Below are 91,118 nucleotides of genomic sequence, written 5' to 3' on the forward strand. Positions count from 1 at the left end.
GTCAAACGTCCCGCTGACGTCAGCATCACCCACGCCAGCCCGCCAACGATCAAACTCGAAGAACTCCCATCAGCGGCTTAACTTAACGGCATTGCTCCTTGACGAACTCCAAGAGACGATTTCGTCCATCGGGCAAGCCTTGAGAGGAAGCGCTACGGCATTTAGCTCGATTCCCATGGATATCAGACAAGAAACTGCGCTAGCGCTGGATACGGCCGCACCAGGCTCCGTTATCCTGCATGTCCGAGGCCCTGCGATGCCTATGGCAGAAGAAATCGGGCTCTTTCCATCTGCCGATACAGACGCCCAACCGCTCGCCATAGCTGCGCTTGAGCGACTGATGTCTGTTGCTCGCAGTGCTAGCGCAACGGACATGAACGAGGACGAACTCGTAGACGATGTCTATCCTCTCGGGCCTCGAACCTATAAGCATCTCAACGACCTGATGAAGATCATTGCCGACGAAGAGCTCGGGGTTGATCTTAGCCTTTACTCCCCATCGGGGGACATAGAGGAAACAGCAACGATCGGCGCTCCAAGTGCTCGCCGCATACAGTCCGTTCTACGACGAACGCGTATCGCAGAAGACAGGGAAGTAGTAAGAGGCGAATTGAAAGGCGTCAGTAGCCTGCGAAATGCTTTCGAGGTCGTTGCGCCGGATAATAGAGTCATCAGAGGAAGGGTTCGCGAGGATCTCGTTCCATCACTTAGACTGTGGTATGAGAAGCAAATTATCGCGACTCTCGAAGTTACAGTGACGATATCCCTTTCAACAGGACAGGAGCGGAAGAGGTACCTGCTGATTGGCCTCGCAGATGCATCGTGATACCCCCTGAACCAGCCTTTCCCATCTACTCCCATATCACGTCGCAGCCTCTTTACAGCGGTCCGAGCGGCAGGCGCGTGCGAAAACCCCCGACTGCACGCGGTCTGATCCAAGCCGAACCGTCGCTATTGAAACCTAAGCGCCGCTATTCGCTCGAAACTTTCTCATGAGCCAAACATCCCATCGTAGCATTGACAGCAAGTCCTTTGATAGATCTGCGACACTCACAAAGAGGATCCAAGGGATAGCAAACTGCTGCACGCGAAAGGGAGGAAGCAGCCGAAGCAACTTCCTCCCGTATGAAAAGGAGACTACCTCCGCCTCAGAAGTTTGTCGATTTGCAGCTGCGGCTTTTCCGAAGGAGCCGTCACGCTTTATCTACCACGATTTCACGAAACGGTGGCAGTTAACGCCCGAATCGGGATAGACGCGCTGACCGTTTCCTGCGCCGGTTCACCGTCGACGTCAAAGTTCACCCAGATTCGACTCGGGTCAACGAAGTAACCACACCAGACGGCCGCGCAGTCGGGAGCTCGAGGGGCGGTAGCCCCTCGATTCAGGGGCGAAGCCCCAATAGACGCTGTCTGAAGCTTGATCGGCGCGAAGCGCCCCATGAACGCGAAGGCGATGCAGTTTGAGCGGGGTGTGGGGGCCGCGCCCCCACTGAACACTGTCTGAGCTCTTGAGCGCGAAGCGCCCATAAGAGAAGGCCTTGCTTGTGGAGCGGGTGATGGGTTTCAGTGGTCGCGTGCGTCGTACGCCTCGCGGGCGCTGTCGATCCGGTCGATGTTCTGCTCGGCCCACTGCTTCATGACCTCCATCACGGGCAGCAGGCTCCGGCCCAGCTCGGTGAGCGCGTAGTCGACGCGTACCGGCACCGCGGGGGTGACCGTACGCGAGATCAACCCGTCGCGTTCGAGGCGGCGCAGGGTCTCCGTGAGCATCTTCTGGCTCGCGCCCGCGATCGTTCGAGTCAGGTCGCCGTAGCGGCGCGGGCCATCGGCGAGTTCGTTGAGCAGGACCGCTACCCACTTGTCGCCGATGCGGTCGATCAGCCGGTTGGCGGGGCAGGCGGCGAAGCGGGCCTGGTATGAGGCCCGGCCGTCGACGCGCCGCTGGGCGGCGGTGCGCGTGGTCATGGCATCCCTTCGCGTGCGCTGGACACTTTGAAGTGCGTACTGCCGTTCGACCGTAGCACCGCCTAACTTCGCTCATGAACAGGGCGAACCCCGCCCGATCAAGGAGCGAAGAGACCATGACGACGATCACCGTCCTCGGCTCGGGCAATGTGGCCCGGGCCCTTACCGGCAGGCTGCGCGACGCGGGGCACGAGGTCCTCGTGGGCTCTCGTGCCCCGGACAAGGTCACCGCCGATTTCGGTGTACGGGTCGCCGGTCCGCGTGAGGCGGCGGGGGCGGCGGAGGTGGTGATCAATGCCATGCCCGGCGAGGTGTCGGTGGAGATGTTGACCGGGCTCGCGGCGGAGTTGGCGGGCAAGGTGCTGGTCGACATCGCCAACGCCACCGAATCCGACTCGTACGGCTTCGCGGCGGCGCTTCTCTATCCGGGCAGTAGCCTCGCCGAGGAGATCCAGCGGGCGTTGCCGGACGTACGCGTGGTGAAGACGCTCAACACCATGCACTCATCGGTCATGGTCGATCCGGCCCTGACGGCCACGCCGCCCACCGCCTTTCTGTCCGGGGACGACCCCGACGCCAAGAAGGTCGTCGGCGGTCTGCTGGCCGAGTTGGGCTGGGTGCCAGAGTGGATCATCGACCTCGGTGGGGTGGAGACGGCGCGGGGGCCGGAGGCGTTCCTGCTGATGGTCGGCGGCCTCGTCCGCGCGCTCGGGCCTGTGCCCTTCGGCATGGCAGTCGCTCATTGACGTCCATGGGCACCGGTCGGTCGGCGCGGGTGTGGGGGGTGCCAGCCAACGAGCGACTCCGCCAGCACGACCAGCAGGTCAGATCAGCAGGTCAAGGAGTGAGCCAGGTGGTCACCGCCTCGGGCAGGCCGTCCGTACCTGCCCAGGCCACGTAACCGTCGGGGCGGATGAGCAGGGCGTCGGCGGGCGGGGCAGCACAGTGCGCGCCGACGACCCGGAGACGGCCATCGCGGACCAGGTCACGCAGGTCGAAGGGGATCGGATGCCGGCCGACCAGTTCGCCACCGTCCGACGCCGCCGGACCCTGGCCGACCAGTTCCCCTGGATCCGACGCCACCGGACCCTCACCGGCCAGGTCCGGGGGCGTGGAGCGCAAGTCGAGGAGCACCCAGTCGGCCGATCGCGTGAGCTCCGCCACACGGGTCGGGCCGTCCGCCGTGGTCAGTGCCAGATCGGGGGCGAACCGGCCGGTCAGCGGGTGCCGCTCGCCGCCCGTGCCCCCGCCGTTCGCACCCCCAACGTCCGTGCGCTCAACGGGCGCCGTGCCGTACCGGATGTCGGAGCCCTGAAGCATTTCGCCGAGGCGGCGCAGGGGCTGCTCGAAGGTGAACAGTTCCGCGAGGAGGTCGCGCAGAGCCGTGCCGTCCTCGCCGGTGAGGCGTTCCAGGGCTGCCTGGGCGCGGGTGTGGCGCAGGGTGTGGGCGGCCACCGGGCGGCGTTCGGCGTCGTACGTGTCGAGCAGGCCGGACGGCGCGTGGCCGTGCAGGTGGGCGGCCAGTTTCCAGGCGAGGTTGGCGGTGTCCATCAGGCCGACGTTCAGGGCCGAGCCGCCCGCGGGGAACAGGTGGGCGGCGTCACCCGCCAGGAACACCCGGCCCTCGCGGTAACGGTCGGCGACGCGAGCCTGAGAGACGGTGCTCGACAGCCAGATGGGTTCGCCGAGCGGCAGGTCGACGCCGATGACCCGGCGCACCGCCTCCTCGAACCGCGCCAGCGTGACGGCCGTCGCACGCGCCGCCCCCTTCTCGCGTACGCCGACGATGTGGATGCCGGGCCGGAGTGAGGTCAGCAGCAGGCGGCCGTTCGGGGTGCGGTTCCAGCCCGGCTGCAGGCCCTTGGCCTGCGGGCTGTCGAAGAGGGACGCGTGAGGCGCCTTGAAGTGGCCGAGCAGCAGCACTTCGTCGTCCGTCGTGCCGGGGAAGCCGATGCCCGCCTGTTCGCGCACCAGACTGCGGCCGCCGTCGCAGCCGACGACATAGCGGGCCCGGAGCCGGAAGTGGTCACCCTCCAGCGTCACGCCTTCGTCGTCCTGGGCGAGCGTTCTCAGCCGGTGGCCCCATCTGACCTCGGCGCCGAGCTCGGCCGCGCGCTCGCCCAGCAGCCGCTCCAGGCGCGGCTGCTGGATCATCAGCAGGTGTAACGGGACATCGCCGCCCAGTTCGGCGAAGTTCAGGGGCACCGAGCCGAACGGGAAGCCCGGCGCGGGCCCGGCGAACGGGCTGCCCGCGCTGAACCGTTCGAGCAGGCCCCGATAGTCGAGAAACTGGACGATCTGCCCGCCCAGGCCGTTGGCCTTGGGGAGGTCGCCGGGCTCGGCTCTCTTCTCCAGCACGATCGTACGGACGCCGGCCAGGCGCAGCTCGCACGCCAGCATGAGCCCGGCGGGGCCCGCTCCTATGATCACCACTTCTTCCATGGCCGTCAGGCTAGATTGACAAACGCGACTCTGTCAATCTAGCCTGACGGGGTGGACATGGGAGAACTCTCTGAGCGCATCAAGTCGAACGACCCCGCCATGGGGCTGCGCGCGGTCGGCGCCCTGCACCGGCTGGCCGAGCAGGTCGAGGCCGTCTCGGTGGCCCTGGCCAGGGAGCAGGGGTGGACGTGGGAGCAGATCGGCGACGCGCTCGGCATGTCACGGCAGTCGGTGCACGCGAAGTACGGGAAGTGAGGTTCGTATGTTTGGAATAGAGAAGAGCCCGTTCGCGATAGTCGTGACCGCGGCGCTGGAGGAGGCCAGGCAAAGGGGTGATCGGCGGCTGGGGACCGAGCATCTGCTGCTCGGGCTGCTGCGCGATCCGGGTCAGGCCCCCGCCCGGGCGCTCGGCGTGGATCTGGACCGGGCGCGGGCGGCCCTGGAGGAGCTCGACCGGGCGGCGCTGCGGGCGCTCGGGATCGACGTGGGCGAGGTGCCGCCGGCCCGGCCGCGCAAGCATCCGGCGGTGCCGGGCACCGCGCTGACCTCCAGCGCGCGGGCGGCGATCAACCAGTCGATCAAGGCGACCACTCGCAAGGTCAGGAACACCGCCGCACCGGCCCAGCTCCTGCTGGCCCTGCTCGCCCAAGGACGGCCCGATCCTGTGGCCGCGCTGATCGACCACCTCGACATCGACCGCACAGAGGTTCGCGATCGGCTGGCCGCCTGAAGGCAAGGCCACCTTGGCATCGACCGCACGGAGGTTCGTGATCGGCTGGCCATCTGAAGGCAAGGGCGGTGTGCGGAGCTAGCACGTCGTGGAAATCGAGTTGATCGCGAGCCACCCCCCTGACAGTCTCGAACGATGGACCGCACGTTCGATGACCTGGTCGAAGAGGCCGCATCGGTCTCCGTGGACGGCTGGGACTTCTCCTGGCTCGATGGCCGGGCGACGGAGGCCCGCCCCTCCTGGGGGTACGCCCGTCTCCTGGCCGGCCGGATGGCCACGGCCGAGGCCGCGCTCGACATCGAGACCGGCGGCGGCGAGATCCTGGCCGGCGTCCCGAAGCTCCCGCCGATCACCGTCGCCACCGAGTCGTGGCCGCCCAACCTCGCCCTGGCCGCCAGGCGGCTGCGCCGCCGCGGCGCGGCGCTGGTGGCCGACGACGAGCAGCCGCGCCTGCCGTTCCGCGCGGACGCCTTCGACCTGGTCGTCAGCCGCCATCCGGTACACACCTGGTGGGCGGAGATCGCCCGGATCCTCAGGCCGGGCGGCACCTACTTCTCCCAGCAGGTCGGCTCGCGCAGTGTCGTCGAGCTGAGCGAATACTTCCTGGGCCCGCAGGACGGCTCCGGCCGCGCCCCCGAGAAGGCCAGGGCGGCGGCCGAGCAGGCCGGGCTCACCGTGGCCGATCTGCGGGCCGAGTCGCTGCGGATGGAGTTCCGGGACATCGGCGCGGTGATCTACTTCCTGCGCAAGGTCATCTGGATCGTGCCGGGCTTCTCGGTCGGCCGCTACCGGAAAGAGCTGCGCGAGCTGCACGAACGCATCCAGGAAGACGGGCCGTTCGTCGCCCGTTCCACCCGTTTTCTGATCGAGGCCAGGGCGTAGCGGCCATACCACTGGGGGTGTACGACGAACGAGGCCGAACACTCCCCTGGGTGGAGCTCAGGACGCGCCGAGGGTCTGATGCGCCGGGCTCATCCGGCGGCGACCCTGGATGACATGAACACGATGACGCATTGGGGCTGGGGCGCTGGCTTCTGGCCGATCATTCCGGTTCTCTGGGGGCTGTTCTGGGTGGCCGCCGTCGCCCTGGGCGCCCGGGCCTGGCAGAAGGGCCGGTGGCGTACCGAGGTCAGAGCGACGGGGTCGGCGGAGCGGATCCTCGCCGAGCGGTACGCTCGCGGCGAGATGACCGACGACGAGTACTTCGAGCGGATGTCGGTGCTCAAGAGCTGACCGTCCGGTGGGTGAAGGAACAAACCGTCCGGTGGGTGAAAGAACTGTTACTGGCCGCATCCGGTTCGCGACGTTACGTTGCTTCTAGGGACTGTCGAGCAGTGGGGACCCGTATGCAGCCGATCGCCCGGTTCTGCGGCCAGAGCAGCGGCTGAGCGTGCAGCCTTTCGCCCTCCTCGCCAGCGGGCTCGCCGCCGGACTCGTGGCGGGGACCGCGTCCTGTACGGCGGTGCAGGGCGGCCTGCTCGTGGGTCTCACCTCAGGCGGCTGCGAGCGGCCGTCGCGCGATCCGGTGCTCGTGGCCTGGTTCCTCGCGGGCCGTCTGGTCTCCTACTCGGCCGCCGGAGTGCTGCTCGGTCTGGCCGGTTCGGCTGTCAGCCTGCCCCCGGAGGTGCGGGCGCTGCTGCTGGTGGCGGCGGGCATCACGGTCATCGCGTACGCGATCGGGCTGCTCCGCCGGCGGCGGTCCGGCTGCGACGAGACCCCCAGGCGCGCGGCCCGCAGCGCGCCCCTGCTGGGCGCGGCGACCATCCTGATCCCCTGTGGCGTGACGCTCGGCATGGAGATGGTCGCGGTCTCCAGCGGTTCGCCGCTGGGCGGCGCGGCGGTGATGGCCGGGTTCGTTCTCGGCACCGCGCCCGCCTTCGCGCTGCTCGGCTGGGTCCTGCGGCGGGTCTCGCGGACCAGGCTCGCCAGGCTGACCGGGGTGGCGGCGCTCGTGGCCGGCCTGTGGACGGTCGGTGCGGGGGTCAGCCTGGGCGGCTGGCTCGCGGGTTCGGGGTCGGCCACCACTGAATCCACACTCGCCGCTCCGGGGTCGGCCGCCGCCGGGCAGGGCGCCCGTACGGTCACCGTCTGGGCGACGCGCGACGGCTACCGGCCCGGGATGGTGACCGCCCCCGCCGGAGTGTCCGTCGAGATCGTCTTCAAGCTGGCCGACCAGGGCTGCACCCGGACGGTCACGATCGCCGGGCGGGACGTCGCCCTGCCCGCGACGGTACGGCTGCCGCCACAGCGCCCAGGGTCGCTTCGCTACGTATGCGGGATGGGGATGTACAGCGGGTACATCAACTTCTCCTAGCGTCGGCGATTACTGTTCGCATTCTCTCGATTACCTGGCACCCTGTGCCCATGGCGTGGTGGCAAGAGGAGGTGGCGGCGCCGGCCGTTCCGGCGCCACGCGTAGGAGACGAGCCTGAGCTGCTGATGGCCGCTCAGGCGGGCGACCCGCAGGCGGCGCACCGGCTCGGCCGGCTCTGCGCGCAACGCGGCGACCGCTCGGCGGCCAAGGAGTGGTGGGAACGGGCGGCGGCGGGCGGCAACATCGACAGCGCCTACAACCTGGGCGTCTGGCACGAGAAGCACGGCAGCCTGGAGGAGAGCGTCTCCTGGTACAAACTGGCCGCCGCCACCGGCGACGTCGAGGCCGCGGTCAACCTGGCCACGCTGCTGCTGGAGCAGCGCGGAGACGTCGAAGCGGCCAGAAGGTGGTTCGAGACCGCGGCCCGTGAGGGCTCCAGGACGGCCGCCCGGCGACTGGCGCTGGTCTGCGAGGACTCCGGCGAGGTCGCGGCGGCGCGCGAGTGGCACCGCAGGGCGGCCGCCGACGGCGACGCGGCCTCCGCGCACGATCTGGGCTTCCTGGCGTACGCGGCGGGTGAGGACGAGGAGACCCTGCACTGGTGGGAGTGCGCCGCGCGCGAGGGCCATGCCGAGTCGGCCTACTGTCTCGGCCTGTTCCTCCAGGCCAGCCGCGATCCTGAGGGCGCCGAGGCGTACTACCGGCTGGCCGCCAAGAGCGAGCATCCGGGCGCCGCCTCGCAGCTCGGCGGCATCGCGCTGGGCCACGGGGATCTGCGTACGGCCCGCGCCTGGTTCGAGCGGGCCGCCAACGCGGGCCGGCTGGCGGATCAGCGGATGGCCGGGTTCGTCTGCGTCGAGCTCGGCGACTCCGCGGGGGCCGGCCACTGGTTCGGCCGGGCGGCGGCCGGCGGCGACGCCGAGTCCGCCTTCCACTTCGGGCTGCTGCTCATCGCCGAGTTCAGTGATCTGGCGGGCGGGCGGCACTGGTTCCGCCAGGCCGCGCTGGCCGGGCATCACCAGGCGGCCGTCGAGCTGGCCGGGCTGCTGTCGGCGTCCGGAGAGACGGACGAGGCCGCCCGGTGGCTGACCGGGCCGCCGCCCCCGGCGTGGAACCGGCTGGCCGAGCCCGAACTGGCCGCGCGGGCCGAGCTGGCCGCGGCGGCCACCGGCCGCAGGGGCGGCGTCTCGCTGGGCATGCCCGAGCTGGCCGAGATCCTCGGCACCTGGGACCTGGCGACCAGGCCGCTGCACGACCACGCGGACGTGCTGGGCTGGCTGGCGCGGCGCAGCGGCCTGCACTCCAGCGCGATCGAGTACCTGGCGTCGGTACGCGGCACGCTGCTGCGTCCGGGCAGCGCGCCCTGGCCCAGTCCCGGCGAGATCGACCACGTCCTGGCCACGGCCCGTGACCTGCGGCAGCGGCTGGGCGTCCGATAGCGGTGCTCGCTATCGGACGCCCAGGCTGAGAGGGCTCCGGCTGAGGGGGCTCAGGCGGCGAGGACTTCGGCCACCGGCGTGAACGGTAGTTCGAGCGCCTGTGCGACCGGGCCGTTGGTGAGCAGCCCGTCGTAGGTGTTGAGCCCGCCCGCCAGGCCGGCGTCGGCCTTGAGCGCCGCCCGCCAGCCCTGGTCGGCCAGTTTGACCGCGTACGGGAGCGTCGCGTTGGTCAGGGCGTAGGTGGAGGTGTTGGCCACCGAGCCCGGCATGTTCGCCACGCAGTAGAAGATCGAGCCGTGCACGGTGTAGGTCGGCTCGGCGTGCGTGGTCGGACGCGAGTCCTCGAAGCAGCCGCCCTGGTCGATGGCGATGTCGACGAGCACCGAACCCGACTTCATGCGCGAGACCAGGTCGTTCGAGACCAGCGTCGGGGCCTTGGCGCCCGGGATCAGGACCGCGCCGATGACCAGGTCGGCGTCCAGCACCTCCCGCTCGATCGCGTACGACGTCGAGACCAGCGTCTTGAGCCGGCCCTGGTAGATGGCGTCGATGAAGCGCAGGCGGTCGACGTTCGTGTCGAGCACGGTGACGTCCGCGCCCATGCCGACGGCGATCTGGGCGGCGTTCAGCCCGGAGACGCCGCCGCCGATCACGACCACCTTGGCCGGGGCCACGCCGGGCACGCCGCCCGGCAGCACGCCGCGCCCGCCGTTGAAGCGCATCAGGTTGTACGCCCCCACCTGCGGGGCCAGCCGGCCCGCGACCTCGGACATCGGGGCGAGCAGCGGCAGTGTGTTGCCGACCTGCACGGTCTCGTAGGCGATGCCGGTCGTCTTCGCGCCGAGCAGCGCGTCAGTGCACGGCCGGGAGGCGGCCAGGTGCAGGTAGGTGAACAGCACCAGGCCCTCGCGCAGCCGGTGGTACTCCTCGGCGATCGGCTCCTTGACCTTGAGCACCATCTCCGCCTCGGCCCATACGGCGTCGGCGCTGTCGATGATCTTCGCGCCGGCGGCCAGGTATTCCTCGTCCGGGATGTGCGAGCCCAGGCCCGCGCCCCGCTGGACGGTGACGTCATGGCCGTGGCGGACCAGCTCGTGCACGCCTGCCGGGGTTGCGGCGACTCGATATTCGTGGTTCTTGACCTCGGCAGGCACGCCGATCTTCATCGTGGATCCTTTCGGTAATCAGCGCTGTTTAGAGACGAGCCCACGCTTCGGTGAGCACGTTGCGGAGGATCGACCCGATCTCGTCGAACTCCTTCGGCCCCGCGATGAGCGGCGGCGCGAGCTGGATGACGGGGTCGCCACGATCGTCGGCGCGGCAGTAGAGCCCGGCGTCGAACAGTGCCTTCGACAGGAACCCGCGCAGCAGCCGCTCCGACTCCTCGGCGGTGAACGTCTCCTTGGTGGCCTTGTCCTTGACCAGCTCGATGCCCCAGAAGTAGCCGGCGCCCCGGACGTCGCCGACGATCGGCAGGTCCTTGAGCCCGTCGAGGGTGGCCTGGAAGACCGGCTCGTTCTTGGTGACGTGGCCGAGCAGGTCCTCGCGCTCGAAGATGTCGAGGTTGGCCAGCGCCACGGCCGCGGAGACCGGGTGGCCGCCGAAGGTGTAGCCGTGCGCGAACATCTCGTCGCCGCTCTTGAACGGCTCGAACAGCCGGTCGTGCACGATCATCGCCCCGATGGGCGAGTAGCCGCTGGTCAGGCCCTTGGCGCAGGTGATGATGTCAGGCACGTAGTCGAACTTCTGGCCGCCGAACATCGTGCCGAGCCGGCCGAAGGCGCAGATGACCTCGTCGGAGACGAGCAGCACGTCGTACTCGTCGCAGATCTCGCGCAGCCGCTGCCAGTAGCCGGCCGGCGGCGGGAAGCAGCCTCCGGCGTTCTGTACCGGCTCGGCGAAGACGGCGGCCACCGTGTCGGGGCCCTCCATCTCGATCGCGCGGGCGACCCGGTCGGCGGCCCAGATGCCGTACTCCTCCGGGCTCATCCCCTTGACGCCGGTGATCTCGTCGGCGCGGTAGTAGTTCGTGTTCGGCACCCGCACCGAGCCGGGCACGAGCGGCTCGAACATCTGCTTGAACGCCGGGATGCCGGTGATCGACAGGGCGCCCTGCGGGGTGCCGTGGTAGGCGATGTTGCGGCTGATGACCTTGTGCTTGAGCGGCTTGCCGACCAGCTTGTAGTACTGCTTGGCCAGCTTCCAGGCGGACTCGACCGCCTCGCCGCCGCCGGTGGTGAAGAAGACCCTGTTGAGGTCGCCCGGGGTCATGCTCGCGAGCCGCTGCGCCAGCTCGGCCGCCTTCGGGTGCGCGTAGGACCACAGCGGGAAGAAGGCCAGCTCCTGCGCCTGCTTGGCGGCCGCCTCGGCCAGCTCGCTCCGGCCGTGGCCCGCTTGGACCACGAAGAGTCCCGCCAGGCCGTCCAGGTAGCGCTTGCCGTGGATGTCGTAGATATAGGAGCCCTCACCGCGAACGATGGTCGGGATCTCAGCCTGCTGGTAGGCGCTGTGCCTCGTGAAGTGCAACCACAGATGGTCCTGCGCGGCCTTGAGGATCTCGTTTTCCGGCTGCGTCATGTTTATCTTCCCTCGTGTCCGATCTCCCCACAGTCTGCATGTTCACCTCGGGTTTGCCAAGCGAAAGCGTCGCAACAGTATGCAAGAAATCCGAGATCCGCAGGAACGGTATGTAACAACCACGAAATCCGCAGGTAGATTAGCGCGGTGGTCATGCCTGTTTCACGCGGTGTGGAACCTTCTGTGATCCAATGAGACGTTAACTATCGAGAACGACATCTACCGAGAAAGCCCCGGGGGACCGCCGTGACTCCTGAACAGATCGAGAGCGCCGTCGCGGCCGCGATGCCGCAGGCCGTCGAGGACCTCAGGCGGCTCGCCGCCATCCCGTCCGTGGCCTTTCCCGGGCATCCCGAGGAGCCCGTACTCGCCGCCGCGGCCCTGACCGAGGAACTGCTCCGCAGCACCGGGCTTTCGCACGTGCAGCGAGTGCCCGTCGAGGGCAGTTTCCCCGCGGTGTACGGGGAGGTGCCCGCACCGCCCGGCGCGCCCACGGTGCTGCTCTACGCGCACTACGACGTGCAGCCCGCCGGTGATCCCGCCGCCTGGCGTACCTCGCCGTTCGAGCCGACCCTGATCGACGGCCAGCTCTACGGCCGGGGCACCGCGGATGACAAGTCGGGCATCATCTCGCACGTCACCGCCCTGCGCGTGTTCCAGCGGCAGTTCCCCGTCGGGGTGAAGGTGCTCATCGAGGGCCAGGAGGAGTACGCCGGGGAGCGCCTGGAGGCGTTCGTCGAGCGCAACCCCGACCTGCTGCGGGCCGACGCCATCGTGGTGGCCGACACCGGCAACCCGCGGATCGGCGACCCGGCGGTCACCACCTCCCTGCGCGGCATGGCCGCCTTCTCCATCGAGGTCCGTACGCTGCGTGAGCCGGTGCACAGTGGCTCCTTCGGCGGTGCCGCCCCCGACGCGCTCGAAGCGCTCATGCGGATGCTGACCTCGCTGCACGACGACAACGGCGACATCCGGGTGCCGGGCCTGCCCCGCGGCAGCTTCCTCGGTCAGGGACCGTCGGAGGAGGAGTTCCGCAAGACCGCCGGGGTGCTGGAGGGCGTCTCGCTGGTCGGTTCCGGCTCTTTGGCGGACCGTCTGTGGGCGTCGTACGCCATCACCGTGACCGGCATCGACGCGCCTCCGGTGTCGGGCGCCATCAACGCCGTGCAGCCCGTGGCCCGCGCCCGCGTCACCGTCCGCACTCCCCCTTCGGGCGACCCCAAGACGACCGTGAACGCGGTGGTCGAATTCCTCCGGCAGGTCACGCCGTGGGGTGCGCAGGTCTCGTTCGGCGACTTCACCGTGGGGTCGGGCTTCCAGGCCGACTCGGGCGGCAAGGCCCGTGCGGCGCTCAACCGGGCGATGGAACGCGCCTTCGGGCGTCCGCCGCGTGACGTGGGCGCCGGCGGGTCCATTCCGCTGGTGAACACGCTGCTGAAGCAGTTCCCCGCGGCGGAGATCCTGCTGTTCGGGGCCGAGGACGAGGATGCGGCCATCCACGCGCCCAACGAGCGGGTGGACCTCGAGGAACTGCGGCGCATCGCCACCGCCGAGGCGCTGTTCCTGCGGGAGCTCAGCCTGCCCTCCGCTCTCGGCGTCTGATTCCGCTACAGCAGCAGCGGCCCGGCGCGTTTGACGGTGCGGATGATGGGAGCGGTCTCCATGGTGGTGATCGCTTCCAGGGGGGCGAGTCGTTCGGTGAGGTAGTGGCCCAGGTCCAAGGGGTCGCGGCAGTTCAGGGCCGCGAGCAGGTTGGTGGGGCCGGTGGTGAGGGACGCGAAGGCGATCTCTGGATGCCGCGCCAGCGCCTCACCGACCTCGACCGCCTTGGCCGGCCGGGCGGCGATCCACAGCCGCGCCTGGGTGCCGAATCCGACCGCCGAGGGCGGTATGTCGAGTTGGTAGCTCACGATTCCCTGGCTGCGCAGCGCGTACAGGCGGCGTTTCACCGTGGTCTCCGACCAGCCGGTCGCGGCGGCCAGCTCGGCGTAGGGCGCGCGGCCGTCCAGATGGACGGCCCGCAGCAGCGCCTTGTCGCCCTCATCGAGCTCGATCGGGCCGTCGCCGGCCTCGACCGACGGCGGTCGCAGCCGGCCGGCCTGTTCGGGTGACAGCCAGGCGAGCCCTTGCCAGCCGTCCGGCAGGACGAAACCCCGTAGCAGCAGATGGGCGGAGACCGAGACGACCCCGCTGGTGCGGGGCAGTCTGCCCAGCAGCAGGGCGTCCTGGTCCTGGGTGCCGCGGGTCCGCACGGTGCAGGAGACCTCGGTGCCGCCGGACAGCAGGTACACGAACGAGGTGTCGTCACGGGCGGCCAGCGCCTTGGCGACCGGTCCGGCCGCGTCCGGGGTGCAGCGCAGCCGGATGGTCCACTGGGTGTGCCCCAGCCGTCCGCCGTTGACCAGGCCCACCACCCGCAGCACGCCCTGGCCGCGCAGCCGCCGGTAGCGGCGGGCCACGGTGTTCTCCGAGACCTCGAGCACGTCGGCGATCGCCCTGAACGAGGCCCGGCCGTCGATCTGCAGCGCGTGGACCAGACCCCGGTCGACAGCATCCATCCAGAAACCCCGGTGTAGTGACGGTTTCCGGCGATCCTAGCCGCCTGGATGGGCGCGATACGGGGTCGTGGGCGACGCTCGTGGCATGAACCTGCTCATCCTCGCCGCCACCGGAAACGTCGGCGGCCAGATCATCACCCAGTTGCGGCAGACCGGCCACGCCGTGCGGGCGGTCACCCGCGATCCGCGCGCCGCCCGTTTCCCCGCCGGCGTCGAGGTGCTGCGCGGCGACCTGGCCGAACCGGACACCATCGCGGCCTGCCTGGCCGGCATCGACGCGGTGTTCCTGCTCTGGCCGCTGCACACCGGCAAGCAGTTGCCCGCCGTGCTGGAGGTCGTCGCGCGGCAGGCCCGCCGGGTGGTCTTCCTGGGTACGGGCGGCGTGCCCGACCTCGGCTTCGAAGAGCAGGAGCGGCTCGTCCACGGCTGCGGAATCGAGTCCACCATGATCAGGCCGAGCACCTTCGCGGTGAACACGTTGTGGTGGGCCGACCAGATCCGAGCGGGCGACATCGTCGAAGGGGCCTACGGCGCGCTGCCGATGTCCCTGATCCACGAGGCCGACATGGCCGCCGTCGCGGTCCGCGCCCTCACCGAGCCGGGGCACGACGGAGCCACCTACACCCTGACCGGCCCCGAGGTGCTCACTCAGGCCGACCAGGTCCGCGTCATCGGCGAGGCGCTGGGCCGGCCGCTGCGCTGGCGGGAGCTGACCCGCGAGCAGGCCCGCCGGCGGCTGCTGGCCGACGAGACGTTCCCTGACTCCTTCGTCGACGTGCTGCTCGACGGCTACGCCGCCATGCTCGCCGGGCCACCGCCCACCCTGACCTCCACCGTCCAGGACGTCACCGGCGCCCCGGCCCGGTCACTGCGCCGATGGGCCACCGACCACGCGGCCGACTTCGTCGGGGAGGCGGTCGGGAGCGGTCAGCCGCCGCATTGACACGTGTATGACCGAGGCCGCAGTTTGGGGTTATGGATGAATTTCGCATGGTTCGCGAATTCTCTCTCTCGACGGCTGCCCGCTTGTGCAGCCCTCTCGTGCTGTTGGTCCCGGTATTTCTGATGCTGCGGTCCATCCCGGGCTCTGATGCCGAGGTGGGGTTCATGGCCGCCGGGGCGGCGATGATCGCCATGGGCGTGCGGCTGGCCAGGTACCGGCATCTGGCCGCTGACACGGTCGTACGCTTCTCAGCCCAAGGTGTGGAGATGGAAGACGCGTACGGATCACGCGTGCGTCTGGCATGGCGGCACATCGAGGGCATCGACGTCGTGGACAGCCGGGTACCGAGCCCCCGCACGGTCATCAGGGCCGACGGGACCCACATTCGGACCGGAACCAGGAAATGCGTCGGCGTGGTCGGCTGGGGTGAATACGAGATCTCTCCCCGCGCCCCCGGTTGGTTGATATCCCATCTGGATCGGCTGCCGGTCGATCCGGTCACCGGACTACCGAGACTGAGCATCCCTCTTGGCGTCGTCGACCCGCTGTGGGAACACGGTCCGATGGGCGACCGGGTCCGCCGGCACCGGCCCGATCTGCCCCTACCGGCCGGATTGTCAGTCGGTGTCGGCGTCGAGGAGTGAGCGGACGAGGGGTACGGCCAGGCGGAGGACGTCGTCGAGGTCGGCCTCGGCCAGGTCGGGCATGCGGATCAGGTGGCGGTGGACGGTGATGCCGAACATCACCGCGCCCGCCAGCGCGGCCCGCAGGCGCGCGTCGGGCCCGTGGATCCCGGGCGCGATCCGGTCGATCGCCACCGCGGTGACGTGTTCGCGCAGCATCTGGGCGGCTTCCTCGCTGGTCATGCTGGTGCGCAGGAGTACGGCCATCGGGCTGTCGGGGGCGGCGGCCCAGCGTTCGAGCATGGCGCGCAGGTAGTTCTCGGCCGTGCGGCCCGGGTCGTCGGTGGTCAGCGAGTCGATGTCGATGCCGAAGTCGAGGGACTCGCGGAACAGTTGCTGCTTGGTGCCGAAGTACTGGATGACCGAGGACTTGTCGACCTCGGCCTCCGCCGCGATCGCGCGGATGGTGGCGCGTTCGTAGCCGAGTTCGCCGAAGGTGCGGCGGGCGGCCTCCAGGATCCGGCGGCGGGTGCGCCGGCCCTTGCTTTCGGGCTCCCACACCTGATCAGGGGCGGTCTTACTGGTTGACATCGATCCCCACCTCCTGCTGGCCTCCGATGGTACTGGGCGCGGGAGGCCGGGCGGGAAGTGGCGATCGAGCTAGCGGCTCTGGCCGAAGGGCGAGTGGAGGCCGTCGCCGGCCATCATTCCGTCAAGCATGCGCTGCATCGACTCGGAGTCGTTGAGGTGCGGGAACGGCTCATCGGCGGGGACCTCGACGTCCAGGAACTCGCACAGCGGCGCCCACCCCTCGCGTACGTCGAACACCAGGAGCCGGCCGGCGGGCAGGCTCGCCTGGACGGTGGCCACGTGGCGGTGGTAGGCCTCGATGGCGATCTCCTCGGGGGGCAGGCCTCCTTCGAAAGTCCAGCCCTGGCCGAAGGTGTCCTGCCCGATCCTGCTCATCACCGGGCCCATCCTCCGCATCGCGCCGAAGATCGTGGCCGCGATCGGTGGCAGTTGCGACGGGTCCATGCTCTGGAGTCGGCGGGGGCCGTTGGTGAGGAGGTTCTGCATGCTGATGTACCAGCGCTGGGGGTCGCGGACGGTCAGGATGACCTTGGCGTCGGGATAGGCCGCCGCCTGCTCGCGCCAGAAGCCACTGGCCGGCCAGTCCTGCGCCGACAGATAGCCCTCGAACACCTGGTCCCAGTCCGGCGACTCGCCGGAGGCGACGGCCACCCACCGGTCGACGTGTTCGGGATGGGTCATGACCTCGTACATGTGATAACAGGGGCCGAATCCGAGCCGCTCCAGCGCGGCCTTCATCGAGCTGGTTCCGGTACGCGGGAATCCCGCGCCGATCACTTTCAGCATTTCCGTGCCTCCCGATTCCAGCGGCTGACGCGCGCCTCTGGCCGAGAGTAAAGGACCATTTGCGAGATCTCAACAAGTGTACAGTTTTTCCCACCAATGCCCGCTCAGCGCTCGCCGACCGTTCCGTACCTGAGCAGGTCGAGGAGCCGCGCGGACTGGCCGGTGCCGGTCAGGGCGATCGCGTTGGCGAGGGTCATCAGCTCGCGGACGGTCAGGTCGGCGCGGACCTCGCCCGCGCCCTGCGCCCTGGTGAGCAGCGCCGATGCGGTGGCCAGCATCTTCTCGTGCCACTCGCCGAACAGCGCCGAGCCGTCCCGTGGGAGGGCCAGCGCAAGGTCGCGCTTGCCCGCTACGTGTTCGACGAAGGCGCCCAGCCACGCGTGCAGGGCGTCGCCCGGCGAATCGGCCGCCAGCAGGGCCTCGCCGCCCTCGCACAGCTCCGTCACCTCGTCGGCGTACACGGCGATGATCAGGTCCTGGCGGGTGGGGAAGTGCCGGTACATGGTGGCGTTGCCGACCCCGGCGAGGCGGGCGACGTCGTCGAGCGGCGCGTCCACGCCGCGCTCGGCGAACAGTTTCCTGGCCGCGGCCAGCACCGCGTCGTGGTTGCGGCGCGCGTCCGCCCGCCTGGGGCGCTGTGCGGGCATACGGCTCAGCCTAGCCGTGCGGGAAGCCCCTGGACGGCGGCCACTGCCCTGTGTCGGCCCGGCCGAACGAGCCGGCGGATCGCCTGGAGGACTACCTGTTACTAGGCCCGCGTGATGACCGGCAGGTCGTAGACCCGGCGTACGCTGCTGCCGAGCCGGCTCACGTCGGCACCGTACACGTGCACCGACACCCCGACCTCGTCACTCACGTTGATCACCTTGTGGATGTCGCCGGGCGGCGCGAACCCACTCGCCTCGCCCGGCAGGTTGGCGGCCTGCCCGATCTCCAGCAGGTGATCCCCCATGTCCCGGTAGAGCGTCTCGTGTTCGATCCCGCTGATCACACCGAACGCGCACCACGACACGTGGTCGTGAATCACCGTGAACTGGCCCGGCCGCCACACGACCGCCACGACGGAGAAGTCGTCGCTCGCGTACAGCGCCTGGGACACGTACGTATCGGGGGATCCCGCTCGTTCCGCCGGCGTCAGCAGGTCGAGCCTGGACAGCCGGGGCCGGAGCAGGTCCGCCACCGCGAACGCGGTCTCCCGCGGGGCGAGACCCCGGGCGGTGATGTCGCTGATATCCGACACGAGGTCGTCGAGCCCTGGCCGGATCAGGACTGTTTCCATGTCGTTCTCCCCTGGAAGTCGCTCTCCCCTCCTACGGTGCTACGTTCCGATCCATAGGTCCAACAGAAGTTTTATGGCTCATCAATAGATATGATTGATGAATGCTCGATGTCGTACGGCTCCGCGTGCTCGTCGCCGTCGCGCGCAGGGGCTCGCTCACCGCCGCCGCCAAGGAGCTGCACTACTCGCAGCCGTCGGTCAGCCACCACCTGGCGCGTCTCGAAGCCGAGACCGGGGCCAAGCTCGTGCAGCGCGTGGGGCGCGGCATCCGGCTGACGGAGGCCGGCAAGCTGCTCGCCTCGCGGGCGGCCGACATCATCGGGCGCCTCGACGCCACCTCCGACGAGCTCGCCGCGCACGTGGGGCTGCGTTCGGGGCGGGCCCGGCTGGCCGCGTTCCCGTCCGCGCTGGGCACGTTCATCCCCAAGGCGGCCACCCGGCTGGAGGCTTCGCATTCCGGGCTGCGGCTGCAGCTCACGGAGACCGAGCCGCCGGAGGCGCTCCGGCTGCTGCGGGCGGGAAGGGTGGATGTGGCGGTGATCTTCCGTTACGACGACACGGAGCCCGAGGACCCGGGGATCCAGATGATCCACCTGCTCGACGACCCCAGCTATCTGGTGTCTTCTACCGTTTCCGGGGATTTGAGATCGCATGCCGGTGATTCCTGGATCGCGGGGTGTGATCGGTGTCGTAGCCATCTGCTCGATCTCTGCGCCAAGGCCGGGTTCGAGCCGCACATCTCCTTCACCAGCGACGACATCGTGGCAGTGCAGGCGCTGGTGGCGGCGGGCATGGGGCTGACGATGCTCCCCGGGCTGGCGCTCTCCGCGCACCAGCACCCGGACGTGGAGGTGGCCGCGATCCCGGGGTCCACCAGGCATGTGTACGCGGCGGTCTACGGCGACCCGCCCCACCCACCGGCCACCGAGGCGCTGCTGTCCGCCCTGCTGGAGAGCGTCCACTCCTTCGCGAGGAAACCCCTTTGACCGCGCGGAGGGCCGAACGCCTACCATGAGCGACATGCCGGATCTCGCGACGCTTGCTCTCTTCTGCGCGGCCACCCTCGCCCTCCTCCTGGTGCCGGGTCCCGCGGTCCTGTTCATCGTCACCAGGAGCGTCGCGCAAGGCAGGTCGGCGGGCCTGGTCTCGGTGCTCGGCGTCCACACGGGCTCGGTGGTGCACGTGATCGCCGCGGCGCTGGGCATCAGCGCGCTGGTGGCCACCTCGGCCACGGCGTTCACCGTGATCAAGTACGGCGGCGTGGTCTACCTGGTCTGGCTCGGGGTGCGCAAGCTGATGAGCCGGGCACCCGCCGAGGAAGTGACCGAGGTGGAGGTGCACTCCAGGCGGCGGATGTTCTGGGAGGGGTTCGTGGTCAACGTGCTCAACCCCAAGACGGCCATCTTCTTCCTGGCGTTCCTGCCGCAGTTCACGGACCCTGCGGCGGGTCCGATCGCGCCGCAGATCCTGGTGCTCGGGCTGCTGTGGATGGCGCTCGGCATGACCACCGACGGCACCTACGCCCTGCTCTCCTCGGCCCTGGCCGGCCGGGTCCGCCGCTCCACGCGGGCGCGGCGCCGTCTCGACATCGGCAGCGGCCTCGTCTACCTCGGCCTGGCGGCCTTGCTCACGGGCGAGAAGGCGTAGCAAGCGGGGCAATTCCCTGCCCGGGGGCGATCGCTGATGCGATAGTGGTGGCACCCTCGTCGAGGACGACACATCGGGACGTAGCGACTAGGCGGGCCCCATGGACAGGCCACCGCACCGCCTCGGGGCCGAGCGCTTCGTCGAGGTCTACGCAGGTCACGACGGCCTGCTCCCCCTGTCGAGCCTGCTGCTGCCCGCCCGCGAACCGCTGCCACCCGACTGCCCCGACTGGCCGCTGCTGACACCGAACCACGCGGTCGTCCCCTTCCTGGGCCGCGACGAGGAGCTGGCGACCCTGCGAACCTGGGCCGCCGACCTGAGCCCGCTGTCGATCGCGGTGCTGACGGGCCAGGGCGGCACGGGCAAGACCCGGCTGGCCGGCGAACTCTGCACCGAGCTCACCGAGGCCGGCTGGGACGCCGGTTTCCTTCCCGCCCTCCACCACGCCATCAACCTCGACGTACTCCGCCCCACCCTCCTCGCCTTCGACCACCCGGAACCGTCGGCGGCGGCCATCGGCGAGCTCGTCCGGCACCTGGCCGGCCAGCAGCACCATCCTCGGGTCAGGATCCTGCTGCTCACCCGCGGATCCCCCGACGGCGAGTGGTGGCGACGCCTGGCCATGGCCGCCGACCGTACCGGCGCCGGAGTCCTGCCGGAGGGGCTGAACACCATCACCGTCCAGCTCGGCCGCCGTCCGCTGACGGCCGCCGAGCGGGCGGCGCACGCGGCGGCGGCCATACGGGCGTTCGCCCCGCCTCGGGCCGTCCTGCCCGATGTCGGCGATCCGGGGTACGACGATCCGCTGCGCTTACACCTGGCCGCCTTGATGCGGCTGCGCGGGGACGACGTCGCGGCGGACGGGGAGTTGCTCAGCCGGTTCCTGACGTACGAGCTGGAACAGTGGATGACGGTATGGCCGGAAGGGCACGAGCCGGTGGACGCCGCGATGGCCCGGCTGGCGGTGGCCCTGGTCACGCTCACCACGCCTACCCGCGAAGAGCTGCACGAACTGCTGTCGACGGTGTCCCGGACACATGACCGCAGACTGGCCCTGGGCGACTGGCTGACCAGGCTCTTCCCGGGTGGTGACCACACCTCCGCCGGGGAGCCTCTGCCGTCCCTCGGTTCTGAAGGCACGACGCCGACGCCTCTCGGCGCTGATGGTCGGAGGCCGACGCCTCTCGGCGCTGAGGGCAGGAGGCTGGCGCCTCTGGGGCCGGAGGTGGTGGCTGAGCAGTTTCTGGCCGAGACCGAGGGCCTCGCCGCGCTGGTACTGGCCGTCTACGACCATCCCGCCAGAACGGCCGGACACCTGGTGCGGATGCTGGACGTCTTACGGCTGTCGAGCGAGCGGCCTGCCGTACGGTCGGCGCTGCGGTCGCTGGTCACGGGTCGGCTCGGCGAGCTGCTGGCGGAGACTGCGGCCGAACCGTCCCCGCGGTTCGGTGACGAGCGCGGCACCCTCCGGTCTCTGGTCGGCGACGAGCACGACGCCTTCCGGCCCCTGGTCGATAACGAGCACGACGCCTTCCGGCCCCTGGTCGATAACGAGCACGACGCCTTCCGGCCCCTGGTCGGCGACGAGCGCGACGCCTTCCGGCCTCCGCTCGGTGACCAGCCCGACGCCGCCCTCCGGTCTCTCCTCGGTGACCGGCTTGACGCCGTGCTCCGGTCGCTGCGCGGGGATCCGGAGACAGCGGCCGCGGTGGCCGCGTTGGGGCCACGGCAGGAGGGGAATCTGACGTCTCGCGGCCTGGAGCGGCCTGTGGGAGGGCAGGCTTTGGAGGCGGCACTGGCCGAGCTCCGGGTCGAGCATCTGCGTTCCGGCGGCGACCGGATCGCCCTGGCCGGTGCGCTGGCCGAGGTGGCGGTGTGGCTGGTGGCAGCGGGCAGAGTGAGCGAGGCCGAGGCGGCTTCGGCGGAGGCGGCCGAGATCTTCGCCACCGTCACTCCGAACGAGCAGGCCGAGGGTGTTGTGCATCCCGGTCGGCTCGGGCTCGCGCTGGGGGCGCTGGGAGATCTGGAGTACGAGTTGGGGCGGCCCGGGACGGCGTCCGTTGAGCAGGCCATCGACCTGCTGGGCGACGCCGTCGAGGACGAAGAACGCGGCATGCTGGTGCGGTCCCTGTGTGTCTACGCCAGTGCGTTGCTCGGGCGGCATCGGGCCGTTGAAGCGCTGGCTCATGTCGAGCGGGCCGCCGATCTCTGTGACGAGCTGGACGAGCCGGTCGTCGCGGCCATGACGTACGCGCTGCTGGGCGCGACGCTGGCCGCGCTCGATCGGCCGCGCGACGCGCTGGAGGCCATCGCCTGGTCACAGGCCGAACAGGAGCGCACCCTGGCCGGGACGCGGGCCGCGTTGCCGCCTGTTCAGGCGAGGGCCGCTCAGCTACGGGGAATGGTCTTGCACGGGTACGGCAGGAGGCAGGAGGCCATGGTCCACCTGACCCAGGCCGTGAACACCTTCCAGAAGCTCCCGCCCACCCCGGCCCGGCTACTGCTGGCGGCCGAGGCGGCGACCGTGCTGGTGGACGGCCTGCTGGCGGACGGCCTGCTGGCGGACGGCAGGGCGGACGAGGCCATCGACTACGCCAGGATCGCCGTCGACGGCTACGCGGCCGACCCGGCGCGCGCCGTCGACCAAGTCCTCGCCCGGCAGCGGCTCGTCCGGTGCCATCTGCTGCTCGGCCGGCTCGAACAGGCCCAGCCGCTGGTCGAGGAGCTCATCGCCATCGCCAGGCAGGGGCGGGGCGACCTGACCTACCGGACCGTGCTCGCCGACTCGCTCACGCGGAGCGCCGAGCTGCTGCCCTTGCTCGAGCTGGACGACGGGCCCGAGGCGGAGGCGAGGGCCAGGGAGGCCGTCGCCGTCTACGACGAGTTGCTGGCCGAGGGAGTCGACGCGGCCGGGATGCATACCGGGCGGGCCATGGCCGGGATGTCGCTGGGCGCCGCCCTCGCCCTGCAGGACAGGCACGCCGACTCGGTGCGGCCGTTGGGTGAGGCGGTGGCGGCGCTGGAGCGTTTCGCGGCCGGCGACCCGGTGTTGAAGGGTCAGCTGGCCAAGGGGATGCTCATGCTCGGGGACGCGCTGATCGAGGCGGGGCGGGCGCTGGAGGCCAGCGTCGTGCTGCATCGGGGTACCCAGGTGATCGAGGACGACCTGCTCAGCGCCGTGGCCCACGCCCAGCTCGGCTTCTGCCGGACGGAGCTGGGCCACCACGAGGCGGCGGAGGACGCGCTGCGCACGGCCGACCGGTTGTTACGCGGGCTGCTGCTGACCCGCGACGGCACCGGTGACGGGGATCTGGGCGCCCTGCTGAGTGATGTACTGCGCGGCCGGCTGGAGTTGCTGAAGCAGGCGGGCCACGCCGACGAAGCGGCCCAGGTCGAACGCGACCTACGCAACTACACGAACCGCTGAGCTCAAGGCTCACGCGCCGCCGGATTCCGCCTGGGTGCGGGCCCACCGGTAGTCGGCCTTGCCTGCCGGTGATCGGACCATCTCGTCCACGAACACGTACGTACGAGGCACCTTGTACCCCGATAAGTGCTGTCTGCAGTGCTCGTCAAGTTCGTCCGCCGTCACCCCCACCCCCTCGCGCGCCTCGATCACGGCCGCCACCCGGTTGCCCCAGCGCTCGTCCGGTACCCCGGTCACCACCGCGTCGAAGACCGCCTCATGCCCCTTGAGCACCGCCTCCACCTCTTCGGGGAACACCTTCTCGCCACCGGTGTTGATGCACTGCGACCCGCGTCCGAACACGTTCACGGTGCCGTCGGCGTCGACGCTGGCCAGGTCGCCGGTCAGCAGCCATCTGGTGCCCTCGGCGTCGGTGACGACCGTACGGGCGGTCTTCTCCGGGTCGTTGTAGTAGCCGAAGGCGACCCGGCCCGACTTGGCCACCGTGCCCAGCGCGCCCGAGCCCGGCTCGACGGGCCGCAGCTTCTCGTCGAGCACGGCGAGCCCGGCTGTGGCGTTCGGCTGGTAGCGCAGGCCCTTCTCGGGCGAGGAGCCCGCCACGCCCGAGGCGGTGAAGCCGGACTCCGTGGAGCCGAAGTTGTCCAGGATCATGATGTTGGGCAGGGCCCGCTGGAGCCGGTCGCGCACGGCTCCGCTGAGGATGGCCCCGGTCGAGCTGATCACGATGAGCGAGGACACGTCGTAGCCGCCTCTCTCCATCGCCTCCGCCATGGGCCTGGCCATGGCGTCGCCGGTGATGCTGATCGTGGACACGTGCTCGCGCCCGACCGCCCGCCACACCGCGTCGGCGTCGAACCGGCGCACGTAGACCACGGTCGAGCCCATCCACCAGGTGATGAACGTGCCCATCTGCGCGGCCCCGTGCATCAGCGGCGCGGCCGCCATCATCACCAGGGGGTCCTTCTGGGCCACCTGGTCTACCACCGCCTGCGGCGTCGGGAGCGGATCGCCGTACGGGTTGCCGCCGCCGAAGGCCATGAACAGGTCCTCGACGTGCCACATCGCGCCCTTGGGCATGCCGGTCGTACCGCCGGTGTAGATGATGTAGACGTCCTGCCCGGACCGCGGCTCGAAGCCGCGCGAGGGCGCGCCGCGCTTCAGGGCCTCGGTGTACGGCACGGCATTCGCGACGGACGACTGGCCGCCGACCGAGATCAGGTGCTGCAGCAGGGGCGCCTCGCCCACGACCGCCGACACCCGCGCGTCGAACTCCACGTCGTAGATCAGCGCCCGGATGTCGGAGTCCCGGTAGAGGTAGAGCAGTTCGGACTCGACGTAGCGGTAGTTGACGTTGATCGGCACCGCGCGGATCTTCAGCGCGGCGAGCAGGCCGGCGATGTACTCGATGCTGTTGTACAGGTGCAACCCGACGTGCTGGCCGGGCTGGATGCCGAGCTCCAGAAGGTAGTGGGCGATCCGGTTGGCCTCGGCGTCCAGTTCGGCGTAGGTGCGGCGCTCGTTGTCGCAGACGACGGCCACCCGGTCGCCGATCGCGTCCGCGATCCCCTCGAACAGGTCAGCGTGGTTGAACTCCATCAGGGCTTCTCCCGTCCGACGATCCACATCGCGAAGAACTGGGCTCCCCCGCCGTACGCGTGGCCGAGCGCCAGCCGGGCGTCGTCCACCTGGTGCTCCCCCGCCATGCCGCGCACCTGGAGCGCGGCCTCGGCGAATCTGATCAGTCCCGACGCCCCGATGGGGTTGCTGGACAGCACCCCGCCGGAGGCGTTCCACGGGATGTCGCCGTCGAGGGCGGTGGCTCCCGATTCGGTGAGCTTCCAGCCCTCGCCTTCGGCGGCGAAGCCGAGGTTCTCCAGCCACATCGGCTCGTACCAGGAGAACGGCACGTACACCTCGGCCACGTCGATCTGGCGGCGCGGGTCGGTGATGCCCGCCTGCCGGTAGACGTCGGCGGCGCAGTCCTTGCCCGCCTCCGGGCTGACCGTGTCGCGTCCGGCGCGGAAGATCGGCTCGGACCTCATGGCCGTACCGTGCAGCCAGGCGGGTGTGCCGGTGACCGCCGACTCCGACGACAGGACCATGGCGCAGGCGCCGTCGCTGGACGGGCAGGTGTCCAGGTAGCGGATCGGCTCCCACAGCATCGGCGTCGACTCGACCATCCGCCGGTCGATGCTGGGGATCTTCAGGTGGGCGTAGGGGTTCTTGAGGGCGTTCAGCCGGTCCTTGACCGCCACCAGCGTGCCGATGTGCTCGGGCGCGCCGGTTCTGCGGATGTACTCCCTGATGTGCGGCGCGAAGTAGCCGCCGGCCCCGACCACCAGCGACGCGCTGAACGGCAGGTGGGTGGACAGCGCCCAGGTGGCGTTGGACTCCGACTGCTTCTCGAACGCCACGACGAGCACCCGGTCGTGCACGCCGCCCTGGACGAGGCTCGCGCCGACCAGGGCCGTGGAGCCGCCGACGCTGCCCGCGGTGTGCACGCGCATCATCGGCTTCCCCGCCGCGCCGAGCGCGTCGGCCAGGTACGCCTCGGGCATCATCACGCCCTCGAACAGGTCGGGCGCCTTGCCGATGACGACCGCGTCGATGTCCTTGAACGTCAGCCCGGCGTCGTCCAGCGCCCTGACGGCCGCCTCGCGGACCAGTCCGGCGATCGACACGTCCCTGCGCTTGGTCGTGTAGTACGTCTGACCGACGCCTATCACGGCACACCTGTTGCCCATTTCTCATGCCTCCAGGACGGTCACAAGGTTGTGCTGCAGGCAGGGGCCGCCGGCGGCGTGGCCGACCGTGCGGGCGGCCGTGCCGTCGTGGATGCGCCGGGCCGCCTCGCCGATGCGGATGAGGCCGGTGGCCATGACCGGGTTGGCGGCGAGCGGGCCGCCGGACGGGTTGATCACCGTGCCGTCGGGGAGGTCCAGCGCCCGGCGCAGGATCGGCTCCTCGTGGGCGAACTGGGTGTGCAGCTCGGCCACCTCGACCGGACCCTTGCCGACCCCCGCGGCACGTGCGGCGTCGGCCGCGGAGGCCGACCGGGCCAGGTCTCGCACACCCAGGTAATGCGGCTCTATCCGATGCGCGATGCCCCTGATGTAGGCGGGTTTGGCGCACAGCTCCCTGGCCAGGTCCCCGGTCGCCAGCACGATCGCCGCCGCGCCGTCGGTGATGGGGGCGACGTCCGATCGCCTGATCGGCTCGACCGCGTACTCGTCGGTGACGTCCTCGGGCAGGTCGAGCGCGTACGGGTTGGCCCGCCCGTCGGCCCGGCTGCGCCGGACGATCTCGTCGAGCTCTTTCCGGTCGGCGCCGGCGGCGCTGGCCTGCAAGGCGGCGAAGGAGAGCTGGTCGAGGCCGAGCGGCGCCAGGTAGTAGGGATCCAGTTGGAGCGTCATGATCTTGCGCAGGTCGCCGAGTGACGACTTGCCGAAGCCGTACACCAGGGCGGAGTCGATGTCGCCGTGCTGGAGGCGTACCCACGCCTCGTACAGCGCCCAGGCGGCGTCCATCTCCACGTGGCTCTCGGAGATCGGCGGCCAGGCGCCGAGCGCGTCGAGCGCGGAGACGAACGAGAACGGCGCGCCCGCGAGGTAGTCGCAGCTACCCGAGCAGGTGAAGCCGAACCTCTTCAGCCCGGTCAGCTCCTTGACCTCGTTGATGACGGGCAGGATGAGCTCGGGTTCGCTCAGGCCGCCGTCGTGGTCGGTGTGGCGGGTCTGGGCGAACGCGACGACGGCTACCTCACGCATCAGAGCTCCACATCCGGCTCGCCGGTGGGGGCGAACCATCGGACGTTGGCCATCGACTTCGTCCGTTCGTCCTCGGGCACCCATTCGGCCTTGACCCTCATGCCCTGCCGCACCTCGTGCGCCGGGACGCCGCCGACGAGCGCGATCATAGGGATGTCCGACCCGTCGAGCAGGATGTACGCGGACACGAAGGGCACTTCGGGGGCGCGCGGGTCGGGCAGGTTGTTGATGGCGTACGTGGTGATCGTCCCGGTGTCGGATATTTCGAGCTGGTCGCCGATCGGTCCGCCGCACTGGGGGCAGAAGACGCGGTACGGGACGTACACCTTGTCGCAGGCCGGACACCGGCCGCCGAGGAACACGCCGCGCTCGACGCCTTCCAGGAAGGTCAGCAGCCCGCCGCCCACCTGCAGCCGGTAGTCGGCCCGCACGTTGGACACGATCTTCGTGACCTCCGGCGCGAAGTAGGAGATGTCGCTGATGTGACCGGTGCGCTCGTTCCGCCAGACGGGCCACACGCGGGTGCCGATCTGCAGCGCCTTGGCGTTGCCCGCGTCGACCGCGTGCACCAGCGCGGTGTCCGCGCCGTCGAGCTTGATCATCGCCCAGGCGAACGGCCGGTCGAGCGGGTGGCTGTCGCGCGGCTCGGCCACCCACGCCCACGCGGTCACCGTCCCGGCCGGCCCGACCTCGACGAACTCGTCCGTGACGGCCTCGCCGCTCGCGGGGTCGTACTCCAGCGGCGGCACCAGCACCTTGCCCTCGGCGGTCCGCACGCCGACGATCCGGCCGCCGCGCAGCTCGGTCAGGAACCGGCCGATCACCGGCCCGGTCGTGCGCATGTATCCGCCGGGGAACTCCAGTACGTGCTCCGCCACCAGCGGTTCAGATGGCACGGTCGTGTCCCTCCCAGTAGGGTGCGCGGAGTTTGCGTTTGAGCAGCTTGCCGTTGGGCTCGCGGGGCATCTCTTCGATGAAGTCGATCGATCTGGGCCACTTCATCCGGGCCAGGCGGCCTTCCAGCGAGGCGAGGATCTCGGCCACGAGCTCGGGGCCCGCCACCGAACCCGGCGCGGGCTCGACGATGGCCTTGATCTGCTCGCCCCAGTCGTCGTCCGGGATGCCGAACACCGCCACGTCCGCGACCTTGGGGTGGATCATGATCTCGTTCTCGATCTCGGCGGGGTAGATGTTCGCCCCACCCGAGATGATCATGTCGGCCTTGCGGTCGCACAGGAAGAGGAAGCCGTCCTCGTCCAGGTAACCGATGTCGCCGACCGTGAAGTACTCCTTGAGCCGGTTCTCGGCGGTCTTGGCGGGGTCGCCCTTGTACACGAACCCGGTGCCGAGCATCTTCATGTAGATCGTCCCGGGGGTCCGGGTCGGCACGGGCTCGCCCTCGTCGTCCACGATGAGCAGCTCGCTGATCGGCCAGGCCGAGCCGACCGTGCCCGGGTGCGCCTTCCAGCCCTCCGGCGTGGCCAGGGTGCCGCCGCCCTCGGTGGCCGCGTAGTACTCGTAGACGCAGTCGCCCCACCACTCGAACATCGCCCACTTCACCGGCACCGGGCAGGGGGCGGCCGCGTGGATCATCCACTTGAGCGAGGACAGGTCGTACTTGTGACGGGTCTCCTCGGGCAGGGACAGGAGCCGCTTGAAGTGCGTGGGCACCATGTGCGAGTTCGTGATCTGGTACTTCTCGCAGATCCGGAGCATCTCCTCGGCGTCCCACTTGTCCATGTAGACGAGCGTGTGGCCCATGTGCAGGGCCGTGCCGCCGAACTGCGTGACGGCGGTGTGGTAGTTCGGCGAGGTGATCAGGTGCGCGTTGGGCCGGCCCCGGGTGATGCCGAACAGGCCCGGCAGGAACGACAGCATCTCGGCGGCGTCGTCCGGGTCGAGCCCGTTCAGTGGCCGCCGGACGCCCTTGGGCTTGCCGGTCGTGCCCGAGGTGTAGTGCATGGTCAGCCCGGCCGTACGGTCGGGGGGCGCGGTGTCCGGCTGCCCGTCGGTCAGCTCACTGATCGGCCGGAACCCCGGAATATCAGCATCCTGTACGGCGAAGCGCCGCTCAGCCGCGATGGCCTCGGCGCCCCTGACACCCTCGACCGCGTACCTGGAGTCCACGAAGAACGCCTGGGCCTCGCTGTCGGTCACGATGTAGGCGATCTCGGGTCCGGTCAGGTGCCAGTTGATCGGCGTGTAGTACCAGCCGGCCTGTAACGCGGCCAGGTAGAGGACGAGGCCGTCCACGCCGTTCGGCACCAGGCCGCAGACGCCGTCTCCCGGTTTCAGCCCGAGCTCGCGCAGGCCGTGCACCAGCCGGTTCGACCGGGCGAGGATGTCGCCCGCGCGGTGCTCCGTGCCGTCTGGGTCGACGCACGCGATCCAGTCCGGATCCGCCTGCGCCAGCCGCCAGAAACCGAGCGTGCCCATCGAAACTCCTCTTCAGGTGGTCCGAGGCCCCGATAAACAAGAACTTGTTCTCGTTTTGCCTGGGCAGCGTATCCCGGCGCCCAAGCTGTAGCAAGCGCTTGATCGAGGTCCTGCCGTCATCTTCGTCCGCGCGCTCTCCACGCGGTAGGATCGCTGCCTAACAAGCGCTTGATTCGTTACCTGGAGGCGTCCGTGGAGCTCCTGCCGATCAGCACCCCCCACTGCCGGGTGGAACGCGACGGCCACGTCGTCATCGTCACCATGAACCGGCCGGAGGCCCGCAACGCGCTCTCCTCCGACATGCTGATCGGCCTGGCCTCGGCCTGGGCGTACGTGTCGGCCGAGCCGGAGGTCAGGGCCGCCATCCTCACGGGCGCGGAGGGCACCTTCTGCGCCGGCGCCGACCTCAAGGCCATGGGACAGCCCTCGACGGACACCGAGGTGCAGGCCCGCGCCGCCCAGATCCCCAACTTCCACTGGAAGGGCCTGCTGCGCGAGGACCTTCCGACCAAGCCGATCGTGTCGGCGGTCGAGGGCTACGCGGTGGCGGGCGGCACCGAACTGCTGGTCGGCACCGATCTGCGGGTGGTGGCGGAGTCGTCGACGCTCGGCCTGTTCGAGGCCAAGCGGGCGCTGTTCCCCATGGGCGGCAGCGCGATCCGCCTGCCCCGGCAGATTCCCTACTGCCACGCCATGGACCTGCTGCTCACCGGCCGCGCCATCACCGCGGCGGAGGCCCTGTCCATGGGGCTGGTCAATCGGGTCGTACCGGATGGGCAGGCGCTGACGGTGGCACGGGAGATCGCGGACGACATCGCCGCCTCGGGCCCGCTCGCCGTGCAGGCGATCCTGCGTACGTACCGGGAGACGCTCGACCTGTCGGAGCCGGAGGCGCTCAAGGTGTCGGACGAGATCGGCTGGCCGGTGATCGGCTCCCAGGACGCCCGCGAGGGCGCCCGCGCCTTCAAGGAGAAGCGGCCGGCCGTCTACAAGGGCCACTGATCATTTAGCACACCGAGCTACATGAGACTACGCTCGGTGACATGAAGGTCATCACCCAGCGAGAATTTCGCAACAACTCCGTGGCCGTCATGGACCAAGTCGAGGCGGGTGAGGTGTTCCGCATCACCCGCAACGGCGTCGAGGTGGCAGAGCTACGGCCGCTGGCCCGCAAGCGTCGTCTGAGCACCGCGGAACTCGTGGCCAAACACCGAAGGCTTCCCCGCGTGGACTACGCAGAAATGCGCAGGGAAGCCGACGAGTTCTTTGACCCCGAGGACCGCATCGATGACGTTCCTGGGAGCGGCGTTGTGCATGAGCGCCATCCCGCGGGGTGATCGATACGCGCGTCTACATCGACCTTGGCGAGGGGCGCCGTCGTCGATTTCGAGCCGCTGCCCTTCGACGCGGACGCGGCAGCCCGCTACGGCACCCTCGTCGCATTGACGATCAACGCGAAGCGTGATCCCCGGTCACGACGCATAGACCTGATGATCGCCGCTATCGCGTCGAGCCGGGGACTGCCGCTCTACACCCGCAACACGGATGACTTCGTGGGGTTGGAAAGCGTGGTGACCGTCGTTCCCGTCTGACCAGTCAGTCGCCGGTGATGCGGCCGAGTCGTTCCATGGCCTCGGCGTACTCCTCCATCAGCGCGTACATGACGTCGCGTGTGGACCGCACCTGGTTCATGATGCCGATGATCTGGCCGGCCGGGAAGGTGGCCAGTTCGGCGGCGTCGGAGCGGCCGATGCGCCGCAGCGCGTCCGAGACCAGCATGAACTGCAGCGGCATCGGCAGCGTCCCCGGCGACTCCTGCGACTCCCAGGCGTCCGTCCACTCGTTCTTGAGCAGCCTGGCCGGTTTGCCCGTCCAGCTGCGGGAGCGGACGGTGTCGCGTGAGGTGGCCGCCAGGATGCGCTGCTTGGCCATCTCGGGGGTGTCGGCTTCCTCGACCGTGAGCCAGAGCGAGCCGGTCCAGACGCCCTCGGCGCCCAGGGCCATGCCGGCGGCCATCTGGCGGCCGTTGCCGATGCCGCCCGCCGCCAGGACGGGCACGTCCACCGCGTCCACCACCTGCGGGATCAGCACCATGGTGGAGATCTCGCCGGTGTGCCCGCCGGCCTCCGTGCCCTGCGCCACCACGACGTCCACGCCGACCTCGACCTGCTTGAGCGCGTGGCGCGGGGTGGAGGCGAGGGCGGCGACCTTGACGCCGTGCGAGTGGGCCAGCTCCACCACGTCCGCGGGCGGCGGGCCCAGCGCGTTGGCCAGCAGGGCGATCGGGTGCCGCAGCGCCACCTCCACCTGCGGACGGGCGGTGGCGTCCGTCCAGCCGAGCAGCACCTTGCCCGCGTCGGCGTCCGACGACAGGGCGGGCACGCCGTGGCCGGCCAGGAGCTCCTCGACGAACTTCCGGTGACCTTCGGGAATCATCGTCTGCAGGCGGCCCACCAGCTCCTCGGGCGCGAAGTCGGCGCCCTCGTAGGAGGCGGGCATGACCACGTCGACGCCGTACGGGTGGCCGTCGACGTGGTCGTCGATCCATTTGAGCTCCATCTCGAGCTCTTCGGGGGTGAAGTAGAGGGCTCCCAGTACGCCCATGCCGCCGGCCTTGCTGACCGCGGCGACCACGTCCCGGCAGTGGCTGAAGGCGAAGATGGGGAGCTCGATACCGAACATGTCCGTCACACGTGTCCGCATGGGCCCGACAATACGACCGGCGGCGAAGAAACTGCAACGTGTTCTAGTACTAGAACTTTTCGTCGGTCGCGGAAACGGACGAGGGCGCCCCCGTTGATCAGGGGCGCCCTCGTCCGAGTTACGAGTTACTGGTTGTCGGCTACTCGCTCTCGCGGCGACGGCGGCCGAGGAGGACCGCGACGGCCAGCGCGACCAGCCCGAGCACCAGCAGGACGATCGGGATCGTGGTCTTCAGCAGCGAGATCTGGTTCTTGGCGTCGGTCGCGGTGCGCACCATCTCGGTGATGGTCTGCGGGGTGAACGAGGCGGTGGCGACCAGGGCCTTGGAGCGCTCGACGCCGTCCTGGGTCTTGAGCGTCTCGTTGCGCCGCACTTCCTGCTTGACCGGGGCGCCGCTGTTGGGCTCGACCCAGTAGGTGTCGGTGCCCTCGTACCAGCGGTCGAGCTGGATGTCGCCCGACTGGGTCACGCCGAACATCGAGCCGGGGGCGGTCAGCGTGGCGACCTTCGTGGCCGGGATGTTCTGCTGGAACTTGTAGACCGGCAGCCCGTTGACGGTGTCCTCACCGACGAAGGTCGTGTCGAACGCCTTCTTGGCCGTCTGGTTGAAGACCTTGTACGTCTTCTTCTCCACGCCGAACGGGAACAGGTAGATCTGCCCCTCCAGCTTCACCGGCTCCTTGTCGACGCTGACCCCGCAGCAGTTGACACCCACCCCGGTGCGCCGGTCGAAGGCACTGCGCCGCTCCGACAGGCTGATCTGCGGCTTGTTGTTGGTGACGTCGTCCACCACGGTGAACTGGTCCCAGACCACCCGGTTGTCCGTGGCCTCCTTGACGTCGCCACGGGTCGTGACGAGCATGCTGAGGTCCGCGGTCAGCACCTTGCCGTCGGCGATGGAGAAGTACTGGGCTCCCGGAGCCTGCAGCTTGGTGACGCTGTACTGGGCCGCCGGAGCAGCGATGATCTTGTCCGCGGCCCAGAAGCGGACCATGCCCGCGAGCACCACCAGAAATGCCCCGACGGCAACGAGAACGAGTACAGGTGTGCGTCGCATTCTGGATCCTCCTGGCGGTCGAGGGATACGAGAACCGGTTACTTGTCCCCCCGGACATCAGTCACGGGTGTGACACACCCGCAACATGATCGCTACTGGAAAGTAGCATTCGATGACAGATCGCTGCAGCTACCTTCGCATAACGAATCGGAACAGGTTCTACGATGAAGCCGGTCAGAGCGGGATGTTACCGCGCCGCCCCCTCATCGGTCTCGCCTCGGCCAGAGCTTCGTTCTATTGTGGTAGCCCGTCAACCCCCCGGGAGCCGCGAGCATGCGCGCCGATCTGGCCAGATCCATCCGCCTGTTCCGCGCGTTCAGGTCCGAGCAGGCGACGCCGAGCGCCTACTACGCCACGCTGGCCGCCGACACCACCGCGCAGCTCCGGCACTACGGCCCGCTGGCCGACAAGACCGTGCTCGACGTGGGGGGCGGGCCGGGATACTTCGCCGACGCCTTCAGGCGTGACGGAGCCCGCTGCCTGTGCGTGGACGTCGACGCCGGCGAGCTGGCCGGGCAGGGCACACCCGGCGGCGGCGTGCTCGGCAGCGCGCTGGATCTGCCGCTCGCCGACGCCTCCTTCGACGTGTGCTTCTCGTCCAACGTGCTGGAACATGTTCCAGACCCGTGGCGCATGGCGGCCGAGATGACGCGCGTCACGCGGCCCGGTGGCCTGATCTTCCTCGCGTACACGAACTGGCTCTCCCCCTGGGGCGGTCACGAGACCTCGCCCTGGCACTACCTGGGGGGCGACCGGGCCGCTCGGAAATATGAGGACAAGCACGGTAAGCCGCCCAAGAACCGTTTTGGCGAGAGTCTCTATCCGGTGTCGGTGGCCGACGGGCTGCGCTGGGCGCGGACCCGTACGGACGCCGACCTGGTCGACGTGCTGCCCCGCTACCTGCCCTGGTGGTGGCGGCCGATGCTGAAGGTGCCGATCGTCAGGGAGTTCGCGACGTGGAACCTGGTTCTCGTACTCAGGAAACGCCTATGAGCACCGTGCAGGCGCCTGCGAAGGGTCCGACGGCGGGCAGGGACGCCGCGCTGGACGGCATCCGCGCCCTGGCCGCGCTCGGCGTCTGGGTGCTGCACGTCGGTGGCAACACCGGCATCATCTACCGCGAGGGCATGTTCGCCTGGATGACCACCCGGCTGGGCATCGCCGTGCCCATCTTCTTCCTGCTGTCGGGCCTGCTGCTCTACCGCCCGTGGGCCCGCGCGGTCATCGAGGACACGCCGCGCCCCAAGCCAGGGCGCTATCTCTGGCGCCGGCTGGTCCGCGTCCTGCCCGCCTACTGGCTGGTCACGGCGCTGGCCCTGTGGGCGTGGAGCTCGCTCGACTGGACCGGCTGGGCGAAGTGGCTGTTCCTGCTGCAGAACTACACCGAGCAGAACCGCGCCCCCGACGGCCTCTACCAGATGTGGACGATGCCGATCGAGATGGCGTTCTACCTGCTGCTGCCGGTGCTCGCCTGGGCCCTGCACGGCTGGGCGCGCGGCGGCAACCGGCCGGTCAGGCTGCTCGCGGGCATCGCCGTGCTGCCGGTGGTCTCGCTGACCAGCGTGGTCGTCTCGCACGCCTACGACCAGCCGCAACTGGCGCTCTGGCTGCCGCATCACCTGATCTACTTCGCCGCCGGCATGGCCATGGCCGTGCTGTCGGTGTGGATCAAGCAGAGCAAGGTGGTCGACGCGCTGGCGCCGCAGCTCCTGGTGCTGGCGCTGCTGCTGTACGCGGTGCTGAGCACCGAGCTGGCCGGTCCGCGCACGCTCACGCTGCCCACGCTGTCGCAGTCGCTCTGGCGGATGATCCTGGAGACGTCGGTGGCCGTCCTCGTGATCGCGCCGTTCGCGCTCGCCTCCAGGCACGACTCGCTGCGGCACCGCGTGCTGGGCAACCCGGTCACGGCCTACCTGGGCCGCATCTCCTACAGCTTCTTCCTGTGGCACGCGCCGGTGATCACCCTCTACTACAAGATCACCGGAGACCAGCCGTTCACCGGTGACTTCGTGAAGGTGGCGATCCTGACGTTCGTCGCCTCGCTCCTGCTCAGCGCCGCCAGCTACCACCTCGTCGAGGAGACCGCGCTCAGGCTCGCCCGGCGTCGGCCAGCACCTGCTCCGCCGCCGTCGGCTCCGGCTCCGCAGCCGGTGGCTCCGGCTCCGTGACGAGCTGCCCGAAGAGCACGCCCATGGCCGCGCAGGCCACGAGCTGCGGCACCTGATCCATCAGCGGCCCGACGTCCACCCCGTGGTCCCGTAGCGCCATGGCCGCCGCCAGCGCCGCCGTCGCCCCGCCGAACAGCCAGCCGGCGCCCCAGTGCACGGCCGTCGCCCACCGTACCCGCAGCAGCAGCACCGCCACGACGGCGGCCAGGACCGCGAGCATGCCCGGCCAGTCCGCCACCCAGCCGCCGAAGGCCAGCCCCAGCACGATCACGTACGGGACCCGCCAGCGGGACAGCCGCGACTCGCCGGCGACGGCGGTCGCTCTGACGTGTTCGGGACGCGGTCCGCGCAGCGCCAGGGCGAGCAGCGTCAGCAGGGCGATCCCGGCCAGTCCCAGGGCGAGCGCGAGCCAGTAGGGCCTGTCGGGCAGGTACTCCATGCGCACGGTCCCCGACGTGCCGGCGGGCAGCTCCCACGCCTGCTTCCAGCCGTCGATCCGGACCGGCCGCAGCTCCTTCCCGTCGAGCTCGGCGCGCCAGCCCGCGTTGTAGTTCTCGTTGACGACGAGGAAGGCGTCCTTCGGCGCGGTCACCTTCGCCTCGCGCGCCGATGACGTCCACGAGCCCGGAACCGCCGCGCCCTCCACGGCCGGCGGCTCGGCGGGGAGCGAGCCGATCACCAGGTTCTCCACCGCGAACGGGTCCCAGCCGGCGGCCCTGACCCGGTTGTCGCCGGCCGAGAGCGCGGCCCTCGAGCAGCCGGTGAACTTCACCGGCCGCTGTTCCAGCAGGTCGGCGAAGGTGCCGGTCACGTTGGTCGCCACGGTCACGCCGTTGACCTGCAGGCTCGGTCCCTGTCCGCAGGCCAGCCGGAACGGCACGCCCTCCGGCCGGGCGGCCGGCTGGACGCCGGGGATCACCAGCTCGGTGACCTCCAGCCGCTTGGCGGCGGCATAGAAGCGCAGCTTGAGCCGGGTCGTGGCGAGTGCCTTGAAGCTCAGGTAGCCGTTCGCGTCCACCCGGCCGCTGCGCACGGCGCCCTTGTCGCCGGTCAGGACCACGTCGAGCGGCTGCTTGTCGCCGCCGGGCCGGGCGATCTGGATCCGCGAGAGCACGCGCCTGGCCTTCCAGCCGAGCGTGAGCGTGGGCTCGGGATCACTGGCGGCCGGGAGCCAGGTGGTGGCCGCGTCGGCGTCGAACGCCGACCTCGGCGCGGACACCGCGTCCTTGCTCGCCTGCGACGAGCCGGTCACCGTGGTCAGTCCTTCGCCCAGCCGGGTGAAGCGGTCGACGAGCTTGGAATCCCGCAGGACAGCGGAGCCGCGTACTGCAGCCTTCTGTCCCTGCTTAACGGTAAAAGTCCGGTCGAATCCGGCGCCTTCTTCGCCCGGCCGGGCCAGCAGCGGGTTGCAGATCCAGCGGCTCTGGTTCCGCATGCACCAGGGGCGGGAGTCGAGCCCCCGGTCCATCACGAAGGCGTCGCCGCCCTCGCCGGGCAGCCGGATCGTCCGCCCGGGCAGGATGCCGGGGATCGTGAGCTCGGTGATGCCCACCCGCTGCACGAAGCTCCAGTCGGCGTTGTACGTGGCCAGGATCCGGACGCGCAGCCAGCTCGTCGCGCCGGGCGGGACGCGCAGCGTCTGCGGGCTGTTGGTCCGCTGGACGTCCTGCTCGACCCGGCCGCCCTCGGTCTCCACGGCCACGCGCTTGACCGACTGCCCGAGCAGCACGTTGTTGGTGAACGTCGCCTGGAAGGCGGGGATCACCCGCCGCCTGGGCAGGTCCACGCGCAGCCACTCGCCCTGGGGCCGGTGCCAGCCGCCGCTCTCCCAGCCGGTCTCGTAGTCGCCGTCCATGGCGGCCCACGGGCTGCGCCCGGTGGCGCTGAGGCCGGGCACCGCGTCGGCGTCGGCCACCGAGGAGGAGGCGGTGATGCTGGAGATGCCGTCGTACTCGGCGGTGGCGGTGTCACGCAGCCAGCCGTCCTCGAGCAGGTCGAGCGTCTTGACCCCGGAGAAGTCGTCGCGCCGGTCGGCCGTCAGGGTGGGCGTCCAGTTCGACCGGATCTCACCGAACTGCCGCTCGCGCAGCCGCAGCGCGTCGCTCACCACGGCCGGCGTCTCGCGCTTGCCCGCGTCGCCGTTCACCAGTACGGGACCGTCGCCGAGCAGGCCGAGATCGCCCATCGTGAGCAGGGAGTCCGGCCCGCCGCGCACCTGTACGGCATCACCCGCCGACTGCACGCTGAGCAGGTCGGAGCTGCCCGACACCTCGTAGATCTCCAGCGCGGGGAACGGCCAGTCCACCGACTCGATCACGTCGTCGGTGACGGTGTCGCCCACCTCCCCGCCGAACGAGCGCACCTTCGTGATGCCCGGCGACTCGCGCAGCGCCTCGTAGATCCTGGACGGCCAGGCGCCCTGGAGGTTCGCCCGCATGAGGTCGTTCCTGACGACCAGGTAACGCACGCCCATCCTGCGCAGCACCTCGGTCAGTCCCGGCGAGCCGTACCCGGCCGTGAGCCGCTGGTCGATGGCGTCGAGCAGCCTGGTCAGGCCCACGGAGCCGGCGGCCGCGACCTGCCGGGTGGTCCAGCGGGCGGTGAACAGCGGCTGCATGGGGTCGTCCATCGGCCGGCCCCAGAGGTATTCGCCGAACTTGGCGCCGGGCACGACCAGCACGCCGTCGTCTCCGGCGTTCTCGTTCACCCAGGACGCCGCCTGCCGCCAGTAGAGCGGCACCTCCTTGAAGTCGCCGGGAGCGCCCAGCCCCTGGTTGAAGACGGGCAGCACGAGCCCGGCCAGGGCCACCAGGGCCACCGAACGCAGCCGCAGCCGGGCCCCGGCCAGCAGGTGCGCCAGCCCGAACGCGAGCGGCAGCCGGACCAGCGGATCGAACTTCCGCAGGTTGCGCAGCGGCGCGAGCGGCCCGTCCAGCAGCCACCGCACGGGCTCGGCGACGACCGGCTCCAGCGCGCTCGTGTGCCCGGCGACCAGCGCGGCCACGCCCACGACGAACACCACGAGCAGGAAGCCCTTCGCGGGCAGGTCGCGCCGGGCCAGGCCGGCCAGGCCGAGCGCGGCCAGCAGGCCGGTGATCACGACCAGCACGGCCGAGGTGGCGATCGCGTAGCCGGCGGGCTGGTCGGTGACGCCGCCGACGCTCAGGTAGCGCACCCAGTCGGAGGCGCCTCGCAGCACGTTGGTCAGCGACGTGACCTGCGTGGTCGTCGAGGCCGTCTCGGTGTAGGGCAGGAAGGAGAACGCGTAGCGGCCCACGAGCAGCAGCGGCAGCCACCAGAACAGGGTGGCCACGGCGACCGCGCCGCTCCACCAGCCGAGCATCCGCCAGCGGGGCACCGGGCTCGGCCGGGTCAGGATGTAGAGCACCGGGGCGATGAGCACGGCCAGCACCGCGACCGCGTTCACGCCGCCGCAGAGCGCGACGGCGAGCCCGGATCTGACCGCCGCCCTGGCCCGCTGGCCCGTCTCCGTGGCGGTGAGCAGCGGGATCAGGATCCACGGCAGCATCGCTGCGGGCAGCCACTCGATCGAGATCTCGCCGATTATCGACAGGGTGCGCGGCGCCAGCGCGTACGCCAGCGCGCCGACGATCCGGGTGCCCGGCGTGCCGACGCCGAGCTGCCTGCCCAGCCGTTCCACGCCGAGGAACGCCACGCACAGCAGCACCGTCAGCCAGAGCCGCTGGGTCACCCAGGGCGCCAGGTGGGCCAGGTCGCCGAGCGCGAAGAACGGGCCCATCGGGAACAGGTAGCCGGCCACCTGGTTCTGCAACTGGCCGAAGTGCTGGAGGTCCCAGAGGTGGGCGGCGCGCTCCAGCCAGCCGAGCGGGTTGAGCGCCAGGTCGAGCTTGGTGTCGGAGATGATGTCGCCCTGCTTGGTGGTGAACGTCAGCACGGCGAAGCCCAGACAGCACAGCGCCAGCCAGAGCCTGTGCCGCACCCTCTCGATCACGGCTCCTCCCAGCCGGGTCCCGCCGTCCGTCCATGCACCAGCGCGGCCAGCCGTTCCGCGCTCCGGTCCCAGCAAAACTTCCCCGCCCATTCCCGACATTTCACGCTATAGGTGTCGTTTAGTTCGTCGAGGGCCGCGGCGATGCCCTTGGCCAGGCCGGTGCTGCCGAGGCCCTCGGGCACCAGCCAGCCCGTCTCGCCGTGCCGTACCGCGTCCCTGAGCCCGTCCACGTCGAACGCGACGGTCGGCACCCCGAGCGCGGCGGCCTCCAGCACGCACAGCCCCCAGCCCTCGCCCTGTGAGGCGTTGACCTGGAGCCAGGCGGCGGCGATCAGCCGCTCCTTCTCCGCCTCGGGCAGGTAGCCGTGCATGGTGACGCCCTCCGGGAGCCGGGCGCGCAGCCGCGCCTCCTCCGGGCCTCTGCCGACCACGTCCACGGTGAGCTCCGGCCACTGCTTCCTGAGCTGGCTCACCGCGTCCAGCAGCAGGTCGACGCGCTTGTGCGCGACCAGCCTGCCGACGCAGACCAGGCGCGGGGTCCGGCTCCGGGGGAAGTCTCCGCTCGTGGCGACGTTCACGCCGTTGGGCACGATGTGGATGGGGCCGATCCAGCCGAGCCGCTCGCGCATGGCGCTCACGGTCGAGGGCGACACGGCCACGCTCTCGTGCCCCTGGTACGTCCACCGCGACACCGGCCCCTCAAGGAACCGCCCGAGCACCGCCAGCCACCGGGGCAGATGCACGTCGAACTGCCGGTCATGCACATGGTGCACCACGCACATGATCTTGGTACGGCGAGGCAGCACCAGCGGGGTGAAGAACGGGATGCCGTTCTGGCAGTCGAGCACCGCGTCGAACACACCACGGCGGAGCACCAGCCAGACCAGCACCAGGGGATAGACGGTGAACGGCCCGCCCATGCGGGCCAGCCGTACCCCCTCGATGGTCTCCTTCCGGCGCTGACCCGGCGCCCGCGCCGTGACGAAGCACACGTCGTCGCCGGCGCGCGCGAAGCGGCGGGCCATCTCCCAGGCATACGTCTCCGCGCCACCGGCGGCCGGGTGCCACGGATCACGCCAGTTGACGACGGCGACGTTCACGGAGATCCGACGGGGTCGAGCGGCTGCTCCCACCTCGGGCTGACATCGGAGCGCGGGGCGGCGCGCAGCCTGAGCCAGATCCGGCCCAGCTCCAGCAGGATGCCGGCGCCGTGCCTGGCCGGGGAGAAGCGCGAGCCGGGCATGTCCCGCCAGTCGACAGGGATCTCCAGCACGGTCGAGCCGACCGCGACGCAGCGGGCCAGCAGCTCGACGTCGAAGGCGAAGCCGAAGGTACGCAGCCCGGCGACGGCCTCGCGGACGAGCGCGCCGTCGAAGAACTTGAAGCCGCACTGGGTGTCGCTCACCCCGCGTACCAGCACGCTGGCCAGCGCGCGGAAGCCGACGGCGCCCAGCTCGCGGACCCGGCTGTGCCGGTTCTCCACGTCGGAGAACGCGTGCGCCCGCGAGCCCACGACCACGCGCTCACCGGAGAGCAGCAGCCCGAACGCGACGTCGATGGCCTTCAGGTCGGTGGCCATGTCGGCATCGCAGAAGCCCACGAAGGGCGCGCAGGTGTCGAGCAACCCCGCGCGGACGGCGGCACCCTTGCCGGGAGTCGCACACTCGACGAGCCGGACCGGAACCGGCCCCTGCGGCCAGGTTCTGACGATCTCGCCGGTGCTGTCCGTGCTGTTGTTGTCGACCACGATGACGGCGGTCGGGAACGGCATGCGGGCAAGCTTCGCGCACAGCTGCAGGAGCCCCCCAGGAAGCCGCCGCTCCTCGTTGAAGGCGGGAACGACGATCTCTAGCAGTGGTGGTCGGCTCGTCCTCTCGTCCCCTTGGGGGGAGGGCGGCATAACGGCTCGGACTACCGGTCGCCGTAGTTGTAGAGCGGCCGGTTGACGGGTGTCGCGGTGGCCCCGGTGAAGGACACGGTGGTAACCGTCGCGACGAGCGCGGCGACGGCGACACCGATGATCGCTGCTAAGAGGATCTTGATCACGGGGGGTTCCTCCTCGAGCGGCAAATGAACGGGCGTCACAAACCTAGAACCAATTCTTGCTACTCGGAAGTAGCTCTACGAAATCTTAATAAATCCGCTGATCAACGGACTTGGTCTTATCAAAACCGTACAAACTATCCGGCGAGTCGGTACAGTCTCAGGTCATCTATGGCCACCAGCAGGCTCGCTCCGCTGAGCCAGCTCTCGAACCGCCGCCGCTCGGCCGGCGTGCCCGCGTCGACCACCACGTACCGGAAGCCCGCTGCGGCCAGGTCTGGCGAGGGTGCTTCTAGTACGCGTTCTACCTCGCGGGACCTCGTGTCCTCGGCCCCGACGACCATGTTCCCGACGCGTACGGAGTCGTTGGCGACCACGTTCCGCCCCGGCACGGCGAAGTAGCGCTGCGCCGGGTCGAGCACCGCCCGGTCCCCGTTCCACGGGAACCTCCGGTAGGACTCGAACGGCAGCACCAGCACGTCCCCCGGCCGCGGATCCCGCCGGATCACCTCGCGGGCCTGGCTCCAGCTCTCCGGGTAGCTCACGGCCCGCAGCGCCCCCGCCCCGCCCCAGGCCATGGTCGGCAGCACGGCCACGGGCACGAGCACCATCAGCACGGCCCACCGCCCGGCCTTCCCCGGCAGCGGGCTCCGCGCCGACGCCTTCTCGGTCAAGGACTTCTCGGTCGGCGTCTTCTCGGTCAGGGCCTTCTGTGTCAGGGCGCCGAGGCCGAGCGCGGCCAGCAGGGCGAGCGGCGCGACGAACTGCTGGGCGTCCCTGAACACCGCGAACCCGCCCCACACCCCCACAAGCCACCTGAACGCCACGCGCCCCGGCTCGGTCACCCCCAGGCAGGCGATCCCGAACCCGATGGCCGCCGCCACCCCCAGCCCCTTCGGCCGGTCCTTCATCAGGACGAATCCCACGATCCCCGCCACGGCCAGCGCCAGCCGCGCCACCGAGCCCACCGCCGTCTCGTACCCGGCCGGAACGGCGCCGGCGTTCCAGATCCCGCCCAGCGACAGCAGGCTGCCCACCGCACCGAACGGTCCGTCCGCCCTGGCCGCGAACGCGTCCACGCCCACCGGATCCCCGCTCAGCCCGCCCGGCCGCAGGACCGCGAGCAGCAGCCACGGCAGGCTGACGGCCAGCAGCACCGCTCCCACCCGGACCCGCCGGCCCGCGACGGGCAGCGCCGTGAGGGCCGTGACGGTCATGGCGGCGAAGCCACCGACGGCGGCGGGCAGCACGGCGGGCAGCAGCCCGCGCCCCGCGCGGACCGCGCGCACCACCCACGGCAGGCCCGCGTACCCCAGCAGCAGCGCCCACTGCCCCATCAGCAGCCGCTCCGCCACGTACGGGTTCCACACGTAGTACGCCCCGGCCACCAGCCGGGCCCCGAGGAAGCCCGCGGGCACGAGCAGCGCGGCGCCCGAGCAGCCCAGCACGAAGATGCCCAGCAGGATCGCCTTCTGCACCAGCTCGGCCGGGAGCACGGAGGCCAGCGCGGTGACCACAGCGTCACTGGGCACCACCCGCGGCGCCCCGCCGGCGAGCCCGAACGTGAAACGCGAGAAAGCCGGGTCCGGCACGAAGACCATGTCCTGCACGAGGACGAAACCCCAGCCCAGAGCGGGTCCGAGGGCGAGGCAGCCGAGGGCGAGACCGAGCACGGCCGACAGCGGTCCTGCTCGGGTCGTGTTCGGCATCCCGCTATGACATCACAACCACACAACGGCTATTCCCCATAAATCACCCCATGACTACGCTTCCGGCTGGAGGGGGCGGGGTGGCGACGAGCGAGACGACGGTGGGGGCCCGTCAGTGGCTGCGTGGCGGCGACGCCGTGGTGGCCGCCGCCCTGGTGATGATCGTCGTGCAGCTCGTGTGGAAGTTCGGCCTGGTCCGGCGTACGTACTTCCGCCAGGACGACTTCACCTTCATCGCCCGCGGCCTGGAGCACGACCTGACGTGGGACTACCTCATGCGGGTCGACTACGGCCACCTGGTGCCCGGCCCGTTCGCGATCCAGTGGGCGATGGGCCGGTTGGGCGTCTACAACGACGTTCTCGCGCATGTCGTGACGATCAGCCTGCTGGGCGCGGCGAGCCTGGCCCTGCTTCGGCTGCTGCGGCTGCTGTTCGGGGCGCGCCCGGCCATCCTGGTGCCGCTCGCGTTCTACCTGCTGACCCCGATGACGATCTCGTCGCTGTCGTGGTGGGCGGTGGTGATCGAGACGTTGCCGTTCCAGATCGCGCTGCCGATGGCGCTCTGCTCGCACGTCCTCTACACCAGGACGGGCCGGTTCAGGCACGCGGTGGCCGCCGCGGGCTGGACGGTGTTCGGGATGGCGTTCTTCGTCAAGGCGCCGTTCATCCTGCTGCTGGCCCTCGCGCTGAGCGTGGGCTGGCTCGGGTGGCGGGGGCGATGGCGGGCCTGGCTGCTCTACGCGGGGGTGCTCGCCGTCTACGCGGGCGTGTTCTTCCGCCAGCTCCTCACCTCCGTGCAGCTCACCAACGACACGATCCAGCCCACCCTGCCCGACGCGGGGCTGGCGGCGCGATTCGCCTGGACGCTGCTGTCCAGCTCGCTGGTGCCGACGTCTCTGGGCGGGCCCTGGCAGTGGCTGCCGATCGGGGAGGACTACGCGACCGCGGCGACGCCGCCCGCGGCGGTCTGGGCGGGGCTCGGCGTCGCGGTGGTCGTGCTGGCGGTCTCCGTGCTCTTCAGGCGGCGGGCCTGGCTGGCGTGGCTGGTGCTGCTCAGCTACTTCACGCTCGCAGACGTGGTGCCCGTCATGATCGGCCGGATCCAGCAGCTCGGCCCGGACCTGAGCGGCGCCGAACTACGCTACGTCTCCTCCACGGCCATGGTCGTGGCGATCGCCATCGGGCTGGCGTTCATCCCGCTCACCGGTGAGGAACGCCCCTGGCTGCGGGTTTGGCCGCGGCTCAGGTTCGCCTGGCTGCCGCTGACCGCCGCGTTCGCGCTCGGCTCGGTCTGGTCGGTCACCGCGTACACCCGCCTGCCGCTCGGCGCCAACGTCAAGAGCTACGTCGAGACCGGCCGGCTGGCGCTCAAGCGCGTCCCGGACAACGCGGTCGTGCTCGACACGCACGTGCCCGCCAAGGTCGTCTATCCGCTCTTCTTCTACGACTACGCGCTGGCCTCGAAGGTGCTCGGGCCGATCGCGTCGCACCCGGTGACCTGGACCAGGCGGCTCAGCGGCCCGATACGCAACCCGCTGATCTTCGACCAGCAGGGCCGGCTGCGCCCGGTGAGCATCGACGGCCTGACGGTCCCCGCGCGGGCCGACGGCTGCACGCCGGTCGGCGCGCGCGAGGTCCGCTTCCCGCTGCCGGTGCGGCTGCCCGAGGGCGAGTGGACGGTCCAGGTCGGCTACCTCAACCAGGCCGCCACCCGGTTGTCGGTACGGCTCGGCACCGCACAGGCCGACGTGCCGGCGGAGAAGGGATTCGGCTGGACGTTCGCCGCGATCAACGGCGGCGGGACCGAGCTCGTCATCCGTACGGTGAACGGCCCGGCCGCCTGCCTCGGGGAGATCAAGATCGGCATCCCGAGGCCGTGGAGCGACGGCACGCCGAGCCCGCTCCAGCCGGTCAGCCCCTCCTGAGACCCGCGCCCGCCCGCGCTCGCCCGCGCCGCGGCCCCGATGCCCGTAGCGAGCGGGCCGATGCCCGTGGAGGGCCGGGCTGCTTCCCGAGCCCGGCCCCCGCCGTCATTTGCCCGGCTCAGGGTCCCTGGGCAGGCCGAGCATGCGCTCCCCGATGATGTTCAGCTGCACCTCGGTGGTGCCGCCGTAGATGGTCATCGCCCGGGTGGCGAGCACCGCCCGGTTCCAGTAGCCGGCGTCGCCGAGCTTCATGTCGGCGGCCACCACGGCGGCGGCCCCCAGCAGCTCCACCGCGGACTCCGAGACGTGCTGGGCGTGCGCGGTGGACAGCAGCTTGCGTACCGAGGCGTCCGCGCCGGGCTCGCCCCCCGCCAACTGCTTGAGCGTCACCCGCAGCGACAGCGCGTTGATGGAGTGCCCCTCGCAGATCACCTGCGCGACCTGGTACGCCTCGACCGGGGACAGCTCCCGGCCGAGCCGCCCCACCAGCCCGAGCAGGTCCGGCACGGACGCGCCCGTGCCGCCCGAACCGGACGAGAGCGAGACCCGCTCGTTCGACAGCGTGTTGCGGGCGACCTTCCAGCCCTGTCCGACCTCGCCCACGACCAGCTCGTCGGGCACGAACACGTCGTCCAGGAAGACCTCGTTGAACAGGTTCTCGCCGGTCATCTCGGTCAGCGGCCGGACCGTGACCCCCGGCGCCTTCATGTCGACCAGGAAGTAGGTGATGCCCTCGTGCTTGGAGCCCTCGGAGGAGTTGCGGGCGATGCAGATGCCCCACTCGGCGACGTGCGCGACCGAGGTCCAGACCTTCTGGCCGTTGAGCTTCCAGCCGCCCTCGACCTTGTCCGCCTTCATCTGCAGCGAGGCCAGGTCGGATCCGGCGCCGGGCTCGGAGAAGAGCTGGCACCAGATCATCTCGCCGCTGAGCGTCTTGGGCAGGAAGCGTTCCTGCTGCTCGGGCGTACCGTACGAGACGATGGACGGCACCACCCAGGCACCGATGATCATCGCGGGCAGCTTCACCCGCGCGGCCCTGAGCTCCTGCGCGATCAGCACCTGCTCCAGCGGCTTGGCGCCGCGGCCCCACGGCTTCGGCAGGTGCGGCATGACCAGGCCGCGCGCGGCCAGCGCCCGCTTCTGCTCCTTGCCCTCCAGCTCCTTCAGCGACGCGACCTCGGCGCGGATCGACTCGCGCAGCTCTTCGGCGTCCTCGGGGAGGTCGATCTCCATCTCGCGGGTGACGCCCTGAAGGGCGAGCGCGGTGACGGTGGCCGCCCACTCGGCCGACGAGCCGAGCACCGCGCGGAGCGTGAGCGCGCGGCGGTAGTAGAGGTGCACGTCGTGCTCGTAGGTGTAGCCGATGCCGCCGAAGGTCTGGATCGCGTCCTTGGCACACTGTACGGCCGCGTCGGGGGCCATCACCGCGGCGATCGCGGCGGCGTACTCCAGCTCGCGCCCACTGGCGCGGGTGGCGTCCCAGACCGTGGCGCGGGCCTGCTCCAGCGCGACCAGCATGCGCGACAGCTTGTGCTTGATGCCCTGGAACTGGCCGATCGGCCGCCCGAACTGCACCCGTACCTTGGCGTAGTCTGACGCGGCGGTGACGCACCAGGAGGCCAGCCCCGCGGCCTCCGCGCCGAGCAGGACAGCGGCCAGGTCGAGCACGTCGGGGCCCTCGACCCCGTCCAGGACCCGCTCGGCGGGCACGGCCACCGCGTCCAGCTCCACCTTCGCCACCGGCCTGGTCAGGTCGAGCGACTTGAGCGCGGTGACGGTCGCGGCGGAGGCGTCGAGCGCGATCCACTCCTCGCCCTCCGGGGTGGACACCGGCAGCACGAGCACGTCGGCCAGCGAGCCGCCCAGGACCGGCTCGGCCGTACCGGAGACCACCAGGGCGCCGTCGTCGTCGCGGGTGCCGCTGAGCGAGCCACGCAGCGCGACCGCGCCGGTCGAGGTGCCGTCGGCGAGCGCGGGCAGCAGGTCGTGCCGCTTGGAGGCGTGGATGACCGCGCTGGCGAGCACGGTCGGCACGTACGGCCCCGGCGCCATCCGCTCGGCCAGCGCCTCGACGGCGACCGCGGTCTCCAGCAGCCCGTAACCGGAGCCGCCGGCCTCCTCGGGCAGGTGCAGGCCGAGCAGCCCCTGCTCGGCGAGCCCCGGCCAGAAGCCGGGACGCTCATCCGTGCCGGATCGCAGCAGCTCGGCGGGGATGTTCCGCTCTGCCCAGCCGCTCACCGACTCGCGGAGCGCCTCGTGTTCCTCGCTCAACCCGATCGCCATCGCACATCCTCCAGCCAGGCCCGGTACATGCCAGAACCATATTCTAGAGCATGCTTCTGACTTAGAGGGTCCGTACGCCCAGCACGATCGTGTTCAGGTCACGGTAGTGCGACTTGCCGCTCTGGGGGATCGATGCGAGCAGCATCGCCGGCTTGGTCTTCCCCACCTCGTGGATCGACATGATGGCCTGCGACGTCTTCTGCTTGCCGGAGACCGTGTAGGTGACCTTGTAGCCGAGCATCCAGCCCTTGCCCACCGGCACCTTCTGCGATCCGGTCCAGGTGAGTGTGGCACCGGCCGGATACTGCGTGCGCAGCGACCAGTTGACGGCCCTGACGGCGAGCTCGCGGTAGTCGGCGGTCTTGGCCGGCTTGGTCTTCGGGGTGGCGCCGGGGAGCATCGCCGAGGCGATCACCGTGTGCGGGACGGCCACCTTGCCGACGCGCTGGGCGATGGCGAACGGCGCGAACGACTTGGCCGTCCACGGCAGCCCCAGGCGCGGGTAGCTGATCCCGGTCGCCAGGTCGGAGATCGTGCCGATCGTGACGGTCGCCACACCGGGCTGCTGGGGGTAGACGAGGTTCTTCGGCACCACCGGAACCGCGGTCGCCGACGGCTTGGGCGAGGCGGAGGCCCCCGGCACCGGCGAGATCGGGGCGACCTGCCGCGGGGCCAGCTGCGCGTCCTTCGGCACGTCGCCGGAGAAGATCACGAACACCAGCATGACGGCCAGCACGGTCGCGATGATGGCGCCGATCAGGTAGACGACCTTGATCGGGACGTCGCCTATCCGGGCGAACAGCCCGCCCTTGAGCGGCGGGGGCGGTGGAGGCAGAGGTGGGAGCGGGGGAAGCGGCTCCGGCGGCCGGGAGACCATGACCGTCTCGTCCGTCGGCAGAACGATCTTCCTGAACGGGGTGGTGGGAGAGTCCGAGGATGGTATCTGGTCACCGACGTCCGCCATGGCTTTCAGGTTACGTCACGAAGCAGCGGGATAATTCCGCTATTCCCCGTGCAGAATCTAGTTCTGTATGGTCACGGGCATGAGGGGTTTCTACGAGATCGCCGCCGCCGACGCCGGACGTCCCGCCCTGCTGGGCCCGGACGGCGCGACGTACGGCGAGCTGCTCGCCCGCGCCAACCAGGCGTCCCACGGTCTGACCGCACGCGGGGTGGCGCGGGGCGACTCGGTGGTGACCGTGCTCAGGAACGGGCTCGACGCCCTGACCATGATGCTCGCGACGTACCAGATCGGCGCCCACCTCGTACCGGTCAACTGGCACTTCACCGATGAGGAGATCGCCTACATCGTGGCCGACTGCGGCGCGAAGGCGGTGGTCTCCCCTGCCGCGCTCACCGTCGGCGAGCTCGTGGCCGGTCAGCCGGACAGCGCGCCGGAGCACCGGCGGGCCGGGTCGATGATGCTCTACACCTCCGGCACCACGGGGCGGCCGAAGGGCGTGCGCAGGCGGCTGCTCGATCTGACGCCCGAGGAGCTGTACCCGATCCTCATGCGCAAGAGCTGGACGCATTTCGGGCTGCCGGTCGGGGGTGTGCACCTGGTGTGCTCGCAGCTCTACCATTCGGCGCCGTACGGGCAGGCGATGATGGCGCTGCAGTTCGGGCACTCGATCGTGGCGCCGGAGCGGTTCGACGCGGCCGAGACCCTGCGGCTGGTCGAGCGGTATCGGGTGACGAACGCGTTCATGGTGCCCACGATGTTCCACCGGCTGCTGGCCGTACCGGATCGGGAGACGTACGACCTGTCATCGCTCACGCATCTCTACCACGGCGCGGCGCCGTGCCCGCCCGCGACCAAGCAGGCCATGATCGACTGGCTCGGACCCGTGCTGTGGGAGTACTACGGCTCCACCGAGGCGGCCGTGGCCACCATGGTGTCGTCGGAGGAGTGGCTGGCCCGGCCGGGCACGGTCGGCCGGGCGCTCGACGGCAAGACGTTCACGATCGTCGGCGACGGCGGCGAGGAGGTCGCGCCCGGCGAACCGGGGCTGGTCTACATCGGCGGCGTCAGCCGCTTCGAGTACCACGGCGACCCCGGCAAGACGGCGGCCGCCATGCGCGGGCGCGCCTACACGCCCGGTGACATCGGCTATCTGGACGACGAGGGCTACCTGTTCCTCCTCGACCGCAGGACCGACCTGATCATCTCGGGCGGCGTCAACATCTATCCCGCCGAGATCGAGGCGGTACTCCTCGAACACCCCTCCGTGGCCGACGTCGCGGTGATCGGCGTGCCCGACCCCGAGTGGGGCCAGCGGGTCGTCGCGCTCGTCCAGCCCACCGCGGGGGCCGAGACCGGCGGGCTCACCGCCGAGCTGATGCGGCACTGCGCGCCGCGGCTCGCCAAGCTCAAGCACCCGCGGGTCATCGAGTTCCGCGACACGCTGCCGCGTACGCCCACGGGCAAGCTGAGCAGGCGTAACGTCCGCGAGACGTATCTTTCCCAGCTTTCCCGCTGAGTCCTGCCCGTCTTTCTCGCCGAGCGGGGCACCACCTCCGCGAGCGGGGCACCACCTCTGCATGAGCCTCACCGAGCGGGGCACTACCTCTGCATGAGCAAGGTCGCCGTGGCGATCGCCGCCGCCATGCTGCTGGTCGCATGCTCGGCCCAGGCGCCCACCGCCACTACCACGCCCTCGTCGGCGACGCCCACCGCCGCGCCTCCCTCTCAGATGTCCGCGCAGTCGCTGGAGCAGGCCTACGAGCGCGTCATCCAGCAGGTGATGCCGTCGATCGTGCAGATCACCACCAAGGCGGGGCTCGGCTCGGGCGTCGTGTACGACTCGGCGGGCCACATCCTCACCAACGCGCACGTCGTGGGGCACGCCACCCGGATGGACGTGACGCTGGCCACCGGCAGCACTTCGCGCAAGGCCCGGATCGTCAAGAGCTTCTCCGGCGGCGACCTGGCGATCATCAAGGTGGACGACCCGAAGGGGCTGACCCCGGCCAAGTTCGGCGACTCGTCGAAGCTCCGGGTCGGCCAGTTCGTCCTCGCCATGGGCAACCCGCTGGGGCTGTCGGGCAGCGTCACCGACGGCATCATCTCGGCGCTGGGCCGTACCGTGAGCGAGCCACAGGACCCCGGCTCGCCCGGCGCGACGATCAGCGGCGCGATCCAGACGTCGGCGGCGATCAACCCCGGCAACAGCGGCGGCGGCCTCGTCGACCTGTCCGGGCAGGTCATCGGCATCCCGACGCTCGCGGCGACGGACCCGGACCTCGGCGGCGGGGCCGCGCCGGGCATCGGGTTCGCGATCCCGAGCAACACCGCGACGGACATCGCCGCGCAGATCGTCCGCAACGGCAAGGTCACCAACAGCCACCGGGCCGCCCTCGGCATCAGGGGCAGCACGGTCATCGGCGACAACGGCCGGCCGACCGGGGTCGCCGTGGCCAAGGTCGACAAGGGCAGCGCGGCCGAGAAGGCCGGGATCCGGCCCGGTGACGTGATCATCTCCATCAACGGCAAGGACACGCCGACGCTGCCCTCACTCGCCGAATCGCTGTCCGCGCTCAAGCCGGGGCAGCAGGCCAAGGTGGAGGTCGTCAAGGAGGACGGCTCGACCAAGACGATCACCGTCACCCTGGGCGTGCTGCCGGGCGATTGACGCTCGCTAGGATGACCGTTCTTTCGTCTCTTTCGCCGGGAGGCTCTTTCGTCGGGAGGCGAAACGGATGGCTCATCTCGAGTGCACGCCCGAGGATCTGGCGAAGGTCAGGTTCGGCCTGTCGCCGATGAGCCAGGTCGTCGGCGCGCTCAACGTGCTGAGCGGCCAGAACGTACCGCCCGGCCTGCCCATCTGGACGGCCCGCGTGCGCGACCGGTACGAGCGGCTGCTGGCGGGCAGCCCGGTGCTGCGGGCCCTGATCCGGCTGCACCGGGTGACCGACTACGCGCCCGACTTCTACTGTGTGCCGCCCGAGGGCGTGGACGTCACCTTCGAGCGGGAGCTGGCCGCCGTCCGGCGTACGCCCGCCGGCCGGGTCGCCGCCGACCTGCGGCTCAGCCATCGGGGCCGGCCGGTCGATGCGGCGCTCGACGTTCCCGACGCCCCCGTGCGGGTCGCCGACGCGCTCGAAGCGTTCTGGACCGAGCTGCTCGCCCCTGACTGGCCCCGGCTGCGCGCCCTGCTGGAGCGCGACATCGTGCGGCGGGCTGGCCGGCTCTCGGTGTACGGCTGGGCGGAGGTGTTCGGCCGTCTGGACATCGACATGGTGTTGGAGGAGGAGCGCATCCTGCTCGGCAAGGTCGGCGGGGCCTCACACCGGCTCGGTGGCGTGGGCGTGGTGCTGATGCCGAACGCGTTCGGCGCCACGTACGTCTACCTCGATCCGCCGCGCGCGTACGGCCTCACCTATCCCGCGCACGGGGTCGCCGCGCTCTGGGAGCGGGGCTCGCCCGCCGCCGACGGCCTGGTCGCGCTGCTCGGGCGGGGCCGGGCGGCCGTACTGGCCGCGCTCGACAGCCCGGCCAGCACCAGCCAGCTCGTCGCCCAGCTCTCGATGACGCTCGGGGGCGTGGGCGGCCATCTGGCCGTGCTGCGCAGGGCGGGCCTGGTCTCGCGTACGCGCAGCGGCCGGTCGGTGCTCTACAGCCGCACTCCGATGGGCGACGGGCTGGCCGGGCTCACTGCTTGACGTTGAAGACCAGCTCCACCCGGCGGTTCTTCGCCCGGTTCGCGGCGACGGGCTTGCCGTCGACGATGTTGGGCACCTTCGGGCGGCTCTCGCCGTACCCCTTCGCCTGAAGATCCGCGTCGCCGCCGGTCAGCAGGCCGCGCACGGCCCGCTGCACGGCCTGCGCCCGGCGCTGTGACAGCGTGACGTTGTAGGCGTCGGTGCCCTGGTCGTCGGTGTGCCCCTCGACCTTCACGACGCCCCCGGCGCCCTCCGCGTCGATCTTGCGCGCCACCTCCTGGAGACGCTTCCTCGCCTCGGCGGTCAGCACCCACTTGTCGACCGCGAACAGCACATCACTGGTGAGCGCGACCGTGACCTGCTTGCCGAGCTTGGTCTCGCTCTCGGTGCCGTCGAGCGACTCGACCTCGCCGATGATGTCCTCGACGGGGAGCACCAGGTCTTCCACCGGGCCGGTGGCGTTGGCGGGCGGAGCGGGGGTCGGGGACAGGACGAGGGCCAGCGCGACGCTAAGAGATCGGAACATCGGTGAACACGCCCATCATCGGCATCTCGACATTGATCTTCGTGACGTCCGGGGGCGGGGCGGCGAAGACCGCGTAGAGCGTGGTGGCGTCACCGGACTGCAGGAACTGCCCCTGCGTGCCCGAGCAGACGCACTTGGCGTCCTCGCCCGTGCCGTTGCGGGCGACGCGGTAGCGCTTGGCGTTGACCGGGTCGATCAGGGAGACGGCCGACACCGTGTAGTCGAGCGTGCCGCTGCCCATGCCGTTGTGCAGGTTGACCTTGCCGTCGGTGGCGGTGACGGTCCAGTTGAGGCTGATCGTCCTGCCCTGCCGCTTGAGCGCGGTGATGTCGACGCGGGCCTTGCCGTACTGGCCGCCCGACCCGACCTTGGTCTCCCGGCTCGCGATCGCCTTGGTCTCCTGCGAGGGCGCGGTCTGCTGCTGTTCGGGGGATGCTTTGGGTTCGGTGGGCCGCACGGGTGGCGCGGTCTCGCTGGTCTGGCCCGTCTGCTCCTCGCCGCTGCCGCCCTGCTGGGCAGGGAGCATCCCGCAGCCGGTCAGCGCGACGGCCGCGACGGCCAGCGCGATCGTCTTCCGCATGTTCTGATCACCTTTGCCGGTAGGGGTGTAACTCGTGGGGCGACGGTAGCCGGGCGACCTTCAGGATCCGCATAGTCCTGCGGACTGCGACTAAATCCGCAGGCCACGGACCTCGCAGACCGCTTAACCCGCAGACCGCTCAACCCGCAGGGCGTGCCTAAATCCGCAGGCCGCGGCGTCTGTGCAGCTCTTGCGACAGAAGCTCGACCTCGGCGCTCCGGGGCTCACCGAAGCTGTCAGACTCTCCCATAACACGCGCAAGACCATCAACAGCAGCATCGATCTCATCAAGGTCGAGGAGTGCTTTTATCCGGATAATCAGGGCTTTTGCGGCGTTTCTCCGGTCGCTGTGAGCCGTGAACGTCGCCTCGGCCTCCCCGGCCAGCCTGGCCGCCCCCTCCGGATCGCCCTCGGCGCCGGCGACCTCGGCCAGCACGAGCAGACCGGCCGCCTCCGGCAGCCGGTCACCGAGACGCCGGTTGATCCTTATCCGCCGCTCGGCGCAGTCGCGCGCCCGGGCGTATCGGTGGGCGTCGAGGTGCAGCCTGGCCAGGTCGAGCAGGGCTTCCGCCTCGCCGCGCGGGTCACCCAGCTCTCCGTACGCGTTCAGACTCCGTTCCACCAGCCCCGGATCCCCGCGTACGACGCCCAGCGCCCGGAGCGCGTCGGCCGTGCCACGCCGGTCCCCGGCCTCCTCGAACACCCGCAGGCACCTGGCCAGCGCGCGTTCCGCCTCGGCCGGCCGCCGCTCGACCAGACCGAGCCGCAGCGTGATCCGGGCCAGCTCCAGCCCCTCGACCAGCGGCTGCGCGGCTCTGAGTGCGGCCGCGGCGGACTCAGGACGGCCTTCCGCCCGATGGAGGTCGGCCAGACCACGCAACAGCAGCGCCTCACCCTCCCGATGCCCCGCCGCCCGCGCCGAGTCGAGGCCGGTGGCAGCGGTGACGTGCCAGTCGTCGTGATGCGCGCCCAGCTCGAACAACGGAGTCAGATAGAAGGCCAGCCGCCAGGCCGCCTCGTGCAGTCCGGCCCGGTGGAAGTCTCCTACGGTCGCCACGAGGAACCGTCGCTCGGCACTCAGCCACTGAGCATCCGCCCGCAACCGCCCGGTCTCCAACCCCCACCCACCGGTCCGCACCAGCCCTGAGTCACCCGCCCACCCCAGGCTCGGCCCTCCCGCCCATCCGAGGCTCGGCTCTCCCGCCCGGCCCGAACCGGGCTCCAGCACGTGTTCCGCAGTGTGGGCCACGGTGCGGCCTGAGCCGGGTTCGGCGGGGAGCAGGGCCGTCCTCGCCTGCCTGGTCCGGTCGAGGATCTCGCCCGCGAGCTCGGCCAGCACCGCTGCCGGGCCTCCGTCCTCGGCGGCCAGGCGTTCGGCGGCGTACAGCCGGGTCAGGTCGTGCCAGCCGTACCGCTCGCCGCCCGCCTCGTCCAGGCCGCGTGACTGGAGCAGGCCCGCCTCGGCCAGCGGCTCCAGATCGGCGCCCAGCGCCCACGACGCGAAGTCGGGCGCGGACAGCGCACCCAGCCTGCGCAGCAGCCGCCGCTCTGAGTCGGCCAGCCCCTGGTAACCGAGCGCCAGGCTGCCACGGACGGCCAGGTCGCCCGCGCTCAACTCGTCCAGTCGTCGCCGTTCGTCACCCAGCCGTCCGGCCAGGTGTTCAAGGGTCCAGCCCGGTTTCCTCGCCAGGCGGGATCCGGCGATGCGCAGGGCCAGGGGCAGACCACCACAGAGTCGCACGATGCGCGCGGCGGCCTCCGGCTCGGCGTCGACCCGTTCACGGCCCACCACCTCGGCGAGCATGGCCACGGCCTCGCCGGGTTCGAAGACGCCCAGCTCGTACGCCCTGGCCGCCTCCAACCCCGCGAGCGGGGAACGGCTGGTCACCAGCGTCAGGCTGCCCGGTCCGGTGGGGAGCAGCGGGCGTACCTGGGCCTCGTCCGTGGCGTCGTCGAGCACGACGAGGAGGCTGCGGGGGGCCGTCATACCGCGATAAAGGCGTACACGCTCGTCCAATGCGGCGGGCACAGCGCCGTCAGGGCAGCCCAGGGATCGGAGCAGGTCTTCGAGCACGGCGCCGGGCTGGCGGTCGCGCAGCGAGGCGTAGAGGCGGCCGCCGGGGAGGGCGATCATGGTGGCGGCGCGTACGGCCACGGCGGACTTGCCACATCCCGGCGGCCCGTGGACGACCAGGTGCACAGGGGCGCTCCCCTGTCCGGGCGTCCCGGCGGCGATCCAGTCGAGGACGGCCGCTCGCCCCGTGAAATCCGAAATATCCGGCGGCGCCTCATTTATCAGCGCATGTGGTGGTCCATCGCCTGCCGACCTTATCGGCGGCGGTCCCTCGTTTGAGGACGTCTCGCTCGACAGCACCCGCCGATGTGCCTCGACCAGCTCGGCCCCAGGCTCCAACCCGAGCTCATCCACCAGCACCCGCCGGGCCTCCTGGTAGGCCGCCAGCGCCTCCGCTCGCCGCCCGGCCTGGCGCAGCGCGTCCAGCAGCAGGGCCCACGCCCGCTCGCGCAGCGGATACGCCCCGACGAGTGCCCGCAACTCGCCGACCACCTCACCGCCCCTGCCCAGCAGCAGGTCCAGCTCCACGCGCTCTTCGAGCGCGGTCAGGCGGAGCTCTTCCAGGGGTACGGCCCGCGTCCTGCGCAGGTAAGAGGACTCGATATCGGCCATGGCGTCCCCTCGCCACAGCGCCAGCGCCGCCCGGAACCCCTCGACGGCCACCTCCGCCCGGCCCGCCTCCCTGGCCCGCCGGGCCTCGCCGACGAGCCGCTCGAACCGGTGGCAGTCGACCTCATCCGGCTCGACGTCGATCAGGTAGCCACTGGGTACGGTCCTGATGCCGTCGACGAGCTTGCGCAGGGCGCTGATGTACACCCTGAGCACCGACTCCGCGGAGGCCGGCGGCCGGTCGTCCCACACCACGGCCATCAGCCGCTCGATCTGCACCACCCGCCCGGCGGAGACCAGCAGCGCGGCCAGCACCGCCCGATGCTTCGCCGGCCCCGGCTGTAACTGCGGTTCCGGCCCCGGCCGCGGCCGAGACGGCGCCCCAGACGGCGGCCCAAACAAAGCCCCCGGCTGTGGCCCAGACAGAGCCCCAGGCTGCGGCCTGCTCTCGACCCGCAACGGCCCCAGCACCCGGAACCGCACAGGACTGCGTCCCTCCTCGTCGGGCAGCGCCGGAAATTTCGGCATTTAAGGGGCTTAGTCCTTCGTGCGGTCGATGGCGAACGACTCGAAGCGTACGCGCAGCGCCTCCTTGGCGTCCGGCGCCGCATAAACGCCGGCCTCACCGGACCCGAGCGGATCGCTCGCATCGGACACCTCGGCAACGAGCCTCTCGTTCACCCACATCCGCAGCCCCACCTTGCCGCCGGCCTCGGCGTCGGCGCACTCGGCGACGATCCGGTTGCTCCCGGTCGCCCCCTTGACCGCCGCCGGACCGTACAGCGGCGTACCCTTCTGCCCGGTACGGCGCTTGACGATCGTGACCTGCCCCGAGCCGCTCACCCCGAACTCGTAGCGGTCCCCCGAGCTCGCCGAACCGTGGCACCACACGCCGTACTCGCCGGACCCCTGTTCGCGCCGCGCCTTCGCGCTCACCACCACGCCGCCGTCCGGCTCCCGAGCGGGCGCCGACTTCCACAGGCGCCAGCCCGGCTTGGCGGTCAGCACGTAGTCACTCCCGGCGACCCGCGCGTCCCCGCCGTCGGACGCCCCGGTAGCCCAGGAGTCGCCGAACCCCGCCGTGTACGGCCGCCCCTCCCACACCCAAGGCGCCACCACGACTCCCACCACCACAACGGCCAGAACAGCGACCGCCCCTGCCACCCACGGCCACCGACGCCGCGTCACCCCACCACGGGGGAATCCTTTGTCCGACAGCGCATTCCGGCCATGTGCGCTCGGTACAGCCGCATCCCGGACATCACCGCTCGCGCTTGGCGCGATCTGGCCGGACACACTCGCATCAGGAGCGATCCGAGCGGTTCCGCTCACAGCCAGCGGCCCCTGGACGGGCGCGCTCGCACCAGGAGTGATCCGGGCGGTTCCGCTCACATCTAGCGGCCCCCGGACGGAAGCACTTCGCACGGACGCGCCGTCAACCGGTCCCGCCAAGCCACGAGGCCCGGTCCAGGTGCGTTCCACGACCTGAGTGGCTGTGGCCGGGGTGAGATGCGTGCCTCCCATCAGGGACGCCAGCAGTTGCTGAGCCGTGGGACGAAGGCGCGGCTCCTTGGCCATCGCCCGCTCCACCACATCCCGCAGACCCGCATCGAGGCCGTCCAGCCGTGGCCCTTCGTTGACGATCCGGTACAGCACCTCGGCCGGAGCCCCGCCCCCGAACGGCAACCGCCCGGTCCCCGCGAAAGCGATCACCCCGCCCCACGCGTACACGTCGGCTGCCGGTCCGAGCGGCTCTCCGCGTACCTGCTCGGGCGCCATGAACGCGGGTGTCCCCAGGATCGCCTGGCTGGCCAGGCTGTCGGCGTCGACGAGCTGCGCGATGCCGAAGTCGATCACGCGCGGACCGAGCGGCGACAGCAGCACGTTCGACGGCTTGAGGTCCCGGTGAACGACCCCCGCCCCATGGATGGCGCCGAGCGCGGTCGCGATGCCCACCGCCAGCGCCTCCAGGTCGGAGCCGGACAGCGGCCCCTGCTCCCGTACGGCCTGCGCCAGATCTGGCCCTTTGACGTATTCGGTGACGAGATAGGCGACATCTCCGTCGATCCCGGCGTCCAGCACCGGAGCCGTGCAGAACCTGGCCACCCGGCGAGCCGCGGCCACCTCGCGTTCGAACCGCCGCAGGAACGCGGGATCGCGAGCCAGCTCGGGATGGATCACCTTGACCGCGGCCAGGCCACCGGTAGGCGTGGTGGCCAGGTGCACCTCACCCATGCCACCCCGTCCGAGCACGCGCCGCAGCGCGTACCCGCCTATGACCCGCTCGCCACTCATCGCAGATACCCTAGCCAGCGTCGGCCCGCGAGCTCCGGGGTGGGCCGTCCGGGGTGACGATCGCCAGCAGGCCGTCGCGGTCGAACCTGTCTCCCCGGCCGTACTCCTTCTCGTAGGCCGCGTCACCCAGCCGCTCACGGGCCCGGGCCGACACGCGGGCGACGTCACGATCACCCGTGAGCGCCGTGCCCCGCCAGGTACGGGCGGCGCCCAGCAGCACGGCGGCCCGCTCGTGATCCCCCGTCAGCCCCGCCACGCCCGCGAGCCCTTCGACCGCCGACGCCAGGAGAGGCCGGCTGTGCAGATCGAGCGCCCGGGCCACCGCCTCCCGCTGCAGCGCCGCCGCCCGCACCGCCGCACCCTCCTGCACGGCGATCCAGCCCAGCGCGATCAACACCCGCACATGGCCGAGGTCGGCCCCGAACGAACCGTCCGGCCCTGGGTTCGGGGGCTCGTCCGAACGTCCGGTACCGGTCCGGTGCTCGGTCAGCAGTTGTTCGTACGCGCGCCGCGCCCCCGCCACGTCCCCGCTCAGCCGGGCGACCTCCGCGAGCCCTTGCCGGGCCTTCCCCGCGACCTCCAGGGCACCGGTTCGGCGGGCCAGGTCCAGCGCCTCCTCGTAGTCGACGCGGGCCGTGCCCAGGTCGCCCAGCAGGATCGTGCCCTCCCCGCGCCGGCAGAGCAGGTCGGCCCGGTCCTCGACGGCGCCGAGCTCGTCCGCCAGCCGCAACGCCTCCGCCACCAGCGCCGCGAACCGCTCGCCGTCCCCCCGCCAGCACACCAGCTCCGCGAACTCCGAGAGCGTGGTCAGCATGCCCCAGCGCTCCCCGAGCGACCGGAAGCACGCCAGCGCCAGCTCGAACTCGCCTTCCCCCGTCGCCACGTCACCCGCCAGCAACTGCGCGAGCACGCCGCGACCGAGGTGGCCCAGACCGTCCGTCCAGGGATCGGCGCTGGTCCGGATGCGTTCGTCGATGGCGTCGCGGTAGTCCGGGTCCGACGGACCGGCGAACGTCGCCCAGAAGTAGATGAGCTGAGGGCGGTGCTCGACCAGGTTCATCGAGGCCATGAGCCGTTTGGCCGTCGCCAGGTGCGGCCGCAGCTCGGAGACGCCGCCGTGGGCGGCGCTGAGGACGCAGAGGACGTACTCGCCCGCCAGCTCGGCGGGCGGCTCGGTGCCGACGGCGGCCAGCAGCGCGCGGACGGGAGCCGCGCCCTCCGCCCGGCGGCCACGCAGCCACCAGTACGTGATGAGGTCCGCGACCAGCCGCAATCCCAGCTCGGGATCGGCCGGTACGGCCCAGCGGACGGCGGCGAGCAGGTTGTCGTGTTCGGCGTCGATGCGGGCGAGCCAGCCGAGTTGTTCGGCACGGAGCAGGTGCGGCGCGGCCGTGCCCATCAAGGCCCGGAAGTGCTCGGCGTGCGCCCGCCGCAGCCGCTCGGTCTCCCCCGCCTCGGCGAGCCGCTCAGCGCAGAAGGCGTGAATGGTACGCAGCATCCGATACCGATCGCCGACCACCTCGACCAGCGACTTGTCGACCAGCCCCGCCACCACCTCCACGGCGTCGGCATCCCCGCACACGGCCTCGATCGACTCCAGCGTGGCTCCGCCCGCGAACACGCTCAGCCTCCTGGCCAGCCGCTGTTCCGGTATATCGAGGAGCTCCCAGCTCCACTCGACCAGCGCGCGCAACGTCCGGTGCCGCGGCTGGGCCGTACGGCTCCCCCGGGACAGCAGGCCGAACGCGTCGTCCAGCCGCGCGGCGACCTCGGCCACCGGCAGCGAGCGGAGCCGGGCGGCGGCCAGCTCGATGGCCAGCGGCAGCCCGTCGAGCGCGCGGCAGATCCGCAGCACGTCACCCGCGTTACCCCCATCGACGGCGAACCCGGGGCGCACGGCGGCGGCACGGTCGGCGAACAGGCGGATGGCGGGCGCGGACAGCGGCGGGGCGCCCTCGGCCGGCAGCGCCAGCGGGCTGACGGGGAACAGCGTCTCGCCCGTGACACCGAGCGCCTCCCGGCTCGTGGCGAGGACACGCAGGCCGGGACAGGCGCTGAGCAGCCGATGGGCGAGGGCGGCGGCGGCCTCGATGAGGTGTTCGCAGTTGTCGAGCACGATCAGCATCGGGCGGTCCGAGAGGGCCCCGACGAGCCGCTCGCCGGGAGAGCGCTGTTCCTGGGCGGAGAGCAGGCCGTCGCGCAGGCCGAGCGCGGCCAGTACGGCCCGCGCCACGTCACCGCCCTCGGCCAGCTCCCCCAGCTCGACGAAGGCGACCTCACCCGGATGCCGTACGGACGTCTCGATCACCAGCCGGGTCTTACCCGCGCCCCCGGGGCCGATCAACGTGACCAGCCGGGCGGCGGTGAGCAGGTCCGCGATCGCGCCGAGATCCTCCTGCCTGCCCACGAAGCTGGTCAACTGGGACGGCGCACCCCGAGAAGCGAGGCTCGGCTCGGCAGGTACCGGCGAAACGGGCAGCTCACCCCGGAGTACGGCCAGATGGACGGCGGCCAGCTCCGGCGACGGATCCACCCCGAGCTCCTCGGCCAGCGTGCTCCGGGCCGCCTCGAACGCGGCCAGCGCCTCACTCTGGCGCCCGCTTCCGTACAGGGCCCGCATGAGCTGCCCGCGTAGCCGCTCCCGTACCGGATGGGCCCCGACCAGGCCCTGCAGCTCGGGGACGAGCTCGCGGTACCGCCCCAGGGTCAGCTCCGCCTCGATCCGCTCCTCCGTGACGTCGAGCCTGAGCTCCTCCAGCCGCGTGACCTGCGTCGCCGCGAACGGCGCGTCGCGTACGTCCGCCAGCGCCGGCCCGCGCCACAGCCCGAGCGCCCGGCCGAGCACGGCGGCCCGCTCCTCGGCGGACCCCGCCGCGCGGCCTTCGGCGGCCAGCCGTTCGAAGACGAGCGCGTCGACCTCGGCCGGATCGACAGCCAGCCGGTATCCCGCCGGATGGAACTCCACGGGCGCGTCCGACCCAAGGCCCCTGCGTAACCGGGAGATCTGGGACTGCAGGGCGTTCACGGCTCCGGGCTGTTCGCCGTACAGGCCGTCGATCAGGCGTTCGGCGGTGACGATCCGGCCCGCGTCCAGGAGCAGGAGGGCGAGCAGCGCACGCAGCCGTGGCCCGCCGGTCGCCATCGGGCTCCCGTCGGTACGGCACGTTTCCAGGGGACCGAGTATCCGAAACCGCACAACCCCGATTGTCGCCCACCCGGGCTCGCCGATAGACCTACTGGTACCGCCCGACGTTCTGGGGAAACTGGCCGGTGTAGTTTCCCGGCGGGTCGTAAACGGCTACGACATACCAGCGATCGGAGGCACTGCGGGCCAGGCCGACGCCGAGTTTTCTGCTGCCTTTCCAGACCACCTGCGTGAAATTGCCCGTGGCATTGCTGAATCCGGGATTGTCGTAGTCATATGCGGCGGCCCCGTCCATCCAGGCCTTGACGACCTCGGCAGGCGTCGGCTGGTTCGGCCATGACATGAAGAGATTTTCCCCATAAGGGCCATGCGAGCGGCTCAGCGCGCCGTCGGCGGTGGCCATTCTCTGCGCCCGTTTGGTGGCGTAACGCGTCAACTCCGGGTCGAGGTCGAGGGGCTCGGCGCCGTAATGAGCGCGGAAGGCCTTGTGCTGGGCCGCCACGCCGATGGAGAAGGAATCGTTCCGCTCCACTACGGAGCTCGCGGCAGGCACCGAGGCGGACATGGTGAGGGCGGCGGCGCCCATCAACGCGACGATGACTTTGCCCGGATTTCGCATCTACGCTTTCCTTCTTCGGCGGTAATAACAGCGATATCCATGATGCTGTCCCGTCCGCCGGTTCCAGGGAGCGACACGCCTTTTCGAGGCGCGTCGAGCAGCCCGGGAAGAAAAACCGATTTCTCACATACGCCGGATTCAGTACACTCGCCACGAACAGCGCCCGCTGCGGGCGCATTGACGAGTGAGGGGAGCCGACGTGCGTCACAGCACCGCCTCGGTCATCCCCCCGTCACGGTATGAGGTGATCCTGGTGTCTTCGTCGGCCCGGGGTCGGCTGCGCGGCCGGCACTGGACGTCCCTGACGAACACCTGATCATTCAGCCTGGTTTCGTCCGGGAATCGCGCTGTCCTGTTTGAAGCGTCCCGAAGGGCCACAGGCCGTGCGTACCAACCTGCACCGACATCTTCCCGAATCCCTGACCAGCGTCCGCAACCTGGGCATCCTCGCCCACGTCGATGCCGGCAAGACCACCATCACCGAGCGGATCCTCTACATCACCGGCGCCACCTACAAACGTGGCGAGGTACACGACGGGACGACCACCACCGACTTCGATGCACAGGAGCGCGACCGCGGGATCACCATCTTCGCCGCGGCGGTGAGCTGCTCCTGGGACGGACACCGGCTCAACCTGATCGACACCCCGGGCCACGTCGACTTCTCCGACGAGGTGGAGCGCTCGCTGCGGGTGCTCGACGGCGCGATCGCGGTGTTCGACGGCGTCGCGGGAGTCGAACCGCAGAGCGAGTCGGTCTGGCGGCAGGCCGACCGGTACGGGGTGCCGCGGATCGCCTTCGTCAACAAGCTGGACCGCGCGGGCGCCGACCTCGACGCGGCGGTCGCGTCGATCCGCGAGCGGTTGCGGGTGGTCCCGCTGGTGGTCCACCTGCCGATCGGGCAGGAGGACGGGTTCATCGGAGTGGTGGATCTGCTGCGTATGCGGTCGTTGGTCTGGTCCGACGACACGGTCGAGGAGGGCCCGGTGCCGGACGCCCTGCGGGACGAGGCGCACCGGCGCCGACGGCTGCTCGAGGAGGCGGTGGCCGAGCTGCACCCGATCGCGCTGGAGGAGTTCTGCGCGGAGTCGGCGATCTCCGCGCGGACCCTTGCCGCCGCACTGCGCGACCTTACCCGTACCGGTGAGGGCGTCGTGGTGCTGTGCGGATCGGCGTACCGCAACCGCGGAATCGAGCCGCTCCTGGACGCCGCCGTGTCCTACCTGCCCTCGCCGCTGGACGTGCCCGCGGTACGCGGCACCCACGAAGGCGCGGTGCGGGAGCGCGCCGCCGACCCGGCGGGGCCGTTCGCCGCGCTGGTGTTCAAGGTGCAGTCGACCGCCACCGGGCGGCTGACGTACCTGCGGGTGTATTCGGGAACGATACGGAAGGGAGACGCGGTGCTGGACACCGGCGCGCGGCGCACCGAGCGGATCGGCCGGATCCTGCGGGTGCAGGCCGACCGGCACACCGAGGTGGATCAGGCGGTGGCCGGGGACATCGTCGCGGTGGTCGGGCTGAAGGCGGCCCGCACCGGCGCCACCCTGTGCGCGCCCGAGGCGCCACTGCTCCTCGAACCGCCGGCCGTGGCCGATCCGGTGGTCTCCGTGGCGGTCGAGGCCCGCAGGAGCACCGAGATCGACCGGTTGGCGGCGGCGCTGGCCCGGCTGGTGGAGGAGGACCCTTCACTGGTGGTCCGCACCGACACCGAGACCGGTCAGACGGTGCTGTCCGGGCTGGGCGAGCTGCATCTGGAGGTCGCGGCGGAGAAGATCCGCCGCGCCCACGGGCTGGACGTCGGCATCGGCCGGCCGCAGGTGGCCCACCGGGAGACGGTCGCTCGCGGGGTCTCCGGGTTTCTGTACCGGCACGTCAAGCAGGACGGAGGGGCGGGCCAGTTCGCCCACGTCGTCCTCGACGTGGATCCGCTGGACGCCGCCGACGGCGCGGTGTTCCGCTCGGCCGTCGTCGGCGGCCGGGTGCCACGGGAGTACGTCCGGGCGGTGGAGGCCGGTTGCCGTGACGCCCTGGCCGATGGACCCCTCGGGGGTCACCGGGTCACCGGACTGCGGATCACCCTGACCGACGGAGCCACCCATCCCAAGGACTCCTCGGAGCTGGCGTTCCGTACGGCCGGCCGGCTCGCGCTGCGCGAGGCGCTGCGCGCCAGCCTCATGGTGTTGCTGGAACCGGTGGTCGAGGTCACGGCCACCGTGCCCGACGACGCCGCCGGCGGGGTGCTCGGCGACCTGGCGGCCCGGCGCGGCCGGATCTCGGGCTCGACCGCGAGGGCGGGCACGGTGGTGATCACCGCGATCGTGCCGCTGGCCGAGGTGTTCGGGTACGCGACCAGGCTGCGTAGCCGGACCCAGGGCCGGGGCACCTTCACCACCCGGGCCGCCGGTTACTCCCCAGTCCGGTAAACGATGGCCCCGTCCGAACACGGACGGGGCCATTCGCCGCCGGACTGTGTCCAACGCGGACGGGGCCATCCACGGCCCTGGCGCCGCCTACGCAGCCGGGCGGAAGCGGCGAGGCGGGGTGTGGATGTCGAAGCTCAGCCGAGGCTGGGCCAGCACCGAGTGCGGCGACGTGTCCGGCGTGATCAGGCCGAGCCGTTCGAAGAGCGGAAAACTCGCGGCGGTAGCGACGAGATACCGGGGACGCATCGGCGGGTGCCAGATGCTGTAGACACCCACCTTCCCGTCTCGGCGCCGGTACCAGCCCTGGGTGGGATGGGTGAGCCGCTCCAGCCAGTCCGACTCGTCGGTGAAGCCGGCCAGCCGGGTGAGTGGTTCCCGGGTGAGTTCGGCCGCTTCGCAGCGGGCGTCCCCGGCCGTCAGCCGCCAGCGGGCCGGGTCGGCGTCCCAGTCCGCCTCGATCGCGATGCGCTCGCGGCTCCACGGCATGCCCCACAGATGCTGCGGGATCGCGACGACCGGGTGGTCCAGGCGGGTGCCGAAGAACCAGACGCCCGGCTTGCCGTACGCGGTGACGTAGGCCCGGTAGTTGATCTGCCCGCAGTCGATCCCCACCGGCGGGAAGAACCGGAAGTGGAAGTCCCGGTCGCGGAAGGCGACAGCGGACACCAGGGCTCCGGGACCATCGTCGAAAGTCATCTTCATCGGGGCGAAGCCCGGGGGCAGGTGCCGGGCCAGCGCGTCGGCGTCCACCCGGTAGCTGACGATCGCGAAGTCGTCCAGCTCCGTCCGCGCGTGAAACCAGCGCGGGCGCGGCCGGGAGGTGCCGACGAAGCTCATGCCCAGAACAGTACGACGGCCGCTAGTCACGTGCGCCGATCATCTCGACCGGGCGCCGGCTGAGGACGAGCCGGGCGGGCAGCGCCGTGGCGAGGAGGGCGAGGGCCGCGGCGGCGGCGATCACCGCGAGGTAGGTGAGCGGCGGGATGTGCGGCACGACCGAACCGGTCATGCCCGTGCTGAACGCCGCCAGGGTGATCAGCGCGATTCCCGTCCCGAGGGTCACCGCGATGACGACCGCGACCAGGGTCTCCAGGCTCAGCATCCGCAGCACCTGCCGGCGGGTGGTGCCGACCAGGCGCAGCAGGGCGAGCTCCCGCGACCTCGACGAGGTGGACATGGCGATGGTGTTGACCACGGCGATCGCGGTGAACGCGATGATCAGACCCATCGCCACATAGTTCACCTCGGCGTCGGCCGCGCCCGCCTCGGCCGCCTGGGCCCGGTCCAGCACGCCGACCCCCGGCGCGGCCCGTTCCAGATCCGCCCGGGTCACTGCGGGAGCCGCGACCAGTACGGTGCCGAGCGGGTCGTCCACGTGCCCGGCCACCAGCGCGTGGGAGAGCGTGAGGTCGCCGAATCCCAGCCCGCGCGAGTAGATCGCGACGACGCGCAGCTCGGCGGGGGTGCCGTCACCCAGCGTCAGGCGGATCTTCGCACCCGCCGAGACGCCGAGCCGCTCGGCCGCCGTCCGGCTGACCGCGACGGAGCCGTCATCGAGGCCGTCGAGCGAGCCGGCGACCACGCCCAGGTCCATCGTCCTGCCGAGCCCGTCAGCGGTAGCGGCCTGCGCGCCGTACTTGTCCAGGCCCACCCGCACGGAGGTACGCAGCACTTCGGTGACCGCCTCGACACCCGGGAGCCCGCGCACGGCCGCCGCCGTACCGGAAGGGACGTGCGGGCCGAGGACGTGCTCGGCTCTGGTGCCCGCAGTCGCCTGTTCCTGGGCCGCATGCCCCATCGTGGTCTGGACGAACAGGATCGTGCAGGTCATCGCCACCATCAGGCTGAGCGGCGTGACGACCGAGGCCAGCCGCTTGGACGTGGCCCGCAGACCGGCGCCGGCCAGGTACCCGGCCGTCCGGGCCGCCCGGAGCGGCACCCCGAGCAGGACAGTCGCCGTACGCGCGATCACCGGGCCGAGCAGCGACACGGCGACCGTCCACACCAGCGCGGTGAGCAGGGTGAGCGGGCTGGAGGCCGCCTCGGTCGACAGGGCCGACAGCACCAGCGCCAGCACGACGCCGCCCGCGGCGCAGAGCAGCCCGGCGACCATCCGGCCCGCGGGAACACGCGCCGCCGGCAGCTCCGCCTCGCCGAGCGCCTCCACCGGGCGGATCCGTACGGCGCGGCGAGCCGAGAGGTAAGCCGCCGCCCAGGCCGCCAGCACGGCCGCGCCCAGCGCGGCGAGCATGGGGAACGGGCTGACCACCAGCCGCAGGTTCTCCGGCATCGCGCCCAGCGCGACGAACCTGGAGCGCAACCAGAATCCCAGGCCGACGCCGGCCGCCGAGCCGAGGCTCCCGGCCACCACGCCGACCAGCAGCGCCTCGCCGCCGAGCATCCCGCGCACCTGGCGGGGAGTGGCCGCGACGGCCCTGAGCAGGGCGATCTCCCGCTGGCGTTGCTGGATGGACAGCGCGAACGTACCGACCACCACGAGGATCGCCACCAGCAGCGAGGTCCCGCCGAGCGCGCCGCCCAGGCTGATCAGCTTCACCCGCGCCTTCTCGGCGCCCAGGAACTCCACCGCGCCGCGTTCGTCCCCGGTGTAGGCGAGCACCCGGCCATCTGCGGCCGCGTCCTTCAGCGTCTCGGACACGTCCACCCCGGGGAAGACGCCGATCGCGCCGACCTGCCCTGCCCGTCCCGCCATGCGCCGGGCCTCGGCGGTGGCGAAGAACAGCGTGTCCTGGCTGGGCAGATCCTGGGTGGTGACACCGGTCACCAGGTAGGTCCTGCTCCCGGCCGCCGTCCGCACGGGCACGCGTGCGCCTGTGGAGAACCCCGACGCGGCCTCCACGACCACCTCGCCCTCCGCTTTCGGCGCACGTCCCGTACGCAACGTGTACGGAGTGAGCGCCGCCGACTCCCAGCCGTGCCCCTGGAACCGGCGGCCCGCCACGTAGGCGGGGAAGGTCACCTCGGTCACCACCCGCGAGACACCGGGGACCCGGCGCAGCCGGTCGGCCAGCGACGCGGGCACCCAGGCCTGCTCGGACAGCTGCTTGGCCTTGGTCTTGGTCTTCTCCTCCGACTTGCGGACCGTCTGGTGGACGAACTGGTCCCCGGTGACGATCACCGGGGCGCCCGCATAGCGCTCGGGGGCGACGCTTCCGCGCAGTCCCGTGTCCAGCAGCATGCCGCAGGCGCAGACCAGGGCGGCGGCGCAGAACAGCGCGACGAACGCCCCCGCGAACGCGGCCTTGCGGTGCCGGAGCGTCCGCAGCGCCACCGAGACCATCTCCATGGAGATCAACGCACCCACGCTCCCAGCCTGGTCATCCGCTCGGCGACCCGCTCCGCGGTGGGAACCGCCAGGGAGTCGACGATCCGGCCGTCGGCCAGGAACAGCACCGCGTCCGCGTAGGAGGCGGCCACCGGGTCGTGGGTGACCATCACCACCGTCTGCCCCGTCCCGTCCACGATCTCCCGCAGCAACGTCAGCACGTCACGGGCGGTCATCGTGTCCAGCGCGCCGGTCGGCTCGTCACCGAACACGACCTCGGGCCTGGTGACCAGCGCCCTGGCGATGGCCACCCGCTGCTGCTGGCCCCCGGACAACTGCGCGGGCCGGTGGCCCGTCCGCCCCTCCAGGCCCACCTTGGACACGACCTCGTCGAGCCACGCGCGGTCCGTCCGCACGCCGGCCAGTCGCAGCGGCAGCGTGATGTTCTCGAGCACGGTGAGCGCCGAGACCAGGTTGAACGCCTGGAACACGAAGCCGATCCGCTGCCTGCGCAACACGGTCAGCGCGGTCTCGTCCATCCCGGCCAGTTCGGTGCCGCCCAGCCGCACCGAACCCGAGGACGGCACGTCCAGCCCCGCCGCGCAGTGCAGGAACGTGCTCTTGCCCGATCCCGAAGGGCCCATGACCGCGGTGAAGCTCCCGCGGGGAATGCCTACCGACACTTCGCGCAGGGCCGCGACCGCGCCCTGCCCCTTCCCGTAAACCTTGCTCACCGCGTCCAAGCGCAGCACGTCTGTCATGGCTTCTACCCTGCTGACCAGGCACGGCGCGGAACAGAGACCCGATCACGCATCCACCATGACATCATCATGATCCGGACACTGATAGACATACCACTGTGATTCGTGTGCTTCTCGCCGAGGACCAGCACATCATCCGGGGCGCCCTGGTCGCGCTGCTCGGCCTCGAACCGGACCTGGAGATCGTGGCCGCAGTCGAGTCGGGCGATGCCGCCATTCCCTCGGCTCTGGTTCACCGGCCGGATGTCGCGGTGCTCGACATCGACATGCCCGGCACGCTCGACGGCCTGGCCGCCGCGGCCGAACTCCGCGTGAAGCTGCCGTCGTGCCGCACGCTCATGCTGACCGGGCATGGCAAGCCTGGGCATCTGCGCCGCGCGCTCGGGGCGGGGGTGGACGGGTTCCTGCTGAAGACCGCGCCGCCGGAGGACCTGGTCTCGGCGATCCGCGAGGTCGCGGCCGGCAAGCGGGTGCTCGACCCCTCGCTGGCGGTCACCGCCTGGGACCTGGCCGACAACCCGCTGACTCCCCGGGAGGCCGACGTGCTGCGCATGGCGGCGGGCGGCGCCGACGCGGTCGAGATAGCGTCCCGGCTCTTTCTGGGCGCGGGGACGGTGCGCAACTACCTGACCGCCATCGTCGCCAAGCTCAACGCCCGCAACCGCACCGACGCCGTCCGCATCGCCACCGAGGCGGGCTGGATCTGACCAACCGGTTAGGCGACCGGCCCAGCGATCGGCAGGGAGCTGGGCGCCTGGGCCGTCAGCTCGAACCAGCCGTCTTCGCGAGCCGTGCCGAGCCGTCCGTCCAGCGCCGCCAGGCGGGTGGTCAGGTTGCCGATCCCGGCCGAGCCGGGCCGTCCCTCCGCCGAACGCACGCCGTCGTTGCGTACGCGGAGCCGTACCACCCCGTCCTCCGCCACCGTCGTGATCGCGCAGTGCCGGGCCGAGCTGTGCCTGAGCACGTTGGTCACCGCTTCCCGCAGCACCGTGCCCAGGACGTTCTCCACTTCTGCGGACAGCTCCCCGTGCGCGAGGTCGAGCTCCACCTCGATGCCCGCGGCGGCCAGCACCGACCGGGCCGACTCGGCCTCGGCGGCCAGCGACATCGCCGGCTGTTCGCCGGAGATCACCCGCAGGTCCGCCTCCGCCTTCTCGGCCATGGCCAGCACGTCCACCAACTCGGCACGGGCCCGCACGGGGTCCAGGCGTCTGGCCAGCTCGCACTTGAGCAGGATCGCGGCCAGGCTGTGCCCCAGCAGGTCGTGCAGGTCGCGGGCGGCACGCAGGCGCTCCTCGACCACGGCGGAGCGGGCCAGCGCCTGCCTGGCCTCCTGCAACTCCCGTACGAGCTGGGCCAGTTCGATCAGCCCGTACACGACCAGCCCGGTCACGACCGTGCTCGCCGCGAAGTTGACCGTGACCGGGACCGGCAGGCCGAGCAGCACCGCGCTCGCCGCCACGCTCGCCGTCACGCACCCGACCAGGGGCCAGGCCACCCGCCACCGGAAGGCGAGCAGGATCGGGCCGGCGAGGAACCCGGCCACGCCCACCCAGGCCCTGCCGAACACCGGAATCGGCAGGTAGACCAGCAGCGCCAGCACGGCGAGCGCGGCCATGTGCCGCCCGTTGACGTACCGGAGCTGCATGACGACGATCACGGCGAGACAGGCCGCCGCGGGCACCAGCAGGCTCGCGGGGACGAGCAGCAGCGCCTTGATCGAGAATCCGACCAGCACGGCGGCGAGCAGCGCGACGGACAGCCGGTAGGCGCCCGGGTCCTCCGCGGCCTCCTTCGGCCCTTCGGGCAGCACGGCGTCGACGGTCAACCAGCCCTCGGCGGACAGGCCCGTGGTCAGGCCGCCGCCCGCCTGGCTCAGTTGCGAGGCCAGGTCGGCCAGGCTCTCGTCCTCGGCCGTGCGGGCGCCGTCGTGGGTGACGCGCAGCCGTACCGTGCCGTCGGCCGCGGTGGTCTCGATCACGCACGTTCTGGCGGTGTTCTGCCGTACGACCTCGGTCACCACCTCCCGCAGCACCGCCGCGAGCAGCGCGCCGGCGGGGCCGAGCGGCTCGGCGTGCCCGACCCGCGTCTCGGTCTTGATCAGCGCGGCCGTCAGCATCGCGCGGGCGGTCGTCATCTCGGGCGCCAGTGACGTGGCGCGGTAGTCCGCGGCGGCGTTCCTGGTGGCGGCCAGGGAGCGGCGGGCGGTGCCGACGACCTCGCCGAGCACCTCCGCCGCGCGTTCCGGCTGATCCACGACCGACCGGACGCCTGCCGCGATCGCGGCGAGCCCTCTGCCGAGGCCGTCGCTCAGCCCGGTGGCGATGCGCAACCGCTCCTCGGCCGCCGCCGCCAGCGCCAGCGCCAGCCGGGCGGCGTGCGTCTCGTCCACCCGATCGGTGAGCCGGGTGAGACCGTAGATCACCAGGGCGATCAGCACCATGCTGATCGCCGGGTCCGCCGGACCGGCGACGGCCGCGCTGACCGCCACCAGCGGGGCCAGCGGCCAGGCCGGGGTCAGCAGCAGCGACCCGCCCAGGAAGCCGAGCAGCCCGACGGAGGTGCCGAAGCCGAGCGTGGCCGCGTAGCCGACCAGCGCCTGTACGACCAGCAGCCACGGCCCCCTGAACCGCCGCAGGGAGCGCAACACGTGAACGAGCTGCAGCCCGAACGCCACGATCGCGAGCGGCGAGCCCGCCAGCACATAGACGGAGGTGAACCCGGCGAGCACCACGATGACGATCCCCCGCGCCAGGCGCGGTACCGGAACCTGCGACAACTCACTCCCCCGTGTCAGACCGGGGGCAAGCCTATGGGTTGTCCGTTTCGTGAGGAGGTCATGGATCTTCGGTGACGCGGTCTCTGGTTCGAGGATTCACGGCCCGACAGAGTCGATCACACAAGCCGAACTGAAGAGGACCGCCAATGCGAAACCTTGCGAAACTGTCCGCCACCGGAGCAGCCACCGCCCTGCTCGCCGCGGGCCTCGTCGCCCCCGCGCAGGCGGCGGCCACCTCGTGGAGTGCCTGCCCCGCCGGGCCCGGTGTCGACGCGCGGCAGGAATGCGCCACCCTTCAGGTTCCCCTGGACTACCAGGCGTCCGGCGGGCCGGCGATCTCGCTGGCCGTGTCGCGGATCAGGACCGCCAAGCCCGGGTCACGCCGTGGCGTGCTGCTGATCATCCCCGGCGGGCCGGGCAGTCCTGGCCTGAACCGGCCCAGTGTCCTGGTCAAGAAGCTGCCGCAGGACGTGCTCGACCGCTACGACATCATCGGGTTCGACCCGCGCGGCGTGGGCCAGAGCTCACCCGTCTCGTGCGGGCTCGAGACCCGTGATCTCTCGCTCACCAGGCTCAAGCCGTACCCCGACGCCGAGGGCGACATCGCGGAGAACGCCGCCTGGTCGCGCCGGATCGCCGAGGCCTGCGCCCGCAACGGCGGGCCGCTCATCCGGCACATCACCACGCGCAACGAGGCCAGGGACATCGACGGCATCCGCCGGGCGCTGGGCGAGCGGAAGATCTCCTACTGGGGCGTCTCCTACGGCACCTACGCGGGCGCCGTCTACGCCACCATGTTCCCCGAGCGCACCGACCGGGTCGTCCTGGACAGCAACGACGATCCCGATCCGAACCGGGTGGCGCGGCAGTGGCTGGCCAACTACACCGTCGGGGTGGAGGACCGCTTCCCCGACTTCGCCGCCTGGGCCGCGGCCCGTGACGGCGAGTACGGCCTCGGCACCGACGCGACGGCGGTCCGCCAGACCTTCCTCAAGCTCGCGGCCGACCTGGACCGCGAGCCCCTGCCCTGGCCGGGGGCCAATCCGGCGGAGCTGAACGGCAACCTCCTACGGGAGACCATGCTCAACGCGCTCTACTCCGACACGAACTTCCCCATGCTGGCCGGGCTCATGCGAGCCGCCCTGACCACGGGCGAACTGCCCCCGTCGAACACGCCACCGGCGGCCGCCCTGCAGAACACCGCCGCCACCGCCGGCGCCACCATGTGCAACGACGTCGAGTGGCCGGACTCGGTCGCCGCGCACCAGCGCCAGGTGGCGCGTGACCGGATCGCCCACCCGCTGACCGCGGGCATGCCGGTCAACATGGGGCCGTGCGCGTACTGGCCGGTCAAGCCCACCGAGCGGCCCGTACGGGTCAGCTCGCACGGCCCGGCCAACGTGCTGCTCATCCAGAACCTGCGTGACCCGTCGACGCCGTACAGCGGTGCGCTGAAGATGCGCCAGGCGTTCGGGCAGCGGGCCCGCATGGTCAGCGTCGACTCCGGCGGCCACGGCGTCTACCTCGCCAACGGCAACGCCTGCGGCGACCGGTCCGTGACCGACTTCCTGACCACCGGGCGCCTGCCGATGCGCGACAAGAACTGCTAGCTCTCCGCTCCGCGGGCGGTCGTAGAGATCGTCCCGGTCTGATCTGCCTGCTCGGTCAGGCCCCGCCCGCGCACAACCCGCCATCGATGGTGACGATGACGCCGCTGGTGTAGGCGGAGCGGTCGGAGGCGAGGAACGCCATCATGTCGGCGATCTCCCGAGGCTTGGCCGGCCGGCCGAGCGGGAAACGCGTCGCCGCTTCCCGGAAGCGGTCGCTCGTGGCGATGAGCTTGGCGATCCGCTCGGTCTCGACCGGCCCCGGATTGATCCCCACAATGCGGATGTTGTCGCGCAGGCTGCGCCCACCGAGCGCCCGGGTGAACGCCATGAGCGCGGCGTTGCCGGCACTTCCGGCGATGTACGCGGAGTCGACCCGCTCCCCCGCGGCGCCGATGTCGTTGATGATCACACCGTGCCCGCGAGCCTTCATCTGGGCGTAGACGAGCCGGGTGAGGTTGATGTAGCCGAACACCTTGAGCTCCCACCCATCCCGCCAGGCCTGCTCGTCCACCTCGTCCAGCGAGCCGGCCGGGATGGCAGGTGGCAACCCTCCTCGGCCAGCACCTCGGCGGCCGCCGCGCCGATCCCCTTCGAGCCGCCGGTGACGAGCGCGCTCCTGCCACGAAGCTGAAGATCCATGACCAGCCCCATTCCATTACCTAGTGGATACTAGGTACAGCGTTACCTAGTCTGAACTAGGTTGTCAACGGGAGGCTCCTTGACCAGGAAGAGGCTGACACCCCAAGCCCGGCGCGAGGTGATCGAGCGCGCCGCCACAGAGGTGTTCGCCGAGCGCGGCTACCACGGCGCCTCGGTCGACGAGATCGCCAGGCGCTCGGGCATCTCGGTGCCGGTCCTGTATGACCACTTCCCCGGCAAACTGGAGCTGCACCGGCACCTGCTGCAGCGGCATTTCGCCGATCTACGGGCGATCTGGCACCGGCACCTACCCGGCGAGGGCCCGGCCGACCAGCGCATCTCACGTACCATCGACGACTGGCTCGGCTACATCGAGCAGCACCCCTACGCCTGGCGGATGCTCTTTCGCGACACCACAGGCCAAGACGAGATCGAAGAGCTCCGCCGCCAGGTCGAGGCCGAGAGTCGGGCGCTGATCCTGCCGATGTTCGCCCGCGAGTACGAGGCCGACGGCGTCGAGCTGGAGCTCGCCTGGGAGGCATGGCGCGCCGCCATCCAAGGGCTGGCACTGTGGTGGTACGACCACCGCGACATCCCCCGCCACCAGGTCGTCGCCGCCGCGATGAACGCCCTCTGGCTCGGCCTGGACCGCCTACGACAAGGCGAGAGGTGGCCCGACTGACCCGGCCCGCCCGTCACCGAGCCGGCAGATCGAAGATCAATATCTCCTGGGGTGTTCGACAAGTGCATCACGGTCAACCCCAGAACCAAGGGCAAGAAGAAGATCGATAACAGCATGCCCAACAAGGTGACGCTCCCCAGGAGCTGCTAGGAAGCCGTCTCCGAAGCCGGGGCCTGGTGGGTGACGACCCCCCACAGCTCATCGGCCCGGTTTCGGGACGGTCCCACCACAGAGGCAGTCCGGGTAACGGCCGAGGCGACGGTCCACCACACCGCTTTGGGATGCTCCCGTGGAGATCAACCACCATGAAAGCGGTAGCCAGCCCGAAGCCCGGCTCAGAAGAGCGACAAGTTGGGGACAAGCTTGCCGGCAGCGTCGATCAGCAGCCTGGTAGCCGCGATCGCCTCCGCCGCCTCATCCACTCCAACGTCGTCGCCTGGGCGCAGGGGATATTCGATCTCATTGCGACGGCGCCGCAGCGCACCGAACTGTGCGCGCAAGACCTCCTCCACAACGTAGTGCCCTCCCGTCGAGGTAGGGCGAAGGCCCTGGTGCGCCAGCACCGCTGTGCAAGCGTGTCGAGCGGCATCGTAGGCGAGGATAAAAGCACTGTCGGGATCGTCAACGATCGTCTGGGCTGTCCGCAACGTCCGCTCGGCGCGTTCCAGCCATTCAGAGCCGTCGGCAGCCGATCCACCGATCTTCTGGATCCGCCTGTCCGCCAGGAGGCGTTCCACTTCGGCCTCTCCTCTGGCCCAGCGCTTCATACGGCCTCCTCGGGAAGTTCTCGCAACCAAAGCACAGGTGAAGAGCGGATCTGCTCGACCAGCGCGTCCGAAGCCTCCGCCCAGCGCTCTCGCGTGACCAGCACGGGGTTGACTGGAATGCCCAGCCTCCGTTCTACGCGCTCGACGGCCTCATATACATCGCCTCGAGTGGGATGTCCGATGACCAGGACGTCGATGTCGTTCGGTGGGGGGCCAGGCTCTCCGAGATACCGGCTCGCCCACGATCCGAAGATGGCCACGGCGTCTACACCTTGGACTACCAGGATCTCCTCTTCAGGGGGACGCGCGGCCCGAAAGCCAGAGTGAGCATCTCGGTGAGCGGCCAGGCACCATGGCCCGGATCAGATGAGCTCGACCGACCCGGCGACCGCCGAGAAGTCCCGCTTCCAGCAGACGTCCCACTTCCCGTTGCAGGGTAGTGAGCGGCGCTCCGACGCGTCCGGCCAGTTCGGTCAGTGTGAATTCTTGATCTGGATGGAGATGGAGAAGCGTGAGCAGGTCAGCCTGATGTCTCGACCTGAAGATCGGCAGTAGCGGAGGCGGCTCACTACGCATAGATGAAAGTTGTCACCCATCTATGCGTAGTGTCAGGCGCTTGGAAACCGATGCCGCGCCACGTCATGTTCGGCGGGGCCAAGCCGGCGATCGACCACCACGGTTGACCGGTCCTGTCACAGGTCCAGGACGAGCTCGTCGCGGGGCTGGGAGCAGCAGATCAGGACGTTGTCCCGGGCCGGCGCGTCGACCGGTTCGGGTGAGTAGCCGACGCTTCCGGACAGCAGGCCGCTCTCGCAGCTGTGGCAGACGCCCGTACGGCATGACCAGCGGGTGGGCACGTCGCAGGCCTCCGCGAGTTCGAGCAGGCTCGCGTAGGCCGGGTCCCACTCCACGGTCAGGCCGCTGCGTGCGAACGAGATCCGCGGGCCCGTGCCGGGCGGACCCGCGGGCGGGTGCACCGGCCGGGCGGGGACGCTGGTCAGGCCGGGGTTCAGGGCCGGTCCCGTACCGAAGATCTCGGTGTGTACGCCTGCGGGGGCGAGGTCGGACGAGGCCAGGACGGCGGGCAGTTCGTTCATGAACGCGGCGGGGCCGCACAGGTAGACCTGGGCGGCCCGCGGAGCGCCGACGGCACTGAGCAGGCCGAGGGAGAGCCGGCCCGCGGTCTGGTAGTCGACGCCCTGGCGATCACCGGGCGCCGGGCGGCTGTAGCAGATGTGCCGGTGCGCGTTGGGGAGCCGGGCCAGCAGGTCGCGGCTCTCCTGGGCGAAGGGGTGCTCGGTGCCATCGCGCGTGCCGTACAGCCACCAGACCTCACGTGCGGAACGCGCGGCGACCAGCGCGTGCAGCATGGCCAGGACAGGAGTGGCACCGATGCCGGCGGACACCAGCAGGACCGGTGCGTCGCCGGCCTCCAGGGTGAAGGCGCCACGCGGCGCCGCGAATTCGAGGACGTCGCCCACGCGCAGGTGAGCGCGGAGATAGCCGCTGGCGGACCCGTGCGGCTCCTGCTTGACGCTGATGCGATACGCGGCGGCGTCCGGGCGGCCGGACAGCGAGTAGCTGCGGATGAGCGGAGGGCCGCCGCCGTCCGGGCGCAGCCGTACGGTGAGGAACTGGCCGGGCAGCGCCGGCGGCAGCGGCGTGCCGTTGTCGTCGGCCAGCGTCAGGGAGAACACGCTCTTGCTCTCCGCGTCGATACGGGTGACCCGCAGCGGCCGGAACCCCTCCCAGGCAGGCGGCGGCCCGCCGGCGGAGGCGGGCGTCAGCCCCGCATTGCCGGCCGGTTCGCCGTCGGGCTGGTCGAGCAGTGCCCGGAAGGAGGTCTGCCAGCCGGGGCTGAGAGCGGGGACGCGCAGCGCACGGGCCACTCGCTCGCGGGAGTGGCCGGGCAGGTACAGCAGGGCGTCGATCTCGGCGACGGTCATGCCTTCCGGACCGGAGGCGATCTTGACGATCTCCTGCCCCGCCTCCACCCGGCCCTCGGTGAGGACCCGGAGGTAGAAGCCGGGACGCCGGTGGGAGACGAGCAGGGCGGCCAGCCGCGGCTCGCCCATCCTCAGCCCCACCCGGTAGCAGGTGACGCGCGGCTGGGTGACCTCGAACACCGCCTCGCCGATCCGGTAGCGGTCGCCGACGCACACCTCGTCGTCGGGCAGGCCGTCAACGGTGAAGTTCTCCCCGAACTGCCCGAAGGTGAAGTCGTCGCGCCCGAACCGCTCCTGCCAGTAGCGGTAGGAGTCGATCTGGTAGACGAGCACCGCGCGCTGCTCACCGCCGTGCCCGTCGAGGTCTCCCTGGCCGTCTCCGTCGATGTTGAGCCGGCGTACCATCCGGGGCCCGGCGACAGGCCGCTTCCACACGCCGGTGTGTACGGTCCTGCCTCGCCAGGAGACGTCCTGTGGCAGGCCCACGTTGATCGCCAGCAGCTTGGCGCGGCCGTTCATCGTGAAAGCGAACTCCGAGGAACCATGGTGACAAACCACCACAAAGCGTACCAAGCCGCACTGCTGTGACTGGGTATAAAGGGCCTCATGGCATGCCGCATCAGTGAACTCGTGCTCAACTGCCGCGACCCAGAGCGTCTCGCCGCGTTCTGGTGCGAGGTGCTCGGATATGTGGTGCTCGACCGTGAGGAGGGCAGCGTTGAGATCGGTCCGAAGGAGGGGTTCGGCGGGCTGCAGCCGACCATCATCCTCAGTCCGACCGACAACCCGAAGGCCGGCCGGCTTCCGCTGCACATCGACGTGAACCCCACTGATCGAGATCAGGCCGCCGAGCTCGACCGGCTGCTGGCCATCGGCGCCAGGTTCGCCGACGTCGGGCAGACGGGTGAGGAGTCCTGGCACGTGCTGGCCGACCCCGAGGACAACGAGTTCTGCCTGCTCCGCCGACGACTGGACGATCAGTGACCGCGGCGTGGCGTTCCAGCGGGTGATCTCCACAAACAAGGACGTCAGCAGGCCGATTCCCGACCGGCTGCCGCGAGGACAGCCGGTACGGTACGAGTCATGCGCGCCGATGAAGCGGCATCGGTGATCCTCGCCGCACTCGTGACGCTGTCCACCGGGTGCGGCGGCGCGACTCCGTCCGCACAGCACCAAACCAGCCCAGGGCTCGTCGTCCCGGCGACCGGGCGGGTCACACCGCCGCCCGCGCTGGCCGGGAAGACGGTGGTGATCGATCCCGGCCACAACGGGGGCAACGCGTCGCACCCAGAAGTGATCAACCGGCAGGTCGACATCATCACGCAGCGGAAGCCGTGCAACACGACGGGGACCGAGACCGACGCCGGCTACCCCGAGCACGCGTTCACCTGGGACGTGGCCGGCAGGCTCAGGCGGCTGCTGGAGAAGATGGGGGCGAAGGTGGTGCTGACCCGGCCCAACGACACCGGCGTCGGGCCGTGCGTCACCGAGCGGGCCGCCATCGGGAACAAGGCGAAGGCGGACGCGGTCCTGTCCATCCACGGCGACGGCGCGACCGCGGGCGGGCACGGGTTCCACGTGATCCTGCCCGGCCTGGTGAAGGGGCACAACGACGCGATCATCCAGCCGTCCCGGCGGCTCGGGGTCATCGTCCGGAACGCCTACCGGAGCGGCACCGGCCTCGCGTACTCCACGTACAGGGGCAGGAACGCGCTGGACACCCGCACCGACCTGGGCGGGCTGAACCTGTCGACCCGCCCGGCGGTGTTCATCGAGTGCGGCAACATGCGCAACCGCGGCGACGCCGCCAAGATGTCGGACCCCGCCTTCCGCGAACGCATGGCCACTTCCCTGGCCACGGGCCTCACGAAGTACCTCAACGGCTGACTACCGGTTCACCCCGTACTCTTTCCGGGTGATAAAGGGCAGACGCGAAGACCAGGAGGTCATCGACGGCCTGTTGGAGAGCGCGCGAGTGGGGCGCAGCGGCGCTCTGGTGATCTACGGCGATCCGGGCATCGGCAAGAGCGCCCTGCTGCGCGGCGCCGCCGAGCGGGCCACCGATCTGCGGGTGCTCCGCAGCGTCGGGGTGGAGACCGAGGCCGAGCTCCCGTTCGCGGCGCTGCACCAGTTGCTGCGGCCGGAGCTGGCCCGCGCGAAGGCGCTGCCCGAGCGGCAGGCGCTCGCGCTGAGAAGCGCGCTCGGCCTGGGCGGGGCCGCCGGCGAGGACCGTTTCCTCATCGGGCTCGCGACGCTGTCCCTGCTGTCCGAGATCGCCGAGGACGGCCCGCTGCTCTGCCTGGTGGACGACGCGCACTGGCTGGACCGGGCCTCCGCGGACGCGCTGCTGTTCGCGGCCAGGCGGCTCGACGCCGAGGGCGTCGCACTGCTCTTCGCCGCACGTGACGGGTTCAGCGCGCCGGGACTGCCGGAGCGCCGGCTCGGCCCGCTCGACGCCGAGTCGGCGGCCGCGCTGCTGACCGAACGTGACCCGCACCTGGCGGAGGGCGTCAGAAACCGGATCCTGGCCGAGAGCCGCGGCAACCCGCTCGCGCTGATCGAGCTGCCGCGCACCGCCGACCCGTACACCCCGATGCCACTGCCGCGCCGGATCCAGGAGGCGTACGCGACCCGCATCGCGGAGCTGCCGGCCGGAGCCCAGCTGATGATCCTGCTCGCCGCCGTCGAGGACACCGGCGACCTGGGCACGGTGCTGCGCGCGGCCCAGCGGCTCGGGCTCGGCGCCGAGTCACTCGGTACGGCCGAGCGGGCCGGCCTCCTCGCGCCCAGCGGTGGCGGCGTCACCTTCGTGCACCCGCTCATGCGGGCCGCCGCCGTCCATTCGGCCGCCTTCGACCAGCGGCTGGTCGCACACCGGGCACTGGCCGAAGTACTGGACGACCAGGACGACAGGCGGGCCTGGCACCTGGCCGCGGTCGCGCTGGGACCCGACGAGCAGGTGGCCGTCGCGCTGGAACGCGCCGCGGACCGGGCCCGGACACGGCACGGCCACGCGGCGGCGGCGGCCGCGCTCGAACGCGCCGCCGAACTCACCACCGACCCGGGAGCGCTGGCCAGACGGCTGACGGAGGCGGCCGTGGCCGCCGCGGACGCGGGGCTGCCCGACCGAGCCCAGGCGCTCGCGGAAAGGGCCGCCCGCCTCGTCGAAGACCCGCGCTCCATCGCCAGGCTCGCCGGGCTCCGCGCCAGGGTCGCCTTCGAACGCGGCTCCGTCCACACCGCCCACGACATCCTGCTCTCCGGGGCGGACCGGGTCGCCGAGCTGGACCCGGTCGCCGCCGGTCTCATGCTCGTCGACGCGGGGCGCAACGCCTGGCAGCTCAGCGACCCGCAGCGGGTCGAGGAGGCCGCCGTACGTCTCCGCCGCCTGCCCCTGCGCGAGGAGGACGGTCTGAACACCGCCGTGGACGCGGTCGCGGCGGCCGCCGACTCGCTCAACCACGGCCCGGCCAGAGCGTTGCCCGGCATGCGCCCGCTGGTGCTCGACGCGCGCGGTATCGAGCGCGGCTCCTACGGTCTGCGGGTCAACGGCGCGTTCGTGGCCGGGCTGGTGGGCGAGTTCGAGACGCAGCGGGAGATCTCGGCGGCGCTGGTCGAGGAGTGCGGCGCGCTCGGCATGACCGGCTGGCTGCCGATCGCGCACGTGACGCTGGCCGCCGCCGCGGTCTGTCTCGGCCGGTTCGCCGACGCCAAAGCCGATGCCGCGGAGGGGCTGAGGATCGCCAGGGACTTCGGCCAGCCGCACCGGACCGGCTATCTGGAGGGCATGCTGGCCTGGATCGCCGCCGTCGAGGGCGACGACGCCCGGCGCGCGGAGCTGGCCGGGCGCTGTGCCGAGCATTTCGCCGTGACCGGCATCGCCAACGGCGTGGCCTGGTCGGAGTGGGGCCAGGCGATGCTCGATCTGAGCCGCGGCCGCCACACGCAGGCGCTGGACCGGCTGGAGTCCGCTCTCGCGGGGCCGGTGCGCCACCAGATCCAGGCCGTCTACTTCGCGCCCGACCAGGTCGAGGCGGCCGTCCGCGCGGGCCTGCCGGACCGGGCGAAGGAGCCGCTCGACCGGTTGGCGGAATGGGCGGCGGCCGCGCGGCTCGACTGGGCCGACGCGGTGCTGGCCCGCTGCCGCGCGCTCGTCGAGCCGGGCGACGAGCTCTTCTCCGCCGCGTCGCGGCCACACGGCCGGCCGATGGAGCGGGCCAGGACCGAGCTGGTGTACGGCGAGTGGCTCCGCCGTGAGCGGCGCAAGCGTGAGGCGCGTACCCGGCTGCGTGCCGCGCTGGAGACGTTCCAGCGGCTCGGCGCCGCCCCGTGGGCCGAGCGGGCCGCCGCCGAGCTCCGCGCCGCCGGGGAGACCGTCGCCGCTCCCGCCGTCTCCGGCAGGCTGACCGAGCTGTCGCCGCAGGAGCTGCAGATCGTCCGGCTGGCCGTGACGGGCCTGACGAACCGGGAGATCGGCGCCCGGCTCTTCGTCAGCCCCAAGACCGTCAGCTACCACCTCTACCGAGCCTTTCCCAAGCTCGGCGTCTCCTCCCGGGTGGAGCTGGCCCGGCTGGACCTAGGCGCGCCGTAGCGCGGGCGCCACGGCGGCGGCCAGCGCGAGCACCACGCACCCGGCCGTCACCGCGCCGATCGCCGGCCAGGGCACGCTGATCGCGATCGGCCCGGCGATCTGCACCAGCGAGCTCCAGAGCCCGGCCAGGCTGATCGCCGCGACGGCGGCGGCCAGCACCACGCCGATGGCCACGACCAGGAGCGCCTCGCCCGCGACGTACCGCACCACCTGGCCGCGCGTCGCGCCGAGCAGCCGCAGCGACGCCCGCTCCGCCGTCCGGTCGGAGGCCGCCATCAGCAGGATGTTGACCAGGGCGATCGCGGTGTAGGCGAGGATGATGCCGAGCACCACCAGGAGCCCGAGCCGGCTGGCCGAACCGCGCCGGTCGCCCGTCTCGCTCACCCAGGCGTCCTTGGTGAGCGCCCGCGCGTTGTGCCCCTGCGTGGACCGCCGCAGCGCGGACTCCACGTCCGGCGCCGGGGTTCCCGGCCGCAGCTTCACGTAGGCCGTGGTCACCGGCGCGGAGAAGGCGTGTGCCGTGGTGACGTAGGAGTCGGACGGCGCGTTCGGGGCGAGCAGCGCGACCACCTTGAGCGAGACCTGACTGCCGTCGGCCCGCCACAGCTTCGCGGTCTGGCCGAGTTCGAGTTCCCACGTCTCCGAGACCGCGATGGTGCCGTCGTCCAACTGGGCCAGGGAGCCCTTGATCACCGGGACGTCGAGCACGCTCCGGAGCCGGGCCGGGTCCACGGCCTCGGTCGGCCGCTTGATCAGCGCGGCCTTGCCCTCAAGGGTGTACACGCTGGTCGGGGCCGTGGTCGCGACCTCCACGCCACGGATGGCCCGCAGGCGCTCGACGAGTTGCCGATCCAGTCCCCCCGATCCTTCGGGGAGCACCAGGTAGTCGGCCCGCACCGGCGCCGCCTGCACCGCGGTCTTCGCCGTGTCGGTCATCGCGGCCGCGCCGAGCAGCGCGGCGGCCAGGCCCACCGCCACCAGGACCGGTGCCGCCGTCGCCGCGGTCCGCCTGACGGAGGTGGCCGCGGCGGCGGGCACCAGGGTGGCGCCCGCACCGCGAAGGCGGCTCAGCAGTACGGCGAACAGCCTGGCGACCGGTCGCACGACGGCCGGGGCGAGCAGGCCGACGCCCGCCACGAGCAGCATCAAGACCGGCATGAACGACTTGTTGTTGGCGGCCCCCTGCGGATCGGTCAGGGCGTTCACCGCCATGCTGACCAGCGCGGCGCCGAACAGCCCCACACCGACGAGCAGCCGGCCCCAGGTCATCACCCGAGGCTCGATCGCGGCCTCGCGCATGGCCTCCGCCGGGTGCACCCGGCCGGCCCGCCTGGCCGCGACGGTCACGCCCGCCAGCGCGACCACCACACTCGTGACGAAGGCCGTGGCCGCCGGCCAGGTCTGCGCGCTCGGCACCAGCCAGGCAGGTGCCATCCCGAGGCCGACCAGCCAATCCAGCATCGGCCCCGCGGCGTACGGCCCGGCCAGCGCACCCAGCGCGGCGGCGGCCAGGGCGACGAACCCCGCCTCGCCGTACACCATGCGCCGCACCTGGCGGCGGGTCGCGCCGACGGTCCGCAGCAGCGCGAACTCGCGTCGCCGCTGCGCCACCGCGAACGCGAACGTCGACGACACCACGAAGACGGCGATGAACACGGCGAATCCGGCCGCGATGCCGACGATCGTGTTGGCGTTGTTACGGGCCCGCTCGTCGCTCTCGCGGTTGGGGTCGATCAGCGCCCGATCCTGCCCGGTGAGCACCGGTACGCCGCTCGGTTTCGTCCACAGGGCGAGCGCGTCGATGCGCGGAGACAGCCTGGCGGCCTGCTCGTCGGTGAAGAACACCGTGGGCGGCCCGTCCGTCACGCCCACCACGGTGTACGGCTTCGCCCCCGACCGCGTGATCACGCTCACCCGGGCCCCCGCGCTCACCTTCTCCCCCGCGCTCGTCTTCTCCCCCGCGCTCGTCTTCTCCCCCGCCAGGGCCCCCGCGCTCACCGCGATCTCCCGCGAGGTCCGCGGCGCCCGGCCCTCGATCAGCCGCTGCGGTGCCGTACGGGACGTCGACCAGGGTCGGCCCACCGCGTCCTGGCCGCCCGCGACCTGGGCGGGGAAGACCCGGTCGACGACCGCGCCGGGAAAGCGGGCGGCCAGCTCGGCGGTCAGGCCGTGCCTCTCGGCCAGCGGCTGGCTCTGCCCGCCCTGCCAGGTGTCCACGTGCAGTCGCTCGTCGGGCACGACCACGTACGGCGCGGCGGCGTAACGCTGCGGGGCACGGTCGGGAGAGTCCACGGTGGTGGCCAGCACCTGGCCCATCGCGGCCATCAGCGTGGCGCCGAGCGCGAGCGCGAGGAAGGTGCCGAGGAAGGAGACCAGGCGGGTGCGCAGGGTGCTCCACGCGATGCTCAGCACGACTCCTCCAGCATCAGCATGCGAGCCGAGACGGCCTCGGCCGTGGGGTCGAGCAGCTGACCGCAGATCCGGCCGTCCGCCAGGAACAGCACCCGGTCGGCGTACGCCGCCGCAGCCGGGTCGTGGGTCACCATCACGATCGTCTGCGCGTGCCGGTCCACCAGCGAGCGCAGGAGCCGCAGCACGTCCCGGCTGGTGTTGGTGTCCAGCGCGCCGGTCGGCTCGTCGGCGAAGAGCACGGCGGGCCTGGCGGCCAGCGCCCTGGCGATGGCCACGCGCTGCTGCTGGCCGCCGGACAGCTCGGCGGGACGGTGGCCGGCCCGCTCCGCCAGGCCGACCGCGTCCAGGCTCTGGCGTACCAGCTCCCGGTCCACCCTGCGGCCCGCCAGCTTCAGCGGCAGCGCCACGTTCTGCGCCGCGGTCAGGGAGGGCAGCAGGTTGAACGACTGGAACACGAATCCGATGCGGTCGCGGCGCAGCAGGGTCAGCTTCCGCTCCGTCAACTGGGTCAGGTCCCTGCCGTCCACCGTGATCCGGCCCGACGTGGGCTTGTCCAGGCCGGCCGCACACTGCAACAACGTGGACTTGCCCGATCCGGACGGCCCCATCACGGCGGTGAACGTGCCCCGGCCGAACCCGATGGTCACGTCGTCGAGCGCGGTGACACCGTGCGCGTAGTGCTTCGTGACCGCCGTCAGCTCGACCGCGGAGTCCAGGGCTTCCATGAGTTTCACGATCAGAACGCTAGGGACGCCAGGTCGCCGCCGGTATCGGACAAGTGACTAGGATCCGGCGCGTTCAGGCCATCCCTGTCTCTTGACAGCGCGTGTAGGGTTCCGTAAGTGCTTGATCACGATTCGCGACAAAGGTGATTCGCATGTCATATCCCTCCCATGACCGCCATGATCGCCACTCCGGGTCGGCCCGCTTCAGGGTCAACCCGGCGCGAGTGTGGGGAGGTGGCGTGGCCGCCGCCCTGGTGGCCGCACTGATCGTGGTGGTCGGAGTCATGATCAGCGGCCGGCTCCTGGGCATCCGCGTCCTCACTCCCGCCGGGACCTCCGCGTACGGCAGCGCGGCGACCACGGGATACGCGATCTCGGCCGCCGCTGCCGCGCTTGTCGCCACACTGCTGCTGTACCTCCTCATGCTGTCGACGCCGGAGCCGACCAAGTTCTTCGCCTGGATCGCCGGGCTTTTCGTGGTCATCATCACGATCTTGCCGTTCATGTACTCCGCCGACGTCATCAAGCAGGTCGCCACGGCCATCATCAACCTCGTCATCGGCATCGCCATCGCCTCGTTGCTGACCTCGATCGGTCGCACGGCCATGGAGGAGGCGCCGGATCCTGAGCCGTACCCGCACGAGCAGCCCCGCGAGTACGAGCAGCGCGGGTATGAGCAGCGCGGATACGAGCAGCCCAGGTACGAACGCCCACGTGAGCACGAGCAGCGCGGATACGAGCGCCGAGACCACGACCCGTACAACTGATCACGCCCAGAACGCCGACGACGTCACCCGAGAACGGCTGGGCGGGACACCCGGCTCACGCGCTGGACGCGTCCCAAGCCCGTTGATCGACACCGACGGCCGCCAGGTCGCCGACCGGGGTGGCGCGCTGGGTGCGGCGACGGCGTTCCAGCCAGGTCACCACCTGGCCGAGGGCCAGGTTGACGGCGATGTAGATCAGCGCCACGACGATGGCCGCGGGGATGAAGTTCTGGTAGTTCGCCGCCACCACGTCCAAGCCCTGATAAAGCAGGTCGTTATAGGAGATGATGAAGCCGAGCGCGGTGTCCTTGAGCAGCACCACGAGCTGGCCGACGATGGCGGGCATCATCGCCGTGACGGCCTGCGGCAGCAGGATCAGCCGCATGACCCCGGACTTGGACAGCCCGAGAGCGTAGCCGGCCTCGGCCTGACCGATCGGTACCGCCCTGACGCCGGCGCGGAAGATCTCGGCGAGCACGGAGCCGTTGTAGAGGATGAGCCCGGTGGTCAGCGCGGCGAACGCGGACACCGTAAGGCCGAGCCGGTAGCCGGCGAACTGACTGAAGAAGATCAGTATCAGCAGCGGCACCGCGCGGAAGAACTCGACGACCGCCGCCGCGGGCACCCGGACCAGCCGGTACGCCGACAGCCGCGCCGCGCCGAACAGCACCCCGAACGGCAACGCGAGCGCGATGGCCGTCACCGTGGCCACCAGCGTGTTGCCCAATCCAGGCAGGATGAGGTTGCCCCACACCCCGCCCGCCCCGAACGGTGCCCACAGCCGGGCGTCGAACTGACCCGTGTCCGCCAGCCTCCGCCACAGCAGCCAGCCGGCGCCGAGCAGGACGACGGTGAAGGCCACGCTCAGCGCGTTGCCACGCAGCCGCGCGCGCGGCCCGGGAACGTCGTACATGGCGATCGGCACCCCGGCCGCGCCGAGTTGCCGCACGGTCAGCCGACCGGCCAGCCGGCTGAACAGCAGGCCGGTCGGCAGGGTCACGGCGAGGAACGCGGCGGCGAAGGCGAGGAAGATCGGGATCACCGCGTCGCCGTGGTCGTTGAACAGCTCCTTCATGATCGTGGCGGATTCCAGCACGCCGATCGCGGCGGCCACGGTGGTGTTCTTGGTGAGCGCGATCAGCAGGCCGCCCAGCGGCCCCACGACGTTGCGGAACGCCTGCGGCAGAATCACCAGGCGCACAACCTGCGGGAACGTCAGCCCGAGCGCGCGCGCCGCTTCGGCCTGCCCGACCGGCACCGTGGCCATCCCAGCGCGCAGCACTTCACACACGAAGGCCGCGGTGTAGCCGCCCAGCCCGATCACGGTGAGCCAGTAGCTCTGCACCGACTCGTCGGCCGAGAACCGCAGGTTCAGCACGCTGCCCAGGCCGAGTCCGCAGAACAGCACGATCAGCGTCAGCGGGACGTTGCGCACCGCCCCGACGTACACCGCCCCGGCCCGGCGCAGCACCGGCAGCGGGCTGATCCGCGCGGCGGCCAGCACGATGCCGAGCATGAGCGCGACGACCGCGGACGCCCCGGTCAGCTTCAGCGTGAGCAGGAACGCGGCGATGATCCTTCCGTGTTCGTCCAGCAGGACCCGCATGCGAGATCAGTAGCGCTCAAGAGCCGGCGGGGTGGTGAAGTACGCGCCGAACTCGCCGAGATCGGCGTCGATGAACCGCTTCCAACTGCCGTCCTTGAACATCTGGGCGAGCGCGTCGTTGACCGCGTCGCGCCCCCGCTTGTCGTCCCGCCGCAGGCCGATCCCGTACTTCTCGGTCGAGAACGGCTTGCCCACCAGCCGGAACCTGCCAGGCGTCTGGGCGGCGAAGCCCGCGAGCACGGTCGCGTCGGTGGAGATCGCGTCGACCGTGGAATTCTGCAGCAACGGCAGGCAGGCCCCGTAGCCGTTGAGGATCTTCAGGTGACCGCGCCCCCAGGCGTTGGCGATGTCCGCGACGCCGCCGAACCGCTCGGCGAGCCGCTTGGGCGAGTTGGAGCCGGACGCACCGCAGACCACCTTGTCCCGCAGGCTGTCGACGCCGGTGATGCCGGTGTTGCCGGCGAGCACCAGAATGTCCTGGCCGGTGACCAGGTAGGGGCCGGCGAAGGACACCTTCCGCTTCCGGTCGTCGCTGATGGAGTATGTCGCCACCACCAGGTCGACCTGCCCCTGCTCGATGAACTGCTCGCGTACGTCGGAGGTGGTCTTCTTCAAGGTGACGTCCCCGTCGGCGACGCCGAGGTGCCGGGCGATGTACCTGGCGATGTCGACGTCCAGCCCGGTAAATCCGTTCGCCGTTTGAAGCCCCAGCCCCGGCAAATCCGTCTTTATCCCGATAACTAGTGTCTTTTTGCCGACGATGGAATCGTCGTTGCCGCCACAGGCGGTGAGCGAGGCCGCGAGCAGGGCGATGGTGAGCACGAGACAGGTGGGACTTGCGCGCATGACGTCTCCCTGAGTTTCAGCGAGCGGGGAAGGTGAGGTCGAAATCGGTTCGGCGGACACGTCCACGCGTGCCAAAGGCCGGCCATCCCGGCCGCCCGCGCAAAACCATACGTCAGCGTGCCCGCTAATCGGCGAAGTGTTTCTCGATTGGGAAAATGCCGGTATCTTCGGGGGCCCGACCGGGCTTCGGGAAAAAACGGGAGCCTTCATTCCGGCCATGAAGTGGCGCAACACGAAGATCACATCGCGAAGCTCGGGCGCGCGGCATTCTTGATCGCAGAGCTCAGCGCCCACCTCACGGCTTCACATAACCCCGCGTATGGACAGAGACCACCACATAACGCACACTTAGGGTCGCAAGCTCCCCCATCCCCGATCAATTCGGAAATCCATCACCTTTGTGGTGGCCGGAGGGTCTTGAATGCCGCGATCGATTGCCAAGCGACCGCCGCTACAGGGAGTATTCCGCGCGCCCGGCTCCAAACCCGAAACTCAGCGCGCCCTCATCATGGGCACGCTGGCCGGCGGCCGGACCTCCATTCATTCCCCGCTCGTGTCCCGGGAGACCGAGCTCATGGCCGACGCGTGCCGAGCCCTCGGCGCCGAGATCACCCGCACCGGCGACCGGATCGACATCGTGGGCGCGGACCTGTGGCGCACGGCGAACGGCACCGGCTACGTCTGGGCGGGCGGCTCGGCGCTCATCGCGCGGGTGTGCGCCGTGATCGGATCGGCCCTGCCCGGCCGGCTGATCGTCGACGGCACCTGCTCGCTGCGCGAGCGCCCGTTCGGGCCGCTCTTCAAGGTCCTGGCCGGCAAGGACGTCGGCTTCCTGTTCCCGGGGGCACCTGGCCGCCCGCCGTTCGCGACACTGTCGGACAGCCTGCCCGGCGGCCGGTACGACCTGGCCACCACCGTCTCCTCGCAGTTCGCCACCGCCCTGCTGATCGCCGCCCCGCTGGCCGCGGACCCGCTATGGCTGCGGCTGCGCGGCCCGCTGTACTCGATGTCCTACATCAGGCAGACCGTCGACATGATGAGCCGCTTCGGCGTGCCGGTCCAGGAGGCACCCGGCATGCGCGAACTCACCGTCCCCGACGGCAAGCGCTACCAGGCGCGGACCGTACGGCTGACCGGCGACTACACCTCGGCCTCCTACCTCATGGGTGCCGCCGCCGTGACGCGGGGCCGCGTCACCGTCACCAACCTGGACCCGCACAGCGCGCAGGGCGAACGCACGATCGTCGGCATCCTCACCGAACTCGGCGCCCGGGTCCACCGGCTCGACGGGGACGGAAGCGTCACGATCGACTGCGGCGATCTGACCGGGACCGCCGACGCGTCCTTCGACCTGCGCGACTGCCCCAACATCCTGCCCACCGTGGCGGCCGTCGCGGCGACCGTGCCCGGCCGGATCCGGATCACGGGGGGCCGGCTCACCCAGCATCACAAATCCCCCCGCATCGCTGCGATGGCCACCGAACTCAGCAGGGTCGGCATACCCGTGGCGCTGGTGACGGACCGGGACGGAGCGGTCGACGGGCTCGACATACGCGGCCGCGTGTCCCACGAGGGCGACGCCGACTTCTCCGACCACGGCGACCACCGCATCCTGATGGCGACGGTCCTGCTCGGCCTGGCCGGCCGGCGGCCGTGCCGGATCAGCGACGCGGCCGACACCGCCGACTCCTTCCCGGCGTTCATGAACCTGCTCGACCTCGACGCCGAGGTCTTCGCCGAGGAGCGCTGACATGGCCCTTTCCCCGTCCGACATCACCCGGTACCGGAGTCTCGGCTACCTCACCGAACTACCCGGCCTGACCGTGAGCGAATGCGAAGAGCTGGGCGCGCGGATCGCGGCGTTCGGCCGGCGGCACGGCGTCCAGGAGCAGTTGGTGCTGCGCAACAAGGCGCATCTGAAGCTGCCGGCGTTGGCGCCGGTCGTCGCGGATCCGCGCATCGTGGACGCCGTAGAGGCGGTGCTCGGGCCGGACGTCCTGTGCTGGGGGTCCTCGCTGTTCATCAAGGAGCCGGGCGGGCCTGAGCAGGTGGCCTGGCACCAGGATTCGTACTACTGGGCCATCGAGGGCGACGCTGTCTGCACCGCCTGGGTGGCGTTGATCCCGAGTACGTCCCTCAACGGCGCCATGCGGGTGATCCCCGGCAGCCACCTGCTGCCCCCTCGCCGGCACGCCGCCTCGCCGTCAGGCAGCGCCAACATGCTCTTCTCGTACGAGGAGATCTCCGGGGAGGTGAACGAGGCCGAGGCGGTCGAGCTGACACTGGCCGCCGGCCGGTTCTCGCTGCACCACATGGCGATCGTGCACGGGTCGGCGGCCAATCACTCGGCCGGGCGGCGGATGGGCTACTCCATCACCTATCTCAATCCCGCCAAGGTACGTCATCATGCCCGGCGTACCCACGGGCTGCTGGTGCGGGGGCGCGAATGGGGCATGTTCTCCCCCGATCCGGTGCCCGACGGTGAGATGGACCCCGCCGTCCTGGCCTTCGTCGACGAACAGTTCGGCCGGCTCGCTCCCCGATCGGGAACGGCCGGCCGGACCTCGTCACGCTGATTCATCCCGCTGATTCATCCCGCTGATCGCGGTCCCGCCGATCCCGGCGCCAGTCTCCGATCCCGCGGAGAAGGGGGAAGACGGTGCCGATGAACGTGCCCCACATGAGCGGTACCCCGCCGAGCTGATAGCCGACGGCCATCAGGGCGACGACGGGCGCGGCCGTCAGGAGAGCGGTGAGCGTACCCGGCAGGAGGAACACCACCACACGCCGGGCAGACGCGAGAAGGGCGGACGCCCTCCAGAGGATCTTTCGGAATTTGAGCGAATGAGCGGGATGTGGATTGGGCGTGGTCTGTCCGCTGACATTGTGCTTCATTGGAATCGACCTCCAGAAGCTTTGATCTGACGGAGGTTGGCCACTGAGCGGAGGGGTGCCCGATTCGGCTGGCAGCCTGGGGACACAGGCGGCACGACATCAGCCATGGGCGCTCCCCGCTCAGGGGTGTAACATAGATTTTCCTTTCTCATCGGACCGATCTGCTGATATGCAGCTATTTCCACAGGTCGGCATGGAGGGGCGGGGTCCCGGTCACGAGCTCACGGGGTTGATTTCGCTCCTGACCGCCAACATCATCATCGACGCTATGTGACCTTGCATTCTCGAGTATGGTGCGAGGTCCCCCCTGCGTCACCCCTGCACGGCGGCTGGATACTCACGGATTCCTCCGTTTCTGGACGCCTTCATCCACCTATTGCGGGACGTCCGTACCAGGGCGATTTCAAAGTAGCCCGTCTGGGGGGATTGTCGCTTGGCGTCCGGATCGATCGTTGTTGCGCAGCGTGACGCCGAAACGAGGATGACCT

The 91,118-nt window shown here is 70.8% G+C and carries 75 protein-coding genes; 34 read left to right on the forward strand and 41 right to left on the reverse strand.

Annotated features, from left to right (window positions below; genetic code table 11):
- Window positions 1–373 precede the first annotated feature (373 nt).
- Window positions 374–826, forward strand: a complete 453-nt coding sequence (locus AB0F17_RS57940) for a hypothetical protein (RefSeq protein WP_358043284.1) — start codon at window positions 374–376, stop codon at window positions 824–826.
- A 737-nt stretch (window positions 827–1,563) separates the two neighbouring features.
- Here AB0F17_RS57940 and AB0F17_RS57945 read toward each other — a convergent pair.
- A complete protein-coding gene (locus tag AB0F17_RS57945; RefSeq protein ID WP_358043287.1) occupies window positions 1,564–1,965 on the reverse strand; it encodes a helix-turn-helix domain-containing protein in 402 nt (133 codons plus the stop codon).
- A gap of 116 nt (window positions 1,966–2,081) precedes the next feature.
- Between AB0F17_RS57945 and AB0F17_RS57950 the strand changes: the two genes are divergently transcribed.
- Entirely contained in the window at window positions 2,082–2,711 is a 630-nt protein-coding gene (locus AB0F17_RS57950) for an NAD(P)-binding domain-containing protein (RefSeq protein WP_358043290.1), read from the forward strand.
- A 91-nt stretch (window positions 2,712–2,802) separates the two neighbouring features.
- Here AB0F17_RS57950 and AB0F17_RS57955 read toward each other — a convergent pair whose 3' ends face one another.
- Window positions 2,803–4,407, reverse strand: a complete 1,605-nt coding sequence (locus AB0F17_RS57955; protein ID WP_358043293.1) for an FAD-dependent monooxygenase — start codon at window positions 4,405–4,407, stop codon at window positions 2,803–2,805.
- A 57-nt stretch (window positions 4,408–4,464) separates the two neighbouring features.
- Here AB0F17_RS57955 and AB0F17_RS57960 point away from each other — a divergent pair, with 57 nt between their 5' ends.
- The 6 genes from AB0F17_RS57960 (at window position 4,465) to AB0F17_RS57985 (ending at window position 8,890) form a co-directional block, all read left to right on the forward strand.
- A complete protein-coding gene (locus tag AB0F17_RS57960; protein ID WP_214633670.1) occupies window positions 4,465–4,662 on the forward strand; it encodes a helix-turn-helix domain-containing protein in 198 nt (65 codons plus the stop codon).
- Window positions 4,663–4,669: 7 nt separating this feature from the next.
- On the forward strand, window positions 4,670–5,137 hold the full coding sequence (locus AB0F17_RS57965; protein ID WP_358043296.1) for a Clp protease N-terminal domain-containing protein: 468 nt from the start codon (window positions 4,670–4,672) through the stop codon (window positions 5,135–5,137).
- A gap of 135 nt (window positions 5,138–5,272) precedes the next feature.
- Complete coding sequence (locus tag AB0F17_RS57970) at window positions 5,273–6,019, forward strand: methyltransferase domain-containing protein (protein ID WP_358043298.1); 747 nt, start codon at window positions 5,273–5,275, stop codon at window positions 6,017–6,019.
- A gap of 114 nt (window positions 6,020–6,133) precedes the next feature.
- The gene (locus AB0F17_RS57975; protein ID WP_358043301.1) at window positions 6,134–6,370 is read left to right on the forward strand and encodes an SHOCT domain-containing protein; all 237 of its coding nucleotides are present in this window, start codon (window positions 6,134–6,136) and stop codon (window positions 6,368–6,370) included.
- Window positions 6,371–6,527: 157 nt separating this feature from the next.
- On the forward strand, window positions 6,528–7,451 hold the full coding sequence (locus AB0F17_RS57980; RefSeq protein WP_358043304.1) for a sulfite exporter TauE/SafE family protein: 924 nt from the start codon (window positions 6,528–6,530) through the stop codon (window positions 7,449–7,451).
- Window positions 7,452–7,501: 50 nt separating this feature from the next.
- Entirely contained in the window at window positions 7,502–8,890 is a 1,389-nt protein-coding gene (locus AB0F17_RS57985) for a sel1 repeat family protein (RefSeq protein WP_358043307.1), read from the forward strand.
- 50 nt (window positions 8,891–8,940) lie between these two features.
- Here AB0F17_RS57985 and ald read toward each other — a convergent pair whose 3' ends face one another.
- Window positions 8,941–10,056 (reverse strand): alanine dehydrogenase, encoded by a 1,116-nt coding sequence (gene ald / locus AB0F17_RS57990; RefSeq protein ID WP_358043310.1) that lies wholly within the window; start codon window positions 10,054–10,056, stop codon window positions 8,941–8,943.
- A 28-nt stretch (window positions 10,057–10,084) separates the two neighbouring features.
- Entirely contained in the window at window positions 10,085–11,467 is a 1,383-nt protein-coding gene (locus AB0F17_RS57995; RefSeq protein ID WP_358043313.1) for an aspartate aminotransferase family protein, read from the reverse strand.
- Between the two features lie 246 nt (window positions 11,468–11,713).
- On the opposite strand from AB0F17_RS57995, the gene AB0F17_RS58000 reads away from it, so the two are divergent.
- Window positions 11,714–13,069, forward strand: a complete 1,356-nt coding sequence (locus AB0F17_RS58000; protein WP_358043316.1) for a dipeptidase — start codon at window positions 11,714–11,716, stop codon at window positions 13,067–13,069.
- Window positions 13,070–13,074: 5 nt separating this feature from the next.
- Here the strand turns inward: AB0F17_RS58000 and AB0F17_RS58005 are convergent, their stop codons facing one another.
- The gene (locus tag AB0F17_RS58005) at window positions 13,075–14,025 is read right to left on the reverse strand and encodes an Lrp/AsnC family transcriptional regulator (RefSeq protein WP_358043319.1); all 951 of its coding nucleotides are present in this window, start codon (window positions 14,023–14,025) and stop codon (window positions 13,075–13,077) included.
- A gap of 85 nt (window positions 14,026–14,110) precedes the next feature.
- On the opposite strand from AB0F17_RS58005, the gene AB0F17_RS58010 reads away from it, so the two are divergent.
- A complete protein-coding gene (locus tag AB0F17_RS58010; RefSeq protein WP_358043322.1) occupies window positions 14,111–14,968 on the forward strand; it encodes an NAD(P)H-binding protein in 858 nt (285 codons plus the stop codon).
- A 122-nt stretch (window positions 14,969–15,090) separates the two neighbouring features.
- The gene (locus AB0F17_RS58015) at window positions 15,091–15,612 is read left to right on the forward strand and encodes a hypothetical protein (protein WP_358043325.1); all 522 of its coding nucleotides are present in this window, start codon (window positions 15,091–15,093) and stop codon (window positions 15,610–15,612) included.
- On the opposite strand, the gene AB0F17_RS58020 is transcribed toward AB0F17_RS58015, so the two are convergent.
- From AB0F17_RS58020 to AB0F17_RS58035, 4 genes are all read right to left on the reverse strand, one after another.
- Complete coding sequence (locus AB0F17_RS58020; RefSeq protein ID WP_358043328.1) at window positions 15,586–16,182, reverse strand: TetR family transcriptional regulator; 597 nt, start codon at window positions 16,180–16,182, stop codon at window positions 15,586–15,588. The genes AB0F17_RS58015 and AB0F17_RS58020 overlap by 27 nt on opposite strands.
- 69 nt (window positions 16,183–16,251) lie before the next feature.
- On the reverse strand, window positions 16,252–16,968 hold the full coding sequence (locus AB0F17_RS58025) for a sulfotransferase family protein (protein ID WP_358043331.1): 717 nt from the start codon (window positions 16,966–16,968) through the stop codon (window positions 16,252–16,254).
- Window positions 16,969–17,072: 104 nt separating this feature from the next.
- Window positions 17,073–17,615 carry a helix-turn-helix domain-containing protein gene (locus AB0F17_RS58030; RefSeq protein ID WP_358043334.1) on the reverse strand — a complete coding sequence of 181 codons (543 nt, stop codon included), beginning with the start codon at window positions 17,613–17,615 and terminating at the stop codon, window positions 17,073–17,075.
- 101 nt (window positions 17,616–17,716) lie between these two features.
- Window positions 17,717–18,247, reverse strand: coding sequence for a cysteine dioxygenase family protein (locus AB0F17_RS58035; protein ID WP_358043337.1), 531 nt, complete (start codon window positions 18,245–18,247; stop codon window positions 17,717–17,719).
- Between the two features lie 101 nt (window positions 18,248–18,348).
- Here AB0F17_RS58035 and AB0F17_RS58040 point away from each other — a divergent pair, with 101 nt between their 5' ends.
- From AB0F17_RS58040 to AB0F17_RS58050, 3 genes are all read left to right on the forward strand, one after another.
- Complete coding sequence (locus tag AB0F17_RS58040) at window positions 18,349–19,233, forward strand: LysR family transcriptional regulator (RefSeq protein WP_358043340.1); 885 nt, start codon at window positions 18,349–18,351, stop codon at window positions 19,231–19,233.
- A 34-nt stretch (window positions 19,234–19,267) separates the two neighbouring features.
- A complete protein-coding gene (locus AB0F17_RS58045; protein ID WP_358043342.1) occupies window positions 19,268–19,894 on the forward strand; it encodes a LysE family translocator in 627 nt (208 codons plus the stop codon).
- A gap of 100 nt (window positions 19,895–19,994) precedes the next feature.
- Window positions 19,995–23,321, forward strand: a complete 3,327-nt coding sequence (locus tag AB0F17_RS58050) for a hypothetical protein (protein WP_358043345.1) — start codon at window positions 19,995–19,997, stop codon at window positions 23,319–23,321.
- Window positions 23,322–23,330: 9 nt separating this feature from the next.
- Here the strand turns inward: AB0F17_RS58050 and AB0F17_RS58055 are convergent, their stop codons facing one another.
- Genes AB0F17_RS58055 through AB0F17_RS58075 form a run of 5 tightly spaced genes read right to left on the reverse strand, consistent with a single transcriptional unit; the run spans window position 23,331 to window position 29,524 of the window.
- Complete coding sequence (locus tag AB0F17_RS58055) at window positions 23,331–24,917, reverse strand: acyl-CoA synthetase (RefSeq protein ID WP_358043348.1); 1,587 nt, start codon at window positions 24,915–24,917, stop codon at window positions 23,331–23,333.
- Window positions 24,917–26,065, reverse strand: coding sequence for a thiolase domain-containing protein (locus AB0F17_RS58060; protein ID WP_358043351.1), 1,149 nt, complete (start codon window positions 26,063–26,065; stop codon window positions 24,917–24,919). The genes AB0F17_RS58055 and AB0F17_RS58060 overlap by 1 nt, the downstream gene beginning before the upstream one ends.
- Before the next feature lie 3 nt (window positions 26,066–26,068).
- Complete coding sequence (locus AB0F17_RS58065) at window positions 26,069–27,088, reverse strand: thiolase domain-containing protein (protein ID WP_358043354.1); 1,020 nt, start codon at window positions 27,086–27,088, stop codon at window positions 26,069–26,071.
- Window positions 27,088–27,930, reverse strand: a complete 843-nt coding sequence (locus AB0F17_RS58070; protein WP_358043489.1) for an OB-fold domain-containing protein — start codon at window positions 27,928–27,930, stop codon at window positions 27,088–27,090. The genes AB0F17_RS58065 and AB0F17_RS58070 overlap by 1 nt, the downstream gene beginning before the upstream one ends.
- Before the next feature lie 43 nt (window positions 27,931–27,973).
- A complete protein-coding gene (locus tag AB0F17_RS58075; RefSeq protein WP_358043357.1) occupies window positions 27,974–29,524 on the reverse strand; it encodes an acyl-CoA synthetase in 1,551 nt (516 codons plus the stop codon).
- Window positions 29,525–29,716: 192 nt separating this feature from the next.
- On the opposite strand from AB0F17_RS58075, the gene AB0F17_RS58080 reads away from it, so the two are divergent.
- The 3 genes from AB0F17_RS58080 to AB0F17_RS58090 are packed head-to-tail and all read left to right on the forward strand — an operon-like array spanning window position 29,717 to window position 31,116.
- Complete coding sequence (locus AB0F17_RS58080) at window positions 29,717–30,526, forward strand: crotonase/enoyl-CoA hydratase family protein (protein ID WP_358043360.1); 810 nt, start codon at window positions 29,717–29,719, stop codon at window positions 30,524–30,526.
- 41 nt (window positions 30,527–30,567) lie between these two features.
- A complete protein-coding gene (locus AB0F17_RS58085) occupies window positions 30,568–30,861 on the forward strand; it encodes a type II toxin-antitoxin system prevent-host-death family antitoxin (protein WP_358043363.1) in 294 nt (97 codons plus the stop codon).
- Window positions 30,862–30,885: 24 nt separating this feature from the next.
- Entirely contained in the window at window positions 30,886–31,116 is a 231-nt protein-coding gene (locus tag AB0F17_RS58090; protein WP_358043365.1) for a hypothetical protein, read from the forward strand.
- 4 nt (window positions 31,117–31,120) lie between these two features.
- Here AB0F17_RS58090 and AB0F17_RS58095 read toward each other — a convergent pair whose 3' ends face one another.
- Together AB0F17_RS58095 and AB0F17_RS58100 are read right to left on the reverse strand one after the other, a co-directional pair.
- Window positions 31,121–32,227: a nitronate monooxygenase family protein gene (locus AB0F17_RS58095; RefSeq protein ID WP_358043368.1), complete on the reverse strand. Its 1,107-nt coding sequence runs from the start codon at window positions 32,225–32,227 to the stop codon at window positions 31,121–31,123.
- A 139-nt stretch (window positions 32,228–32,366) separates the two neighbouring features.
- Window positions 32,367–33,284, reverse strand: a complete 918-nt coding sequence (locus tag AB0F17_RS58100; RefSeq protein WP_358043371.1) for a DUF3068 domain-containing protein — start codon at window positions 33,282–33,284, stop codon at window positions 32,367–32,369.
- Between the two features lie 273 nt (window positions 33,285–33,557).
- On the opposite strand from AB0F17_RS58100, the gene AB0F17_RS58105 reads away from it, so the two are divergent.
- Together AB0F17_RS58105 and AB0F17_RS58110 are read left to right on the forward strand one after the other, a co-directional pair.
- Window positions 33,558–34,277: a class I SAM-dependent methyltransferase gene (locus AB0F17_RS58105; protein ID WP_358043374.1), complete on the forward strand. Its 720-nt coding sequence runs from the start codon at window positions 33,558–33,560 to the stop codon at window positions 34,275–34,277.
- Complete coding sequence (locus tag AB0F17_RS58110; RefSeq protein ID WP_358043376.1) at window positions 34,274–35,452, forward strand: acyltransferase; 1,179 nt, start codon at window positions 34,274–34,276, stop codon at window positions 35,450–35,452. Before AB0F17_RS58105 ends, AB0F17_RS58110 begins: the two co-directional genes overlap by 4 nt.
- Here the strand turns inward: AB0F17_RS58110 and AB0F17_RS58115 are convergent.
- From AB0F17_RS58115 to AB0F17_RS58135, 5 genes are all read right to left on the reverse strand, one after another.
- Window positions 35,373–39,425: an alpha-(1->3)-arabinofuranosyltransferase family protein gene (locus tag AB0F17_RS58115; RefSeq protein WP_358043379.1), complete on the reverse strand. Its 4,053-nt coding sequence runs from the start codon at window positions 39,423–39,425 to the stop codon at window positions 35,373–35,375. The two genes, AB0F17_RS58110 and AB0F17_RS58115, sit on opposite strands and share 80 nt — an antisense overlap.
- Window positions 39,422–40,525: a glycosyltransferase family 4 protein gene (locus AB0F17_RS58120; RefSeq protein WP_358043381.1), complete on the reverse strand. Its 1,104-nt coding sequence runs from the start codon at window positions 40,523–40,525 to the stop codon at window positions 39,422–39,424. Before AB0F17_RS58120 ends, AB0F17_RS58115 begins: the two co-directional genes overlap by 4 nt.
- On the reverse strand, window positions 40,522–41,325 hold the full coding sequence (locus AB0F17_RS58125) for a glycosyltransferase (protein ID WP_358043384.1): 804 nt from the start codon (window positions 41,323–41,325) through the stop codon (window positions 40,522–40,524). Before AB0F17_RS58125 ends, AB0F17_RS58120 begins: the two co-directional genes overlap by 4 nt.
- Window positions 41,326–41,336: 11 nt before the next feature.
- The gene (locus AB0F17_RS58130) at window positions 41,337–41,471 is read right to left on the reverse strand and encodes a hypothetical protein (RefSeq protein ID WP_263655675.1); all 135 of its coding nucleotides are present in this window, start codon (window positions 41,469–41,471) and stop codon (window positions 41,337–41,339) included.
- A 134-nt stretch (window positions 41,472–41,605) separates the two neighbouring features.
- Window positions 41,606–43,177 (reverse strand): hypothetical protein, encoded by a 1,572-nt coding sequence (locus tag AB0F17_RS58135; RefSeq protein WP_358043386.1) that lies wholly within the window; start codon window positions 43,175–43,177, stop codon window positions 41,606–41,608.
- Window positions 43,178–43,227: 50 nt separating this feature from the next.
- Here AB0F17_RS58135 and AB0F17_RS58140 point away from each other — a divergent pair, with 50 nt between their 5' ends.
- Window positions 43,228–45,102 (forward strand): hypothetical protein, encoded by a 1,875-nt coding sequence (locus AB0F17_RS58140; RefSeq protein ID WP_358043389.1) that lies wholly within the window; start codon window positions 43,228–43,230, stop codon window positions 45,100–45,102.
- 105 nt (window positions 45,103–45,207) lie between these two features.
- On the opposite strand, the gene AB0F17_RS58145 is transcribed toward AB0F17_RS58140, so the two are convergent.
- Both AB0F17_RS58145 and AB0F17_RS58150 read right to left on the reverse strand, forming a co-directional pair.
- Window positions 45,208–47,385 carry an acyl-CoA dehydrogenase gene (locus AB0F17_RS58145; protein ID WP_358043392.1) on the reverse strand — a complete coding sequence of 726 codons (2,178 nt, stop codon included), beginning with the start codon at window positions 47,383–47,385 and terminating at the stop codon, window positions 45,208–45,210.
- A 61-nt stretch (window positions 47,386–47,446) separates the two neighbouring features.
- Window positions 47,447–48,349, reverse strand: a complete 903-nt coding sequence (locus AB0F17_RS58150) for a hypothetical protein (protein ID WP_358043395.1) — start codon at window positions 48,347–48,349, stop codon at window positions 47,447–47,449.
- 79 nt (window positions 48,350–48,428) lie between these two features.
- Between AB0F17_RS58150 and AB0F17_RS58155 the strand changes: the two genes are divergently transcribed.
- The 3 genes from AB0F17_RS58155 (at window position 48,429) to AB0F17_RS58165 (ending at window position 52,047) form a co-directional block, all read left to right on the forward strand.
- Window positions 48,429–49,865 (forward strand): AMP-binding protein, encoded by a 1,437-nt coding sequence (locus AB0F17_RS58155; RefSeq protein WP_358043398.1) that lies wholly within the window; start codon window positions 48,429–48,431, stop codon window positions 49,863–49,865.
- Between the two features lie 93 nt (window positions 49,866–49,958).
- On the forward strand, window positions 49,959–51,017 hold the full coding sequence (locus AB0F17_RS58160) for a trypsin-like peptidase domain-containing protein (RefSeq protein WP_358043401.1): 1,059 nt from the start codon (window positions 49,959–49,961) through the stop codon (window positions 51,015–51,017).
- A 67-nt stretch (window positions 51,018–51,084) separates the two neighbouring features.
- A complete protein-coding gene (locus AB0F17_RS58165) occupies window positions 51,085–52,047 on the forward strand; it encodes an ArsR family transcriptional regulator (RefSeq protein ID WP_358043404.1) in 963 nt (320 codons plus the stop codon).
- On the opposite strand, the gene AB0F17_RS58170 is transcribed toward AB0F17_RS58165, so the two are convergent.
- From AB0F17_RS58170 to AB0F17_RS58195, 6 genes are all read right to left on the reverse strand, one after another.
- Window positions 52,037–52,573 carry an OmpA family protein gene (locus AB0F17_RS58170; protein ID WP_358043407.1) on the reverse strand — a complete coding sequence of 179 codons (537 nt, stop codon included), beginning with the start codon at window positions 52,571–52,573 and terminating at the stop codon, window positions 52,037–52,039. The genes AB0F17_RS58165 and AB0F17_RS58170 overlap by 11 nt on opposite strands.
- Window positions 52,557–53,153, reverse strand: coding sequence for a hypothetical protein (locus AB0F17_RS58175; protein ID WP_358043410.1), 597 nt, complete (start codon window positions 53,151–53,153; stop codon window positions 52,557–52,559). The genes AB0F17_RS58170 and AB0F17_RS58175 overlap by 17 nt, the downstream gene beginning before the upstream one ends.
- A 157-nt stretch (window positions 53,154–53,310) precedes the next feature.
- Window positions 53,311–56,364, reverse strand: a complete 3,054-nt coding sequence (locus AB0F17_RS58180; protein WP_358043413.1) for a BTAD domain-containing putative transcriptional regulator — start codon at window positions 56,362–56,364, stop codon at window positions 53,311–53,313.
- A gap of 9 nt (window positions 56,365–56,373) precedes the next feature.
- Window positions 56,374–58,131 (reverse strand): serine/threonine-protein kinase, encoded by a 1,758-nt coding sequence (locus AB0F17_RS58185; protein ID WP_358043415.1) that lies wholly within the window; start codon window positions 58,129–58,131, stop codon window positions 56,374–56,376.
- A gap of 10 nt (window positions 58,132–58,141) precedes the next feature.
- Window positions 58,142–61,273 (reverse strand): BTAD domain-containing putative transcriptional regulator, encoded by a 3,132-nt coding sequence (locus AB0F17_RS58190; RefSeq protein ID WP_358043418.1) that lies wholly within the window; start codon window positions 61,271–61,273, stop codon window positions 58,142–58,144.
- Window positions 61,274–61,364: 91 nt separating this feature from the next.
- The gene (locus tag AB0F17_RS58195; RefSeq protein ID WP_358043421.1) at window positions 61,365–61,895 is read right to left on the reverse strand and encodes a CAP family protein; all 531 of its coding nucleotides are present in this window, start codon (window positions 61,893–61,895) and stop codon (window positions 61,365–61,367) included.
- 383 nt (window positions 61,896–62,278) lie between these two features.
- On the opposite strand from AB0F17_RS58195, the gene fusA reads away from it, so the two are divergent.
- Window positions 62,279–64,318 (forward strand): elongation factor G, encoded by a 2,040-nt coding sequence (gene fusA / locus AB0F17_RS58200; RefSeq protein ID WP_358043424.1) that lies wholly within the window; start codon window positions 62,279–62,281, stop codon window positions 64,316–64,318.
- Between the two features lie 87 nt (window positions 64,319–64,405).
- On the opposite strand, the gene AB0F17_RS58205 is transcribed toward fusA, so the two are convergent.
- From AB0F17_RS58205 to AB0F17_RS58215, 3 genes are read right to left on the reverse strand one after another with little or no spacing between them, the layout of a single operon-like run.
- Window positions 64,406–65,155, reverse strand: coding sequence for a DUF2071 domain-containing protein (locus AB0F17_RS58205; RefSeq protein ID WP_358043427.1), 750 nt, complete (start codon window positions 65,153–65,155; stop codon window positions 64,406–64,408).
- 22 nt (window positions 65,156–65,177) lie between these two features.
- Entirely contained in the window at window positions 65,178–67,643 is a 2,466-nt protein-coding gene (locus AB0F17_RS58210) for an ABC transporter permease (protein ID WP_358043430.1), read from the reverse strand.
- Window positions 67,631–68,365 carry an ABC transporter ATP-binding protein gene (locus AB0F17_RS58215; protein WP_358043433.1) on the reverse strand — a complete coding sequence of 245 codons (735 nt, stop codon included), beginning with the start codon at window positions 68,363–68,365 and terminating at the stop codon, window positions 67,631–67,633. The genes AB0F17_RS58210 and AB0F17_RS58215 overlap by 13 nt, the downstream gene beginning before the upstream one ends.
- 98 nt (window positions 68,366–68,463) lie before the next feature.
- On the opposite strand from AB0F17_RS58215, the gene AB0F17_RS58220 reads away from it, so the two are divergent.
- Window positions 68,464–69,072 carry a response regulator transcription factor gene (locus tag AB0F17_RS58220; RefSeq protein WP_358043435.1) on the forward strand — a complete coding sequence of 203 codons (609 nt, stop codon included), beginning with the start codon at window positions 68,464–68,466 and terminating at the stop codon, window positions 69,070–69,072.
- Window positions 69,073–69,080: 8 nt separating this feature from the next.
- Here AB0F17_RS58220 and AB0F17_RS58225 read toward each other — a convergent pair whose 3' ends face one another.
- Window positions 69,081–71,144, reverse strand: coding sequence for a histidine kinase (locus tag AB0F17_RS58225; RefSeq protein WP_358043438.1), 2,064 nt, complete (start codon window positions 71,142–71,144; stop codon window positions 69,081–69,083).
- Window positions 71,145–71,290: 146 nt separating this feature from the next.
- Between AB0F17_RS58225 and AB0F17_RS58230 the strand changes: the two genes are divergently transcribed.
- Window positions 71,291–72,754: an alpha/beta hydrolase gene (locus AB0F17_RS58230; RefSeq protein WP_358043441.1), complete on the forward strand. Its 1,464-nt coding sequence runs from the start codon at window positions 71,291–71,293 to the stop codon at window positions 72,752–72,754.
- Between the two features lie 55 nt (window positions 72,755–72,809).
- On the opposite strand, the gene AB0F17_RS58235 is transcribed toward AB0F17_RS58230, so the two are convergent.
- The gene (locus tag AB0F17_RS58235; RefSeq protein ID WP_358043444.1) at window positions 72,810–73,301 is read right to left on the reverse strand and encodes an SDR family oxidoreductase; all 492 of its coding nucleotides are present in this window, start codon (window positions 73,299–73,301) and stop codon (window positions 72,810–72,812) included.
- A 171-nt stretch (window positions 73,302–73,472) separates the two neighbouring features.
- On the opposite strand from AB0F17_RS58235, the gene AB0F17_RS58240 reads away from it, so the two are divergent.
- Window positions 73,473–74,075, forward strand: a complete 603-nt coding sequence (locus tag AB0F17_RS58240; RefSeq protein WP_358043447.1) for a TetR/AcrR family transcriptional regulator — start codon at window positions 73,473–73,475, stop codon at window positions 74,073–74,075.
- Window positions 74,076–74,410: 335 nt separating this feature from the next.
- Here AB0F17_RS58240 and AB0F17_RS58245 read toward each other — a convergent pair whose 3' ends face one another.
- A complete protein-coding gene (locus AB0F17_RS58245; protein WP_358043449.1) occupies window positions 74,411–74,842 on the reverse strand; it encodes a hypothetical protein in 432 nt (143 codons plus the stop codon).
- A 366-nt stretch (window positions 74,843–75,208) separates the two neighbouring features.
- Here AB0F17_RS58245 and AB0F17_RS58250 point away from each other — a divergent pair, with 366 nt between their 5' ends.
- Window positions 75,209–75,397 (forward strand): hypothetical protein, encoded by a 189-nt coding sequence (locus AB0F17_RS58250; protein WP_358043452.1) that lies wholly within the window; start codon window positions 75,209–75,211, stop codon window positions 75,395–75,397.
- A gap of 137 nt (window positions 75,398–75,534) precedes the next feature.
- Here the strand turns inward: AB0F17_RS58250 and AB0F17_RS58255 are convergent, their stop codons facing one another.
- On the reverse strand, window positions 75,535–77,307 hold the full coding sequence (locus AB0F17_RS58255) for an MOSC and FAD-binding oxidoreductase domain-containing protein (protein ID WP_358043456.1): 1,773 nt from the start codon (window positions 77,305–77,307) through the stop codon (window positions 75,535–75,537).
- A gap of 87 nt (window positions 77,308–77,394) precedes the next feature.
- Here AB0F17_RS58255 and AB0F17_RS58260 point away from each other — a divergent pair, with 87 nt between their 5' ends.
- The 3 genes from AB0F17_RS58260 (at window position 77,395) to AB0F17_RS58270 (ending at window position 81,379) form a co-directional block, all read left to right on the forward strand.
- On the forward strand, window positions 77,395–77,772 hold the full coding sequence (locus AB0F17_RS58260; protein WP_358043459.1) for a VOC family protein: 378 nt from the start codon (window positions 77,395–77,397) through the stop codon (window positions 77,770–77,772).
- A gap of 99 nt (window positions 77,773–77,871) precedes the next feature.
- On the forward strand, window positions 77,872–78,675 hold the full coding sequence (locus AB0F17_RS58265) for an N-acetylmuramoyl-L-alanine amidase (protein ID WP_358043462.1): 804 nt from the start codon (window positions 77,872–77,874) through the stop codon (window positions 78,673–78,675).
- A 28-nt stretch (window positions 78,676–78,703) separates the two neighbouring features.
- On the forward strand, window positions 78,704–81,379 hold the full coding sequence (locus AB0F17_RS58270; RefSeq protein ID WP_358043465.1) for a LuxR family transcriptional regulator: 2,676 nt from the start codon (window positions 78,704–78,706) through the stop codon (window positions 81,377–81,379).
- Here AB0F17_RS58270 and AB0F17_RS58275 read toward each other — a convergent pair.
- The gene (locus tag AB0F17_RS58275; RefSeq protein ID WP_358043468.1) at window positions 81,365–83,791 is read right to left on the reverse strand and encodes an FtsX-like permease family protein; all 2,427 of its coding nucleotides are present in this window, start codon (window positions 83,789–83,791) and stop codon (window positions 81,365–81,367) included. The genes AB0F17_RS58270 and AB0F17_RS58275 overlap by 15 nt on opposite strands.
- Complete coding sequence (locus AB0F17_RS58280) at window positions 83,785–84,516, reverse strand: ABC transporter ATP-binding protein (protein ID WP_214633934.1); 732 nt, start codon at window positions 84,514–84,516, stop codon at window positions 83,785–83,787. The genes AB0F17_RS58275 and AB0F17_RS58280 overlap by 7 nt, the downstream gene beginning before the upstream one ends.
- A 152-nt stretch (window positions 84,517–84,668) precedes the next feature.
- Here AB0F17_RS58280 and AB0F17_RS58285 point away from each other — a divergent pair, with 152 nt between their 5' ends.
- Window positions 84,669–85,283 (forward strand): DUF6069 family protein, encoded by a 615-nt coding sequence (locus AB0F17_RS58285; RefSeq protein ID WP_358043471.1) that lies wholly within the window; start codon window positions 84,669–84,671, stop codon window positions 85,281–85,283.
- 55 nt (window positions 85,284–85,338) lie between these two features.
- Here AB0F17_RS58285 and AB0F17_RS58290 read toward each other — a convergent pair whose 3' ends face one another.
- Window positions 85,339–86,889 (reverse strand): ABC transporter permease subunit, encoded by a 1,551-nt coding sequence (locus AB0F17_RS58290; RefSeq protein ID WP_358043475.1) that lies wholly within the window; start codon window positions 86,887–86,889, stop codon window positions 85,339–85,341.
- Between the two features lie 6 nt (window positions 86,890–86,895).
- Window positions 86,896–87,735, reverse strand: coding sequence for a glutamate ABC transporter substrate-binding protein (locus AB0F17_RS58295; RefSeq protein ID WP_358043477.1), 840 nt, complete (start codon window positions 87,733–87,735; stop codon window positions 86,896–86,898).
- Between the two features lie 421 nt (window positions 87,736–88,156).
- Between AB0F17_RS58295 and AB0F17_RS58300 the strand changes: the two genes are divergently transcribed.
- Both AB0F17_RS58300 and AB0F17_RS58305 read left to right on the forward strand, forming a co-directional pair.
- Complete coding sequence (locus AB0F17_RS58300) at window positions 88,157–89,485, forward strand: hypothetical protein (RefSeq protein WP_358043480.1); 1,329 nt, start codon at window positions 88,157–88,159, stop codon at window positions 89,483–89,485.
- Between the two features lies 1 nt (window position 89,486).
- On the forward strand, window positions 89,487–90,311 hold the full coding sequence (locus tag AB0F17_RS58305) for a phytanoyl-CoA dioxygenase family protein (protein ID WP_358043483.1): 825 nt from the start codon (window positions 89,487–89,489) through the stop codon (window positions 90,309–90,311).
- Window position 90,312: 1 nt separating this feature from the next.
- On the opposite strand, the gene AB0F17_RS58310 is transcribed toward AB0F17_RS58305, so the two are convergent.
- A complete protein-coding gene (locus tag AB0F17_RS58310; RefSeq protein ID WP_358043486.1) occupies window positions 90,313–90,519 on the reverse strand; it encodes a hypothetical protein in 207 nt (68 codons plus the stop codon).
- Window positions 90,520–91,118 lie beyond the last annotated feature (599 nt).

This window comes from Nonomuraea sp. NPDC026600 (assembly GCF_040638335.1).
Classification (GTDB): domain Bacteria; phylum Actinomycetota; class Actinomycetes; order Streptosporangiales; family Streptosporangiaceae; genus Nonomuraea.

What these genes read in the sequence shown, in the direction of transcription:
- AB0F17_RS58175 (WP_358043410.1), bottom strand. Translation starts at nt 53,153, where the DNA reads ATGCGGAAGACGATCGCGCTGGCCGTCGCGGCCGTCGCGCTGACCGGC.
- AB0F17_RS58295 (WP_358043477.1), bottom strand. Translation starts at nt 87,735, where the DNA reads ATGCGCGCAAGTCCCACCTGTCTCGTGCTCACCATCGCCCTGCTCGCG.
- AB0F17_RS58020 (WP_358043328.1), bottom strand. Translation starts at nt 16,182, where the DNA reads ATGTCAACCAGTAAGACCGCCCCTGATCAGGTGTGGGAGCCCGAAAGC.
- AB0F17_RS57955 (WP_358043293.1), bottom strand. Translation starts at nt 4,407, where the DNA reads ATGGAAGAAGTGGTGATCATAGGAGCGGGCCCCGCCGGGCTCATGCTG.
- AB0F17_RS58215 (WP_358043433.1), bottom strand. Translation starts at nt 68,365, where the DNA reads ATGACAGACGTGCTGCGCTTGGACGCGGTGAGCAAGGTTTACGGGAAG.
- AB0F17_RS58050 (WP_358043345.1), top strand. Translation starts at nt 19,995, where the DNA reads ATGGACAGGCCACCGCACCGCCTCGGGGCCGAGCGCTTCGTCGAGGTC.
- AB0F17_RS58125 (WP_358043384.1), bottom strand. Translation starts at nt 41,325, where the DNA reads ATGCCGCCCTCCCCCCAAGGGGACGAGAGGACGAGCCGACCACCACTG.
- AB0F17_RS58055 (WP_358043348.1), bottom strand. Translation starts at nt 24,917, where the DNA reads ATGGAGTTCAACCACGCTGACCTGTTCGAGGGGATCGCGGACGCGATC.
- AB0F17_RS57940 (WP_358043284.1), top strand. Translation starts at nt 374, where the DNA reads ATGAACGAGGACGAACTCGTAGACGATGTCTATCCTCTCGGGCCTCGA.
- AB0F17_RS58180 (WP_358043413.1), bottom strand. Translation starts at nt 56,364, where the DNA reads ATGCCGAAATTTCCGGCGCTGCCCGACGAGGAGGGACGCAGTCCTGTG.
- AB0F17_RS58255 (WP_358043456.1), bottom strand. Translation starts at nt 77,307, where the DNA reads ATGAACGGCCGCGCCAAGCTGCTGGCGATCAACGTGGGCCTGCCACAG.
- AB0F17_RS58150 (WP_358043395.1), bottom strand. Translation starts at nt 48,349, where the DNA reads ATGGCGGACGTCGGTGACCAGATACCATCCTCGGACTCTCCCACCACC.
- AB0F17_RS57995 (WP_358043313.1), bottom strand. Translation starts at nt 11,467, where the DNA reads ATGACGCAGCCGGAAAACGAGATCCTCAAGGCCGCGCAGGACCATCTG.
- AB0F17_RS58040 (WP_358043340.1), top strand. Translation starts at nt 18,349, where the DNA reads ATGCTCGATGTCGTACGGCTCCGCGTGCTCGTCGCCGTCGCGCGCAGG.
- AB0F17_RS58010 (WP_358043322.1), top strand. Translation starts at nt 14,111, where the DNA reads ATGAACCTGCTCATCCTCGCCGCCACCGGAAACGTCGGCGGCCAGATC.
- AB0F17_RS58250 (WP_358043452.1), top strand. Translation starts at nt 75,209, where the DNA reads ATGAGCTCGACCGACCCGGCGACCGCCGAGAAGTCCCGCTTCCAGCAG.
- AB0F17_RS58145 (WP_358043392.1), bottom strand. Translation starts at nt 47,385, where the DNA reads ATGGCGATCGGGTTGAGCGAGGAACACGAGGCGCTCCGCGAGTCGGTG.
- AB0F17_RS58260 (WP_358043459.1), top strand. Translation starts at nt 77,395, where the DNA reads ATGGCATGCCGCATCAGTGAACTCGTGCTCAACTGCCGCGACCCAGAG.
- AB0F17_RS58085 (WP_358043363.1), top strand. Translation starts at nt 30,568, where the DNA reads ATGAAGGTCATCACCCAGCGAGAATTTCGCAACAACTCCGTGGCCGTC.
- AB0F17_RS58045 (WP_358043342.1), top strand. Translation starts at nt 19,268, where the DNA reads ATGCCGGATCTCGCGACGCTTGCTCTCTTCTGCGCGGCCACCCTCGCC.
- AB0F17_RS58135 (WP_358043386.1), bottom strand. Translation starts at nt 43,177, where the DNA reads ATGCCGAACACGACCCGAGCAGGACCGCTGTCGGCCGTGCTCGGTCTC.
- AB0F17_RS58190 (WP_358043418.1), bottom strand. Translation starts at nt 61,273, where the DNA reads ATGGCGACCGGCGGGCCACGGCTGCGTGCGCTGCTCGCCCTCCTGCTC.
- AB0F17_RS58300 (WP_358043480.1), top strand. Translation starts at nt 88,157, where the DNA reads ATGCCGCGATCGATTGCCAAGCGACCGCCGCTACAGGGAGTATTCCGC.
- AB0F17_RS58065 (WP_358043354.1), bottom strand. Translation starts at nt 27,088, where the DNA reads ATGCGTGAGGTAGCCGTCGTCGCGTTCGCCCAGACCCGCCACACCGAC.
- AB0F17_RS58005 (WP_358043319.1), bottom strand. Translation starts at nt 14,025, where the DNA reads ATGGATGCTGTCGACCGGGGTCTGGTCCACGCGCTGCAGATCGACGGC.
- AB0F17_RS58110 (WP_358043376.1), top strand. Translation starts at nt 34,274, where the DNA reads ATGAGCACCGTGCAGGCGCCTGCGAAGGGTCCGACGGCGGGCAGGGAC.
- AB0F17_RS58140 (WP_358043389.1), top strand. Translation starts at nt 43,228, where the DNA reads ATGACTACGCTTCCGGCTGGAGGGGGCGGGGTGGCGACGAGCGAGACG.
- AB0F17_RS58160 (WP_358043401.1), top strand. Translation starts at nt 49,959, where the DNA reads ATGAGCAAGGTCGCCGTGGCGATCGCCGCCGCCATGCTGCTGGTCGCA.
- AB0F17_RS58195 (WP_358043421.1), bottom strand. Translation starts at nt 61,895, where the DNA reads ATGCGAAATCCGGGCAAAGTCATCGTCGCGTTGATGGGCGCCGCCGCC.
- AB0F17_RS58155 (WP_358043398.1), top strand. Translation starts at nt 48,429, where the DNA reads ATGAGGGGTTTCTACGAGATCGCCGCCGCCGACGCCGGACGTCCCGCC.
- AB0F17_RS57950 (WP_358043290.1), top strand. Translation starts at nt 2,082, where the DNA reads ATGACGACGATCACCGTCCTCGGCTCGGGCAATGTGGCCCGGGCCCTT.
- AB0F17_RS58060 (WP_358043351.1), bottom strand. Translation starts at nt 26,065, where the DNA reads ATGGGCAACAGGTGTGCCGTGATAGGCGTCGGTCAGACGTACTACACG.
- AB0F17_RS58105 (WP_358043374.1), top strand. Translation starts at nt 33,558, where the DNA reads ATGCGCGCCGATCTGGCCAGATCCATCCGCCTGTTCCGCGCGTTCAGG.
- AB0F17_RS57985 (WP_358043307.1), top strand. Translation starts at nt 7,502, where the DNA reads ATGGCGTGGTGGCAAGAGGAGGTGGCGGCGCCGGCCGTTCCGGCGCCA.
- AB0F17_RS57945 (WP_358043287.1), bottom strand. Translation starts at nt 1,965, where the DNA reads ATGACCACGCGCACCGCCGCCCAGCGGCGCGTCGACGGCCGGGCCTCA.
- AB0F17_RS58025 (WP_358043331.1), bottom strand. Translation starts at nt 16,968, where the DNA reads ATGCTGAAAGTGATCGGCGCGGGATTCCCGCGTACCGGAACCAGCTCG.
- AB0F17_RS58305 (WP_358043483.1), top strand. Translation starts at nt 89,487, where the DNA reads ATGGCCCTTTCCCCGTCCGACATCACCCGGTACCGGAGTCTCGGCTAC.
- AB0F17_RS58290 (WP_358043475.1), bottom strand. Translation starts at nt 86,889, where the DNA reads ATGCGGGTCCTGCTGGACGAACACGGAAGGATCATCGCCGCGTTCCTG.
- AB0F17_RS57970 (WP_358043298.1), top strand. Translation starts at nt 5,273, where the DNA reads ATGGACCGCACGTTCGATGACCTGGTCGAAGAGGCCGCATCGGTCTCC.
- AB0F17_RS58015 (WP_358043325.1), top strand. Translation starts at nt 15,091, where the DNA reads ATGCTGCGGTCCATCCCGGGCTCTGATGCCGAGGTGGGGTTCATGGCC.
- AB0F17_RS57960 (WP_214633670.1), top strand. Translation starts at nt 4,465, where the DNA reads ATGGGAGAACTCTCTGAGCGCATCAAGTCGAACGACCCCGCCATGGGG.
- AB0F17_RS58185 (WP_358043415.1), bottom strand. Translation starts at nt 58,131, where the DNA reads ATGAGTGGCGAGCGGGTCATAGGCGGGTACGCGCTGCGGCGCGTGCTC.
- AB0F17_RS58205 (WP_358043427.1), bottom strand. Translation starts at nt 65,155, where the DNA reads ATGAGCTTCGTCGGCACCTCCCGGCCGCGCCCGCGCTGGTTTCACGCG.
- AB0F17_RS58070 (WP_358043489.1), bottom strand. Translation starts at nt 27,930, where the DNA reads ATGCGCACGACCGGGCCGGTGATCGGCCGGTTCCTGACCGAGCTGCGC.
- AB0F17_RS58285 (WP_358043471.1), top strand. Translation starts at nt 84,669, where the DNA reads ATGTCATATCCCTCCCATGACCGCCATGATCGCCACTCCGGGTCGGCC.
- AB0F17_RS58075 (WP_358043357.1), bottom strand. Translation starts at nt 29,524, where the DNA reads ATGGGCACGCTCGGTTTCTGGCGGCTGGCGCAGGCGGATCCGGACTGG.
- AB0F17_RS58245 (WP_358043449.1), bottom strand. Translation starts at nt 74,842, where the DNA reads ATGAAGCGCTGGGCCAGAGGAGAGGCCGAAGTGGAACGCCTCCTGGCG.
- AB0F17_RS58095 (WP_358043368.1), bottom strand. Translation starts at nt 32,227, where the DNA reads ATGCGGACACGTGTGACGGACATGTTCGGTATCGAGCTCCCCATCTTC.
- AB0F17_RS58165 (WP_358043404.1), top strand. Translation starts at nt 51,085, where the DNA reads ATGGCTCATCTCGAGTGCACGCCCGAGGATCTGGCGAAGGTCAGGTTC.
- AB0F17_RS58230 (WP_358043441.1), top strand. Translation starts at nt 71,291, where the DNA reads ATGCGAAACCTTGCGAAACTGTCCGCCACCGGAGCAGCCACCGCCCTG.
- AB0F17_RS58170 (WP_358043407.1), bottom strand. Translation starts at nt 52,573, where the DNA reads ATGTTCCGATCTCTTAGCGTCGCGCTGGCCCTCGTCCTGTCCCCGACC.
- AB0F17_RS57965 (WP_358043296.1), top strand. Translation starts at nt 4,670, where the DNA reads ATGTTTGGAATAGAGAAGAGCCCGTTCGCGATAGTCGTGACCGCGGCG.
- AB0F17_RS58265 (WP_358043462.1), top strand. Translation starts at nt 77,872, where the DNA reads ATGCGCGCCGATGAAGCGGCATCGGTGATCCTCGCCGCACTCGTGACG.
- AB0F17_RS58280 (WP_214633934.1), bottom strand. Translation starts at nt 84,516, where the DNA reads ATGGAAGCCCTGGACTCCGCGGTCGAGCTGACGGCGGTCACGAAGCAC.
- AB0F17_RS57975 (WP_358043301.1), top strand. Translation starts at nt 6,134, where the DNA reads ATGAACACGATGACGCATTGGGGCTGGGGCGCTGGCTTCTGGCCGATC.
- AB0F17_RS58030 (WP_358043334.1), bottom strand. Translation starts at nt 17,615, where the DNA reads ATGCCCGCACAGCGCCCCAGGCGGGCGGACGCGCGCCGCAACCACGAC.
- ald (WP_358043310.1), bottom strand. Translation starts at nt 10,056, where the DNA reads ATGAAGATCGGCGTGCCTGCCGAGGTCAAGAACCACGAATATCGAGTC.
- AB0F17_RS58035 (WP_358043337.1), bottom strand. Translation starts at nt 18,247, where the DNA reads ATGGAAACAGTCCTGATCCGGCCAGGGCTCGACGACCTCGTGTCGGAT.
- AB0F17_RS58100 (WP_358043371.1), bottom strand. Translation starts at nt 33,284, where the DNA reads ATGCGACGCACACCTGTACTCGTTCTCGTTGCCGTCGGGGCATTTCTG.